Origin of the sequence: Endozoicomonas sp. G2_1, assembly GCF_017744155.1 — a bacterium.
Classification (GTDB): domain Bacteria; phylum Pseudomonadota; class Gammaproteobacteria; order Enterobacterales; family Alteromonadaceae; genus JAGHQT01.
Genome location: NZ_JAGHQT010000002.1, coordinates 230,687 through 346,029, shown reverse-complemented (window position 1 = coordinate 346,029; position 115,343 = coordinate 230,687). Strand labels below are relative to the sequence as shown.

At 43.2% G+C, this 115,343-nt stretch carries 125 protein-coding genes and 1 other RNA gene (2 of these 126 running past the window's edge); 82 read left to right on the top strand and 44 right to left on the bottom strand.

Annotation, left to right across the window (positions count from 1 at the left end; genetic code table 11):
- The 10 genes from J7384_RS04620 to J7384_RS04575 form a co-directional block, all read left to right on the top strand.
- Positions 1-1,837, top strand: partial view of an Ig-like domain-containing protein gene (locus J7384_RS04620; RefSeq protein WP_209111698.1) — the 3' portion only. 587 nt of this gene lie to the left of the window's left edge; the window shows 1,837 of its 2,424 coding nt (coding positions 588-2,424); the start codon falls outside the window, past its left edge; the stop codon is at positions 1,835-1,837.
- A 123-nt stretch (positions 1,838-1,960) separates the two neighbouring features.
- Positions 1,961-4,396, top strand: coding sequence for a ribonuclease R (gene rnr, locus J7384_RS04615; RefSeq protein ID WP_209111697.1), 2,436 nt, complete (start codon positions 1,961-1,963; stop codon positions 4,394-4,396).
- A gap of 18 nt (positions 4,397-4,414) precedes the next feature.
- Positions 4,415-5,170, top strand: a complete 756-nt coding sequence (gene rlmB, locus J7384_RS04610; protein WP_209111696.1) for a 23S rRNA (guanosine(2251)-2'-O)-methyltransferase RlmB — start codon at positions 4,415-4,417, stop codon at positions 5,168-5,170.
- Positions 5,171-5,443: 273 nt separating this feature from the next.
- The gene (locus J7384_RS19650; RefSeq protein WP_209111695.1) at positions 5,444-6,556 is read left to right on the top strand and encodes a GGDEF domain-containing protein; all 1,113 of its coding nucleotides are present in this window, start codon (positions 5,444-5,446) and stop codon (positions 6,554-6,556) included.
- Between the two features lie 176 nt (positions 6,557-6,732).
- Positions 6,733-7,134 (top strand): 30S ribosomal protein S6, encoded by a 402-nt coding sequence (rpsF, locus tag J7384_RS04600; RefSeq protein ID WP_209111694.1) that lies wholly within the window; start codon positions 6,733-6,735, stop codon positions 7,132-7,134.
- A 10-nt stretch (positions 7,135-7,144) separates the two neighbouring features.
- Entirely contained in the window at positions 7,145-7,468 is a 324-nt protein-coding gene (gene priB, locus J7384_RS04595) for a primosomal replication protein N (protein ID WP_348523840.1), read from the top strand.
- 10 nt (positions 7,469-7,478) lie between these two features.
- The gene (gene rpsR, locus J7384_RS04590; RefSeq protein WP_209111693.1) at positions 7,479-7,706 is read left to right on the top strand and encodes a 30S ribosomal protein S18; all 228 of its coding nucleotides are present in this window, start codon (positions 7,479-7,481) and stop codon (positions 7,704-7,706) included.
- Positions 7,707-7,726: 20 nt separating this feature from the next.
- Positions 7,727-8,179, top strand: coding sequence for a 50S ribosomal protein L9 (rplI, locus tag J7384_RS04585; RefSeq protein WP_209111692.1), 453 nt, complete (start codon positions 7,727-7,729; stop codon positions 8,177-8,179).
- 360 nt (positions 8,180-8,539) lie between these two features.
- Complete coding sequence (locus J7384_RS04580; protein ID WP_209111691.1) at positions 8,540-8,983, top strand: hypothetical protein; 444 nt, start codon at positions 8,540-8,542, stop codon at positions 8,981-8,983.
- Positions 8,984-9,118: 135 nt separating this feature from the next.
- Positions 9,119-9,616 (top strand): hypothetical protein, encoded by a 498-nt coding sequence (locus J7384_RS04575; protein WP_209111690.1) that lies wholly within the window; start codon positions 9,119-9,121, stop codon positions 9,614-9,616.
- A gap of 64 nt (positions 9,617-9,680) precedes the next feature.
- Here J7384_RS04575 and J7384_RS04570 read toward each other — a convergent pair whose 3' ends face one another.
- Positions 9,681-10,583: a pyridoxal-phosphate dependent enzyme gene (locus tag J7384_RS04570; protein ID WP_209111689.1), complete on the bottom strand. Its 903-nt coding sequence runs from the start codon at positions 10,581-10,583 to the stop codon at positions 9,681-9,683.
- Between the two features lie 234 nt (positions 10,584-10,817).
- Between J7384_RS04570 and J7384_RS04565 the strand changes: the two genes are divergently transcribed.
- The 28 genes from J7384_RS04565 (at position 10,818) to J7384_RS04430 (ending at position 41,335) form a co-directional block, all read left to right on the top strand.
- Positions 10,818-11,735 carry a hypothetical protein gene (locus J7384_RS04565; RefSeq protein WP_209111688.1) on the top strand — a complete coding sequence of 306 codons (918 nt, stop codon included), beginning with the start codon at positions 10,818-10,820 and terminating at the stop codon, positions 11,733-11,735.
- Positions 11,728-12,339 carry a PilN domain-containing protein gene (locus J7384_RS04560; RefSeq protein WP_209111687.1) on the top strand — a complete coding sequence of 204 codons (612 nt, stop codon included), beginning with the start codon at positions 11,728-11,730 and terminating at the stop codon, positions 12,337-12,339. Before J7384_RS04565 ends, J7384_RS04560 begins: the two co-directional genes overlap by 8 nt.
- Positions 12,339-13,076, top strand: coding sequence for a type II secretion system protein GspM (gspM, locus tag J7384_RS04555; protein WP_209111686.1), 738 nt, complete (start codon positions 12,339-12,341; stop codon positions 13,074-13,076). Before J7384_RS04560 ends, gspM begins: the two co-directional genes overlap by 1 nt.
- Positions 13,069-13,401 (top strand): hypothetical protein, encoded by a 333-nt coding sequence (locus tag J7384_RS04550; RefSeq protein WP_209111685.1) that lies wholly within the window; start codon positions 13,069-13,071, stop codon positions 13,399-13,401. The genes gspM and J7384_RS04550 overlap by 8 nt, the downstream gene beginning before the upstream one ends.
- Positions 13,398-15,089: a pilus (MSHA type) biogenesis protein MshL gene (gene mshL, locus J7384_RS04545; protein ID WP_209111684.1), complete on the top strand. Its 1,692-nt coding sequence runs from the start codon at positions 13,398-13,400 to the stop codon at positions 15,087-15,089. Before J7384_RS04550 ends, mshL begins: the two co-directional genes overlap by 4 nt.
- Before the next feature lie 15 nt (positions 15,090-15,104).
- Positions 15,105-16,007, top strand: coding sequence for an AAA family ATPase (locus J7384_RS04540; protein ID WP_209111683.1), 903 nt, complete (start codon positions 15,105-15,107; stop codon positions 16,005-16,007).
- Complete coding sequence (locus tag J7384_RS04535; RefSeq protein WP_209111682.1) at positions 16,004-17,179, top strand: tetratricopeptide repeat protein; 1,176 nt, start codon at positions 16,004-16,006, stop codon at positions 17,177-17,179. Before J7384_RS04540 ends, J7384_RS04535 begins: the two co-directional genes overlap by 4 nt.
- 1 nt (position 17,180) lies before the next feature.
- Positions 17,181-18,899 (top strand): GspE/PulE family protein, encoded by a 1,719-nt coding sequence (locus J7384_RS04530; RefSeq protein ID WP_209111681.1) that lies wholly within the window; start codon positions 17,181-17,183, stop codon positions 18,897-18,899.
- 6 nt (positions 18,900-18,905) lie between these two features.
- Entirely contained in the window at positions 18,906-20,141 is a 1,236-nt protein-coding gene (locus J7384_RS04525; RefSeq protein WP_209111680.1) for a type II secretion system F family protein, read from the top strand.
- A 14-nt stretch (positions 20,142-20,155) separates the two neighbouring features.
- Complete coding sequence (locus J7384_RS04520; protein ID WP_209111679.1) at positions 20,156-20,671, top strand: hypothetical protein; 516 nt, start codon at positions 20,156-20,158, stop codon at positions 20,669-20,671.
- An 84-nt stretch (positions 20,672-20,755) separates the two neighbouring features.
- Positions 20,756-21,373: a prepilin-type N-terminal cleavage/methylation domain-containing protein gene (locus J7384_RS19525; RefSeq protein ID WP_209111678.1), complete on the top strand. Its 618-nt coding sequence runs from the start codon at positions 20,756-20,758 to the stop codon at positions 21,371-21,373.
- Between the two features lie 36 nt (positions 21,374-21,409).
- Positions 21,410-21,931: a type II secretion system protein gene (locus tag J7384_RS19520; protein ID WP_280636304.1), complete on the top strand. Its 522-nt coding sequence runs from the start codon at positions 21,410-21,412 to the stop codon at positions 21,929-21,931.
- Positions 21,922-22,455 (top strand): type II secretion system protein, encoded by a 534-nt coding sequence (locus J7384_RS19515; protein ID WP_209111676.1) that lies wholly within the window; start codon positions 21,922-21,924, stop codon positions 22,453-22,455. The genes J7384_RS19520 and J7384_RS19515 overlap by 10 nt, the downstream gene beginning before the upstream one ends.
- 87 nt (positions 22,456-22,542) lie before the next feature.
- Positions 22,543-23,019 carry a type II secretion system protein gene (locus tag J7384_RS04500; protein WP_247741619.1) on the top strand — a complete coding sequence of 159 codons (477 nt, stop codon included), beginning with the start codon at positions 22,543-22,545 and terminating at the stop codon, positions 23,017-23,019.
- Entirely contained in the window at positions 23,009-23,548 is a 540-nt protein-coding gene (locus J7384_RS04495; protein WP_209111675.1) for a type II secretion system protein, read from the top strand. The genes J7384_RS04500 and J7384_RS04495 overlap by 11 nt, the downstream gene beginning before the upstream one ends.
- Positions 23,548-24,321 (top strand): type II secretion system protein, encoded by a 774-nt coding sequence (locus J7384_RS04490; RefSeq protein ID WP_209111674.1) that lies wholly within the window; start codon positions 23,548-23,550, stop codon positions 24,319-24,321. Before J7384_RS04495 ends, J7384_RS04490 begins: the two co-directional genes overlap by 1 nt.
- Positions 24,311-24,793 (top strand): hypothetical protein, encoded by a 483-nt coding sequence (locus J7384_RS04485; RefSeq protein WP_209111673.1) that lies wholly within the window; start codon positions 24,311-24,313, stop codon positions 24,791-24,793. Before J7384_RS04490 ends, J7384_RS04485 begins: the two co-directional genes overlap by 11 nt.
- A gap of 153 nt (positions 24,794-24,946) precedes the next feature.
- Positions 24,947-25,990, top strand: a complete 1,044-nt coding sequence (locus tag J7384_RS04480) for a rod shape-determining protein (protein WP_209111672.1) — start codon at positions 24,947-24,949, stop codon at positions 25,988-25,990.
- A gap of 51 nt (positions 25,991-26,041) precedes the next feature.
- Positions 26,042-26,932, top strand: coding sequence for a rod shape-determining protein MreC (gene mreC / locus J7384_RS04475; protein WP_209111671.1), 891 nt, complete (start codon positions 26,042-26,044; stop codon positions 26,930-26,932).
- On the top strand, positions 26,919-27,398 hold the full coding sequence (mreD, locus tag J7384_RS04470) for a rod shape-determining protein MreD (protein WP_209111670.1): 480 nt from the start codon (positions 26,919-26,921) through the stop codon (positions 27,396-27,398). Before mreC ends, mreD begins: the two co-directional genes overlap by 14 nt.
- Positions 27,399-27,425: 27 nt before the next feature.
- Positions 27,426-28,052, top strand: coding sequence for a Maf family protein (locus tag J7384_RS04465; RefSeq protein WP_209111669.1), 627 nt, complete (start codon positions 27,426-27,428; stop codon positions 28,050-28,052).
- 9 nt (positions 28,053-28,061) lie between these two features.
- Complete coding sequence (gene rng / locus J7384_RS04460) at positions 28,062-29,534, top strand: ribonuclease G (protein ID WP_209111668.1); 1,473 nt, start codon at positions 28,062-28,064, stop codon at positions 29,532-29,534.
- A gap of 10 nt (positions 29,535-29,544) precedes the next feature.
- Positions 29,545-33,525: a YhdP family protein gene (locus J7384_RS04455; protein ID WP_209111667.1), complete on the top strand. Its 3,981-nt coding sequence runs from the start codon at positions 29,545-29,547 to the stop codon at positions 33,523-33,525.
- A complete protein-coding gene (locus J7384_RS04450) occupies positions 33,515-34,414 on the top strand; it encodes a carbon-nitrogen hydrolase family protein (protein ID WP_209111666.1) in 900 nt (299 codons plus the stop codon). The genes J7384_RS04455 and J7384_RS04450 overlap by 11 nt, the downstream gene beginning before the upstream one ends.
- On the top strand, positions 34,407-35,846 hold the full coding sequence (gene tldD, locus J7384_RS04445; RefSeq protein WP_209111665.1) for a metalloprotease TldD: 1,440 nt from the start codon (positions 34,407-34,409) through the stop codon (positions 35,844-35,846). Before J7384_RS04450 ends, tldD begins: the two co-directional genes overlap by 8 nt.
- 247 nt (positions 35,847-36,093) lie before the next feature.
- On the top strand, positions 36,094-36,843 hold the full coding sequence (locus J7384_RS04440; RefSeq protein WP_209111664.1) for a hypothetical protein: 750 nt from the start codon (positions 36,094-36,096) through the stop codon (positions 36,841-36,843).
- 219 nt (positions 36,844-37,062) lie between these two features.
- Positions 37,063-40,203 carry an efflux RND transporter permease subunit gene (locus J7384_RS04435; RefSeq protein ID WP_209111663.1) on the top strand — a complete coding sequence of 1,047 codons (3,141 nt, stop codon included), beginning with the start codon at positions 37,063-37,065 and terminating at the stop codon, positions 40,201-40,203.
- A gap of 64 nt (positions 40,204-40,267) precedes the next feature.
- Positions 40,268-41,335 (top strand): efflux RND transporter periplasmic adaptor subunit, encoded by a 1,068-nt coding sequence (locus J7384_RS04430; RefSeq protein WP_209111662.1) that lies wholly within the window; start codon positions 40,268-40,270, stop codon positions 41,333-41,335.
- A gap of 127 nt (positions 41,336-41,462) precedes the next feature.
- Here J7384_RS04430 and yjgA read toward each other — a convergent pair whose 3' ends face one another.
- The gene (gene yjgA / locus J7384_RS04425; protein WP_209111661.1) at positions 41,463-42,023 is read right to left on the bottom strand and encodes a ribosome biogenesis factor YjgA; all 561 of its coding nucleotides are present in this window, start codon (positions 42,021-42,023) and stop codon (positions 41,463-41,465) included.
- Positions 42,024-42,079: 56 nt separating this feature from the next.
- Here yjgA and pmbA point away from each other — a divergent pair, with 56 nt between their 5' ends.
- A complete protein-coding gene (gene pmbA / locus J7384_RS04420) occupies positions 42,080-43,423 on the top strand; it encodes a metalloprotease PmbA (RefSeq protein ID WP_209111660.1) in 1,344 nt (447 codons plus the stop codon).
- A 22-nt stretch (positions 43,424-43,445) separates the two neighbouring features.
- Here pmbA and mgtE read toward each other — a convergent pair whose 3' ends face one another.
- From mgtE to J7384_RS04360, 12 genes are all read right to left on the bottom strand, one after another.
- Positions 43,446-44,804, bottom strand: a complete 1,359-nt coding sequence (mgtE, locus tag J7384_RS04415; RefSeq protein ID WP_209111659.1) for a magnesium transporter — start codon at positions 44,802-44,804, stop codon at positions 43,446-43,448.
- 155 nt (positions 44,805-44,959) lie between these two features.
- Entirely contained in the window at positions 44,960-45,232 is a 273-nt protein-coding gene (locus J7384_RS04410; protein WP_209111658.1) for an HPr family phosphocarrier protein, read from the bottom strand.
- On the bottom strand, positions 45,232-46,086 hold the full coding sequence (rapZ, locus tag J7384_RS04405) for an RNase adapter RapZ (RefSeq protein WP_209111657.1): 855 nt from the start codon (positions 46,084-46,086) through the stop codon (positions 45,232-45,234). The genes J7384_RS04410 and rapZ overlap by 1 nt, the downstream gene beginning before the upstream one ends.
- A 1-nt stretch (position 46,087) precedes the next feature.
- Positions 46,088-46,540, bottom strand: a complete 453-nt coding sequence (gene ptsN, locus J7384_RS04400; RefSeq protein WP_209111656.1) for a PTS IIA-like nitrogen regulatory protein PtsN — start codon at positions 46,538-46,540, stop codon at positions 46,088-46,090.
- Between the two features lie 6 nt (positions 46,541-46,546).
- Positions 46,547-46,834 carry a ribosome hibernation promoting factor gene (gene hpf / locus J7384_RS04395; protein WP_209111655.1) on the bottom strand — a complete coding sequence of 96 codons (288 nt, stop codon included), beginning with the start codon at positions 46,832-46,834 and terminating at the stop codon, positions 46,547-46,549.
- 28 nt (positions 46,835-46,862) lie between these two features.
- Positions 46,863-48,368 (bottom strand): RNA polymerase factor sigma-54, encoded by a 1,506-nt coding sequence (locus J7384_RS04390; protein WP_209111654.1) that lies wholly within the window; start codon positions 48,366-48,368, stop codon positions 46,863-46,865.
- A 50-nt stretch (positions 48,369-48,418) separates the two neighbouring features.
- Positions 48,419-49,147 carry an LPS export ABC transporter ATP-binding protein gene (lptB, locus tag J7384_RS04385; RefSeq protein WP_209111653.1) on the bottom strand — a complete coding sequence of 243 codons (729 nt, stop codon included), beginning with the start codon at positions 49,145-49,147 and terminating at the stop codon, positions 48,419-48,421.
- Positions 49,144-49,635, bottom strand: coding sequence for a lipopolysaccharide transport periplasmic protein LptA (gene lptA / locus J7384_RS04380; protein ID WP_209111652.1), 492 nt, complete (start codon positions 49,633-49,635; stop codon positions 49,144-49,146). Before lptA ends, lptB begins: the two co-directional genes overlap by 4 nt.
- A 19-nt stretch (positions 49,636-49,654) precedes the next feature.
- Positions 49,655-50,221: an LPS export ABC transporter periplasmic protein LptC gene (lptC, locus tag J7384_RS04375; protein ID WP_209111651.1), complete on the bottom strand. Its 567-nt coding sequence runs from the start codon at positions 50,219-50,221 to the stop codon at positions 49,655-49,657.
- Positions 50,218-50,766 carry a 3-deoxy-manno-octulosonate-8-phosphatase KdsC gene (kdsC, locus tag J7384_RS04370; protein ID WP_209111650.1) on the bottom strand — a complete coding sequence of 183 codons (549 nt, stop codon included), beginning with the start codon at positions 50,764-50,766 and terminating at the stop codon, positions 50,218-50,220. Before kdsC ends, lptC begins: the two co-directional genes overlap by 4 nt.
- 1 nt (position 50,767) lies before the next feature.
- Positions 50,768-51,733: a KpsF/GutQ family sugar-phosphate isomerase gene (locus J7384_RS04365; protein ID WP_209111649.1), complete on the bottom strand. Its 966-nt coding sequence runs from the start codon at positions 51,731-51,733 to the stop codon at positions 50,768-50,770.
- Positions 51,734-51,748: 15 nt separating this feature from the next.
- Complete coding sequence (locus J7384_RS04360) at positions 51,749-52,729, bottom strand: calcium/sodium antiporter (protein ID WP_209111648.1); 981 nt, start codon at positions 52,727-52,729, stop codon at positions 51,749-51,751.
- Positions 52,730-53,163: 434 nt separating this feature from the next.
- On the opposite strand from J7384_RS04360, the gene mlaF reads away from it, so the two are divergent.
- Genes mlaF through murA form a run of 7 tightly spaced genes read left to right on the top strand, consistent with a single transcriptional unit; the run spans position 53,164 to position 57,852 of the window.
- Complete coding sequence (gene mlaF / locus J7384_RS04355) at positions 53,164-53,961, top strand: phospholipid ABC transporter ATP-binding protein MlaF (RefSeq protein ID WP_209111647.1); 798 nt, start codon at positions 53,164-53,166, stop codon at positions 53,959-53,961.
- 21 nt (positions 53,962-53,982) lie between these two features.
- Positions 53,983-54,762 (top strand): lipid asymmetry maintenance ABC transporter permease subunit MlaE, encoded by a 780-nt coding sequence (gene mlaE / locus J7384_RS04350; protein WP_209111646.1) that lies wholly within the window; start codon positions 53,983-53,985, stop codon positions 54,760-54,762.
- Between the two features lie 27 nt (positions 54,763-54,789).
- Entirely contained in the window at positions 54,790-55,260 is a 471-nt protein-coding gene (mlaD, locus tag J7384_RS04345; RefSeq protein WP_209111645.1) for an outer membrane lipid asymmetry maintenance protein MlaD, read from the top strand.
- Positions 55,260-55,907 (top strand): phospholipid-binding protein MlaC, encoded by a 648-nt coding sequence (mlaC, locus tag J7384_RS04340; protein WP_209111644.1) that lies wholly within the window; start codon positions 55,260-55,262, stop codon positions 55,905-55,907. Before mlaD ends, mlaC begins: the two co-directional genes overlap by 1 nt.
- Positions 55,908-56,231, top strand: coding sequence for an STAS domain-containing protein (locus J7384_RS04335; protein ID WP_209111643.1), 324 nt, complete (start codon positions 55,908-55,910; stop codon positions 56,229-56,231).
- A gap of 42 nt (positions 56,232-56,273) precedes the next feature.
- The gene (locus J7384_RS04330; RefSeq protein ID WP_247741618.1) at positions 56,274-56,546 is read left to right on the top strand and encodes a BolA/IbaG family iron-sulfur metabolism protein; all 273 of its coding nucleotides are present in this window, start codon (positions 56,274-56,276) and stop codon (positions 56,544-56,546) included.
- A gap of 31 nt (positions 56,547-56,577) precedes the next feature.
- Positions 56,578-57,852 carry a UDP-N-acetylglucosamine 1-carboxyvinyltransferase gene (gene murA / locus J7384_RS04325; protein ID WP_209111642.1) on the top strand — a complete coding sequence of 425 codons (1,275 nt, stop codon included), beginning with the start codon at positions 56,578-56,580 and terminating at the stop codon, positions 57,850-57,852.
- 71 nt (positions 57,853-57,923) lie between these two features.
- Here murA and J7384_RS04320 read toward each other — a convergent pair whose 3' ends face one another.
- The 3 genes from J7384_RS04320 to J7384_RS04310 all read right to left on the bottom strand — a co-directional run bounded on the left by J7384_RS04320 (position 57,924) and on the right by J7384_RS04310 (position 61,013).
- The gene (locus tag J7384_RS04320; RefSeq protein ID WP_209111641.1) at positions 57,924-58,967 is read right to left on the bottom strand and encodes a trypsin-like peptidase domain-containing protein; all 1,044 of its coding nucleotides are present in this window, start codon (positions 58,965-58,967) and stop codon (positions 57,924-57,926) included.
- A 137-nt stretch (positions 58,968-59,104) separates the two neighbouring features.
- Positions 59,105-60,460, bottom strand: coding sequence for a Do family serine endopeptidase (locus J7384_RS04315; RefSeq protein ID WP_209111640.1), 1,356 nt, complete (start codon positions 60,458-60,460; stop codon positions 59,105-59,107).
- 85 nt (positions 60,461-60,545) lie between these two features.
- Positions 60,546-61,013 (bottom strand): DUF1043 family protein, encoded by a 468-nt coding sequence (locus tag J7384_RS04310; protein ID WP_209111639.1) that lies wholly within the window; start codon positions 61,011-61,013, stop codon positions 60,546-60,548.
- 176 nt (positions 61,014-61,189) lie between these two features.
- On the opposite strand from J7384_RS04310, the gene zapE reads away from it, so the two are divergent.
- The 8 genes from zapE (at position 61,190) to J7384_RS04270 (ending at position 67,774) form a co-directional block, all read left to right on the top strand.
- Positions 61,190-62,305 (top strand): cell division protein ZapE, encoded by a 1,116-nt coding sequence (zapE, locus tag J7384_RS04305; protein WP_209111638.1) that lies wholly within the window; start codon positions 61,190-61,192, stop codon positions 62,303-62,305.
- A 256-nt stretch (positions 62,306-62,561) separates the two neighbouring features.
- Complete coding sequence (rplM, locus tag J7384_RS04300; protein ID WP_209111637.1) at positions 62,562-62,990, top strand: 50S ribosomal protein L13; 429 nt, start codon at positions 62,562-62,564, stop codon at positions 62,988-62,990.
- Positions 62,991-62,993: 3 nt separating this feature from the next.
- Positions 62,994-63,386 (top strand): 30S ribosomal protein S9, encoded by a 393-nt coding sequence (gene rpsI, locus J7384_RS04295; protein ID WP_209111636.1) that lies wholly within the window; start codon positions 62,994-62,996, stop codon positions 63,384-63,386.
- Between the two features lie 394 nt (positions 63,387-63,780).
- Positions 63,781-64,371 (top strand): ubiquinol-cytochrome c reductase iron-sulfur subunit, encoded by a 591-nt coding sequence (gene petA / locus J7384_RS04290; protein ID WP_209111635.1) that lies wholly within the window; start codon positions 63,781-63,783, stop codon positions 64,369-64,371.
- A complete protein-coding gene (locus J7384_RS04285; RefSeq protein ID WP_209111634.1) occupies positions 64,371-65,636 on the top strand; it encodes a cytochrome bc complex cytochrome b subunit in 1,266 nt (421 codons plus the stop codon). The genes petA and J7384_RS04285 overlap by 1 nt, the downstream gene beginning before the upstream one ends.
- Positions 65,636-66,337, top strand: a complete 702-nt coding sequence (locus J7384_RS04280) for a cytochrome c1 (protein ID WP_209111633.1) — start codon at positions 65,636-65,638, stop codon at positions 66,335-66,337. Before J7384_RS04285 ends, J7384_RS04280 begins: the two co-directional genes overlap by 1 nt.
- A 288-nt stretch (positions 66,338-66,625) precedes the next feature.
- Positions 66,626-67,267, top strand: a complete 642-nt coding sequence (gene sspA, locus J7384_RS04275) for a stringent starvation protein SspA (protein WP_209111632.1) — start codon at positions 66,626-66,628, stop codon at positions 67,265-67,267.
- Positions 67,268-67,291: 24 nt separating this feature from the next.
- Positions 67,292-67,774, top strand: coding sequence for a ClpXP protease specificity-enhancing factor (locus J7384_RS04270; RefSeq protein ID WP_209111631.1), 483 nt, complete (start codon positions 67,292-67,294; stop codon positions 67,772-67,774).
- A gap of 75 nt (positions 67,775-67,849) precedes the next feature.
- Here the strand turns inward: J7384_RS04270 and dolP are convergent, their stop codons facing one another.
- From dolP to J7384_RS04250, 4 genes are read right to left on the bottom strand one after another with little or no spacing between them, the layout of a single operon-like run.
- Positions 67,850-68,443 carry a division/outer membrane stress-associated lipid-binding lipoprotein gene (gene dolP, locus J7384_RS04265; protein ID WP_209111630.1) on the bottom strand — a complete coding sequence of 198 codons (594 nt, stop codon included), beginning with the start codon at positions 68,441-68,443 and terminating at the stop codon, positions 67,850-67,852.
- A 25-nt stretch (positions 68,444-68,468) separates the two neighbouring features.
- Complete coding sequence (locus J7384_RS04260; RefSeq protein WP_209111629.1) at positions 68,469-69,059, bottom strand: phosphoheptose isomerase; 591 nt, start codon at positions 69,057-69,059, stop codon at positions 68,469-68,471.
- Between the two features lie 15 nt (positions 69,060-69,074).
- Positions 69,075-69,467, bottom strand: coding sequence for a YraN family protein (locus J7384_RS04255; protein WP_247741617.1), 393 nt, complete (start codon positions 69,465-69,467; stop codon positions 69,075-69,077).
- Positions 69,454-71,310: a penicillin-binding protein activator gene (locus J7384_RS04250; RefSeq protein WP_209111628.1), complete on the bottom strand. Its 1,857-nt coding sequence runs from the start codon at positions 71,308-71,310 to the stop codon at positions 69,454-69,456. Before J7384_RS04250 ends, J7384_RS04255 begins: the two co-directional genes overlap by 14 nt.
- An 88-nt stretch (positions 71,311-71,398) precedes the next feature.
- On the opposite strand from J7384_RS04250, the gene rsmI reads away from it, so the two are divergent.
- The 3 genes from rsmI to rnpB all read left to right on the top strand — a co-directional run bounded on the left by rsmI (position 71,399) and on the right by rnpB (position 73,214).
- A complete protein-coding gene (gene rsmI, locus J7384_RS04245; protein WP_247741616.1) occupies positions 71,399-72,304 on the top strand; it encodes a 16S rRNA (cytidine(1402)-2'-O)-methyltransferase in 906 nt (301 codons plus the stop codon).
- A 10-nt stretch (positions 72,305-72,314) separates the two neighbouring features.
- Positions 72,315-72,710: a hypothetical protein gene (locus tag J7384_RS04240; protein ID WP_209111627.1), complete on the top strand. Its 396-nt coding sequence runs from the start codon at positions 72,315-72,317 to the stop codon at positions 72,708-72,710.
- 104 nt (positions 72,711-72,814) lie between these two features.
- Positions 72,815-73,214: RNase P RNA component class A (rnpB, locus tag J7384_RS04235), an RNA gene on the top strand.
- Positions 73,215-73,534: 320 nt separating this feature from the next.
- Here rnpB and J7384_RS04230 read toward each other — a convergent pair.
- The 8 genes from J7384_RS04230 to J7384_RS04195 all read right to left on the bottom strand — a co-directional run bounded on the left by J7384_RS04230 (position 73,535) and on the right by J7384_RS04195 (position 79,792).
- Positions 73,535-74,248: a pseudouridine synthase gene (locus tag J7384_RS04230; protein WP_209111626.1), complete on the bottom strand. Its 714-nt coding sequence runs from the start codon at positions 74,246-74,248 to the stop codon at positions 73,535-73,537.
- 30 nt (positions 74,249-74,278) lie between these two features.
- Entirely contained in the window at positions 74,279-75,661 is a 1,383-nt protein-coding gene (gene dbpA / locus J7384_RS04225) for an ATP-dependent RNA helicase DbpA (protein ID WP_209111625.1), read from the bottom strand.
- A gap of 260 nt (positions 75,662-75,921) precedes the next feature.
- Positions 75,922-76,083 carry a DUF3012 domain-containing protein gene (locus tag J7384_RS04220; protein ID WP_209111624.1) on the bottom strand — a complete coding sequence of 54 codons (162 nt, stop codon included), beginning with the start codon at positions 76,081-76,083 and terminating at the stop codon, positions 75,922-75,924.
- 58 nt (positions 76,084-76,141) lie between these two features.
- Positions 76,142-76,309: a YqaE/Pmp3 family membrane protein gene (locus J7384_RS04215; RefSeq protein WP_209111824.1), complete on the bottom strand. Its 168-nt coding sequence runs from the start codon at positions 76,307-76,309 to the stop codon at positions 76,142-76,144.
- Between the two features lie 57 nt (positions 76,310-76,366).
- Positions 76,367-77,143 carry a DUF481 domain-containing protein gene (locus J7384_RS04210; RefSeq protein WP_209111623.1) on the bottom strand — a complete coding sequence of 259 codons (777 nt, stop codon included), beginning with the start codon at positions 77,141-77,143 and terminating at the stop codon, positions 76,367-76,369.
- The gene (locus J7384_RS04205) at positions 77,133-77,963 is read right to left on the bottom strand and encodes a mechanosensitive ion channel domain-containing protein (protein ID WP_209111622.1); all 831 of its coding nucleotides are present in this window, start codon (positions 77,961-77,963) and stop codon (positions 77,133-77,135) included. The genes J7384_RS04210 and J7384_RS04205 overlap by 11 nt, the downstream gene beginning before the upstream one ends.
- A gap of 108 nt (positions 77,964-78,071) precedes the next feature.
- Entirely contained in the window at positions 78,072-78,323 is a 252-nt protein-coding gene (locus J7384_RS04200; RefSeq protein ID WP_209111621.1) for a hypothetical protein, read from the bottom strand.
- A gap of 395 nt (positions 78,324-78,718) precedes the next feature.
- Positions 78,719-79,792 (bottom strand): OmpA family protein, encoded by a 1,074-nt coding sequence (locus tag J7384_RS04195; RefSeq protein ID WP_209111620.1) that lies wholly within the window; start codon positions 79,790-79,792, stop codon positions 78,719-78,721.
- A 554-nt stretch (positions 79,793-80,346) separates the two neighbouring features.
- On the opposite strand from J7384_RS04195, the gene J7384_RS04190 reads away from it, so the two are divergent.
- From J7384_RS04190 to J7384_RS04165, 6 genes are all read left to right on the top strand, one after another.
- On the top strand, positions 80,347-80,580 hold the full coding sequence (locus J7384_RS04190) for a hypothetical protein (protein ID WP_209111619.1): 234 nt from the start codon (positions 80,347-80,349) through the stop codon (positions 80,578-80,580).
- Positions 80,580-81,440, top strand: a complete 861-nt coding sequence (locus J7384_RS04185; RefSeq protein WP_209111618.1) for a mechanosensitive ion channel domain-containing protein — start codon at positions 80,580-80,582, stop codon at positions 81,438-81,440. The genes J7384_RS04190 and J7384_RS04185 overlap by 1 nt, the downstream gene beginning before the upstream one ends.
- Positions 81,424-81,960, top strand: a complete 537-nt coding sequence (sigX, locus tag J7384_RS04180; protein WP_209111617.1) for an RNA polymerase sigma factor SigX — start codon at positions 81,424-81,426, stop codon at positions 81,958-81,960. Before J7384_RS04185 ends, sigX begins: the two co-directional genes overlap by 17 nt.
- A gap of 160 nt (positions 81,961-82,120) precedes the next feature.
- Positions 82,121-83,482: an AarF/ABC1/UbiB kinase family protein gene (locus tag J7384_RS04175; RefSeq protein ID WP_209111616.1), complete on the top strand. Its 1,362-nt coding sequence runs from the start codon at positions 82,121-82,123 to the stop codon at positions 83,480-83,482.
- Positions 83,479-83,751 (top strand): TIGR03643 family protein, encoded by a 273-nt coding sequence (locus tag J7384_RS04170; RefSeq protein ID WP_209111615.1) that lies wholly within the window; start codon positions 83,479-83,481, stop codon positions 83,749-83,751. The genes J7384_RS04175 and J7384_RS04170 overlap by 4 nt, the downstream gene beginning before the upstream one ends.
- Before the next feature lie 128 nt (positions 83,752-83,879).
- Complete coding sequence (locus tag J7384_RS04165; protein WP_209111614.1) at positions 83,880-84,299, top strand: thioesterase family protein; 420 nt, start codon at positions 83,880-83,882, stop codon at positions 84,297-84,299.
- Positions 84,300-84,334: 35 nt separating this feature from the next.
- On the opposite strand, the gene J7384_RS04160 is transcribed toward J7384_RS04165, so the two are convergent.
- Positions 84,335-85,708 carry an EAL domain-containing protein gene (locus J7384_RS04160; RefSeq protein WP_209111613.1) on the bottom strand — a complete coding sequence of 458 codons (1,374 nt, stop codon included), beginning with the start codon at positions 85,706-85,708 and terminating at the stop codon, positions 84,335-84,337.
- Between the two features lie 6 nt (positions 85,709-85,714).
- On the bottom strand, positions 85,715-86,362 hold the full coding sequence (locus J7384_RS04155; RefSeq protein WP_209111612.1) for a PAS domain-containing protein: 648 nt from the start codon (positions 86,360-86,362) through the stop codon (positions 85,715-85,717).
- A gap of 256 nt (positions 86,363-86,618) precedes the next feature.
- Between J7384_RS04155 and J7384_RS04150 the strand changes: the two genes are divergently transcribed.
- Complete coding sequence (locus tag J7384_RS04150) at positions 86,619-87,074, top strand: phosphate-starvation-inducible PsiE family protein (RefSeq protein ID WP_209111611.1); 456 nt, start codon at positions 86,619-86,621, stop codon at positions 87,072-87,074.
- Positions 87,075-87,090: 16 nt separating this feature from the next.
- On the opposite strand, the gene J7384_RS04145 is transcribed toward J7384_RS04150, so the two are convergent.
- Positions 87,091-89,034: an EAL domain-containing protein gene (locus J7384_RS04145; protein WP_209111610.1), complete on the bottom strand. Its 1,944-nt coding sequence runs from the start codon at positions 89,032-89,034 to the stop codon at positions 87,091-87,093.
- 378 nt (positions 89,035-89,412) lie between these two features.
- On the opposite strand from J7384_RS04145, the gene J7384_RS04140 reads away from it, so the two are divergent.
- Both J7384_RS04140 and J7384_RS04135 read left to right on the top strand, forming a co-directional pair.
- The gene (locus J7384_RS04140) at positions 89,413-89,955 is read left to right on the top strand and encodes a DinB family protein (protein WP_209111609.1); all 543 of its coding nucleotides are present in this window, start codon (positions 89,413-89,415) and stop codon (positions 89,953-89,955) included.
- Between the two features lie 12 nt (positions 89,956-89,967).
- Positions 89,968-90,705 carry an NRDE family protein gene (locus J7384_RS04135; protein ID WP_209111608.1) on the top strand — a complete coding sequence of 246 codons (738 nt, stop codon included), beginning with the start codon at positions 89,968-89,970 and terminating at the stop codon, positions 90,703-90,705.
- 73 nt (positions 90,706-90,778) lie between these two features.
- On the opposite strand, the gene J7384_RS04130 is transcribed toward J7384_RS04135, so the two are convergent.
- Together J7384_RS04130 and J7384_RS19270 are read right to left on the bottom strand one after the other, a co-directional pair.
- Positions 90,779-92,596, bottom strand: a complete 1,818-nt coding sequence (locus tag J7384_RS04130; protein ID WP_209111607.1) for a GNAT family N-acyltransferase — start codon at positions 92,594-92,596, stop codon at positions 90,779-90,781.
- Positions 92,597-92,709: 113 nt separating this feature from the next.
- Positions 92,710-93,063: a metalloregulator ArsR/SmtB family transcription factor gene (locus J7384_RS19270; protein ID WP_247741614.1), complete on the bottom strand. Its 354-nt coding sequence runs from the start codon at positions 93,061-93,063 to the stop codon at positions 92,710-92,712.
- 228 nt (positions 93,064-93,291) lie between these two features.
- On the opposite strand from J7384_RS19270, the gene J7384_RS04120 reads away from it, so the two are divergent.
- The 3 genes from J7384_RS04120 (at position 93,292) to J7384_RS04110 (ending at position 95,162) form a co-directional block, all read left to right on the top strand.
- On the top strand, positions 93,292-93,801 hold the full coding sequence (locus tag J7384_RS04120; protein WP_209111606.1) for a rhodanese-like domain-containing protein: 510 nt from the start codon (positions 93,292-93,294) through the stop codon (positions 93,799-93,801).
- Between the two features lie 25 nt (positions 93,802-93,826).
- A complete protein-coding gene (locus J7384_RS04115) occupies positions 93,827-94,381 on the top strand; it encodes a protein tyrosine phosphatase family protein (protein ID WP_209111605.1) in 555 nt (184 codons plus the stop codon).
- A 130-nt stretch (positions 94,382-94,511) separates the two neighbouring features.
- Entirely contained in the window at positions 94,512-95,162 is a 651-nt protein-coding gene (locus tag J7384_RS04110; RefSeq protein WP_209111604.1) for a lysoplasmalogenase, read from the top strand.
- Between the two features lie 23 nt (positions 95,163-95,185).
- Here J7384_RS04110 and J7384_RS04105 read toward each other — a convergent pair whose 3' ends face one another.
- Entirely contained in the window at positions 95,186-95,677 is a 492-nt protein-coding gene (locus J7384_RS04105) for an acyl-CoA thioesterase (RefSeq protein WP_209111603.1), read from the bottom strand.
- Positions 95,678-95,949: 272 nt separating this feature from the next.
- Between J7384_RS04105 and J7384_RS04100 the strand changes: the two genes are divergently transcribed.
- The 3 genes from J7384_RS04100 to J7384_RS04090 all read left to right on the top strand — a co-directional run bounded on the left by J7384_RS04100 (position 95,950) and on the right by J7384_RS04090 (position 97,210).
- Entirely contained in the window at positions 95,950-96,570 is a 621-nt protein-coding gene (locus J7384_RS04100) for a 1-acylglycerol-3-phosphate O-acyltransferase (RefSeq protein WP_247741613.1), read from the top strand.
- A gap of 26 nt (positions 96,571-96,596) precedes the next feature.
- The gene (gene rraB / locus J7384_RS04095; RefSeq protein WP_209111601.1) at positions 96,597-96,947 is read left to right on the top strand and encodes a ribonuclease E inhibitor RraB; all 351 of its coding nucleotides are present in this window, start codon (positions 96,597-96,599) and stop codon (positions 96,945-96,947) included.
- Positions 96,948-97,045: 98 nt separating this feature from the next.
- On the top strand, positions 97,046-97,210 hold the full coding sequence (locus J7384_RS04090) for a hypothetical protein (protein ID WP_209111600.1): 165 nt from the start codon (positions 97,046-97,048) through the stop codon (positions 97,208-97,210).
- A gap of 105 nt (positions 97,211-97,315) precedes the next feature.
- Here J7384_RS04090 and J7384_RS04085 read toward each other — a convergent pair whose 3' ends face one another.
- The 3 genes from J7384_RS04085 to J7384_RS04075 are packed head-to-tail and all read right to left on the bottom strand — an operon-like array spanning position 97,316 to position 100,322.
- The gene (locus J7384_RS04085) at positions 97,316-98,326 is read right to left on the bottom strand and encodes a cytochrome d ubiquinol oxidase subunit II (RefSeq protein ID WP_209111599.1); all 1,011 of its coding nucleotides are present in this window, start codon (positions 98,324-98,326) and stop codon (positions 97,316-97,318) included.
- Positions 98,319-99,734, bottom strand: a complete 1,416-nt coding sequence (locus J7384_RS04080; RefSeq protein ID WP_209111598.1) for a cytochrome ubiquinol oxidase subunit I — start codon at positions 99,732-99,734, stop codon at positions 98,319-98,321. Before J7384_RS04080 ends, J7384_RS04085 begins: the two co-directional genes overlap by 8 nt.
- A gap of 54 nt (positions 99,735-99,788) precedes the next feature.
- Entirely contained in the window at positions 99,789-100,322 is a 534-nt protein-coding gene (locus J7384_RS04075; RefSeq protein WP_209111597.1) for a GbsR/MarR family transcriptional regulator, read from the bottom strand.
- Between the two features lie 223 nt (positions 100,323-100,545).
- On the opposite strand from J7384_RS04075, the gene J7384_RS04070 reads away from it, so the two are divergent.
- The gene (locus J7384_RS04070; protein ID WP_209111596.1) at positions 100,546-100,872 is read left to right on the top strand and encodes a hypothetical protein; all 327 of its coding nucleotides are present in this window, start codon (positions 100,546-100,548) and stop codon (positions 100,870-100,872) included.
- Between the two features lie 28 nt (positions 100,873-100,900).
- On the opposite strand, the gene J7384_RS04065 is transcribed toward J7384_RS04070, so the two are convergent.
- Entirely contained in the window at positions 100,901-101,515 is a 615-nt protein-coding gene (locus J7384_RS04065) for a TetR/AcrR family transcriptional regulator (RefSeq protein WP_209111595.1), read from the bottom strand.
- A 190-nt stretch (positions 101,516-101,705) separates the two neighbouring features.
- Between J7384_RS04065 and J7384_RS04060 the strand changes: the two genes are divergently transcribed.
- From J7384_RS04060 to J7384_RS04045, 4 genes are all read left to right on the top strand, one after another.
- On the top strand, positions 101,706-102,824 hold the full coding sequence (locus J7384_RS04060) for an MBL fold metallo-hydrolase (RefSeq protein WP_209111594.1): 1,119 nt from the start codon (positions 101,706-101,708) through the stop codon (positions 102,822-102,824).
- A 55-nt stretch (positions 102,825-102,879) separates the two neighbouring features.
- Positions 102,880-104,130, top strand: coding sequence for an efflux RND transporter periplasmic adaptor subunit (locus J7384_RS04055; protein WP_209111593.1), 1,251 nt, complete (start codon positions 102,880-102,882; stop codon positions 104,128-104,130).
- Positions 104,131-104,142: 12 nt separating this feature from the next.
- Positions 104,143-107,310 carry a multidrug efflux RND transporter permease subunit gene (locus J7384_RS04050; RefSeq protein WP_247741640.1) on the top strand — a complete coding sequence of 1,056 codons (3,168 nt, stop codon included), beginning with the start codon at positions 104,143-104,145 and terminating at the stop codon, positions 107,308-107,310.
- 391 nt (positions 107,311-107,701) lie between these two features.
- The gene (locus tag J7384_RS04045; protein WP_209111591.1) at positions 107,702-107,923 is read left to right on the top strand and encodes a TIGR02922 family protein; all 222 of its coding nucleotides are present in this window, start codon (positions 107,702-107,704) and stop codon (positions 107,921-107,923) included.
- Between the two features lie 90 nt (positions 107,924-108,013).
- Here the strand turns inward: J7384_RS04045 and ccmE are convergent, their stop codons facing one another.
- Genes ccmE through ccmA form a run of 5 tightly spaced genes read right to left on the bottom strand, consistent with a single transcriptional unit; the run spans position 108,014 to position 110,992 of the window.
- A complete protein-coding gene (gene ccmE, locus J7384_RS04040; protein ID WP_209111590.1) occupies positions 108,014-108,511 on the bottom strand; it encodes a cytochrome c maturation protein CcmE in 498 nt (165 codons plus the stop codon).
- On the bottom strand, positions 108,495-108,821 hold the full coding sequence (gene ccmD, locus J7384_RS04035; protein WP_209111589.1) for a heme exporter protein CcmD: 327 nt from the start codon (positions 108,819-108,821) through the stop codon (positions 108,495-108,497). The genes ccmE and ccmD overlap by 17 nt, the downstream gene beginning before the upstream one ends.
- Positions 108,821-109,579: a heme ABC transporter permease gene (locus J7384_RS04030; RefSeq protein WP_209111588.1), complete on the bottom strand. Its 759-nt coding sequence runs from the start codon at positions 109,577-109,579 to the stop codon at positions 108,821-108,823. The genes ccmD and J7384_RS04030 overlap by 1 nt, the downstream gene beginning before the upstream one ends.
- 1 nt (position 109,580) lies before the next feature.
- Entirely contained in the window at positions 109,581-110,273 is a 693-nt protein-coding gene (gene ccmB, locus J7384_RS04025) for a heme exporter protein CcmB (protein ID WP_209111587.1), read from the bottom strand.
- A 50-nt stretch (positions 110,274-110,323) separates the two neighbouring features.
- Positions 110,324-110,992, bottom strand: coding sequence for a cytochrome c biogenesis heme-transporting ATPase CcmA (gene ccmA / locus J7384_RS04020; RefSeq protein ID WP_209111586.1), 669 nt, complete (start codon positions 110,990-110,992; stop codon positions 110,324-110,326).
- Between the two features lie 233 nt (positions 110,993-111,225).
- On the opposite strand from ccmA, the gene J7384_RS04015 reads away from it, so the two are divergent.
- The 5 genes from J7384_RS04015 to ccmI form a co-directional block, all read left to right on the top strand.
- A complete protein-coding gene (locus J7384_RS04015; RefSeq protein WP_209111585.1) occupies positions 111,226-111,642 on the top strand; it encodes a BLUF domain-containing protein in 417 nt (138 codons plus the stop codon).
- A 196-nt stretch (positions 111,643-111,838) separates the two neighbouring features.
- Positions 111,839-113,848 carry a heme lyase CcmF/NrfE family subunit gene (locus J7384_RS04010; RefSeq protein WP_209111584.1) on the top strand — a complete coding sequence of 670 codons (2,010 nt, stop codon included), beginning with the start codon at positions 111,839-111,841 and terminating at the stop codon, positions 113,846-113,848.
- A gap of 36 nt (positions 113,849-113,884) precedes the next feature.
- A complete protein-coding gene (locus J7384_RS04005; RefSeq protein WP_209111583.1) occupies positions 113,885-114,421 on the top strand; it encodes a DsbE family thiol:disulfide interchange protein in 537 nt (178 codons plus the stop codon).
- A 2-nt stretch (positions 114,422-114,423) separates the two neighbouring features.
- Positions 114,424-115,005 (top strand): cytochrome c-type biogenesis protein, encoded by a 582-nt coding sequence (locus J7384_RS04000; RefSeq protein WP_348523839.1) that lies wholly within the window; start codon positions 114,424-114,426, stop codon positions 115,003-115,005.
- 3 nt (positions 115,006-115,008) lie between these two features.
- Positions 115,009-115,343, top strand: partial view of a c-type cytochrome biogenesis protein CcmI gene (ccmI, locus tag J7384_RS03995; RefSeq protein ID WP_209111582.1) — the beginning only. Its footprint extends 934 nt past the window's final position; the window shows 335 of its 1,269 coding nt (coding positions 1-335); the start codon lies at positions 115,009-115,011; its stop codon lies off the right edge, out of view.

The following is a 115,343-nucleotide window of genomic DNA, read 5'->3' as shown; positions in this document are numbered from 1 at the left end:
GTTAAGCGCGCCGTCTGCACTCACCAACAGCCAAGGCCTAGCAACAGTTACCCTAACCGGCGGTGATAGTCTCGGGGCGGGAGTACTGACCGCAAGTTACGCAGCGGCAAACCTCACTAGCACCACTAATTATCAAATCCTTGCTGCTGACGCGGTTGTCGTTGACCCTGGTTTGAGAATTGGTTCATTCGACGATAACAACAGTTTTACCGAAGGCACTATTCGTTTATCTCTTGCCAATGGTAACTTAAGTGCCGGTGGTACTTTGGGCTTAACCGTCGATTTAATCGATGGTCAAGGCAATCGCGTAACAACACCAACACCAGTTACCTTTACCTCAAGCTGTGTCGCTAACAACAATGCCACAGTTGACGAGACAGTGAATACAATTAATGGTCGCGCCCAATCTACATTTGTTGATACCAGCTGTGCTGGTCGCACAGGTGTTGATGATGTCATCATAGCGTCAATTAACAATAACGGTACGATTAGACAAGCTACTGCTAACATCAGTATTAGTGGCGAGCAAATTGGCGCGATAGAGTTCGTTTCTGCCGAGCCAAGTGCCATTGTCCTACGTGGTACTGGCGGCCAAGGCCAGCAAGAGACCTCGACACTTACATTTAGAGTGAACAGTGATTCAGGTAATTCATTAGCTCAGCAACCGGTTAACTTTACGTTATCAACCAATGCTGGTGGTATTGAAGTAAGCCCAACACAAGGTTTGACCAACAGCCAAGGTTTAATTACCACTAAAGTGACGGCGGGCACCGTGCCAACGGCTGTTCGAGTTAATGCGGTTGCTACCTTGGGTGATGACACGGTACAAACGCAATCTGATTTATTGTCGATCAATACTGGTTTGCCGGAGCAGCGCTCATTTACATTGTCAGCAGCCTTGCTCAACCCTGAAGCCGACTCAATTAGTGGTGTCACGTCAGAAGTTTCAGTGTATTTAGCTGATAACTTCAACAACCCAGTACCTGACGGCACGACCGTTAACTTCACTACTGAAGGCGGTGTTATTCAGCCTAGCTGTAACACTGCTGGTGGCTCTTGTACCGTAACTTGGACTAGCAGCGAACCGCGTGTTGCCGATCATCGAGTCACGATTTTAGCGACGGCAATTGGCCATGAAAGCTTTTTTGACACTAACGGCAACAATAGCTTTGACGACAGCGACGGCAGTGCGCTTGACGCGACCGACTCAAGCAATGCAGCCACGTTTGTCGCGTCTGGTTTTGGTCGTGCTACACCGCAAGCTTCAGGCTTTTTGGATATGAGTGAAGCATGGCGCGACGACAACACCAATGGCGTTCGCGACAATGGCGAAGTGTTTATCGATTTTAATAACAATAATACTTTTGACGGTCGTGATAGCCAATTTAATGGACCACAGTGTTCGGGAGCAAACTGTTCGAGCACTCGTTCAATTCACGTCCGTAAAGCCATAGAATTAGTGATGGCAAGCTCTGCCGCTAATTACCAATTGATTGCCAATGGCATTGGCGTTGTCGCGAGTAACGACGGTACTGCAACAGTTGCATTGCCTGCGATTGCCGATGGTGCAAGCCAAACCTTTACTTTGGCGTTCTCAGATACAGCCGGTAATGTCATGCCTAGAGATACTCAAGTAAGCGTTGGTGCATCAGCTGGTAACTTAGATGGAACGACCAGTTTCAGCGTGCTTAACAGTGCAGGTCGCAATGGTCATCAACTGACGTTTAACATCTCAAACCCAGTTGACGGCGACCCTGAAAATGGCACCATTACCATAGAGATTAGCTCGCCAAGTGGTGTCACAACACCCATTGTATTTTCATACGTGCTGAACTAAATTTTGTTTCTTTGATTTAAAAATGGCTTGCTGTACTGCAAGCCATTTTTTTTGCATTCATTTTATTTGCGCTAGGGTATAATAAAAGCAATTAACCGTTCCCATCGACAGACAAGGCAAGTTTTGACCTATAACGATCCTCATTTCAAACGTGAAGCCGCCAAGTACGAAAAACCAATAGCCAGCCGTGAAATGCTGTTGGACCTTATCGCTCAGTGCAGCCCGCCACCGAGTTTTAAAGCCTTGACCAAAATGCTCAACTACGGTGATGAGCAAATGCTAATTGGCTTGAAACGGCGTTTAAGAGCGATGGAACGCGAAGGGCAAATTGTTTTTAACAAGTTTAAGCAATATGCGATTGCACCGAAAAACAGTGTCTTAACTGGCAAAGTGTTGGGGCATCGCGATGGTTATGGCTTTTTCGTCCCAGACCAGGGCGGTAAAGATTTGTTTATTACCTCTCATGAAATGGTACGCGTTTTTCACGGCGATATTGCCAGCGCTATTTTAGTTGACCGAGCGGATAAGAAAGGTCGCCAAGAAGTGCGCATTCTCGAAGTGATTGAGCCGCGCAAAGCGCCAATCGTCGGTCGTTATTTTGTTGAGAATCACATTGCCTTTGTCGTGCCTGACGATGCCAGAATTAATCAAGACATTATTATTCCCGCTGAAGACAAACTCGGTGCAAGGCACGGCCAGATAGTGGTGGTTGAGTTGACTCATCGGCCAAGTAAACGCTCAAATGCCATAGGTAAGGTTGTTGAAGTACTGGGTGATCACATGGCGCCGGGGATGGAAATTGACATTGCTTTGCGCGAGCACGACTTACCACATAAATGGTCACAGCAAGTACTTGATGAGATTGAGCCACTGGCGGATGAAGTGCCTGAAGCAGCGAAAGCAAGCCGAGTTGATTTGCGCGACTTACCGCTGGTAACCATCGATGGTGAAGATGCCCGTGACTTTGACGATGCCGTTTACTGTCAAACTAAAGCCAGTGGTGGCTGGCGTTTGTGGGTGGCAATTGCTGATGTCAGTTATTACGTTCGTCCCGGCTCAGCCCTTGATGAAGAAGCGATAGCCCGCGGCAACTCGGTTTATTTCCCGAGCCAAGTGATTCCAATGTTACCGGAAAAGCTTTCGAATGGGCTGTGTTCACTTAACCCCGATGTTGATCGCCTGTGTATGGTTTGTGAAATGACCATTAGTGCCAAAGGTAAGCTCTCGGGCAGCAAGTTTTACCCTGCAGTGATGCGCTCAAAAGCACGACTTACCTATACCAAAGTGGCTGCCATCCTTGAAGGTGATGAAGCACTCATTGAGCAATATCAGCCCTTGGTGTCGGACTTACAAGAACTTCATAATATGTACTTAGCGCTCGATCAGGCGCGCTTAAGTCGCGGTGCTATTGCTTTTGAAACCGAAGAATCGCGCTTTATTTTCAACGCCGACCGCAAAATCGAGTCAATTGAGCCCCTAATACGTAACGACGCCCATAAAATCATTGAAGAGTGTATGATTTTGGCCAATGTCGCGACCGCCAAGTTTGTTGAAAAGCATCAAATGCCAGGCCTTTTCCGAGTGCATGATAAACCGGGTGAAGAAAAGTATCGCAACTTTCTCCAATATTTACGCGAGTTGGGAGTAGAGTTTTCACTTAAAGGTAGTGAAAGTGAGCCAGAACCGTCAGATTATGGCGCTATTTTAGCGAAAGTTGCTGATCGCCCTGATCAGGAATTAATTCAAACCATGTTATTGCGCTCAATGAAGCAAGCGGTTTATCAAAGCGATAATTTGGGCCATTTTGGTTTGGCATTGCCGCAATACAGTCATTTCACCTCACCGATTCGCCGTTATCCGGATTTAGTCATTCACCGTGTCATTAAAGCGGTACTCGAAGGACAAAATAACAGTGCTGCCAACGATGGCTGTTATGCCTACCCAGTAGAAGCTGTAGTTGAGCTCGGTGAGCATTGTTCAATGACTGAACGCCGCGCCGATGAGGCGACGCGCGACGTTGCCGATTGGCTTAAATGTGAGTTTATGCAAGATCACGTCGGTGACGACTTTACTGGCGTGATTTCAACCGTCACTAACTTTGGCTTTTTTGTCAGATTGTCGGAGTTACATATCGAAGGTTTAGTGCATATTAGCTCACTTGGCCGCGATTATTACCATTTTGATCAAGTGCGCTTATCTCTGGTTGGCGAGCAGACCAATAATAAATATCGGGTTGGTGATCTGGTTAAGGTGCAAGTGGTTTCGGTTAATTTAGACGAAAAGAAAATAGACTTGATGCTTTATGGTGATGATGCGGTGTTAAAACGCGCTAAACCATTGCCGAAAGGCAAAGCCGCTAAGAGCAAGTCGAGCGCTTCGGCCAAAACTAGTCATCGAGCGGGCGGTATCAAACAAAAAGCGGCAAAAACAGGTGCTAAAAGTGATTCTGCAAAGCCGAAAAAGAAAACCGATAAAAAAGTAAAAAGCAAAGCGAAAAAACGCAGTGCACGCAAATCACGGCCGGGCAAAAACGCGCGCGCTAAAGCAAAAAATCAGTAAGAAATTAGTAGAAAATTTATGTCGAAAAAAGATGAATTAGTCATTGGTATTCACGCAGTTAATGCTTTGATCAAACGAGCGCCTGAGCGCTTTATTGAGCTTTGGTTGTTAAAAGGCCGAGACGATGAGCGCCTAATGCCGATTATTAATTTAGCGCGCAAATACAAAATGCCGGTGCAATTGGTCAACCGAAAAGTGTTAGATGATAAAGCACAAGGTGAGCAGCACCAAGGTGTTGTCGCGCGGGTCACACCAGGTAAAACCTTCACCGAAGCCGACCTTGACGATATTGTTGCCGAAGCTGAACGCCGTGACCAAACACCGTTCTTTTTGATTTTAGACGGTGTTACTGACCCACATAATTTGGGCGCTTGTTTGCGCAACGCAGACGCCGCCGGTGTTCAGGCGATTATTGTCCCGAAAGACAATGCCGCCCGTTTAACTGCCACGGTGCGCAAAGTCGCCGTGGGTGCGGCTGAAACAGTGCCACTGGTACAAGTGACTAACTTGGCCAGAACCATGAAAACACTGCAGCAAATGGGGGTTTGGATTATCGGCACAGCCGGAGAAACCGACACTTCTCTTTACGATGTTGAATTGAAAGGGCCGATGGCACTCGTTATGGGGGCAGAAGGCAAGGGTATGCGCCGTTTAACGCGTGAGCACTGTGATCAGTTAGTTAAATTGCCTATGGCTGGTAGTGTCTCTAGTTTGAATGTTTCCGTCGCGACCGGAATTTGCTTGTTCGAAATTGTTAGGCAGCGTTTGAATTAGGTGCTTTTGGTACCTGTGTAAAACTATTTTTTACTACTAATTAACTGATAAATAAAATAAATATTTATTATTGTTTGCATAAAACACTTTAAATTTGTGTCACTTCGGCATATGCTTGAACGGCCATTCCAACATGACAGGACGTTTTCGTGACTTGCAGTTTATGTAGTACCAATAGTCAACAATTATGCGGCGTTAAGGATGACAACGCTAATGCAGAAACTTTTATCAAATCATTAATGAGCTTGTCTGCTCTGTTAACGGAGTAGACTAGTGACTGCTCTTTACCCTGAAATTTGTCAACAAATAGAACAAGACATAGAGCGCAGAACACTTAACGGCACCTATATTTATCTATTGGGTTGGCTTGCCATCGGTGTTGGTACTGACTTTTATCAAACACAACCTCTTTGGTTTTATAGTATTGTCGCCGCTTTTTTCTTACTTGGTCTCACCCGTTTAATCTTTTATCGCTATTCAACACAAATCAAAGGTTACAGTCATTCGTTGTGGTGGGGCTTATTGAGCGCAAATGTTGTTCTACCTTGCATTTTATTCAGTACAATATTTGCGTTTTCGATGTTCCTTCCCGCATTTATGCCTCTGTTGTTATATGTTTTTATGGCAATGTTTGCTTTTATTAGCAGTGGTACCGTGACATATGCGTTAAACAAGAACCTATACCGAGCTTATATCGCTGCTAATACGTTAATTCCAATTGTTGTTGTGCCTCTTTTCGCCACGACTGTCGAGGCTAAATTAGAGGCGGGGATGCTTGTCTTTTACGCCATTTACATGTTTTTTCAAGGTCAGCAACTCAATAAAGAATATCAGGAGAAAATTGAACAAGCGCAAGCACTGCAGGAGCTGTCAAATAAAGACGGTTTGACTAGTGTTTATAACCGCCGTTACTTTGACCAATACGTTGATCACATGTGGTATCACCAACTCAGGCAGCAACAAACGTTAACCTTAATTTTGGTTGATATCGATCACTTCAAACGGATTAACGACCAATATGGTCATCCAGCTGGCGATGAAGTGATTAAACAGCTGGCAAGAATGATGTCGAAGGTTTTTCAACGAGAAACTGACGTGATTGCTAGAATCGGTGGAGAAGAGTTCGCGGTAGTGATTCCCAATATTGGCCATGATCAAGTATTTGCATTGACTGAACAGTTGCGAACAGTCATGGCTGAAAAGCTCATCGAACACAATGAAGATGTTTTTTCAGTCACTATCAGTGCCGGTATCGCTTCTAGTATCCCGTGTAATGGTGCGCGCAGTGATTCCCTGTTAAATCAGGCAGACAAGGCTTTGTACCGTGCGAAAGCACACGGTCGCAATTTAATTTTCTCTGAACAGAGTGCTGATCATCCCGTATGAGCACTCTTTTTACCTAATCATTATTAATGTTAGTTAGGTTAAATATTGAGACTTGCCTTTTTTGCTTGTTTTCCCTACAATACGCGACCTTAAATCAGCCGTAATATTTTTGTTCCTTGTCTCAATACTGGTAATGGCTGAGCCAGCTACGAGGCTACAACCGTAAGGAGCTCGTAATGCGTCATTACGAAATCGTATTTATGGTTCACCCTGATCAGAGTGAACAAGTACCTGGTATGATCCAGCGTTATTCTGACATGATCACTGGTGCTGACGGTACTATCAACCGTTTAGAAGACTGGGGGCGTCGTCAATTAGCATACCCAATCAACAAATTGCACAAAGCACACTACGTTTTAATGAACGTTGAAGCGCCGCAAGCAGTTATTGATGAACTAGAAACTTCTTTCCGTTATAACGATGTTGTTATTCGTAACATGATCATGCGCACGAAAGGCGCGGTAACTGAAGCATCACCTATGGCTGCTGCTAAAGAAGACCGTCGCGAAGTTAAGAAAGAGGTTGCTGCGCCAGCTGAAGCTCCTGCTGAGAAAGCAGAAGAAGCTGCTAGCGAATAATTAGTAATCTGTGACTGATTCTTTAGCAATAGAGAATAACCTAGTTTTGGTTGGTGAGGTGGTTAAAGCCCCTAAATTATCAACCAGCCCCGCAGGCATTAGTCATTGTCAGTTTTCAATTGAACACCGTTCAATTCAACTAGAAGCTGATTTAAGACGTCAGGCCTATGCCAGAATGCAAGTGGTGGCAACGGGTGAATGGTCACAACAATTAACTCGTGAATTAGCGCAGGGCAGCAAAATTAAAGTGTCGGGTTTTATTAACCGCCACGAAAGCCGAAATGGTCAATCATTATTGGTATTGCATGCTCAGCACATTGAAATGATTATTTAGGAGAAATCCCATGTCACGTTTTTTTAGACGTCGTAAGTTCTGCCGCTTTTCAGCGGAAGGCGCTAGCGAAATTGATTACAAAGATATCGCTACGTTAAAAAACTATATCACTGAAAGTGGTAAAATCGTTCCTAGCCGTATTACTGGTACCAGTGCTAAGTATCAACGTCAACTTGGTCGTGCGATCAAGCGTGCTCGTTACTTATCATTATTACCTTATACAGATTTACACAAGTAACCTACTAAGGGGTTTTCAAAATGGAAGTCATTCTTCTTGATAAAATCGCCAAATTAGGCGGCCTTGGTGACAAGGTAACTGTTAAGTCTGGTTACGCGCGTAACTATTTATTACCAAAAGGTAAGGCAGTATTCGCATCAAAAGCTAACGTTGAGCACTTTGAAGCTCGTCGTGCTGACCTTGAGAAGAAGCTAGCTGACGAGTTAGCTGCTGCTCAAGCACGTGCTGCTAAAGTTGCTGAGCTTGGTGAAGTGACTATCGCTTCTAAAGCTGGTGATGAAGGTAAACTATTTGGCTCAATCGGTACTCGTGACATTGCTGATGCAATCACGGCTGCTGGTGTTGAAGTAGCTAAATCAGAAGTACGTATGCCTTTAGGTACTATTCGCGAAACTGGCGAATTTGATATTGCAATTCACTTACACACTGACGTTGACACTAACGTTAAAGTTGTTGTTATTGCACAAGCTTAATAGTTAATCACTATTGAGTTGAAAAAACGCCGCACTTGCGGCGTTTTTTTATACATGGATATATTTATACTGCGAAGCCAAGGCCTTTCTCGTCGTCCATGACTACCAAGGCATTAGTATATCCATATACGTCAGATGACTAGGAGCAGTATTTATGTTTACGAGTATATGGAAATACGAAGTAGAGCGAAGCAGGATGCCTGAGCCGAGGATGAACACTATAGCGCGATTCAGTGAAGAAAAAGAGCGCAGTATATAATGGTGTGTCTAGATATTACTCTACATTATAGTTTTTGATTAAATCGATTAAGGCGTTTGATGACAATGAATTTCAAAAGTATATTTTCAAGGAAAAATCTCGTGCAGGCCAATGACAAAACGAATTTTCCGCTACACTACTTTATGAATGAATTTTCTGATGACGCTATCAAAAGAACTGATTTATTCAAAAGAATAGCAGAACAAAATGACATGCAAGTCCTACCTGGTTGTTACGGTGGCGAATATAACAATGATATGGTTGCTATTGGGAAGCAGCACAATGAAGTCATAGTATGGCTTGGAATAAAAGTAACGGGTGTGGGAGGCGATTTACAATTAGACAGAAAATCTATGGGAAGTTTTTTACAATTTTCTACAGATTGGTTCAAAATGGTTATTGTATCATTACGACTATTAGGAGCTGAAAATACTGCAGATCTTATTGAAGAGGGGTTACTTAAACGTACTTTAAAATTAGGTTTGTTATATATAGATCTTGAATCAGGCGAGCCAAGCGTTTTACCAATGGCGATACAAGACTAGCTCTGGTTATAAATAATAATTCATATGTTTAATAGGTGATCGCTCTAATATTTATTTGATAATAATTATCATTTGCTTCTTTGCCTTTTTGCTCTATCATAGGGCATTATTCTTCTCCATGTTAAAGGAAGCACAATGAAATACCGCCATTTAGCATTAGCCAGTTTGCTTGGTTTTACCTTATCTGCCTGTAACTCAAACGAAGCCAGTGATGACGTTTGGTCTCAATACCAATCCGAAGCCGAAAACACTCAAAAACTGATTAAAGAAGGTAACTTAACGCAAATTGAGCGTTCTGCCTCTGGTTTAGTGACCTTATCGAAACAAATTCTACCTTTAGTGACCGCCAAACAAGCCAAATGTGATGCTTATTTAGATGCGGCCTTATCTGCTGCTGACAATATGGTGACCTTGTCGCTAGAAGCCATTGAACGCGATTATCATGCCGACGGTAAATTGCCAAAAGTTGAAGCGGCGGAGTGTTATCACGCTAAAGATTTATTAGTGCACCCGGCAACGGTAGTTGTGTTGACTAAAGGTCAGGACAACCCAACGTTACGGGCTCAAATGCAAGATGAAATTGCCGAAGTGATTGAGCATTTTGCGCAAGTAAAAGCGTCAGCTGGCCAGTAAGAATGTATCGGTGGTGCTACTTCCGGTAGGCCACCAATTCAAATGGCTACCAAGTTGACTTGGCTTAGTTGAAATTTGGCACTGACCAATCATTTTTAGCTATACGTCCCTGTTCTAGTAAACCGCCAATTCCCTGTAAACCACCGGTGTGAAGCAGTATTATGGTATCACCTGCTGCGAAATAATTTTGCTCGGCGAGTTCGATTGTCGCGAGTAACATTTTACCAGAATAAATTGGCTCAAAAGTGATACCGCTTTGTTTGTTGTAGGCAACGAGTTGTTGAACTGCTGTTTCACTGAATTTGGCATAACCACCGCCGTGGTACTCGGTTAGCAGTTGCCAACGGCAATGGCTTGTTTTAACTCGCCCGAGTAAGTTTTCTATTTCTTGATTTAGATAACTCGCTTGTTTTAAAACGGCAACACCAAGAATATTGTGTTGATTGTTATCCTGTTTAATCAGACCAGCAATAGTGCCGCCGCTGCCGACCGGTAATAGTATGTGCTGATAATCTATTTGCTGTTCGAGCTCGGTAATGACCTCGGCGACACCATAAAGTGCTAACTGATGGCTGCCTCCTTCTGGCACGATCAAATGATCTGGATAGGTTTTTTGTAGCTGCTCTAGATAGTCGCGCTGTGCGCGTTGTTTGTATTCGAGGTGACTGACAAATTGGAGTGACATCCCCCAGCTACGCGCCATTGATAGTGTAAAGTTATTGCTGTACTCAGGCCTGCCGCGAATGATACCAATCGATGCCAAGTTGTCTTGCTGGCAGGCGTACGCTAGGGCGTGAATGTGATTAGAGTAGGCGCCACCAAAGCTGACTAGCCCTTTTAACCCATGTGCTTTAGCGTAGCGTAAACTGCCCGATAGTTTGCGCCACTTGTTTCCGGAAATGATCGGGTGAATTAAATCATCTCGCTTGACGTAAACACTGAGCTGTTTTTGGTCAAAAATTGGCAATTTTAGTCGACTAAGAGGGGATGGTAAGCTCATAAAATAAATAGGAATTTATGTATAAAAAATGTGAAAAAACTTGCGCCAGTATGTGAATTAGGGATAATGAACACTGACAGTGCGCTATTTGTTACTAAGCTCGGTACAGCGAAGGACTCTACAGTTGTTAGATGATGGAGTCGTTGGCTCTTTTGTTGCTTAGCAATTACAACAACTTATATTCAATAATAATATCGAGAAATGTCAGTTACTACAAAGGTTCGTCAATGGTTCTCAGGTAGTAAGTCAAACGACTTACTAGGTTTGGCATTAGGCCAACAATCCATGTCGGTGTGTTATCAGCCTGAACGTGGCGATAGTCAGTGTCACAAATTTGCTACGACAAGTAACGACTACCGCGAAGCTGTTCAAGCTCTTCAACACGAATTACACGTCAATGCTCAAGCTAATTTAGTACTCAATGCCAATAATTATCAAATAGTTCAAATTGATAAGCCTAAAGTACCAGAGCAAGAATTGCGCGCTGCCTTAAAATGGCAAGTGAAAGAATTAGTCTCATATAGCCCAGAACAATTGGTGTTAGATTATTTCGATGGCCCTAAAATGCAAGTTGGGCAAGAAAAACTGAACGTTGTTTGTGCTCCCAAGAATTTATTAGCTAGCTTTGTTGAGCAGTTTAGCCATACCAGTATTAATCTTGCACAAATCTCGACTGAAGAATTTGCTTTTGCTGCCTTGGTACCACCATCAGATGATGCTCATTTATTGGTTTGTCAGCAGCCGAATCAAGAAGTGTTAATTTTGATAGTCAAACAAGGTATTTTGTACTTTCATCGTCGTTTGAGAGGGCATGCTCAAATTGGCAATAAAACGGAAGACGAGCTTAGCTTTGGCACAATAGACAACTTAAGCTTGGAAATTCAACGTTCTACAGACTACTTTGAGCGTCAACTCAAACAAGCGCCGATTAAAGCCATTAAAGTATTACTACCTATTAAAGCCGAATCTTTTGTTGCCAGAAAATTGTCCGAAAACAGTAATTTATCCGTTGAGTTATTAGACCTTCCTGAACCTTACCAAAATGAAAGACAGTTTGCCGCCAGTTTAGGTGCGGTAAAATTATCGCAAATGCCAGCAAAGGATGAAGCGAATGTCTAAGTATACCGTTAATCTATTACAGCCTGAATTAATCGCGAAACCTGCGTTTTTAACGCTTGGTAAAATGGTCGGCGTGTGGCTTTTATTAGCTCTTTCGATGATTGCTTGGTACCTGCTTAGCAACAGCCAACTGTCGAGTTACTCAGATCGCGTTGCGCGCTTGAGTTTCGATAACGAAGCTAAAAAAACTCAGTTAAGTGAGCTAGAGCAAGCGATTAAAGAGCGTAAATTAGATCCTAGACTGCAAGAAGAAGTTGCGACCTTAAATTTGGTCTTAGACAACAAACAAGCGCTTAGAGCTCATTTAACCGATAGCTCGCAATTGTCTGTTGCTGGTTTTGCCGAAGCGATGACTGAGTTATCAGACAATCATCACCGAGATGTCAGTTTAACCAGAGTCTTGATTCAAGGTCAGCAAATGTTATTTAGTGGTTTGGCGAAAAACCCAAATGCCGTGCCTGTTTGGTTAGCGGGTTTCGAGCACTCAGCGTTGTTATCTGGTCAGCGTTTTAGCCAAATGAGTTTAGTTGAAAACGAGCAGGGATATATTGATTTTTCTGTTAGTTCAGATCATCAACTAGTGACTAGTAGCGAGGGCCAGTAATGTCGCAGTGGCAAGAATACTCAGCGAAATATTTAGCACTTAGCCCACGTGAACAATACCTCATTTTGGGTACGGGTGTGGTTGCCGTGTTTATGGTGGTTTTTACGTTTTTAGTAGAACCCGCATTAAAAGATATTACGCAAGCGAAAGCGCAAATTAAACAGTTGGAAATGGATGGTCGCAATACTGACAACTCAATTGTCCTGTTGAGTGATTCGCTGACAGCAGATCCAAACAGAGCGCTCAATGATAAGAAAGCTGACCTAGAAGCTCAGTTGTCAGCACTTGACCAAGACTTATTGGCGTTAACATCTGAGTTAATTAACCCCGTTGAAATGCGATATGCCCTAGTGGAGCTGCTTAAGGTACAAAAAGGGGTTAAATTGTTGGCCTTTGAAGTGTTACCTGCGCAGCCATTTGAACTAGCAGATGTTAATGGCTCAGCAGATGCTAATGATACCGCAAGCAATACTGCATCAGTTGAAGGTGAGGATAATCAAACAGGCCAAGCAGCGACATCATCTCAAGCGCAAACACTGCAGTTGTACCGTCACGGTATTAAGTTGAGTTTACAAGGCAACTATTTCCAATTGCGCGATTATTTAGCGCAGTTACAAGAATTGAAATGGAAGTTTTACTGGCAAAACTTTGATTACCAGTTGACCGAGTACCCAACCAGTGAGCTGCATGTAGAGATATATAGCTTAAGTACTGATAAGGAGTTTATTGGTGTTTAGTAAACAGATCACAACAGCATTATTGCTAATGTTAGTGAGCGTGAAATCAACGTTTGCTAATGGTTTGGACCCTACTCGCCCTTTAGTTGGCGGTGCAACTAATCAGAGCAAAGCAGTTGCGGTTAACAAACAGTTGGTATTGCAATCCATTATTAGCCAGAAAAATCAGACTAAGGTCATTATTAGCGGTAAATTAATGACCACTGGCGATCGAATTGGCCAATACCAGCTCATTAAAATTAATGACAACTCCGTGACTATGGCTGGCCCAACAGAGCAACTTACACTAACTATTTTTTCCGATGTGGTGGCAGAATCAAAATGATAACAACGAAATTCAATAAGCCGTTTCTTCTTCGTGCTAGTTTATGTGCGATGGCTGTTAGTTTATTTGGCTGCCAGAGCGTGCCTGATGCGCCTAAAGATATTCAAAATGCACTAGATCAAGCGATTGAAGAAGGCAGTGTCAAGAAAGCGCCAAAACCTTTGAGTTATGTACCTAGCTCAGTGCAACAAGAACTTGCACAACAAAGCTTAGCCGATGCTAAACAGGGTTTGTTAACAGAAAAACGTTTAGAAATTGCGGCCAACAATGTTGATGCCCACGCGTTTTTTGCCGCTTTGGTTGATGATTCACCATACAGTATCGCCGTACACCCTTCAGTAAGTGGCGTGATAAGCTTGAATTTAAAAGCTGTTACCATGCAGGAAGTGCTGAACGTTGTTCGAGAGCTCTACGGTTACGACATTCGTCAGCAAGGTCGCGTTATCCAAGTTTATCCGTCAGGTATTCGCACTGAAACAATAGCCCTAGATTACTTGTTTATAAAACGCTTTGGCTTTTCGAGCAGTAGCATAAATTCGGGTGGTGTTTCTGAAAACGACCCAAATAACGGCGGTAATGGCGGCAACAACAATAATAATAACGGCAACCGCGCCAATAATGGCGGTGGCGGTAACAATAATGCTGGTAATTCGCGCAATAACAACGGCGGCAGCGGCATTAATATTCAAACTGAAAATGAGTCAGATCTTTGGACTGAGCTAGAAGAAACCTTAGAAACCTTAGTCGGTGACGAAGCGGGTCGTTCAGTGATTGTTTCACCTCAGGCGGGTTTAGTGACAGTGCGCGCCTTGCCAAGAGAAATCGAAGCGATTAAAAAGTTCTTGAATGACTCTCAAGATCACTTGCGTCGTCAAGTGGTGATTGAAGCAAAAATTCTTGAAGTAACATTGAATGACGATTACCAACAGGGTGTTAATTGGACCCGAGTTGCAGGTCATATCGGCAGCACAGATATCGGTTTCAGTACAACTGGCCAAATTGCTGGCAATGCAATTTCATCAACCATTGGCGGAACCAGTGCGATTAGCTTTACCAACCAAGATTTTGCCGGGGTTATTAACTTGCTGCAAACTCAAGGTAATGTTCAGGTACTTTCTAGCCCTCGGATAACGGCAACCAATAACCAAAAAGCGATTATTAAAGTTGGCGAAGATGAGTATTTCGTTACTGAGGTATCGAGTACAACCACTACAGGTACCACTACCACGACAACACCAGAAATTGAGCTGACTCCGTTTTTCTCCGGTATCGCCTTGGATGTTACCCCACAGATCGACGAGCAAGGTGAAGTGATTTTGCACGTTCATCCGTCAGTGACCGTAACTCGTGAACAAAATAAAACAATTCGTTTTGACAACGATGATATTATTTTACCGCTAGCGCAAAGCAGTGTTCGCGAGTCAGACACTGTCGTGAAAGCGAAATCGGGTGAAATTGTCGTGATTGGTGGCTTGATTGAAACCCGCAAACAAGACAGCGAATCAAAAACACCGCTGCTGGGCGATATTCCGGTGGTTGGCGAGCTATTTAAGAGTAAGAGCAATGGCACCACTAAGCACGAGTTAGTGATTATGTTAAAACCTGTTGTGGTTGGTCAAAACACTTGGCGTGATCAACTTAAAGACGCTCGTAGCTTATTAAAGCAGTGGTTTCCTGAACAGCAATAGTAACTATAAAAGGCAATGTATTTATATCACTTTGGCTTAACTGAATTGCCTTTCACATTAACACCTAATACCAGCTTTTTTGTTGGTTTAGCGCCTCACAACGAGGCGCTAGCAGTCTTGCTAACTGCGTTAAAAACAGGTGAGGGATTTATCAAGGTAGTTGGTGAAGTGGGCACTGGTAAAACACTCTTGTGCCGAAAATTGCTTAACGAAATCCCCGATCATTTTGTCACTGCCTATATTCCTAACCCTTATCTAAAGCCTGATGAATTAAGAAGGGCAGTCGCACAAGAACTTGGTGTTAAACAAGCGCAGCGGATGTCACTGCAGTTGCTAACCCAGCGTATCCAAGAGCGATTGCTAGAACTTCATAGTCGTGGTCATTCTGTGGTATTGATTTTAGACGAAGCACAAGCATTGCCAGAAGAGAGCTTAGAGGCGTTGCGATTGTTTACTAACCTTGAAACCGAAAGTCGCAAGTTGTTACAAGTGGTCTTGTTTGCTCAACCAGAATTGGAACAAAGACTATCTACACAGCAGTTTCGACAATTGAGGCAGCGCATTACTTTTTCGTATCAATTGAGACCCATGACTAAACAAGAAGTGATTCAATATGTCAATCATCGCATGTCGGTTGCTGGCTACAAAGGACCCGCGTTGTTTAGCCAGTCGCTAGCGAAAAAGATTGCCTATGCCAGTCGTGGTATTCCGCGCTTAGTGAATATTTTAGCGCATAAAATGCTGATGCTAGCTTATGGTCAAGGAAGTTATCAGTTGTCGAGCAAGCATTTAACCAGCGCGATTAAAGATACTCAAGATGCGACGGCAATCACCAACTACGCTGTATGGCTGGTTGCTTTTTCGTTTGTAGCAGCAATTGCTAGTGCTGCTTACTGGCAATATGGAGGTTTGTTATGAGCGTGATTAATCAAATGCTCAAAGATTTAGACGAGCGCAAACCTCAGACGGTTGCCGGGCAAGAGCAAGCACCAGTTTATCAGGCATCTGTCAAATCTAGCACCAAGCCAATAATAATTGCAGTATTAATCACGGTTGTTTGCGCCTTTGTTGCTTTTTCATTGTGGCAAATGGATCAGCAAAACAAACAGCTGACTGAGCAGTTAGCGCAAACACAGCAAGTGCCAATGCAAACTGAAACGACTAGTGTTTCATCACCTGAACTCGAGAGCAAAAAACTTGCGCAGACGCCTCCACCGTCAGCTCAACCAGTAGTTGAGAGTAATCAAATTGAGCCAAAAGCCGAACCTGTAGACGTTGTAACATCGAGTAACGAATACAAGGTTGAAATGGCGGAACAAGCGCCCGAGCAGATCAGTAACAATGAGCAAATAAGTAACACTCGCCCAGTTGAACGGAAAATCGATGGCGAGGCAGAAGTAATGGCTCAGGAGACATCAGAGGCTAACACTCCAGTAGTAGAGCAAACGGCTAAGCCTAACGCGACTATGTCCAAAACAGCTGAGCCTAAAGCAACAATGTCCATCGCTCGCCGTCAATTATCTGCGCCAGAGCTGGCAGAGCAGAAGTTTAAACAGGCAGAGCAAGCGCTCTTACTTAACCAAGTGCAAAAAGCAGAGAGTTTATTTGAAGAAGTCTTGCTATTAACACCACAAAACAATCTAGCAAGACAGCAATTGGCGGCCTTGTGGTTTGGTCGACAAGACTATCAAGCAGCAGTTAACCTGTTACAGCAAGGAATTTCGCAAGCTCCGAATAATATCGAATTTCGTCTGATGCAAGCGAGAATTTTTCAGCGTCAGGGCAACTTTCGCGCTGCCTACGACGTACTCATAGAAAAAGCGCAAACGCCAAATGTTGACTATCAAGCATTATTGGCTAATGCTGCACAACAGAGCCAGCAATTTAATGCGGCAATTGAGGCTTATCAGTTTCTGATGCAAGCGCAACCTCAACAAGCAAAGTGGTTACTCGGTTTAGCAGTGGCATATGATAGTGACAGCCAGTTTGAACAAGCGTTATTAGCATACAAGCAAGCAGTTCAACAAGGCGGTTTATCAGCAACGACATTAAACTTTGCCAAGCAGCGGTTACAGGAATTAGGAGAGTAGGATGGCAGCCCCTAAATTAAAAATGCGTTTAGGTGATTTGCTTGTTCACGAGCACATCATCACCAATGAACAGCTGATGCAGGCGCTAAATGCGCAAAAGTCTACCGGCCGTAAACTTGGTGATACTCTGATTGAGTTGGGCAGTATTAGCGAACGTCAATTGCTCGAATTCCTTGCTCAGCAATTGGATGTACCATTTTTAGATATTAGCCAGCGTCGAATTCCTCCAGAAGTTGCCTCACTGTTGTCAGAAGTACACGCTCGCCGTTTGAGAGCTATCGTTATTGAAGATCTGGGTGATAGTGTTTTAATTGGCATGAGTGATCCAGCTGACTTAAACGGTTTAGATCAGCTTGAACAAATGTTGGCACCAAAGCGTATCGAACTAGCGGTTGTTATGGAGTCTCAGCTCTATGATGCTTTTGATAGCTTGTATCGCCGCACGGCTGATATTGAATCTTTCGCCAGTCAGTTAGAAGAAGAATATCAACAAACCTCTGATTTTGACTTAACCACAACGCTATTAGACGATAGTAGTGATGCTACCGTTGGTAAGTTGTTGCAGTCGGTATTTGAAGATGCCGTGCAAATGCGAGCATCTGACGTCCATATCGAACCGGATGAAAACAAGCTAAGAATCAGGCAACGTATTGACGGTGTCTTACAAGAAAACGTCTTAAAAGAAAATAAAATAGCTGCCGCTATGGTGTTGCGTTTAAAGTTAATGGCGGGTTTGGACATCTCAGAAAAGCGCTTGCCACAAGATGGCCGTTTTCACTTAGATATTAAAGGTCATCGCATCGATGTCCGGATGTCAACCATGCCTGTTCAGCACGGTGAATCGGTGGTTATGCGTTTACTCGACCAGTCTGCCGGTTTATTGTCGCTTGATGAAACCGGTATGCCAGCTGAAATCGTCAGCCGTTTGCGTCATCAAATCAGTCGACCTCATGGCATGGTATTAGTCACCGGGCCAACCGGTAGTGGTAAAACGACTACTTTATACGGTGCGTTGAGCGAGCTCAACCAGTCGAGTAAAAAGATAATTACCGCTGAAGATCCGGTAGAATATCGTTTACCTCGCGTTAATCAGGTTCAAGTTAGTAGCAAGATTGACTTAACTTTCTCTAGTGTATTGAGAACAGCGTTACGCCAAGATCCCGATATTATTATGGTCGGTGAGATGCGTGACCAAGAAACGGTAGAAATTGGTTTAAGAGGCGCGTTAACCGGTCACTTAGTGTTATCGACACTTCATACCAACGACGCTATTACTAGCGCCTTGCGCTTAATGGATATGGGGGCCGCTGGCTTTTTAGTTGGTAGTTCTCTCAGAGCGGTTATCGCTCAGCGCTTAGTACGCCGAAACTGTGAAAACTGCTTGCAAGATTACCAGCTCGACGACCAAGAGAAGTTATGGTTGAGCAATTTGGCGGGCGAAGATGCGATTAACTACCCGTTCAAACGAGGTAAGGGTTGTCAAAGTTGTCAGTATACTGGCTATCGCGGCCGAATTGGTGTTTTTGAGTTATTAGAAATGAATGAGCCTATGATGGCAGCGCTGAAACGAGAAGACAGTGAATCGTTTACTAAGTACGCGAAGGCGCACCCAGGTTATAAGCCACTAGCTCTGGCCGCTTTTGACTATGCTAAAGTTGGCGTCACTAGCGTTGAAGAAGTGCTGCGTTTAGCTGAAACAACAGACGTGATGGAGCAGTAATTTTCAATGGCATCATTTGATTACGTTGGTCGCAATAACCAAGGCACACAGGTTAAGGGCACTATTGAAGCTGCCAATATCTCGGCGGTTGCTGAAATGTTATCGCGCCAGCAAATTATTCCAACCGACATTAAGCAAGGCAAAGAAAAAGTTGGCAACGCCGGTGACATTGATATCGGTGATTTACTCGGCTTTGCGCCCGTATCACTTGATGACCTCATTGTTTTTTGTCGCCAGATGTATGCCTTGATGAAATCAGGTGTTCCTATATTAAGGGCGATTAACGGGTTAGCCGAGTCTAGTAGCTCGGTTAAGTTACGCAGTGTGCTGGCTGAAGTAGCTACCCAGTTAGAAAATGGCTTCGCCTTGTCATCTGCATTAAACCAGCATCCGAGATTCTTTTCGCCACTGTTTATTTCACTAATTCACGTTGGTGAAAATACCGGTAAGCTCGATGACTCATTTATTAAGTTAGCGACTTATTTCGAGCGTGAGCAGGAAACCAAAAAGCGTATTAAAACTGCGCTGCGCTATCCATCATTTGTCATTATTGCCTTGGCTATTGCTCTTGTCGTACTGAATATTTTTGTTATTCCAACATTCTCCAGTTTGTTTAGTAAATTGGGAGCTGACTTGCCTTGGGCAACTAAAGCGCTGATTGCGAGCTCCAATTTGTTTTTAAATTACTGGCCGCATATGCTCGGCTTTTTGGTTATCGCCATTATTGGCGTTAGATATTACTTGCGTACGGTCAATGGTTTATATCGCTGGGATCGTTTGAAAACTAAATTGCCAATCGTTGGGAGTATTATTGAGCGTTCTATTTTATCCCGATTTGCTCATAGCTTTGCTATTGTTTTGCGGGCTGGTGTGCCGATGACGACTGGCTTGAGTTTAGTTGCCGATGCTGTCGATAATACCTTTATGCGCGGCAAAATCTTAACTATGCGCAGTGCTATCGAAAGCGGTGAGAGTTTACTTAGGGCTGCCGTTGCCAGTGAACTCTTTACGCCACTAGTTCTCCAGATGATCGTAGTCGGCGAAGAAACCGGACGAGTAGACGAATTACTAGAAGAAGTTGGTGATTACTATGAACGCGAAGTCGATTATGACTTGAGCACACTAACAGCGAAGATAGAACCAATTCTTATTGTAATTGTCGCTGCTATGGTAATGATTTTGGCGCTTGGTATTTTCACGCCAATGTGGGATTTAATGTCTGCGTTCAAAGGCAATGGCTAGTCTGGAGGTTGTTAGTGGCTGGCGAGTTAGCAAGTGCGAAGCGCGAAAAGTCGATGGCGGAGTTTCTACTGATAGTCGCATGTGTGTTGTTAATGATGGCAATTTTTGCCTATTATTTTTTTAAACAAGAAGACCAATATAGCAAGGTAGCCTTTGAACGATTAGCGAATAATTTCGCAGATAAAATTGTTGTGACTCATGGTCAATGGTTAATGGAAAACCGTCCGAAAATAATTGAGCTGAAGCCTTTAGGCGGTGATTATCGTTCTAATAGCGATAGCACAGCCGTAAATCAGGTGTGGCGATTGAATAAAAATGGTTGGTTAGACAGTAATGCGAACAACGCTTGTTATGATATTTGGCGTATAGTAACCGAAACTGAGTTAACTGTATTACCTGAACCAATCAGTGTTTTGGAGACTCAAACTAGTGGGCAGTTAGGGCGTATTTGTCGTTATCAGTTAGCTAGTGGGGCATATTTTGACTATAACAGTCGAACGGGTGATGTTAGTACGGTTAAAACACATTAAAAAAATTGAAATTGATTTTAACTTTTCAGTAACTTATGTAAGATAGTAGCTAACGAAACTGTTACTAGGGTAGTAGAGGGTAATATGAAAAAGCAATCGGGTTTTACCTTGATAGAATTGGTTGTCGTTGTTGTCATCCTTGGGTTATTAGCGGTAACCGCGATACCTAGGTTTTTAGATTTAACTGAGAATGCTCAGGATGCCAATATTGAAGGTTTAGCAGGTGGTTTTGCGACTGCGGTTTCTTTAGTTAGAGCCCAGTGGGAAGCCGAGGGCAGACCAAGTGGTGCGAATAATCTAAATACTGTCAATTATGACGGTATTAACCTTATTTTAACTACGGAAGATACCGCTGCGAATAACGTTATTCGACCAGGCTACCCAACAGGCTTAACTGATGGTAACAACTTGGCGGGTAACTTCGATGTAAACAATTGTATTGAAGTATGGTCTAATATTTTACAACAGCCACCAAGCATTACTAATAACATCAATACATTAAATAACCAGAATAATATTGATTATTTTGTTAGTCAAAGTGGTACGGGCAATGGTGCTTTATGTCACTTTTATTTAAGGGATACACTTAATAGGGACAACAACAATAACTTTACTGATCCGGGAACGGCGACCAATATAGGTAATAGTTTTACTTATCAGCCAGCGACTAGTGCGGTAGTTATTCACATTAATAGAAGCTAATTTTACGTTTTTAATTTTTACAACAAGGTTAACATGATGAATAGAGTAAAAAATCAAGCTGGTTTTACCCTAATTGAGTTAGTGGTAGTGATTGTAATTTTAGGTATTTTAGCGGCTACTGCAGCGCCACGATTTATCAATTTGCAGGATGACGCTAATACAGCGACACTTCAAGCAGTTGAAGCCTCAATGAACTCTGCTTCAAGTTTAGTACACGCCAAATCTTTAATTGAAGGTAACCAGAATACTGCAGGTGGTAACGGTGTCGACGTCGATGTCAATGGAGGTACAGCTGGAGGAGTTGTCTTAGTTAACTTTGGTTACCCTCGTTCTAATAACGCCGCTGCAGCAACGTCGTGGTCTACTGATTTACTTGATATTGATGTTAGCAATACGGGAGATTTTCAAATCTCAGCTACAGCTGTTGCTGGTTCAATTGTTGTCTTTCCTAGAGGACAGGCTGCACCAACTGCCTTAACAACTCCTTGTATCGCTTTTTATACTGAAGCGGCAGCAGTTGGCGGTACTCCAAATATTGGCTCAGTACCTTGCGCGTAACTTATAAAGCACCCAAAGGCTTTACGCTAATTGAGTTAGTAGTTGTCATTGTCATTTTAGGCATATTGGCGGCTACCGCCGCTCCTCGTTTTATAGATTTAACCAGTGATGCAGAAACGGCGAGTATTGAAGGGGTAGCGGGTGCCATGCGCACAGCAGTAACTCTGGTAAATAGTCGCTCAATCATTAAAGGCAACACTGAAGAAATATCTAATAACGCGGCGCTGGCAACAGTTAATATTGGCGATGGCCTTGGGCCGAGCAACGACGGCGAGCTCATTATTCAATTGGGTAACCCAAGAGCGGTGGTTGCAGATTGGCAACGCCTGTTAGAGGTTGGTGATATCAATTCCGGTAACTACCGATTTGCAACTGCCAATGTCGCTGGAGCAGGAGCTGTGTTTTTTGTTTATTTGGCCTCTAGACCAAGCGCACCTAATAACCTAACAGGTGATTGTTATGCATACTACCTGCCGCGATTACCTATTAGAGAGCCTAGTGTTGTCGTTAGACCTTGTGTTTAGTGAGATGTTTATTTAGTTTACTAGGTTGGTAATTGTAGAAAGGAGTTAAGCGTAGGTTTAGCTCCTTTTGTTTTTTGAACGGTGAAAATGATGATGACTAAGCAGGCACAATCTGGCTTTACTATTGTCGAGCTAGTCGCCACAATTATTTTGATTGGTATTCTCGCTGCCTATGCCGTTCCTAAGTTTACGGGGGCCGGTGGTGATTATGATAGCTATGCTGCGCGTTCTGAGGCAATTGTGAAACTCCGAGCGATTCAACTCCGAGCTATGCAAGACACTTCTCAACCACAAAGGTGCGTGTTGGTGACCAGTAACCGTTTAGGTATGGTTAACGATTGTAACGACACTGCATTTAGTAGTAATTTTAACGTTGGCAGCACTCGTATGGAACTAAATGGCACGGCTCGTTTTCAAGTTCCCGCTAATCCTGGCTATATCCAACTGCAATTTAACCGCTTAGGTCAGCCACAAGGTTGCTCAAATCCATGTCGAGTGAATATTTCAGGTACACCTAATTTAATCATTGATATTAATGTCGAGGGCAATATTAGTGCGCCCTAGTCAATCACATCTGAAGCAATCAGGCTTTACCCTCGTTGAAACAATAGTAGGTATTGTCGTGTTATCGCTGGCATTTTCTATTATTTTTGCCATTGTTTTACCTGCAAGTGAGCAAAGTGCAAGTCAAGTTCAACAAATTCGGGCGGCAGAACTAGGCCAGTCTTTGATCAACGAAATATCTGGCCGTCGCTACGATGAACAAAGTACTAATAATACCCGTTGTGGCGAGTCCGGGATAAGTTGTACTCCAATACTTAATCTAGGTCTCGATGGAGAAATCGGCCGAGCAAACTTTGATGATGTCGATGACTATAATGGTTATCAGGCTGTTGAAGATGGCAGCGGTAACGCTATTGGCGATTTGTACCCAAACTTTTCCATAAGAGTGGGGGTAGCTTATGATGGTGATTACGACTTTGTATTGAATGAAGCGGGCAATCAAGAACTTAATGCTAAGTTAATTACGGTGACTGTCACTACGCCAAGCGGTGATAATATTGTGTTTCGAGCATATCGAGGTAACTTTTAATGCGTGGGCAAAAAGGGTTTACCTTAGTAGAAATGGTTACGGTTATCGTGCTGTTAGGAATCTTATCTGTTGGTTTAACCGGATTTATTCGCTTAGTGAGTCAGGTATACGCTGATACAACTGAAAATGAAGCTTTATTGGCTAATGCTCGATTTGCTGTCGAGCGCTTAAATCGCGAACTGCGCAATGCTGTTCCCAACAGTTTTGTCGTTTCTAATATATCTGGAAGTAATTGTTTATCCTACACGCCTATTATTACCAGTGCCATTTACCGCGATATCCCTGTTGGTACAGATACACCCGTTAGTAGCATTGAATTAGTCGCTTTTAGCGACTTTATTAGTCAGGGGGTTAATGGGCAAAGAGCAGTTGTTTATCCCATCAATAGTGGGGATAGTTTACCAAGTTCAGCAAAAAGTGTGCTCTTGGCCGCAAACAATGCGATTACTGCGGTCAGTGGTCAAACCAATCGATTTAACTTAAATTTTGCCACCACAAGCCGATTTGTTGAAGAGTCGCCGACTCAGCGAATTTTTATTACTTCCGCGCAGCGACAAATATGTCTAGTGGGAAGTCAGCTTACTCTTGATGGCGTGACATTAGCAGAGCAAGTTAATCGTGCTAGTTCTAGTTTTTCAGTGAACGCTTCTAACTTAACTCGTAACGCGACGGTTCAAATGAGGTTGGTTTTCAATACTGATATTGTCCGTAATACGGCAGCTGGCACTGATATTGAATTTTATCATGAGGTACATACCCCTAATGTCCCGTAACTATTCAGAATTTCGCCACTTGCTAATAAATCGTCGCAAACAATCTGGTAGTGCTTTGATTATTGCTATTTTTGTGTTGGTTGTCGTTTTGGGATTTGGTTTAACGCTGGCTAACATTGTCGTTTCAAGTTCGGAAGCAGTTGCTTATGAAATACTTGGTACACGCGCTTTTTTAGCTGCAAACTCAGGGGCACAGCAGCGTTTAAATCAAATATTTACACCCGGACAGGCAAACTTATTGTGTGATGGTAGTCCAAACCCTGCGACCCTCAATTTTGCAGAACAGCCAGTCGATGAACGTGCAAATACTATTAATTCGGCTGCGCTATTAGAATGTCGAGTGCAACGGGTAGCCTGTACCAATTTTAAACAAGACGGTGTTGTTTTTTATCGGATAGAAAGTACAGGTCAATGCGATGCCTCAGGTGGTGAAGTGGTCACTAGAACAGTTGTTGTTGAAGCGCGCAACTAAGATTTTTCGCCAATTCAACCTAATTTGAAAAAATCCCCGATTTTTTTGTAATTTTTTTCATCAAACCATCACAATCTCTCCAATACTGGGGTATGATTAGCACCAATCTATACCCAAGCTAGCTCAATTTTTACGACAGGAATACGATTTTTTATGTTTAAAAAATTACGCGGGATGTTTTCTAACGATTTGTCGATCGATTTAGGAACTGCCAACACACTTATTTACGTTAAAGATCAGGGCATCGTTTTAAATGAACCATCAGTGGTTGCTATTCGTCAAGATCGCTCTGGTGGTTCAAAAAGCGTTGCAGCTGTAGGAACCGCGGCTAAGCAAATGTTAGGTCGTACTCCGGGTAATATTGAAGCAATCAGACCAATGAAGGACGGCGTAATTGCCAACTTTTTTGTTACCGAAAAAATGTTGCAGTATTTTATTAAACAAGTGCACAGCAACAACTTTTTGCGTCCAAGTCCACGTGTTTTAGTCTGTGTTCCATGTGGTTCAACTCAGGTTGAACGCCGTGCTATTCAAGACTCAGCCTTAGGCGCTGGTGCTAGAGACGTTTACTTAATTGATGAGCCAATGGCTGCAGCAATAGGGGCCGGTTTACCGGTGTCTGAAGCAACTGGTTCTATGGTAGTAGATATCGGTGGCGGTACCACAGAGGTTGGTATTATCTCACTTAATGGTTTGGTTTATTCTGCGTCTGTGCGCATCGGTGGTGATAAGTTCGACGAAGCAATTATTAATTATGTTCGTCGTAATTTCGGTAGCTTAATTGGCGAAGCAACGGCTGAGCGTATCAAGCACGAAATTGGTTCAGCTTACCCAGGTGAAGAACTGATTGAAATCGAAGTACGCGGCCGTAATCTAGCTGAAGGTGTACCGAGAAGCTTTACCCTCAATAGCAATGAGATTTTAGAAGCGTTACAAGAGCCACTGACTGGCATTGTCAGTGCAATTATGACTGCGTTAGAGCAGTCTCCACCAGAGTTGGCTTCTGATATTTCTGAGCGCGGCATGGTGTTGACCGGCGGTGGTGCGTTATTGAAAGATTTAGATCGCTTGTTGATGGAAGAAACCGGTATTCCGGTCGTTGTTGCTGATGATCCATTGACTTGTGTTGCCCGCGGCGGCGGTGAAGCCATTGATATGATTGATAAGCACGGTGGCGACTTATTCAGCTATGAATAACGCTGACTCCAGCAACAACTCTTTCCTACAACTGTATAGATAATAGCGTTAATGAATTTATCTTTTGTTAGTGGACCCTCTGAACAGCACCGATTGATATTGGTGCTGTTTTGTTCTGCTTGTTTGATTTTTTTTGATCATAAACTCAATAGCTTCGAGAGTGTTCGAGGTTATTTACAATCAATGGTCAGTCCGCTTCAGTATCTTGCTAATACGCCAAACCAATTGATGACTTGGGCTAGCGAGAATATTACCACCCGAGAAAAATTGGTTGAGCAAAACCAAAATTTCAAAGTTGAACAATTGCGTTTACGCGAGCAAATTATGCAACTGGCGATGTTAAAGCAAGAAAACGCGCGCCTGAGACAATTGTTGGCGTCGCCTGTTCGACAAGAAATAAAAAAAATGGTAGCTGAAATCCTGTCGGTAAACAGCGATCCATATAGTCATCAAGTGCTGATTAACCGCGGTGCCAATGACGGTGTTTACGAAGGTCAGCCGGTATTAGATGCCAATGGTGTAGTTGGTCAAATCCTCCATGTTGGCGCGACAAGTAGCCGGGTTATTCTTATTACTGATGTTACTCATGCCGTGCCAGTTAGAGTCAGTAGAAACGGTACTCGCTTGGTCTCCTCTGGGACAGGACGCATTGATCGACTGGTACAAAATCACGTGCCCCACAGCAGCGATATTCAAAAGGGCGATTTATTGGTGACTTCTGGCTTGGGGGGCAAATATCCAGAGGGTTACCCGGTTGCTGAAGTCACCGTTGTTAGACAAGATGAATCTCGCCCATTTGCTATGGTATACAGTAAGCCAATCGCGCAAATAGATCGTTTGCGCTATTTGTTATTGCTATGGCCAGAGCAGCAAAGCCCATTTGCGCCAGCACCAAAAGTAGAATCACCCGTTAAAGAGGAGCAAAGTAATGCTCGCTCATAACGGTATTATGATTCTTTTGACTTTGGTACTTGCCTTGGTTGCGTCGATAGTGCCGATGCCGTTAAGCGTTGATGCGTTTCGACCTGATTGGCTGTTGATGGTTTTGCTCTATTGGGGCATCGCTTTGCCCAATCGAGTCAACATTATTACCGCTTGGTTAATGGGCTTTATTCTCGATGTTTTACTGGGTTCAATCTTGGGCATACATGCAGCTGCAATGGCGATTGCTATGTATATCGCAGTGGCTAACTTCCAAAAGATTCGCAACTTTTCAAGGGTTCAGCAAGCCTTAGTGGTGGCTGTAGTGACCGCACTTTATCACTTATTGGTATTTTGGTTGCAACGCAGTTTCAACGATGTTGTATTTTTGCCAAGTTACCTATACCCCGTGTTGAGCTCGGTAGTGATGTGGTTTTGGCTATTTCCGGCACTGCGTTTGATGCGTCGTCATTTTAAAATTAAGTAATAACTATTAAGCGAAACGGACTATTTTATGTCTCAAACACTGGTGCTCGCCTCACAATCTCCACGCCGCAAAGAGCTGCTTGCACAACTTGGCTATCAATTTACCACTTGTGCGGCAGATATCGATGAGTCAGTCGAAGCTAACGAATTGGCTGAGCCTTATGTTCGCCGATTGGCCGAACAAAAAGCACAAACAGTTTTTTTGTCGCTCAATAAAGCAGCAAGTGAACCGTCTGCCATGGCGGATAGTGCAACTAATTACCAGGTTTTAGGGTCAGATACTTCAGTAGTTTATCAAGGTGAAATTCTTGGTAAACCAAGTGATTTTGCTGACTGCCAACGCATGCTAAACATGTTCTCGGGTAACGTTCATCAAGTTTACACCGCCATTGCTGTTGCCAATAGCCGTGGTGTTTTTAGCCAAGTTGTGACTACAGATGTTTATTTTAAAGCGCTGAGCGCGCGCGAAATTGAAAATTACTGGCGAACTGGTGAGCCACAAGACAAGGCAGGAAGCTACGGTATTCAAGGAATCGCCGGTCAATTTATTGAAAAAATTGCTGGCAGTTATTCTTCTGTGGTCGGTTTACCTTTATTTGAAACCAGTGAATTATTGGCACAACACGGCATTATGTCGGCCATGCAAATTGAGTAGGATGATGAAATGAGCGGTGAATTATTAATTAATGTTACTCCGAGCGAAACCCGTGTTGCGCTAATTGAAAATGGTTCATTGCAAGAGGTTCATATTGAACGCGAAGCGAAACGCGGTTTAGTCGGCAATATTTATCTCGGTAAAGTGATTCGAGTGTTGCCGGGTATGCAAGCCGCTTTTGTTGATATTAATCTAGATAAAGCCGCGTTTTTGCACGCTTCAGATATTAATTCGAGCTTAATTCTCGGCGATGAACAACAATCAGATAATACTGATTCGGTGCCAGATATTCGCAGCCTTGTACACGAAGGCCAGTATTTAATGGTACAAGTGGTAAAAGACCCTTTGGGCACAAAAGGCGCACGGTTAACCACAGGTATCACCATTGCCTCCCGTTATTTGGTGCTAATGCCAGATGCTAGCCATGCGGGAGTATCACAGCGAATCGAAGATATTAACGAGCGCAATCGTTTAAAAGATACTGTTTCGCCGTTTTGTGATGATAATCACGGCTTTATTGTTCGCACTGCTGCCGAAGGCGCTGGTGAGCAAGAGCTAAAACACGATGCCGAGTTTTTGCGCAGGGTGTGGAAAAAAGTCATTGAGCGCAAGCAACGCAAACAAACATCAGCACCGATTTATCAAGATTTGTCACTCGCTTTTCGGGTGCTGAGGGATTTTGTCGGAATTGAACTAGAACGCATTCGCGTTGACTCTAAGCTGACTTTCGACCAGCTGACTGAATTTACCCAGGAGTTTGTTCCTGAACTGACTTCGGTGATGGAGTACTACCCGGGTGAACGGCCGATTTTTGATTTATTTGATACTGAAGCCGAAATTCAGCGGGCATTACATCGCAAGATTGAATTGAAATCGGGTGGCTATTTGATTATCGATCAAACCGAAGCGATGACCACTATTGATATCAACACTGGTGCCTTCGTTGGCCATCGCAATTTAGAAGAAACCATCTTCAATACTAATATCGAAGCCACTCAAGCGATTGCCAGACAGCTGCGTTTGCGCAATTTAGGTGGCATTATCATTATCGACTTCATCGATATGATGTCAGCTGATCATCAAAAGCGAGTGTTACACAGCTTAGAAACCGCACTTTCTAAAGACAAAGTTAAATTTAGTATTCACGGCTTTTCTCCTCTAGGCTTAGTAGAGATGACGCGCAAGCGGACGCGCGAGAGTTTAGAGCACATCTTGTGTGGTGAATGTGCTATTTGTCACGGCCGCGGTCACTTGAAAACCGTTGAAACGGTTTGCTTTGAAATTTTGCGTGAGATTGTTCGAGTTAACCGTGCTTATGACACGGACAAGTTTATTGTTTATGCGTCACCTGCAGTTAGTGAATCACTGGTTAATGACGAGTATCACAATTTGGCTGAACTAGAGGTCTTTATAGGTAAGCAAATTAAGATACAAACCGAATCCATGTACAACCAAGAACAATTCGACGTTGTCATGATGTAATGGACACTAAATGAGTACTTCAAGCGTATTAAATCGCTGGTTAAATCGCTTTTACAAACTAGTTGCTATTTTACTAGTGTTGTTTGCTGTGCTCATTAGTTCGGTGAGAGCTCTGCTGCCGTATGCTGAAAACCACCGTCAAGATCTTCAAGATTACATTAATCAAACGTACCAGACCGATGTCATTATTGGAGCACTAAATTTTGATTGGCAGCAGTCTGGTCCGAGTTTAGTTGCGCAAAATATTAGTTTACTCGATACCGACGGTATCGCGGTTAACGTCGAACGTTTATATGTTTCAATTGATTTTTGGGCCACCCTTGGACAGCGCAAATTAGTGACTCAAGATTTTCGTATCGACGGTGCCCAAGTCTTGTTAACAGGTGACGCTTTGGCTCAGGAGCGGCCTGCTGCCGGAACCAGTGAACTTGAGGTATTCGATAACCTTGCCAATGTCTTTTTAAACCGCTTTCAGCACATCAATATCAGCAATAGCGAGTTGACTTTGCAACTCAACGAGCAAGAGCACCACTTCTTAATTGAACACCTGATCTTACGCAATAAAAGTCAGCGTCACCAAGCCAGTGGTACCGTTTCATTAGCTGGCTTACAAAACAGTAATATGGTGCTGTTAGTCGATGTTAGTGGTGTCTCTTATCGAGATTTAGCCGGACAAATTTATTTAAAAGCTGATAACCTCGATCTAAGTGATTGGATTGTTCAGTCACTGCCTGAAAGTATTGAACAAGTGACTAGCCAGGTTAATTTTGATGCTTGGTTGACGATACAAAGCGGCCAAGCTAAACGCTTACAAGTGGCCTTTGGTGATAACCAATTACAATGGTTGCAAGCGGGCACTAGCCACACTTTCTCGCTGCCCGGCGGCCAGCTCATTGCTGAACAACAGGGCTTTAAGCGTTTTAGCCTTTACTCATCACCTCTGGTTTTTGCCAATGAAAAACAAGCTTGGCTGCCTTGGCAATTTAATCTTAGTGCCAATCAAAATGGCTGGCAAGGCAACGTAGATAATTTGGAACTGGCGGTTATCAATTTTGTTGCGCCACTGTTTTTACCAGAGCAACTATCAGCACAGCTTCAGCAAAGCGAACTTTCTGGTCAAGTATCTGAACTCTACTTTAATCTCGCTCATGATAATCAAGGTTCGTTGGCGCAAAACCTTAAACTGGTCGCAGATATAGAGGACTTCAGTAGTCAAAGTAGCGGAGCTATTCCTGGCGTAGAAGGATTGTCGTTGGCGCTAACTTATGATGATCAGCGAGCGATTATCGAGCTTGCTGGTGAATATAGTTCAGTCGATTTTGGTGCACATTTACCACGTGCTGTGCCATATAATCAGCTGGTTAGTGAGCTGGCTATTGATTTTACTGACGATATTGAAGTTGTAGTCAATCAATTGGCATTGTCATCCGATGAGCTTAACTTTGTCGCTGATGGTCAATTGTTGCTCGCTAAACAAGGTTCACCTCATTTAGCATTAAACGCTTTGTTGACCGATTTAGATGCCAGTAAAGTTGGCAACTATTTCCCTGAAAAGCTCATGGGGCAAGATCTAGTTCATTACCTCAATAACTCGATTGTTAGTGGCACGTTAGCACGAGCGCAAGTGCTGTTTAATGGCCAATTAAATCAATTTCCGTTTACTGAGCAAGAAGGCATTTTTACCGTTGATGCCGAGTTAGAAGATGCGGTTTTTAAATTTTCACCGAGTTGGCCAGCAATTAATCAGTTTAATGCCAACTTGAACTTTACTAATGCGAGTATGTTGATCACTGGTCGTTCTGGATCACTCACAGGCATTGATGTCACTGGCGTGACGGCAGCGATAAAAAACTTATCAGATGATTCTTTGTTAGAAGTTAACGCCGACTTTCAGGATCTTGCACCAAGATATGTAAAAAGTTTGATGCTTGGCAGCCCTTTGGCTAATAGTGTTGGTGAAGTGTTAACTCAATTGACCATAGAAAAACCCATTGATGGCTTTTTTAGTCTTGATTTACCTTTGAATAATGTCAATTTAGCCGTTGCTAAAGGACAAGTGAACTTGGCCGACAATGCGCTAGTGTTAGCCACGCCAGCAATGTCATTTAGTGGCGTTAACGGTCAGCTAACTTTCGATAACGAGCGCATTCATTTAGCGTCAGCTGACTTAATATGGCAAGGGTTACCACTTGAAATCTCGGTTCAGGGTGATCAGCAGCAAGACTTCTATCAGACAGATATTGCACTTAATGCCAAATGGCAACAAAATCAATGGCAAACTCACTTGCCAGAACAGATTAAACCCTACTTGCAAGGTCGCCTTGATTGGCAGGGTAAACTGTCGTTATTTATGCCTAATGGCGGTGGCTTTTCTTATAAACTCGACATTGGCAGTGACTTAAACGCGGCTGACTTACTTTTACCCGAGCCCTATCGCAAACCTCTGAAGCAGAAAGAGTCGCTGACCGTTAGTGTTGATGGCCAGCTCAATGATTCTGAGATTAATATTGCTTATGGTCAGCAGTTGAGCTTCCATGGTGTGCTTAGCCATAAGAAAAAACAGTTTTCTCGTGCTCACCTTGTCATGGGCAATGATACTATGATGTTACCCATGGATGGCTTTCATATCACTACGGAACTTGCCGCTGCCGAGTTTAGCCAATGGCAGCCGTTTATTACTGATATCATTGATAGCACAGTTGCCCTTAGCCAAGGCGACAGTGTTCCTTTATTAGCCAAGCCTGAGCGGATTAGAGGTGGTATTGAAGAGTTCACTATTTTTAATCAAAAACTTAATGATGTTTCATTCAATTTGCTCGACCAGGAAAATTGGTGGTTACTGCAACTTAACGCCAAAGAAGCGCGCAGCCAAGTGACTTTTTACCCCGATTTGCGCAAGCAAGGGGTGGCGATTAACGTCGACTTTTTACAGTTACCAAAAAATCAAAAAAGCACAGATGAACAAAGCTCGGCAGACTTGTCGCCATTGTTACTCGCTAAACAAATGGCACCAGCTGAGGCCGAGGCCCATTATCGTAAAAACAGTGAATTTTTTGCCAATACGCCGCCGATAAAATTTGATTGCGCGAGTTGTAAAATTGGTGATTTAGATTTGGGCAAAGTCCATTTTGATTTGGCTTGGCAAGGGGATGACAAGCTCGTGATCAATGACTTCAAAGCTGAGCGCGATGGTTTTTTATTTACCTTGGTGGGAAGTTGGCAGCACGATGGTCAATCAGTGTCTAAAACCGATGTCAGTGGCTTTTTGCAAATTGCCAGCGTTGAACATGAATTTAGTAAATTTGACTATGCATCGATAATTAAAGACAGCGGCGGCGAACTCAATTATCAGCTCAGTTGGTCCGGTGGACCACAAGACTTTAATTTGATTGATGCAACAGGTACTTTTCACACTGAATTGGACGATGGTTACCTTGCCGATGTCAGCGATAAAGGCGCTCGATTATTTTCTGTGTTGAGTTTGCAATCCTTAGTTCGCAAGCTGACTTTCGACTTTAGGGATATTTTTAGCGACGGTATGTTCTATAGTAAAATTAGCAGCGACTTTACCCTAGAAGAAGGCGTCATTTATACCGACAATACCGAAATGAAAGGTGCTGCGGGCGACCTACTTATTCTTGGCAACACTGATTTGGCCGCCGGCCAACTCGACTACAAAATGTCATACAAACCTAATTTAACCTCGAGTTTACCAGTATTGGCGTGGATAGCGACCCTAAACCCAGTGACGTTTATCGCGGGGATGGCGATTGATGAAGTAGTAACATCTAAAGTTGTGTCTGAGTTTCGTTTTGAATTAACCGGTTCGATTAGTGAGCCAAATTTGCGTGAAGTTGATCGCAAAAGCCAGAATATTAGCGTGGGTCGCTCAAAGCCACCTGAGATTGTCGATAGCAATTCTGAGAGTCAATCTGAACAAATTCCGTCACCAGAGTTACCAATTAAAGATGGAGAGCACGATGGCATCTAAATTGAGGTTGTCAGCGCTACAAATGTCTTCTGTTCCAGATGTCGATGCTAATTTAGTGACGATATCAGAGCAGCTAGCGAGGCTTTTAGAAAGCCGCAATGAACAAGAAGATTTAGTCGTTTTACCTGAGTGCTGTTTGTTTTTTGGTGGTAAAGACAGTGATCAGTTGTCACTGGCTGAAGCGACAAAGTCGTCAACTGAGTCGAACCCTTCCATCGCCAATGATGCAGTACTTAGGGTAAGCCAACTGACCGAACAATTGAGCTCGTTGGCAAGAAAATATCAAGTCAACTTGGTTGCGGGTACTATTCCTATTTTTCATAGTGAATCTGGTAAGTTTACTAATACCAGCTGTTTTTTTAATAGCCAAGGCGAACTCATCAATCAATACGACAAAATCCACTTATTCGATGTTGATGTTCAAGACCAACAAAAACAATACTTAGAGTCTCAATACACCCAAGCTGGCAACCGAGTGGTTATGCAGCGTCACGATTGTGCCAATATTGGCCTGACAGTGTGTTATGATTTACGCTTTCCTGAATTATTTCGCCAATTAGCTTGTTTAGGTGCCGATATTATTACCGTGCCGGCTGCGTTTACTCGAGTCACAGGTAAAGCACATTGGCAAGCACTACTGCAAGCTAGAGCGATAGAGAATCAAGTTTACATCGTTGCCGCAGGGCAAGTGGGTATTCATAAAAATGGCCGGGAAACATGGGGCCACAGTATGATCATTAATCCGTGGGGCGAGGTTGTCACCGAGTTACGAGACGATATCGGCGTTATTAGCGCTAATTTTGACCTCGACTCCTTACAGCAGATTAGACGCGCAATTCCCGTCGCCAAACACAATAAATTTAAATCAGAGTTAGCGATTTATGAATGAAGTAGAGTTAGAGCTTTTAGATCAGAGTCAATTAGATCAGAGCAGCTTACAGCAAACCTTACAAACGATTTATCAGCGCAAGATTGATTTTGCCGATTTGTATTTTCAGTCGAGCCAACACGAATCTTGGATGCTCGAAGATGGCATTGTCAAAGAAGGTTCATACAATATCGAGCGTGGCGTTGGTGTTCGCGCAATTACTGGTGAAAAAACTGGTTTTGCCTATTCTGACGATATCTCAGCCTCATCATTGGCAAAAGCGGCGATGGCTGCTCGTGGTATTGCTAACGCTGAGCAATCAGGCACAGTCAATGTTTTTGGCGAAGCACCGAAAATTGATATATACCAGTCAATCAACCCATTGGGAAGTTTGACGCCAGAGCAAAAAATCAACCTGCTACACGAAGTTGAAGCGCACGCACGATCGGTGGACAAGCGAGTCAGCCAAGTGATGGTGAGTTTGTCGGGCGTTTATGAAAAAGTCTTAGTAGCAGCAACTGATGGCACTTACGCAACAGATATTCGCCCACTCGTTCGCCTTAACTGCTCAGTTTTGGTTGAAGACAACGGCAAACGCGAGCGCGGCAGCTCAGGTGGTGGTGCTCGAACTGACTATAGCTATTTCTTTGAGGCGCAAGATGGCAAAGCTCGCTACCTTTACTTTGCCGAACAAGCCGTCAGGCAAGCCTTGGTTAACTTAGTTGCTATTGAAGCACCAGCGGGAACGTTACCTGTTGTCTTGGGAGCTGGTTGGCCTGGTGTCTTGTTACATGAAGCCGTTGGTCACGGTTTAGAAGGTGATTTTAATCGCAAAGGCTCGTCAGCATTTTCTGGTAAAGTTGGTCAGCAAGTCGCTTCACCTCACTGTACCATTGTTGACGATGGCACCTTAGCAAATCGTCGGGGTTCGTTGAATATCGATGATGAAGGCACGCCAGCAGCTTATAATGTACTGATTGAAAATGGTATTTTGAAAGGCTATATGCAAGACAAGCACAACGCTAAGCTGATGGGCGTTGCCCCAACAGGTAATGGCCGCCGTGAATCTTATGCCCATTTACCAATGCCAAGAATGACTAATACCTACATGCTAGCGGGTGAGCACAGTCCAGAAGATATTATTAAGTCAGTTAAGAAGGGGATTTACGCGCCGAATTTTGCTGGTGGTCAAGTTGATATTACTTCTGGCAAGTTTGTTTTCACCAGCGCAGAAGCTTATCTTATCGAAGATGGCGAAATTACTTCACCGGTTAAGGGCGCAACCTTGATTGGTAGCGGCCCTGAAGCAATGAAAAAGGTCAGCATGGTTGGTAACGATCTGGCATTAGACGCTGGTGTTGGGGTTTGTGGTAAAGATGGTCAGAGTGTCCCCGTTGGTGTTGGTCAGCCGACCTTGAAAGTAGATGAAATGACTATTGGTGGTACTCAGTAAGCACATATTAATCGCTAGAATACAGGCTTAATAATACTTACTAAAGCAACTCTACTGAGTTGTCAGTTTTATTAACAGTTTTTTCAGCGGTATTGACGATGTGTTTTTAAGTTGTTGCTTTTAAATGATTATTTTTTATGGAATGAAATTTGCTAAAGTCTTGCTAGTATCTTGTAAGTGATATAAGTAAACATTAGAAACAAGGATAATGTTGTTACTTAAGCGCTTTAGCAGTAGGAAAAGTAGTATGAGAAGTATTTTCTTAAAGTTGTTGGCGGTTGCTTCACTTTCTGTGAGTGTAGGCAGTTATGCAGGTATTATTCAAGTCGATGAAAATGCATTTACTAGTAATGCTAGTGAAAGTTTTGAAAGATTTGATGTTGCAGACAGAAATCAAGATGATCCGTTACTGCAAACTTATCTTCGCTATCAAAATCAACGTATCTTAGGTGACAATGCTACTATCAATGCTGATATGGGCGGATTAATTGTTACAGACTCATGGTACGTTCAAGATATGTTTTTCACCCAAACGCTAGTTCAGCCATCCGATGGTAATCAGCTAGCGGGTTTAGGTGGTTCTAACGTCCAAATCGCGACAGCAGAGATTACTTTCGATCAGTCAATAAGTGCCTTTGGCGGTCACTTTATTGATGCTCGTGATGGTAACTTTTTTAACGAGTTTACAACTATTAGCTTTTTTGATGAAGCCAACAGCTTACTTGCCAGTTTTACTCAAAGTTTTTATACAGACCCAATTGAAGTTGCTCCAAGTGAATTTAGAGCGTTAATGACTTTTGCTGGCTTTAGAACAGATGACGGTCAAGCGAATATTAAACGTGTCACTATATCAGGACATCAAACGGGCTTCGATAACTTGCGTATTCAAACGGCAAATTCTGGTCAAGTACAACCTGTTTCAGAACCTTCGATGGCTGTTTTATTTTTAGTAGCTGCAATTGCAAGTTTTGCTGCCAGAGTTAAACGCCGCAAATAAGCTATCGGTAAATTGCTTCAAAATAAAAAGCCAGCTTCATCGCTGGCTTTTTGGTTTTAAATACAACTTAGAAGTCAAAACATCTATTTTTATTACTAAGTAAAATACTTGTTAACCTGTGACTTATCTCGAATCTAAGTGGCTTAAACTTAAACACTTTCTCTTTATCGGCAATTTCCGATATACTGCTAACAGCTCAATTAAGTATCACTTTTTTACATGAATTTAACACGGACAGCATTAAAGAATCCCGCAGCAATTATTGTTGTAGTGGCATTGATTTCAGTTTTTGGCGCATTGAGTTTATTCAAACTACCGCTGCAATTAACTCCGGATATCGAACAACCGCAAATTACTATTTCTACTGGCTGGCGCAGTGCCGCACCTGAAGAAATGGAGTCAGTGATTATTGAGCCAATCGAAAACGTGGTCAAAAACACCCGTGGGGTCATTAAAGTTGATACCTTTATTCAGCGCGGTGGTGGTAGCATTAGTTTAACCTTTGATGTCGGTGCTGATATGCAACGAGCAATGCTCGATGTCATTAACAATCTCAATCAGGTGCCGCCATTGCCGCTCGATGCCATCGAGCCCGTTGTTCATGCTGGTGGCGGTCGAGGTGGGCCCAATACCGCTTCATTTATGATTAAGACTTTGCCCGATAACCCCAATAAAGACTTAGGGCAATACCAAAAGTTGATTGAAGACGTTATTGAACCTAGGTTTGCTCGGATTCCTGGGATGGGTAATGTCAATTTAGCTAGCCACCGTCCACGTGAGCTCAGAATTACCTTTGATCCTTTACGTGCGGCATCTTTAGGTATCAGCCTCGGTCAGCTAAGCGCAACTATTGCTCGAGCTAACGACACTTCAGCAGGTACTGCAAACGTTGGTCGACGCCAATATACCGTCAGATTTTCAGGTCAATACAGCGTAGACAACCTCACTGAAATGATTGTCGGCTATAGCGGTGAAAGGCCGATTTACTTAAAGGATATCGCCACCGTTGAAAATACCCTAGTCGACCGTTTTGGCTTTAATATGCGCAGTGGCCAGCCAGCATACTATTTTACTGTGGTCAGGCAAAATGACGCCAATACCGTCGCACTTCTTGATGAAATAAATATTGCCATTAAAGAGCTCAACGAAGGCCCATTGAAAGCCGCAGGATTAACCATAGATTTAAGCTTTGATTCCTCTGTTCATATTCGCAATGCATTGAGTCTAGTACAAAATAATCTTGGTTTAGGGGTTTTACTCGCCATAGGTATTCTTTGGCTATTTTTACGCGGCTGGCGCAATACCCTGATTATCGCCACCACAATTCCCATTTCTTTGTTGGTTTCGTTTATTGCCTTGAGTTTGTTTGAGCGCAGCCTCAATGTTATTTCACTGGCTGGCCTGGCATTTTCTGTTGGCTTGGTCCTCGATGCCGCGATTATTGTCCAAGAAAATATCGTCCGTTTACGAGCTAAAGGTTTGCAAAACCATCAAGCTGTTCTGCGCGGCGCAGTTCAGGTAACTGGTGCCTTGTTTGCTTCTACAGCAACCAGTGTAGCCATCTTTTTACCGATACTGTTTATGGAAGGCATTGAAGGGCAGTTGTTCTCCGATTTGGCATTGACGCTGTCGATCGCGGTGATAGCCTCTTTGGTAACAGCAATAACGGTCTTGCCAATAGCCAGTAAGTATTGGTTGCAGGAACAAAGTAGTCACGACGCCTATGCACACTATTGGCAAAAAATGACCTTACTTGCTATGCGCCTAACCAATAGCTCGGCTAAGCGTTTCGGTTGGGTAGTCGGTTTAGTGGGAGGTTCTCTGGTGATTATTGCAACCATGTTGCCAAAAACTGACTTTATGCCTAGAGCGCCAATTGATGGCTTCTTCTTCAGTTTGGATATTCCTCCAGGCGGAAATGTCGAATTTATTGAACACGAGATGGCGTCATTGGTTAAAACTCGTCTAGCACCTTATTTGAGTGGTGAACGCTTACCTAAGATTAAGAGCTACAACTTTTTCTCATTTGGTTCTGCAAATACCGGTGGTTTTATTTATTCCGATGATCCGACCCGTGTTGATGAACTGATGGATATTGTGCAAACAGAAGTTTTGGGCGATTTACCAGATACAGACGTGTTTCTGTTTCGAGGTTCAATGATCAATGTTTCAGGTGGCGGTAATGGCCGCACCGTCGATATTGATATTAACGGTGCCAATATTGATAGTTTGATTAAAGTCGCTCGCGTTGGTCTGGCGGAAATTCATCAGCAAATGCCCGATACGACGGCATTTCCACAGCCGAGTTTGAATTTAGCAGAGCCAGAGCTCAATTTAGTGCCTAAAGATCGTCGAATTACACAAGCAGGGTTAACTCGACAAGATGTTGCCAATGCCGTTAGTGCCTACACCAGTGGTTTATTTGTTAGCGAGTTCTTCGACGGTAATAATCGTGTTAATGTCATTTTGCGCGGACCGCGTTGGCAGTCTCCCGATGAATTAGCTTCACTACCAGTGTTTTCGCCGTTAGCGGGTATTCAAACCTTAGGTGAATTAACCGAAATAGTTCGTACCGCTGGTCCTACCCAGTTACTCCGAATCGATGGTAAGCGCACTATTGGTATTCAAGTTAGTCCACCTGATAGTATGACGCTAGAAGAAACGATGGCACTGCTCAACGAAAAAGTCATTCCTAAAATGAATGAGCATGTCACTGGTGATACTTCAATAAAACTCAGTGGTAATGCCAATAAAATGGCTGCGGCAATCAATGATATGTTGATCAACTTTGCGCTCGCAGTGGTCATTCTATTTTTGCTGATGACAGCACTATTTAAATCTGCAAAAGACAGTTTACTGGTGTTATTGGTGATGCCTATGGCTGTCGCCGGTGGAGTTTTAGCATTAAACATACTTAATTTAGTCACCTATCAGTCGCTCGATTTATTGACCATGATAGGTTTTATTATTCTACTTGGTCTGGTAGTCAACAATGCTATTTTGTTGGTTGATCAAACCCGCCAAGCAGAAAATGATGGCTTAACTCGCAGAGCAGCAGTGGCGCAAGCGGTCAGAATTCGCGCTCGTCCTGTTTACATGAGTACCTTAACCAGTTTGTTTGGCATGTTGCCACTAATGTTAGTGCCTGGTGTTGGTAGTGAAATTTATCGAGGTTTAGCAGCGGTTATCGTAGGCGGTATGACTATCAGTGCGATTTTTACATTAGTGCTGATGCCAAGTTTATTACGTTTTGGCGAGTCAGCTAGCCAGTCAGAGTCGGATGATGTTGTCGCTATGACAGGTACAAGTACAACTGATGCGCCTGAAGCAGAACAAAACGCTTACAGTAAGCGAGCTTAGTTAACTAGTGGCGAAATGCCATCTAATAATTAAAAAATAATCATACATTGTTTGGGAAGAGAATATGTTTATTGGAAAGTCTAGAACTCGAGGTTGCCATTTAGGGCGTATGGTTCTGACTGTTTTAGCGATATCATCAAGTCTTGCGTTTGCTGAGCAAGCTGCGCCGCCTGTAAAAGTAGATGTTGTCACAGAAATGGTATTGCCAGCGTCGGCTAAATTGATGGGAACACTGCAGAGTAAAACTCATATCCCTGTCACCGCAGGGGTAAATGGTCGTTTAGATTGGTTACCTGAGCCGGGGACCTTAGTTGCTGAAGGTCAAGTTTTGGCAAAGATTGATACCTTGCCATTAGAGCTTAGGCTTGCTGAACAAAAAGCACAGATCAAACGCGAACTCATCAATCAAAAATATCTAAAAAACGAGGTTAGCCGTTTATCTCAATTGAGAAAAACGAATGCCGCGTCTCAATTTCAGCTCGATCAAACTCGCTCTCAGTATGATTTAGCGAGTGCTGATTTGGAGATTGCTAAGCTGAGGTTGGAACAAATCGAAGATCAACTGCAACGGGCTGTGGTTAGAGCGCCGTTCACCGGCGTCGTCACTGAGCGTCTAGTCAGAGCGGGTACCGATGTTAGCCGCGGCGATGAACTGATTCGTTATTTAGATACTGAAAATCTCGAAGCAATTGTTTATGTACCCGTTAAGTATTTATCTTATCTAAATCGCGGTAACGCCTTAAAAGTGAGTGCAGAAGGGCAGTCTTTGGCTGCAAATATCACAGCAATAATACCAAGCGCTGACATGCGCTCTCAAACCATTGAAGTCAGACTGTTAATTCCTCATAGCCAAAATGAAATTTGGGCGTCGGGTCAGCTGGTAGAAGTTATTATCCCTATTCAGGCGGCAAAGCCTAGTTTGACGGTTCATCGCGATGCGCTGATTCTGCGCAAAGATGGTACTTACGTGGTCAAAGTGACCACCGACAGTAAAGTGGAGAGGTTACCGGTTAAAGTGGGAACAGGTACGGTGGAACGGGTCAGTGTTGTCGGAGAGCTTAGCCATGGTGACCAAGTTGCCATTCGAGGTGCCGAGCGCTTAGAACCGGGGCAGGAAGTGATTGTTCAATAGCAACAATGATTTAGTCGCATTAAAAGCTCAGTGCTGCTGCTGAGCTTCCACTGAATTAATATTGATAATCAAGGCGGTTAATAGTTGTTTTTACTGTCATCAGCCAAGAACCGTTTTAATTACCTTACTATTCCTTATGACTCTTAATGTATTGAAAGAGTTCTCGGAAATACTTACCAGGTTTTTCTGCCGCCTGTTCTTTACTGGCTTGTCTGACTAATTGACGTAGTTTTTGTCGCTCCATCGCCGGATGTTCAGCTAGTAGCGCTTCAATTGCCGGAGTGCCCTCATTAATCAACTGCTCTCGTAAAGCTTCTAAATGATGAAAACGCTGAGTCTCCTGTTGATGTTTATTAGCAAAAAAATCGAGCTTTTGCTGAATAGCGTCTAAATCGGCATCTCTAAGCAGCTTGCCAATGTATTGAATATGGCGTTTAAAAGCTTCGTGTTTATTGGCGATTTTATCTGCCAGTAACATAGCGTCTTGCAAACTGTCGTCTAGAGGTAATTGGTTGCGCTGTGTTTTGGGAAGCTTAACCAATTGACGCCCAAGGTCTTGCAAGTCGAGCATTTCTTTTTTTACTTGGGTTTTACTTTTAAAATCCGGATCGAATTCTTCGCTATCGACGTCTAAGTGGTGCATAATACGGGTAATTTTATTCAAGGTAATAAGACTATTATATCCCAATTGTCGCTGCCTTGTCTGTCTTCTTATTTTATTGTCTAAGTGAGTTTTGCCAGTTTATGAGTCACAAATCCGATATTGCTAAGGAAATCGCTGAAGTAAAGCAGCGCGTCAGTCAAAGTTTAGCGCTGGCAAAATCTCTAGGTGCCGATGGCGCTGAAGTTGCCATGAGTCGTCAACAAGGTTTGAGTGTTGGCACTCGCCTTGGTGAGGTTGAAAATGTTGAGTTTACTAACGATGGTGCTTTGGGGATTACCGTTTATCAAGATGGCCGCAAAGGTAGTGCATCAACTGCCGATTTGTCGGAGCAAGCCTTAGCAAAAACCGTTGAAGCAGCAGTAAATATCGCAAAATACACTTCGGTTGACCCGTGTTCTGGCTTGGCTGATAAAGCATTACTAAACTTTGAACCACAAGATTTAGATTTATATCATCCCGAGGATTTATCAACTGAACGCGCGATTGAAATTGCGGTAGAGTGTGAGCAATCAGCATTAGCTCAAGATCAACGTTTAACCAATTCAGATGGCGCAACCTTGGCCAGCTTTGAAGGTTTTAAGGTTTACGGTAATAGCCACGGGCAGCTAGTCTCTTACCCTAGTACTAGGCACAGTTTGAGTTGTGTGATGATCGCCAGTGAAGGCGATGACATGCAGCGCGACTATGCCTACAGTGTTAACAGAGACTTCAACTTACTCGATAGTGCCAAGAGTATTGGTGAGAACGCTGCCCATGAAGCGCTTTCGCGCTTGGGTAGCCAAAAACTCAGCACTCAAAAAGTGCCAGTAATGTTCCGCGCCGATATTGCCAATACAATATTCGGCCACTTTATTGCTGCCATTAGTGGTGGCAACCTTTACCGTAAATCCTCGTTCTTACTTGATGCCCTTGGCCAACAAATTTTCCCTGACTTTTTAACCATCAGTGAGCGTCCACATCTGAAAAAAGCGCTTGCCAGTGGCTACTTTGATAGCGAAGGGGTCGCGACTAAAGATGCTGAAATTATCAAAGAGGGTTGCTTAGAACAATATTTACTTACCAGCTATTCTGCGCGCAAGCTAGGTTTAAAAACGACCGGTCACGCTGGTGGTATTCACAACTGGCAATTAACCGCCAATGGTGGTGACTTTGACGCTATGCTCAAACAACTGGGCACTGGCTTATTAGTGACAGAGCTGATGGGACAAGGGGTTAATGTAGTTAACGGTGATTATTCACGTGGCGCCGCAGGCTTTTGGGTTGAGAATGGCCAAATTGCTTTCCCAGTCGCTGAGATTACCATTGCGGGCAAGTTGCAGGACATGTTTAAAAATATTGTTAGCATTGGTACTGATACCGATATGCGTGGCAGTATTCAAACTGGCTCTTTACTGATTGAAGAAATGCAGATTGCTGGTAACTAAGAGCATTAATTTAGCTTTTCCCTTACCCTAAAAGTAAGGTTGCGGTGCCAAGGAAGGCGAAGATACCAACCACATCAGTTACTGTGGTTAAAATAACACTGCCCGCTAAGGCTGGATCGATATTCATTTTTTTCAGCATCAGCGGGATGGTCACGCCAGCAATACCGGCCGCGGTCATATTCATCAACATAGCAAAGGCTATAATACCACCAAGGACTATGCTTTGTTGCCAAATTGCGACCATGGCAGCAATTAATAACGCCCAAATAACACCGTTTAAAAAGCCGATTGCGAGCTCTTTATAAAGAATTATTTTTGAGTTGCTCTCGCCAATGTGCCCCAAGGCAATACCGCGAATAACTAAGGTTAAGGTCTGGTTACCGGCGACACCACCCATACTGGGGACAAGCGAATTGAGCACGGCTAAAATGGCCAGCTGGCTTAAGATACCTTCGAACATACTCGATACCGCAACGGCCATCAGGGCTGTTAATAAGTTAACTCCCAGCCATATCGAGCGTTGGCGAGTACTTTTGATAATCGGGGCAAAGGTATCGGCTTCATCGTCTAAGCCCGCCATACTCATCATTGAGTGTTCTGCTTCTTCTCTAATGATGTCGATAACGTCATCAATGACAATCCGGCCCAGTAGTTGGCCGTCTTCAGCGACCACAGGGGCAGAAATCCAGTCATAGCGCTCAAATAGCTGTGCGACATCAGTTTCCGGCATTTCAGGCGGTACTGCCTCGATGTCGTCGTCGATTAAGGTAGAAATAACAACTTCTGGTTGCGAGGTAACTAAGGTCGAGAGGGCAACAGCACCGATAAACTTGTTGTGACGATCAACAACATAGAAGGAGTCGGTCGCTTCAGGTAGCTCTCCTTTGAGGCGCAAATAACGCAGAACAACGTCGACAGTGACGTCTGGCCGCAAGGTGATGGTGTCGGTATTCATGATACCGCCAGCGGTGTCCTCGTCGTACGAGAGCGCCGTTTCAACTCGGGCTCGATCTTGGCTGTCCATCGAGTTTAGTACTTGGTGATAAACGCTATCGGGAACGGTACGTAAAACTTCTGCGACGTCGTCGACATCCATACCTTCAGCGGCAGCAGCGAGCTTTTCAGGCTGCATGCTTTTTAAGATGCCTTTGCGCACCTCCTCGTTGAGCTCTTCAAGGACTTCACCGTGTAAGTCGTTGTCGATAAATTGCCATAGAATACTACGGGTTTTGGGGGCAGAAGACTCAAGTATTAATGCCAGATCGTAAGGAGGCATGTTTTGTAGCAAATTGCGAACAGAAACAAACATGCCGCTATCAAGTGCATCGTTGACTTGTTGCAGGCGTAGTTGATTGTCTTCTTGTTCTAATAGTTCCGGCATATTGCTACCTTGTGCCGTGACTGATGACAGTCTTGATTCGACGAGAAATGTTGTAGACTGAGAAAGTGTATCCTAATGCTTGTTTTTTATCAGCATTTTTATTGGCTTTTTTGGACGGCAGTGGACAGATCGGAGTTCTATCAGGCGGAGAAAAATTATTCGTCTTCGTCGAATTTATCGGTAATCAACTGACAAATGTGATCGAGGGCTTGTTGCGCTTGAGTGCCTGATGTTGCAACAGTCACTGACTTACCTTGGCCGCCAGCGAGTAACATTAGCGCCATAATACTGGTGGCGTCAGCTTCATTGCCATCGAGGCTAATGGTCACCTTGGCATCAAAGTTCATGCTCAGCTGTGCAAGTTTAGTGGCGGCGCGGGCGTGAAGCCCGAGCTTGTTGGTAATGGTGATAGTGCGTTGTAAAGTCATTAGCTTGATTTTAGTTTGAGGTCGCGATGACGAGACTGAATATCGTCGCGTTCTTTGCGCAAGTTTTCTGCCAGTAGTTCAGCGATATAAACCGATCTGTGTTTGCCGCCAGTACACCCTATTGCGATTGTCACATAACTGCGGTTGTTGCGCTCTAAGTGTGGTAGCCAAGTCATTAAAAAGCTATTGATTTGCCAGATGAATTTAGTCACTAACGGTTGGCTGGCGAGGAAGTCTTTGACTGGCTGATCTAAGCCGGTATAACCTTTGAGTTCTTTGTCCCAAAATGGATTGGGTAAAAACCTTGCGTCAAAGACATAGTCAGCGTCTTGCGGGACACCGTGCTTAAAACCGAACGACTGAAACACGATTACCATAGAGCCCGTTTTTTTGCCGAGTATGCGTTCTCTTACTAAATCGGCTAACTGGTGTGGCGACAATTCACTAGTATTTATATATAAATCAGCGCGACTAGAGACAGGTTCAAGTAACTTTTTCTCCAATTTAATCGCTTGATCTAGAGCCATATTTTGTCTAATAAGCGGGTGTAAACGCCTGGTTTCGCTAAATCTTTTGACTAGGTCACTATCATTGGCGTCTAGGTATAACACATTGAGCCCGACCGCATTGGGCAAGTAGTCGAGAATTTCAACGACATCTTTTGGATCGCTTGGTAGGTTTCGAACGTCTAGGCTTACCGCAACTTTACTGTAATCGTTAATTACAGTATGGGTGAGTGCTGGTAACAAATTTACTGGGATATTATCGACACAGTAGTAACCCAAATCTTCTAGTACTCGCAGTGCCACTGACTTACCTGAGCCAGAGCGGCCACTGACTACAATTAATTGCATATTAACTCGCTTGTTGGACGATATCGTAGAGCTCTTGGTTGCTCTGGCACTGCCTGATTTTTTTGCAAACGGCTTTGTCGCTTAGCAGCTTAGCAATACTCTGTAGGGTTGATAAGTGCTCTTTACAACTGGCTTCGGGGACAAATAACGCGACAAAAATATCAACCGGGCGGTTGTCGATAGCGTCGAACTGTACCGCTTGTTCTGCGGTTAAAAAGACCGCGACGACTTGTGAACTTTTACTGAGTCGACCATGTGGAATGGCGATGCCATTACCAATACCTGTAGTACCCATTTTTTCTCGGTTCATCAAACTTTCGAGTAAATCGTGGGCGCTTGTTTCTGTTATTTTTTCAGCAGCGAGGGAACAAATGGTGTTGAAGATGCGCTTTTTACTAGTGCCCGGAACTGCACACAAGGTGCAGTCCGGCGTGAGAATATCTTGTAATTTCATAGGGGATTAATGTTTTTTCATTTTCCCTTTGTGTTTGAGAACTTGGCGGTCTAATTTATCAATTAAACTGTCGATTGCTGCGTACATATCCTGATTTTCTGATGATGCGTGCACTTCGCCGCCGTTGAGGTGTAAGGTCGCTTCTGCGATCTGTTGGAGTTTTTCCACATTTAGAACGACGTAAACATTATTGATGTGATCAAAGTGTCGCTCTAGCTTTGCAAACTTGGTGCTGACGTAATCGCGCATTGAGTCGGTGATTTCTACATGATGGCCTGAAAGATTAATTTGCATAAGCTGAATCCTTATTGTTAGGTTGTCTTTATAGTAGACTTTTTCTTTGATTCGACGGCGGAATAGACAGTGATTCTCGGTATTTGGCTATCGTCCGTCGTGCGACGTTAATGCCTTGTTCGGCTAATAAATCAGCCATTTTGCTGTCACTTAGCGGTTTTGCAGGTGTTTCAGCAGACACTAACTTCTTGATTAACGCCCTGATGGCGGTTGATGAACATTCCCCTCCATTTTCTGTGCTAACGTGACTAGAAAAGAAGTATTTCAGTTCGAAAATACCTCTTGGTGTGTGCATGTATTTTTGGGTAGTTACCCTGGAGATTGTTGATTCATGCATATCAACGGCTTCTGCGATGTCGTTTAATACCATCGGGCGCATGGCTTCTGGACCGTGCTCAAAAAAGCCCTGTTGGCGTTGCACTATGCAGTTAGACACTTTTAATAACGTTTCGTTGCGACTTTCTAAACTTTTTATAAACCATTTCGCTTCTTGGAGGTTTGAGCGAATAAATTGGCCATCGCTAGACGATTTCATCGACTTTGATAGCGCGGCATATTGCTGGTTTATCGATAATCTAGGTGCGGTATCCGGGTTGAGCTCAACGACCCAACGGCCATTCTTTTTCTCGACCGAAACATCGGGAATAATATACTGTTCTTCACTTTGAATAACACTGTCGCCCGGACGCGGATCTAGTGTTTGAATCAAGCGCATGACTTCGCGCAATTGATCTTCTTTGAGCTTAGTTTTTCGCATTAACTGACGGTAGTCGCGATTGCCAAGTAAGTCGATGTGTTCGCTAATCACTTGCTTGGCTTCGTTTAGCCAAGGTGTTTGAGGATCAAACTGGTTGAGTTGAATCAGCAAACACTCTGGAATTGAGCGAGCACCAACCCCAATAGGATCAAACATATTAATGCGTTTTAACACCGCTTCAACTTCGTCGAGTTCGACGTCTTCAAGGCCCAAGCTCTCGAGGATGTCTTCAGTGCCAATGGTCAAGTAGCCGGCATCGTCAATACCGTCGATAATCGCTGTGGCAATCGCTTGGTCGGTCTCGGTAAATGGTGTTAGCTCCATTTGCCAACGCAAATGATCTTGAATGTTTTCGGTAGTTTCACCTTGGTAGGTGTAATCTTCTGATAGTGGCCCTGAACTTGACGAAGTACCAGCGCTATAGCTTTCATCCCAAGTGGTGTCGACGCTGAGCTCTTCTGGAATGTCGTTCTTTTCCATTGCTTCAGTGGTACTGACTTCATCACTGGTAGGCGCGGCGTCTTCACTGCCATCTGACACGGTTGCTGTTTCTGCGCTTGCACTAGCGGAAAATGCCTCTTCGAGATCATTGTTACCATTGTCTTCTTTATTGGGTGTTTGATTCTCATCTACTTCAAGTAGTGGGTTTGTTTCTAGTGCTTCTTGGATTTCTTGTTGTAAATCCAACGTCGACAGTTGCAACAGTTTGATCGCCTGTTGCAATTGTGGAGTCATGGTTAGCTGTTGACCAATTCTAAGCTGCAGAGATGGACGCATGTAGCTGTTCAGTTTCCTTTAATTGTTATTATTGTATATCTATGGCTTAACTATAGCGTGAATTGCTCGCCTAGGTATACATCTCTTACTTTTTGATTTGCCAATATCTGTTCGGCATCGCCTTCAGCAATGAGCTCACCGTGGCTAACAATATAAGCAAGCTCACAGACATCGAGGGTTTCACGGACATTGTGATCAGTTATAAGGATACCAATCCCTCGTTGTTTTAAGTGCAAAATAATCTTTTTAATATCGCCGACTGAAATTGGGTCGACGCCGGCAAATGGTTCATCGAGTAAAATAAACTCGGGATCCGCCGCTAGCGCTCGCGCGATTTCAACACGCCGTCGTTCACCGCCTGACAAACTCATACCTAAGTTTTCAGTGATATGACCAATATTAAATTCTTCCACCAAATGCTCAAGCTTTTCTTGCTTCTCAACTTCAGATAAATCTTTGCGAGTCTGTAAAATCGCCATGATGTTGTCATGAACGGTTAATTTTCTAAAAATTGATGCTTCTTGAGGCAAATAGCCGATGCCTTTGCGGGCGCGTTCGTGCATGGGCGCGAGCGTTAAATCTTCATCGTTGAGGACAATTGTACCGTCGTCATTGGGAACCAAGCCGACAATCATATAAAAAGACGTGGTTTTACCAGCACCATTTGGCCCCAGTAAGCCGACAATTTGTCCTGCTTTTACTTCAAGGCTAACGTTTTTAACAACTTGACGACCTTTATATGCTTTGGCCAAGCCCGATGCTGTTAAGGTTGAGGTCATTGTTGGTCTTTCGCTTTTTCTTTCGGTTTCAAAATAGTTTGGGTAATACCTTCGTCGTTGTCACCAGCCTCGGCAGAAAGCTGCTCTGTTAAGGTGTTGTAGACGATCTTACCACCTTTAACTTCGCTACCAGCCTGACTCAGCACCGCATTACCAACAATAGTAATGGTGTTGTTGCCTGGCTCGTACTTGATTTCATCCGCTTCCAAATTGATTGGGGTACCATCGTCGAGTAACTGTTCAAATTTGGCTGGTTTGCCTTTGGCGACATAGGTTTTATCGTCGTTGTCGCTATTGCTAATCACTTGAACAATATCCGCGTTAATGGTCAAGCTACCCTGAGTTATCACAACATCGTCTAAATAACTGGCAATTTTATTTTTTAAATCACCGGCTTGGCGCTTGGCCTTGATGACAATTTCTTGCGATAAATCGATTTTGGCAGCACTGACACTAGCAATTGACCCTAAGGTTAGGGTTGTGAGCAATAAGCTCGATAGCAAAGTGTTAGCTACTCGTTTTTTTGTAAATAGTTTGTACATGTTCTGTCAATGTCATCTGTGTGGTGTTTAAGTCAACAATCAAGCCTGAACCGTACATGGTAAAGTCTTTTCCTTGAATCAAAATGGTTTGATTTGAACTTAGTATATTGGTGTTTAAATCGAGCTCTAAATATTTACCTTGTATTTCCTGTATCAAGCTGTCTTTATCAGTTGCAACCAACTTAACACGGTTTTGTAAAATAACCCGGTTGTTGTGGTTAAGCGTACCCTCACTTGCACTAACTTGCCACGGTAAACTGTTATTCTTAGGATATAGGGTGTATTTTGGAAATTCAAAGTGGGTTAGGGTTAAATCTGCGTAGTGCTCCATGCGCGTCGCACTGATTTCGTGGGATAATTTACCCGTTTGGTCATAGATGTTGGTTGTTAGTTGTTCAGCAATAAAATCAGGTGACGATTGCAACTCGGTAGTTTGCGTGTCTGGTTGTTCACCGTTGTGCCATTCGATAGCGCCGTATACCAATATACTGATGATAAATGCGGCGATTGCTAAACTGTACAATCGGCTCATAGACTCGCTCCACGAGCGTTTGCTAAGGTGTCTTGGCTGAGCATAATTAAGTCACATAGTTCTCGTACCGCGCCAAAACCACCGGCAGTATAGGTGACGTAATTAGCTGCTTGACTGACTAATGGGTGAGCATCACTAACAGCGACACCAAGCTGACACCAGTTGATGCATGCGAGATCGGGGACATCGTCACCAATGTAAGCAACTTGCTCTGCACTTAGCTGCAATTGCGCTACGAGCGTTTGCAAGGCAGGTAATTTATCTTCTTGGCCTTGAATGATGTGAGCGACATTAAGCGCGTTCATCCGATTAGCAACAATATTTGAGTTGCGACCTGTGATTATCGCAACAGTGACACCGCTAGCAACAAGTGCTTTGATGCCAAAACCGTCTTTGGTGTGAAATGCTTTTAACTCTTCGCCGTCGTTGCCCATGTAAATTCTGCCATCAGAAAAGACCCCGTCAACATCACAAACCAATAACTTAATTTGCTTCGCCTTAGCTAGCACTGTATCGGCGACCTCGCCATAAAGCGTATTGCTCATGCTATAGCACCCCGGCATTAAGTAGGTCGTGCATATTCATCGCGCCGATAGGGCTATTGTTGTCATCGACAATAATTAAACCGTTGATTTTCTTTTCTTGCATAATTTTTAGTGCTTCAGCGGCCAGCATATTTGGGCTGGCAACAATTGGCTTGGCAGTCATCACAGTTTCAATACTCGCTTGATGAATATCGGTTTTATTGTCCAGAATACGGCGTAAATCACCATCGGTAAAGAGGCCAACCAACTGATTTTGTTCATCAACGATTGATGTCATCCCCAAACCTTTGCGAGAAACTTCTACTAATGCATCTTTGACTAAAGCATCACGCTGTACTTTTGGCAAGCGCTCGCCACTGTGCATAATGTCGGCGAGCCTAAGTAGTAATCGACGACCAAGGCTACCGCCAGGATGTGACAGGGCAAAATCATCAGCGGTAAAGCCGCGGGCGTGCAATAAGGCTACTGCAATGGCATCGCCCATTACTAGGGTAGCCGTTGTACTTGAGGTTGGTGCTAAGCCCAGTGGGCAGGCTTCCTGGCTGACCTTGATACAAATATGCAAATCGGCGAGCTTGGCTAAGGTTGACTCTGGGTTACCGGTCATGGCAACTAAGCCAGCGCCGATGCGCTTAATCACAGGGATAATAGCGAGTACTTCGCCAGTGCCACCTGAGTTAGAAATAGTTAAGACGATGTCATCTGGCGTAATCATGCCAAGATCGCCGTGACTGGCTTCACCTGGATGAACAAAGAAAGCCGGTGTTCCAGTACTGGCCAGTGTTGCTGCTATTTTCCCGCCAATGTGGCCTGATTTACCCATGCCAATAACAATTACGCGACCTTTACAATCAAGCATGCGTTGGCACACTTCGGCAAAGTCGTCATCGATGTATTGGTCGAGCTCATCAATGGTTTGTTTTTCAATGGCGATAACTTGTTGCGCCAGTTGTTTAAAGTTGTGCATCGCGATAATGCCTTGTTAAGAAAGCTGACTGAAAAGAAGGTACTGGTAACCAACAAAGCTCAATAGCAAAACTGCGCCTTTTAAGCGAGTAATGCGGAAAAAGCCTAAGCGTCGGCTAAAACACAATACAAACAGCAGTAACGTTATGGCAAGCATGGCTGGCGCATCACGGGTTACTGCTTGGCTGTCGATGGTACCTGGCGCGATAATACCGGCTAGCGAGAGCACGGCTAAAATGTTGAAAATGTTCGAACCAATGATATTGCCAAGTGCTAGGTCGTCTTCTTTTTTGATAATACTCATGACACTGGCGGCAAGCTCGGGCAAGCTAGTGCCAATCGCAATAATGGTTAAGCCAATCACTAAATCGCTAATGCCAAAACTCTTGGCAATAAATACTGCCGAGTCGACTAAATAACTCGCACTTAGTGGCAACAAAACGAGTCCTAAGGTTAGCCAGATTAACGATTGGCTGGTCGATACTGCTTTGGGTACTTCTTGCTCTGCTTCTAAAATCATTGGGTCATCCATGCCGACTTCCCGTTTGCGCTTTAGCGTAATTAACAACAAGCTAATAATATAGACAAAAAACAGCACCAAGAGCAGAGCGCCTTCGCCAAAGCTAAAGGTGTGATCAATCAATAGCCAATAGGCGAGCGCGGTAATAATTAAAATCAGAGGGATTTCGCGTTTAATCGTATTTGACGACACCGATAAAGGCTTTAACAGTGCCGTTAAACCCAGTACTAGGGCAATATTAGTAATATTCGACCCAATGGCATTGCCGATAGCAGTATTGGGGTTACCGTTGAGTGATGCGGTAGCTGCCACCATCATTTCAGGGGCTGAAGAGCCCATCGCGACAATCGTCAAACCGATAATCATCGGCGAAACGCCTAAGTTTGTAGCAAGTGACGAAGCACCAAAGACAAACTTATCTGCACTCCACACTAATACCACGAGTGAGATAACCAAAATGACGATTTCTAAAAACATGCACAACTCCCAGAGTAAGATGTGAATTGTCGCTGGTTATGAGTCAAAAAAAAAGTCAAATTTATGCCAAGCGCAGAAAAATTATCATTTTTTGTACGCAAGTTGCTTTTTTGGTCTGAATTAATCGATCGCGCTTACACTTTTTAAACAAACCATAACGGATTGATACATTTTATTACTGAAATATTGATGCGTGTTGGCAGTGCATCAGGTATGATCAATACCCAATTTATTGTTCCTTTAGTTTGTAGATTACTCGGTTGTTAACAGGCCACTCCTGATTCTAGCTATATATAGTTTATAAGGATTAGATAGTACTTAATGATGGAATAGTGACGGAATATTTACTGTGGCGCTCTGGTCTCATTCAATCATAGCCAATGCCACATTAACCTCTTTGTACAAGACAAATTTGAGATCTGAATTTAATTTATATGTCTGAAGTTTTAGTTGATATTAAAAATATGACCTTCAAGCGCGAGCAACGTGTTATCTACGATGACATCAGCTTGTCGATTCCCAAAGGTAAAGTAACAGCTATTATGGGGCCAAGCGGTATTGGTAAAACAACGCTGTTGCGCTTAATTGGTGGTCAATTAAAGCCAGAAAGTGGTTCAATTTTATTTGATGGCCAAGACATCCCAAGCTTGTCGCGCAATGCTTTGTACGAAACGCGCAAGCGCATGAGTATGCTGTTTCAAAGTGGCGCATTGTTTACCGATATGAATGTCTACGACAATATCGCCTTTCCTATTCGCGAGCACACTGACTTGCCCGAATACTTGATTGAAAAAATTGTCTTGATGAAACTTGAAGCGGTTGGTTTGCGCGGAGCGAAAGCTCTTAAACCGAGTGAACTATCAGGTGGTATGGCTCGCCGAGCTGCGTTAGCGCGATCAATTGCTCTAGATCCAGAGCTGATCCTTTACGATGAGCCATTTGCTGGACAAGATCCTATTTCAATGGGAGTGATCGTTCGCTTAATCCGTTCGTTAAACGACGCATTGGGTTTAACCTCGGTCGTGGTTTCGCACGATGTGCCAGAAGTGATGAGTATTGCGGACTACATCTATATTATCGCTGAGCAAAAAATTATTGGTCACGGCACTCCTGAACAAATTCGCGAGCAGCAGTCGCCGTTGGTTAAACAGTTTGTCCAAGGTGAGTCAGATGGCCCAGTGCCATTCCATTTTAATGCTCAGCCTTATCGTCAAGAATTAATTGGTTATTAAATCCTACTGGTATTAAGAAGAATGATTTCTGCTATTCAACAATTGGGTGCGAAAACCACAGCGGTAATTTCTGGCTTGGGTCGGGCAGTGATTATGCTGCTTTCTGCTTTGAGTCACTGGCCTAATGTGCGCAAAGGAACCCCGTTATTACTTCAACAGTTATATACTGTAGGTGTTTTGTCGCTGGTGATTATTTTAGTGTCGGGGCTGTTTATCGGCATGGTACTGGCGCTACAGGGCTATACGATTTTAGTCGGTTATGGCGCAGAAGCTAGCTTAGGACCTATGGTGGCGTTATCACTACTGCGAGAACTAGGCCCAGTAGTCGCGGCATTGTTATTTGCTGGCCGCGCTGGTTCGGCACTTACTGCCGAAATTGGTTTGATGAAAGCGACTGAACAATTGTCGAGCTTAGAGATGATGGCTGTAGACCCGTTGCGACGCGTGATTGCTCCGCGTTTTTGGGCTGGTTTTATCAGTTTACCATTACTGGCGGCAATTTTTTCAGCGATAGGTATTTTAGGCGCTCATTTAGTTGGTGTTGATTGGCTGGGTGTTGATGGCGGTACTTTTTGGTCGGTAATGCAGGCGCAAGTAGACTTTGGCAAAGATATCGTTAACGGCATAATTAAGAGCTTAGTGTTCGCCTTTGTGGTCACTTGGATTGCAGTTTACAAAGGATATGACTGCGAACCTACTTCAGAGGGCATCAGTCGAGCAACTACCGCGACTGTCGTGCAGTCGTCGCTCTTAGTCTTGGGTTTAGATTTTGTATTAACTGCGTTAATGTTTGCGCGTTAACCGTTTTAGTAAGTATTGGTGGATGACATGACGTCAAAAAAAGTTGAATTAACCGTTGGTTTCTTTGTTGCATTGGGTATTGCAGCATTGTTAATGCTATCGCTAAAAGTGGCTGATAGCGGTATTTCTGGCAATGGCAAAACCTATGATCTATACGCCAAATTTGACAATATCGGCGGCCTAAAAGTGCGTTCGCCAATTAAAGTTGGCGGTGTCGTTGTCGGTCGTGTAACCGATATCCACCTCGACCCAGAAGACTACACGCCAGTGGTAACCTTGAGTATTTATCAAGAGTTTGACCAATTTTCTGAAGCAACTTCAGTATCTATTTTAACTGCGGGTTTATTAGGAGAACAGTATTTAGGTATGCAACCGGGCTTTATTGATGACTCGGTTGATATGCTAGCGGCAGGTGATTACATCGAAGACACTAAACCTGCATTAGTATTAGAAGAGTTAATTGGTCAGTTTTTATTTAGTCAGGGGAGTGATGATTAATGTCTAGGTTTTTCTCTCGAATTTTTGCGTTATTGGTTTCATTTAGTATTGCGTTCAATGCCAGTGCCGAAATTGATAAAACCAATCCTTACAAGATGATTGAGCAGGTTGCCGAGCAAACCTTTAAGCGCGTTGCCAATCAACAAGAACAAATTAAGCAAGATCCAAATTTGCTTAAAGTAGTGGTTCGCGAGGAGTTGTTGCCTTACATTAATTATCGCTATGCTGCTGCTCGCGTGTTGGGACAACAATTTAAAAAGACCACTAAGGCAGAGCGCGACCAGTTTTACATTGCCTTTCGCGATTATTTAGTGACCTCTTACGCACAAGTATTCACTTTGTACAACAATCAGAAAGTAGAATTTGAGCGCGAAAAGGCGTTTGCCGACAAGAAAATAGTCGCAATTAATACCCGTGTTTTAGAGCCGGGTCGCGAACCGATTAACTTGGCCTTTAAAGTGCGTAAAAACAAGAAAACCAAGCAGTGGCAAGCTTATGATATGGTTGCTGAAGGCGTTAGTTTGTTAGACAGCAAGAAAGCTGAATTCGCTTCGGTTATTCGCCAAAAAGGCATTGCTCACGTCACTGAAACGTTAATTGAAAAAAGTAAGAGCAATATTAGCTTTAAAGATAGCAAGGCTAACTAGATGTTGACGCAAACTTTTCCTGAACTCGATTTCAGTGAAGCGCAGGAGCGACAACTAATCAGTGGTCGGTTAACTCAGGCAACAGTGCCTGCGTTAACCAAAAAAATTGTCAAAAAGTTGTTGCAATTGCCATCAGGTCAGTCGGCCTTAACGTTAGATTTGTCAAAACTAACTCATGTCGACACCGCTGGCTTAGCTTGGCTACTTTACGTGATTGAGCAAGCCCACAAAGCAAACGTAGCTGTTACACTTAGTGAGCTGCCAGAAGATTTAATCAATTTGACCCGCTTAACGGGCGTTGATGATTTATTGCCATTAGCCTAGAATAGACGGTCAATAATATAGATCTCATTTGAGGATAGTCTTTTGGCTGATACCACTATTGAAGTTGCTGACATCGAGCAGCTTATCAAGCAAGCCGTTGAGTTAGACGAACTACATGTAAAATTTGACGGCTCTCAATGTGTGATTATCGCAGTTGCCGATATCTTTGGCGAATTATCTCGCGTTAAAAAACAACAATTGATTTACGCGCCGTTGAAAGATGCCATTAACCAAGGGCAAATTCACGCTGTTAGCATTAAAACGTTTACCACAGAGCAGTGGCAACGCGACAAAATGTTTAACTTACCTCTATAACTTTTCCGTTTTACCACAAAAGTAGACTCTCTTGGACGCATTTAAACTAAACGGTGGTCAACCTTTACAAGGTGAGGTCACTATTTCTGGCGCTAAAAATGCCGCCTTACCTATTTTAATGGCGGCGTTGTTGTCTGAAACGCCAATGACTTTTAGCAATATCCCTAGGCTTAACGATATCAATACTAGCGTTAAGCTACTGCGTCAGCTGGGCGCTAAAGTCGATTGGGTTGGCGAAGAAGAACTCGTCGTTGATGCCAGCAATATTAGCGAATACCGCGCCTCGTATGAATTAGTGAAAACGATGCGCGCTTCAATATTGGTGTTGGGGCCATTACTCGCTCGCTTTGGCCGTGCTGAGGTATCTTTGCCTGGTGGTTGTGCTATTGGTGCTCGCCCAGTCAATTTGCATATTCAGGGCCTGAAACTGATGGGCGCGGATATCGAAGTAGAGCAGGGCTATATCGTTGCCGACAACCTTAGCAACGATAACAATGGCCGTTTGCAAGGCGCGACCATTTTTATGGATACGGTAAGCGTCACCGGTACTGCTAATATTATGATGGCAGCTGCCTTGGCCAACGGCCAAACGGTGATTGAAAATGCTGCGCGCGAGCCAGAAGTGGTCGATTTAGCTAATTGCCTCAACAGCATGGGCGCCAAAGTTACTGGCGCGGGCTCCGATACCTTAGTAATTGATGGCGTTGAGCGTTTGTGTGGCCGTGAATACAAGGTTATGCCTGATCGCATTGAAACCGGTACTTTCTTGGTTGCTGCCGCAATGAGTCAAGGTCACATTCGCTGTGTCAATACCTTGCCTCAAGCCCTAGAGCCTGTCTTGCACAAGCTCGAAGAAGCGGGCGCAGACATTACCACGGGTGAAGACTGGATTGAGTTAAAGATGGCACAGCGACCAAAAGCAGTAAACATTAAAACTGCGCCACATCCAGCTTTTCCCACTGATATGCAAGCGCAATTCGTCGCGTTAAATACCATTGCTGAAGGCACAGCGACCATCACCGAAACGATTTTTGAAAATCGCTTTATGCACGTGCCAGAGTTGCAACGTATGGGTGCTGATATCAGCTTAGAAGGTAATACAGCCATTGTGAAAGGCGTGGAACAACTCAACGGTGCGCAAGTGATGGCGACTGACTTACGCGCCTCTGCGAGTTTAGTGATTGCTGGCTTAGTGGCAACCACTGAAACACAGGTTGATCGAATTTATCACATCGATCGCGGATATCAGAAAATCGAAGATAAATTACAAGCGCTTGGCGGCGATATTACTCGTATTAAAGCCTAGTAGTTAGTGTTGCAGTTAAGCAACACAGCTTATCAGAACAAAGCCGCCCATTAGTTTAGTGAGCGGCTTTTTTAACCTTGATATTCAGTGATCAGCACAGGGATATTTAGGGTTTGATTACCGCGATAAACCTTAAATACTAGCTCAGTATTAGGTCGAGTATCAGCAACAATATTAAGTGCTTGGGTTAAGCTTGTGACAATATTCCCGGAAATGTCATGAATGATGTCGCCGGGCCGTAAACCTGCTTTGCGCGCTGGACCTTGCGGAGCGACGCCATCAATAACCAAACCTCGGTCAATAAAGTCGGTTGCAGTAATGCCAAGCCAACCGCGAACCACTCGGCCATTTTCAATAATATTTGTCATCACTTTATGAGCCAATTGGTAGGGGACGGCGAAGAAGATACCTTGGATATTGCGCTGTTGGGTCACGCGGGTAAATTGGCGAGAGTTAATACCAACTAAAACACCATTGCTGTTAATTAAGGCGCCACCTGAGTTACCTTCGTTTATCGCAGCATCCATTTGAATAAACTCAAGGTAATTGGTACCGTTTAAGCCTCCGCCATTACGACCGATACCGCTAACAATACCTTGAGTAACCGTTTGGCCTAAGTTGAACGGATTACCTATGGCCAGCACGACATCTCCTGCATGTGAACGAATGTTAGCTTGCTGTGGGATAACCGGTAAGTTAGTTGCATTGACTTTTAGCACTGCTAGATCTGTTGCAAGGTCAAAACCAATCAGCTCGGCAAAGTGAATTTGACCAGATTGAAGGACGACATTAATCAATTCAGCATTTTGAACGACGTGAAAGTTAGTCAATATATAGCCTTCGCTATCCATAATCACCCCTGAGCCGAGGCTTGAGATATTACGGCTGCCAAAACTACTGGTTTCTTCCGAGTATATATTCACTACCGCTGGCGCTGCGGCATTTACTGCTCTGGCATAAGATAGTGGCTCTGCTTGTTGTGGTGTTGTTGTTAATAATTGCCCTAGGTTGGCCTGTTTTCTAAGGCTTGGAAATAGCAGTATTAGGATTAAACCCAATAGCACGCCGTAACTAGCGGCTTGAATGATATATTTTAGTAGGGCAACAATATTCACTAGTCGATTTTAGGTTAACAGAGTATTAACGCTAAGATTACGCTAAAACGCGTTTAAAGTAAAAAGGCTTACCATAGGTAAGCCTTTAAAGTGTTGTTTTAATGTACTTATTTTAAAAGTACAGCAGCACCGACAAGTTAGCGAATCATCAAGAACAAGTTAGCGTTATTGCGTTGAATGTTTAGGGCAAAAACGCCTTTGTGATCTTTTAAGAAGTTGCGCAATTCACCAATGTTTTCAATGCGTTTACGGTTGACACCAACAATAACATCATCGGCTTGTAGACCAATAGCAGCGGCTGGGCTACCTTGTTCGACATCGGTAATTTCAATGCCCTTAGTGCCGTTTTCAAGCTCTGCGCCGTCTAACATCGGATGCAATACTGCCGCTTCAATATTCGCGCTTTCCGCTTTCTTCAATTTGACGTTGAAAGTTTTTTCACGGCCATCACGGGCAACGGTAATCTTAACTTTCTTACCGGCACCAATAGAGCCGATTTTACCGCGCAGTTCACTGAATGACTTGACCATCTTGCCATTGACTTTAGTGATAACGTCACCGGCTTTTATGCCTGCTTCGTCGGCAGCAGAGTCTGGCACCACTTGCTCAATAAAGCCACCTTGGTTGGTTTCAAGTTCTAAGGCTTTGGCAATTTCGCCATTCACACTGCGACCAGAAACACCTAACACGCCTCGGTTAATTTCACCAAACTCTATGATTTGGCTGACCAAATTATTCATCATGTTACTTGGGATAGCGAAACCAATACCGACGTTGCCGCCGTTAGGCCCTAAAATAGCGGTATTAATACCGATTAATTCGCCGCGTAAGTTAACTAACGCACCACCGGAATTACCACTGTTGATGGCGGCATCGGTTTGAATAAAGTCTTCAAAGTTCTCTATGTTTAAGCCGCTGCGACCCAACGCACTGACAATTCCCGAAGTGACGGTTTGGCCTAGACCAAATGGACTACCAATGGCAACGGTAAAATCGCCAACTCGCAAGGAATCAGAGTCTGCAACTTTTATGGCGGTAAGATCGTCAGCTTCAATTTGCAGTAAGGCAATATCGCTGGCTTCGTCTGAACCAAGTTTTTTGGCTTCGACTTGGCGGCCGTCTTTCAGGGTAACCAAAATTTCATCAGCATTGTCGATAACGTGATTATTGGTGACGACATAACCTTCTTTACTGTTGATAATAACGCCAGAGCCTAAGCCTCTAAACGGTCGCTCTTGCGGTTGTTGCTGACCGCGTCTAGGGTTACCAAAGAAAAAGCGAAAGGCATCTGGAATGTTTTGCTGTTCAACTTCTTGAGTGCCTTTTACGGAAATGCTCACCACTGCTGGCGTAATTTGCTCGAGCATAGGTGCCAAACTTGGCATTTGTTGGCCATCTACCATTAATGGCAAGTTAGCGTGAGCGGGCAGGGCGGTTAAGGCAAGAGTGCTTGATACGACGGCAGCACTGATTAAAACAGAAAACTTCTTCATATTTTATATAGCTCCTAATAAAACTAAGCTTGAATAAAAGTTACCTAATTAAAGACTTAGCAATAAGAAGTAAGTTCAATCGGCCTTATTCGGCATTTGTAACACTTTGTTTCTTATCGTCAAATAAACCACTTGGATTACCTGAATAGTCTAGCGGGGCTTCGGTAATCGCTTCGTCTTTCGCCTTTTTAGTGTGGCGCTCTGGATGACGAAGTGCGACTGTTTGTGCTAGTTGTTCTTGAGTTTCGCGTGAGAAAAACGGCATGCTCTCACTCGCCTCTGAACTTGGCGTTGCGCGTTTTAATAAGTTGGTACTGGTTTCCATTTGTTGCATGGCCTGTTGGCACGTAGCATTCATATCAGCTAATAACTTTGTTGAGTTGTCTAAGTGTTCGGCAACATCTAATTTGTATTGAGCTAACTCAGCTTCAGTTTTACTGACTTTTTCTGCGAGGTTTTTTTGTTCTCGTTGGTTTTTGGCAAAAAAGTGATTGGCGAAAAAGCCGAGTAGAGCACCGAGTAAAAAAACAACTAAATCGATAGCGACTTCCATATTGAATAACCTTATTTGTACATTGTGAAACTGCTGATGCCAATTGCGTTTGCAGATTGGCGCGACTTCTGAGAATAGTATTTTATTCTAGTTGAGATATAAGACATACTATAGCGCGCCTTTACCCGTAGATATACGAGTAATTTTTATTTTTTCAAGTGGTTTGTGGTAGCTCAATGATTAATTTGTCCCCGTTAGAAAAATATCGAAAAGACTTAGAACGCGATGATTTTCAATACGATGCAGCGCAGGAAAACGCAGTTAAACATTTAGAGCGGTTGTTTCAAGACCTGCAAAACAAACCTTTACCGGTGACTGGCTTTAAAAAAGTACTCAATCGTTGGAAACGGGTCGTTGCTAAACAGCAACCACAGCCGGTCAAAGGCCTCTATTTTTGGGGCGGCGTAGGTCGCGGCAAAACTTACTTGGTGGACACCTTTTACGATTGTTTGCCGTTTAACAATAAGATGCGAGTGCACTTTCATCGCTTTATGCATCGAGTTCACGATGAATTAAAAGAACTTGCCGGCAAGTCTGATCCTTTAAAGATTATCGCCGACAAATTCGCTGCTGAAACCTGTATTATTTGCTTTGACGAGTTTTTTGTTTCAGACATCACCGATGCCATGATTTTAGGCATGTTATTTGAAGAGTTGTTTGCTCGTAATGTTACCTTAGTGGCAACTTCGAATATTATTCCTGATGAGCTATACCGAAACGGCTTACAGCGGGCGCGTTTTCTACCGGCGATCAAGTTGATTAATGAACATACCGAAGTAGTAAACGTCGACAGTGGCATTGATTACCGCTTGCGAACACTGGAGCAAGCAGAAATTTATCACTACCCCTTAGATAAACAAGCCGATGTTAATTTATCGACTTACTTTAAGCAGCTCTCTTGTGACGATGGTCAGTTTGATATCGAAATAGAGATTAACCACCGTCAATTAACTGTGAATGCAGTGGGTGATGGCATTGCCCACTTTGACTACGCTGTGCTGTGTGAAAGCGCCCGCAGTCAGAGTGATTACATGGAAATCAGCCGTTTATACAACACCGTACTATTGGCTAATGTTAAACAAATGAATGTCGACTGTGACGATGCCGCACGTCGTTTTATCGCGCTAGTCGATGAATTTTACGAGCGCAAAGTGAACTTAATTATCTCTGCTGAAGTGGCGATGGAAGAGTTATACAGCCATGGCGGTTTGAGTTTTGAATTTAAACGCTGTTTAAGTCGTTTACAAGAGATGCAGTCACACGATTATCTCGCCAGCGAACACTTGCCTTAAACGCGCCTTGATTAGCGCGTTGCGATATTTTGTCAGCGTGCTGATTTTTTTCAAAAAGATTAAAAAATAGTCGTGATCTTTTTAATTCACTTCTGTATAATCCTGCGCTCCCTACGTTACAAATGCTTATTTCTTTCCCGAGAATTAAGCGACAGACTCGATACTCGAAGGGGTACCAGCGTAGTCTTTTAAACCGACAGTCGGGTTTTTAACTCGTTGTCATTTAAGTAACATTTTTTATTTGGGTTTTTGATTAATGAAAACTTTTGTAGCTAAGCCAGAAAGCGTTCAACGCGAATGGTTTGTAGTGGACGCTGAAGGTAAAACTTTAGGTCGTATCGCTACTGAAATTGCACGTCGTTTACGCGGTAAGCACAAGCCAGAGTACACACCACACTGTGATACTGGTGACTATATTGTTGTTGTAAATGCTGAAAAAGTAAAAGTAACTGGTAACAAAGCGAAGGGTAAAATTTACTACTCTCACACTGAGTTCCCTGGTGGCTTGAAGCAAATCAGCTTTGAAAAGCTAATCGACAAAGCGCCAGAGCGTGCTATCGAATTTGCAGTTAAAGGTATGCTTCCTAAAGGTCCTTTAGGTCGTCAAATGTACCGTAAACTAAAAGTGTATGCAGGTGCTGAGCACAAGCATGCGGCACAACAACCACAAGTTTTGGAGCTGTAAGCAATGGCTGATAATCAATATTACGGTACTGGTCGTCGTAAGAGTTCTACTGCTCGTGTATTCATGAAAGCTGGTAGTGGTGCAATTACAATTAACAAACGTGACATCTCGACTTACTTCGGTCGTGAAACTGCTCGCATGGTTGTTCGTCAGCCGTTAGAGTTAGTTGAAATGTTAGAAAAGTTTGACTTAAACATCACTGTTTCTGGCGGTGGTAGCACAGGTCAAGCGGGTGCAATTCGTCACGGTATTACTCGTGCATTGATGCAGTACGATGAAAGCTTACGCGGTGAACTTCGCAAAGCTGGTTACGTTACTCGTGATGCTCGTAAAGTTGAACGTAAGAAAGTTGGTTTACACAAAGCGCGTAAACGTCCACAATTCTCAAAACGTTAATTTTACCGTTTATACTATTATGCAAAAAGCCGACTTATGTCGGCTTTTTTTATGCCTGAATTTTATATCAATAGACCTTCCTAACCGACGTTGAAATTTGATCAAATTTCTTCGCTCATTCGTTAAATCGATAGTCAAAATACCGCAATTTTATTGATTTTAATGTGTGAATAATTCTCATTTGTAATGCGGTGTTTGTTTGTTAATTTTTTGCTGACTTTTTTTGTTTTAGAGCAAGTAATCAAGAGGAATTGCCTTGTAAAAAAAGGGGCTTTTCTTTATGATCGAAACAATTTTTGTCGCAAGTTTGCTTAATATTTTGACGAAGATAAACGCCTGATTATTGGGGGGGAGTTTTCAGAGTGTTAAGTATAAATATTATTGGAGAGTTTGAATGAGCAATGCGCCCGTTAACAACGGCCGTCGACGCTTTTTAACTGCTGCAACTTCGGTTGTCGGTGGTGTAGGTGTTGTCGGTGTGGCTGTGCCTTTCATTGGTTCCTGGAATCCTAGTGCTAGAGCGAAAGCTGCTGGTGCTCCAGTTGAAGTTAATGTCGGTAAAATTGAACCTGGTCAGCTAATTCGCGCTGAATGGCGTGGTAAGCCTGTTTACGTGGTACGTCGTACCGAGCAAACAGTTGCTGACTTAGCTAAGATTGATGACCAGTTGCGTGATCCTAATTCGGAAGAGCCGCAACAACCAGAGTACGCAAAGAATGCGCATCGTTCAATTAAACCTGAATTTATGGTGGCATTAGGTGTTTGTACTCACTTAGGTTGTGCTCCAACATATCGCAAAGGCGATTTCAACGAAGTCGTTGAAGGCGTTACTGACGGTTTCTTCTGTCCGTGTCACGGTTCTAAATTTGATATGGCCGGTCGTGTTTTCCAAGGTGTACCAGCGCCAACTAACTTAGTGGTACCTGAGCACTCATTCCCAGACGATAACACCTTATTGGTAGGTGTTGGACAAGGAGAAGCCTAATGTTTGCTAACTTTATGGCTTGGATTGACAAGCGTTTACCTGTTACTGAAGCGATGAATAAACACGTTGTTCAGTACCCTGCGCCAAAAAACTTTAACTTTTGGTACTTCTTTGGCTCATTAGCCATGTTAGTACTAGTTAACCAAATTCTTACGGGTATTTGGTTAACCATGAATTACGAACCATCAGGCGATGGTGCGTTTGCTTCAATCGAATACATCATGCGTGATGTAGATTACGGTTGGTTATTGCGTTACATGCACTCAACAGGTGCTTCTGCATTCTTCGTTGTTGTCTACATGCACATGTTCCGCGGCCTAATGTACGGCTCTTACCAAAAACCACGTGAATTACTGTGGATCTTCGGTATGTTGATCTTCTTAGTACTTATGGCTGAAGCTTTCATGGGTTACTTATTACCATGGGGTAACATGAGTTACTGGGGCGCACAGGTAATTATCTCGCTCTTTGGTGCGATACCTGTAGTAGGTGAAGAATTAACGATTTGGATCAAAGGTGACTACGTTATCTCTGGTGCTACGTTAAACCGTTTCTTCGCGTTACACGTTATTGCCTTACCACTTGTTCTAGTTGTTCTAGTGTTCTTACACATTCTTGCGTTACACGAAGTGGGTTCTAACAACCCAGAAGGTGTTGAAATCAAGAAGAAGAAAGGTACGATTCCAGAAGCTGAACAAAGCAAGTTCAAGTTCCACAAACAGTACGCTGACAAATACGATATTGTTGATGCTATCCCGTTCCACCCGTACTACACAGTAAAAGATATTATGGGTGTTGCCGGTTTCTTAATCTTGTTCTGTTGGGTAATGTTCTTCTACCCTGAAGGTGGTGGTTACTTCTTAGAAGCGCCAAACTTTACACCAGCTAACGGTTTGAAAACACCTGAGCACATTGCGCCAGTATGGTACTTTGGTCCGTTCTACACTATCTTGCGTGTTGTTCCAGACAAGCTAATCGGTGCTATCTTGATGTTTGCGGCAATCGGTATGTTATTCGCATTACCTTGGTTCGACCGCGGTGTTGTTAAGTCAATTCGCTACCGCAGCAAATTGCACTTACTTAACCTAACTCAGTTTGCTATCTGTTTTGTTATTTTAGGTATTTTAGGTACGTTGCCAGCAACACCTGTAAATAACCTAATTGGTACTATTACAACATTTGGTTACTTTGGTTTCTTCGTAGCGCTTTGGTTCTACAGTAAAAACGAAAACACTAAGCCAGTTCCTGAGAGGTTAACTAAATAATGAAAAAGTTTCTTTTAGCAATCTTGGCTGTATTGCCTATGCTGGCATCAGCTGCTGGCCCAGCGTTAGACTTAGAAAAAGCAAATAATGACTTGTCTGATAAAGAGTCGTTAAAACGCGGTTTTAAATCTTACTTAAACTACTGTTTAGGCTGTCACCAGCTTCAGTATCAACGCTACAATCGCACTTTTGCTGATTTGGGTATTGATGAGAAAGAAGGTAAAGAAAACTGGATGCCGACCGGTGAAAAAGTGGGTGATCACATTACTAACACTATGCCAGCAAAAGATGCTGCAAAGTGGTTTGGTAGTACACCACCAGACTTAACCCTTGAAGCGCGTTTTCGCAAGACTCCAGATTACATTTACACTTACTTGAAGTCATTCTATGTTGACCCTGAGCGTCCGTTTGGCGTAAACAACAAAGTCTTCAAAGACGTTGGTATGCCACACGTATTGCAAGGCCTACAAGGCGTGCAAACTATCGATGAGCACGGTAACTTGCAACCAGCTACTGGCGGTAGCATGACAGCAGAAGAATACGACGAGTTTGTGCGTGATTTGACCAACTTCTTAGAGTACACGTCAGAACCAAACAAACTAGAGCGTAAAGCGTTAGGCTACTGGGTTATTGGTTTCTTAGTGATTCTATTTATCCTCTCTTACTTTTTGAAGAAAGAGTACTGGCGCGACGTTCATTAATCGCAAGCCAACGAGATAGTAAAAGGGCAGCGCAAGCTGCCCTTTTTGTTTTTTATAAAGACGTTAAAGTCTGACAGAGCTCAATCGGTGAAGAGCGACTACTCGCTATTGTACAGTTGAAATCGAGTCAATCAGGTTTCTGGTCAGACCTGTTTTAATTTTTCGACAATTTCTAGTATTATATGCGGCCACGTTGCGCCTAGCGCAATTATTTATTGAACCCTTGTTTAGGATGAACAGATTCGTGCGCCGCTGGGATGGCATAAAGCGCATATCTTTGGAGATACTATGGCAGTTGCTGCAAACAAACGCTCGGTAATGACGTTATACTCACACGCAGATGACATGTACAGTCATCAAACTCGTATTGTCCTTGCTGAGAAAGGCGTTGGTGTTGATATCCACTTAGTAGAGCCAAACAATTTACCGGAAGATTTAATTGATTTAAATCCATACGGTTCAGTACCAACATTAGTTGATCGCGAATTGGCCTTGTATCAAGCCAATATCATTATTGAGTATCTCGATGAGCGCTTCCCACACCCACCGTTAATGCCTGTTTACCCAGTTGCACGTGGTCGCAGTCGTTTAATGATGCACCGCATTGAAAACGATTGGTACAGCTTAGCAAAAGTGATTTTATCAGGTAGTGCTGAAGAAGCAGAAAAAGCCCGTAAAGAGCTTAAAGAGAGCTTGTTAAGTGTTGCGCCTATTTTGAACGAAGCGCCTTACTTTATGAGCGAAGAATTCAGCTTAGTTGATTGTTACTTAGCACCACTATTGTGGCGTTTACCTGCATTGGGTATTGAGCTTGAAGGCCAAGGCGCAAAAGAGTTCAAATCTTACATGTTGAAGTTGTTTGAACGCGAGTCGTTCCAAGCGTCATTAACTGAAGCTGAGCGCGAATTGCGTTTTTCGTCTTCTGTTTAGTTAATCTCAGTTTTCAATAACTTTATGTCTGAACAAATGACATCGAATAAGCCCTATTTAGTTAGGGCTTTTTACGACTGGATTTCCGACAACGGCTTAACACCTTATATTGCAGTCGATATTACTGTGTATGGTGTAATCGTGCCTCAAGGCTATGCCCAAGACGATCAAATCATTCTCAATATTGCTAGTTCTGCTGTTGGCGCGATTGCTATGGGTGATGAGTTGATTGAGTTCAGCGCGCGCTTTGGCGGTAAACTTGAGCACTTAGTTGTGCCATACGGCGCAATAGCCGCTATTTACGCAAAAGAAAATGGCGCCGGTACTGGTTTTGCCATCGAGCATACAGAACAGCCTGAGCTGGCTGATATCAGTGAGCAGCAAGAACCAGAAAAGCCGGGTTTAAGTGCTATTGATAGCACAACGTCGACCGATGACGATAACCAAGCTCCAGCAGCTAAGTCAGAAAAACCAAAAGGTCGACCTAGTTTGAAAGTGATCAAGTAGACTCTTAATGACTGACTAGGCAATGATTACAAAAAAGCGCATTGAGGTGCGCTTTTTTATTATCCAGAACTTAGCTTATTGGTATTCAAACGCTTTGAATACGCGATTGACACCAGAAACGTTGCGGGCAATGTCGACGGCTTTGTTTGCTTCTGCTTGGCTTACTAAGCCCATTAAAAACACTTCGCCGTTTTCGGTTACCACTTTGATATTGTTTCCGCGGACATTGTCGTCGGCAAACAGTGCGGTTTTGACCTTAGAAGTTAACCAAGTGTCATGACTGCGAGTGGCCAATGAAGTTTTGTTGCCAATGCGCAACTGGTTGTGAATGCGCTTAACGCCTTTCACTTGGTTCAGTGTTTTTAACACTGAATCTCTCAGGTAGTCATTGGGTGCTTGGCCAACAACTAATAGGCTGCCATTGATACTGGTGACTTGAACGCGAGTTTGTTTACTCAAACCTTCTTGCTCGGCGAGCTTAGCGTAAGCACTGATCTCAATGGTTTGATCATCTATTTGGGCACCAATACTGCGCTCGTCATTAGCCGCGCTAATGCCACCAGCGACACCAACTGCGGCAACCCCGACACAGCCTTGTAGTATGGCCACGGTAGCCGAAATAATCGCGAGCTTTTTTAGCGACAACTTAGTTAATGCATAGGAATTCATGGTACTTTCCTGCGGTTGAAATAAGTTAGGCGTCAGATTGCGGGAACAAGGTTGTGTCGATAATTTCACACAAACAGTGAATAACCAATAAGTGGACTTCTTGAATACGCGCGGTGCGAGAAGATGGCACGCGAATCTCAACGTCATTTTCGCCTAGTAAGCCCGCGATGTCGCCACCGTCACGGCCAGTTAACGCGATAATTGGCATATCACGGGCAACTGCTGCTTCAATTGCTTTAATCACGTTCTTTGAGTTACCGCTAGTAGAAATTGCCAGTAAAACATCGCCATTGGCACCTAGTGCACGAATTTGTTTAGAAAAAACTTCGTCGTAGTGATAGTCGTTGGCAATTGAGGTTAAGGTTGAGCTATCGGTTGTTAACGCAATTGCTGGAAGGCTCGGACGCTCTGTTTCAAAACGGTTTAGCAATTCCGACGAAAAGTGCTGAGCATCTCCAGCAGAGCCACCATTGCCACAAGACAGAATTTTATTACCCGCTAACAAGCTATTGACCATGATCATGCCAGCTTTTTCGATTGGACCAGCAAGCGCTTCGCTCGCTGCAATTTTGGTTTGAATACTTTCGGTAAAATTATTGTTGATTAGATCTATCATCTAAAAGAGCTCCAATTAAAAAGCGTTGGTCAGCCAGTTAATTTCTGGCTTGTTGATATTACCGTCTAGGGTAATTACGTCAAATCTATGATCGGTATTATAGGCATTTAATTCCTGCTCTTGCAGGTAAAAAGCGGCGGTTTGTTTAATTTTTTTCTGTTTACTGGCTGAAATAGCTGCAATTGCGCCACCAAATTGGCTAGAGGCTCGGTATTTTACTTCAACAAAGACTAAGGCTTGCCGATCTTGCATGATGATGTCGATCTCGCCAAAGCGGGATGAGAAGTTTGTTTCAAGCAGTCGTAAACCTTGTTTTATTAAATACTGTGCGGCAATGCCTTCGGCAATTTGGCCGGTATTGCTGGCATTGATATCTGCTTGTTTTGACCGTTGGCTAGTTAAGCGCAACTTCGGTAACTTTAGTTTTATAGTAGCGTCCCCAAATCAAGCTGCGGGTTAAAATATTATCGCTATTTAGCATAAGACTGCCAGTTTGACCAAAGTGTCGGATATAAGTTCGCTGTTTCATTAACGTCATTTTTTGAATTAAGGCAAGGCTGTCAAAACCCATCGCAAAAATGCGTTGTAAGCTATCACTGCGCTCTGGCCATAGCGCTTTACTGGTCGATTGGAGCGCTTTGTTTTGTTGCTTACTGGCCAAGCGCCACGGCATGTCACTAAAGGTTAGCCCCGTTAGATCACGAAAAGTATCACGGTCAGCTTTTACACTATGGCTACGTGAACTTGCATAGACGGGAATAAGATCGGCAAAAGGGCTGATATTGACGTCGATATACGGCTTCATTAATCGTGTCGTTTGGTGACTACTGACCAAGTAAATCATATCGATGTCGCGGCGGTTTCGCGTCTCTGTTTCTAGAGTTTGTCTGATTCGTTGGTTCAGCTGTTTTATTCTGTCTGCACTTTGTTTAACACCAAGGCTTTGCTCTAGGCTTGCTTTCATATTGCTACCTGAGTCGAACACTAGTGTTTCAGGTTTTTTACCTAGAATCAGTTGCCATTGCTGGATAAAAGCATCGGCAATACGCTGACTGACGGCGTCGTTTTGCACCAACACTAAAGGTTGCTGATAAGCTTTGGTACTCAAGTGGGTCGCCGCTTGCACTGCTTCGTCTTCGGGGCGCATTGAAATGGCGACTTGATTGTCAGCGAGTTGTTGATTGGGAATGTTCAACAGTAACACGGGCAAATTCAATCCGCTTTGCTCGAGGTAGCGTTCGACGTTTTGTTTGAGCAGTGGGCCAATCACGTGATCAACTTGCAACTCGTCGAATTTATTCGCCAAGCTGGTGTAGTCGAGCTGGTTGGTATCGATAAAGTGTAAGGTCACCGAGTTATTGTTGTTATAAGCAGCTAAAATGCCTTCTTGTGCTGCTTTACCTGCCAATTGCTGGCGGCCTGATAGCGGTAAGAGGATAGCGACATTTTCAACTTTACTAAAGCGGGTATTATCAACATCGTTTAACTGTGCTTCTAATTGTGGAATTAGTGCTTGCGCAGGATGACTTGGATATTGATTACGCCATTGTGACAAGTAACGAATCAGCTGAGCACTATTGTCGCCAAATCGGTTGGCGTATTGAGTTAGTTGCAACCAACCATTGAGATAAGGAATGGTTTGTTGTTTTAGTTCGGTTAGTTGCCACGGCGACAAGGCACTGAAGCGCTGCCAAATATCACTAATTTCTGTTTCATCTGCATTGTTATTTAGCGCAAAGGCGCTGAGTTTAGCTGCTAGTGCGGCTATGGCTAAGCCTCGCTGCTCTTGCACTTGTGCGAGGGTTTGGTAAAAAGTCAACGAATGCGCTAATTCAGTTTGTTGTTCAAGTAACTGCTGAGCAGCTTGCAGGTGTTGCCACGCCAGTGATAATTGATCTAAGCCAAGTGCTGCTTGTCCAGCAATGACTTCGAGTTGATAACTTTGCTGGCTATCGTCGGTAACTTTTTGGAGCTTACTAGCAAGCCAAAGTGCTTGCTGGTAACTGCCTTCTTGCAAATAGGCACGGTTGGCGCCAATAAGTTGCTTAATGGCTTGTGCTGGCGCCAGTGCTTTTGCACTTGCAAGTAAACTTGCTGCTGATTGGCTTGGCGCAGTTTGCACTGTTTTTGTCGGTGAGGTTGTGGGTGTTTTAGTTTGCTCGCGCTTTGGACTGGCACAGCTGGTAACCAATAAAATAAGCGCACATGCGGTAAATAGATAAGGTAAACGTACTGACTGGATCAACTGCACTGAAGGTTCCGCAATAATTTAGCATGAATTTAGTTAAGTACTAGGAGTATAATGCCCCTGTCTTTTAGTCTCAACCTCAGTACACGCTATGTCGATAAATCAAATCAATCAAGGCTCATCCTCTGAACAAGTATCTGAATCATCTCAGCATCCAATGTCTTCAATAGCAAAAGGCAGCTTGTACATTGTTGCAACACCAATTGGCAATTTAGGCGATATTAGCCAACGAGCGTTAGATGTGCTGAGCCAAGTTGATTTGATTGCTTGTGAAGATACTCGCCACACCCAAAAGTTGTTGGCAAACTTTTCTATTAAAAACAAAACACTGTCGTTACACGATCACAATGAAAGGCAACGGCAAGAGTACATTGCTGACTTACTCAGCCAGGGCCAGAGTATTGCGCTGGTTTCTGATGCCGGAACGCCATTGATTAGTGATCCCGGTTTTCACGTGGTGCGTTACTGCCGACAGCAGCAATTGAGTGTTGTTCCAGTGCCAGGAGCTTGCGCAGCTATTACTGCGCTGTCAGTGGCTGGCCTGCCGACCGACAGATTTACTTTTGAGGGCTTTTTACCGTCTAAACAGGGCGCTAGAAAGTCGACACTTGCGGCCTTGGCTAACGAATCTCGCACTATGGTGTTTTACGATGCGCCGCGTCGCGCGATTGATACGGTTACTGATATCGTTGATGAACTCGGTGGCCAACGACATATTGTTTTGGCCCGTGAATTAACCAAAACCTTCGAGACAATTTATGCTGATAGTGCGGAAAATTTATTGGCATGGCTTAAACAAGATCCCAATCAGCTCAAAGGTGAAATGGTATTGATTATTGAAGGTCATCAAATTGACCCTACTGCAATTCCACCAGAAGCAGAAAAAGCGTTGAGATTATTAGTTAACGAAATGCCGAAGAAAAAAGCGTGTGGCATAGTCGCTGAACTTTACGGTATTAAAAAGAATAAGCTCTACGATTTAACTATAGCAATGTAACGAGTTAACAATGAATATTCACGGTGAGTTTGAAGTTAGCCTCGATGGCAACATTATCTGCTGTAAGCTAAGTGGCAGCTTTAACGAACAAGGCAGTCTCGCTTATCAAAAGCAAACCAAAGATCTTATTCTGAGCTTTGATAAACAACCTTTTGGCATGTTCATTGATATCGTTGATATTGAAGGGGCTACTCCTGATGCCTATAGTAGTTTGGATATCGATCACATTTGGCAATTATCTCGACCGCTGATTGCGAAAGCGTATTTGGTTAAATCACTGGTTTATCGCGATATCTTCATGCGTCAATCAACTGTGTTGGAACAACAAAACAGTCAGTTTTTTACCAACAAAGCAGAGGCCATTGCTTGGTTAAAACAGCAGCTAGTGATTGCCGGGGCAGATTAGCTTACGCATTTTTAACCATTACATTTTCCATTGTTGCCAGCTCTAACTGGCAATATTGTTATAACTCGCTTTAACTTATGGCACAGCTTAGGTAGAATACGCGCCGAGTTAGCCAGACAATCGCTGCTTTATCGTTGTATTGATGCTTCGGCTGAAATAGACAGGTAGAGGGGAGGAAAGTCCGGGCTCCACAGAGCAGGGTGCCAGATAACGTCTGGGCGGCGTAAGCCGACGACAAGTGCAGCAGAGAGAAGACCGCCTAAGTATTTCTTGTAAATACCGGTAAGGGTGAAAGGGTGCGGTAAGAGCGCACCGGGCCGCTGGTAACAGTTGGCAGCAGGGTAAACTCCACCCGGAGCAAGACCAAATAGGGTTCCTTATGGCGTGGCTCGCGTTGGAACCGGGTAGGTTGCTTGAGCCTTAGAGCGATTTAAGGCCTAGACGAATGATTGTCACTTTTCTGATGAAAAGACACAGAACCCGGCTTACAGGCTAACTCACATATTCGACAAGCCCCTGCAGCGATGCGGGGGCTTTTTCGTTTTGGCGATGGGACAGAAGACAAAGACAACAGTTGTCAGCAGGGTGTTAAAGCCTGTTGGCACCCAGATCAAAACCAATTAGGGTTTATTTACTTTTAATAGTAAGTGCGTGGCTCGCGTTGAAACCGACTAGTATCATTGACCCGGCTTGATTGGTCCATAGCGCGATTTAAAGCCTAGACGAATGATTGTCACTTTTCTTACGAAGAGATACAGAACCCGGCTTATAGGCTAACTCACATATTCGACAAGCCCCTGCAGTAATGCAGTGGCTTTTTCGTTTTAGACTTTGTTGAAAAGCGCCACTTCATGCTCAGTTAAATGGCGACTCTGGCCTGGCGTTAGGCTGTTATCTAATGTTAAATCACCGATTTGGCTGCGATGTAAGCCAACAACAGGGTTTCGATAGCGGCCAAACATGCGTTTTATTTGGTGGTATTTTCCTTCAGTTAAAATAACTTGAGCACAGTGCTGATTGATTATTGTTAAATCAGCAGGTTGGGTGGTGATGTTTTCATATTTGAAATACATACCTTGCTTAAAGCCGTCGATGTAGCTGTTATCTATTGGCTTTTCTAGTGTGACTTGGTAGGTCTTCTCAATTTTTTGCTCAGGTTGAGTGATTGCCTCTGACCATCGGCTATCGTTGGTTAATAACACTAAGCCACTGGTGTTTAAATCGAGTCGACCAACAATATGCAGTTGGTTTTTAAAGTCAAAAGGTAGTAGGTCAATAACCGTTGAATGTTGCTTGTCTTTGGTGGCACAAACCACACCGACGGGCTTGTGTAGCATAACGTAATAGGCAGGGTTGTCTTGCAAAACAGTGCCATCGAGAGAGATTTTGCTGAATTTATTTACCGACTGCTCGATACTGCAATTGACCGTACCATCAACACAAACGCGCTTTTGTGCCAGCAGTAGTCGCACTTTGCCTTTTGATATTTGGCACTGTTTCGCTAAAAAATGGTCGAGCCGCTGCGTACTTAAGGACATAATTTTAGAGACATAAGCAGGGAAATAGTCTTAACGGCTAATTTTTCTGACTCTAAAGGTTCGGCCTTTCATCTTTCCTTCGCTAATGGTTTTAAGTGCTTGCTTAGCAACTTTTTTATCTACAGCGACAAATGCTGACGTAGCTTGTACTTTTATTTTGCCGATTTGATCGCCTTTAATCGCTGGATTTGCGGTTAAGCCGCCGAGAATATCACCCGGACGAAGTTTATTCTTTTTACCGCCGTCAATTTGCAGTGTCACCATTTGAGCTTGAACAAGAACAGGGTTTATATCAACAGCAGGCAATGATTCTGGTGAAATCTCGCGCTTCAAATATTCTTCAAGTCGAATCACTTTATGCGCTTCTTTGTGGCTGACCAGTGAACATGAAAGCCCTGTTTTACCCGCTCGTCCTGTTCTGCCAATGCGATGGACATGGACTTCTGGATCGTGGGCAATATGGTAATTTACCACCATATCAACGTCGTCGACATCGATACCGCGGGCAGCAACATCGGTAGCAATTAAAACCACTAAGCTTTTATTGGCGAATCGAATAAGGGTGCGATCTCGGTCTCTTTGTTCTAAATCACCGTGCAGCGCAGCACAATCAAAGCCCTGTTGTAGTAACTTATCGGCGAGTGCTTGGCACTCTATTTTTGTGTTGCAGAACACAATCACGGAGTTTGGTTGATGGTGATACAACAAGCGTTCGACAGCATCTGGCCGTTGATCGTTATTATCTACTTGGTAAAAGTATTGGTCGATCGCACTGTTATCTTGGCTGCTAGCAATTTCTACTTTCACCGGGTTAGTCATAAGATGACTCACTAATTGTTCAATTTTGGCCGGGTAAGTGGCACTGAACAATAAATTTTGTCGAGCACTTGGACAGTTTGACACTATGTATTCAAGCGGTTGTTCAAAACCCATGTCGAGCATGCGATCGGCTTCGTCTAACACTAGCGTATTGAGCTCGGCTAATGACAATCGGCCTTTTCGAATATGCTCTTCTACTCGGCCTGGTGTACCGACAATAATGTGAGCGCCGTGCTCTAGTGAGCCAATTTGCGGCCCCATCGGTGAACCACCGCACAGCGTCAGTACTTTAATATTGTGAATTGCTCGCGCGAGTTTGCGTATCTCCACCGCGATTTGATCGGCTAGTTCTCGTGTAGGCGCCAACACTAGTGCTTGCACGCGAAAACGTTTTACTTTTAAGTTGTGTAGCAAGCCCAAAGCAAATGTTGCGGTTTTACCTGAGCCCGTTTTTGCTTGGCCGATGACATCTCGACCAGCCAAAATCAAGGGTAAAGACTGTGCTTGAATGTCGGTCATTTGCTGGTAACCCAAGCTTGTTAGGTTTTCCAATAAAGCACTAGATAGTTTGGTTGAGGAGAACGCATTTGGCATGAACAAGGCTCTTAAATTAAGGGGATTTATGCTGGCAATAGCTGGCGCTACATGAATTTGCTTAGGATACCATGATTAGCGTTTTTACCGTTAGTTTATCTGTGATAGCACCGGTCGCTTGAAGGGGGAAAATCGCTCAAGCTTGTCGAGGTCTTACTGAATTTTATTGAGTGGTTGCAGATAAATTTACTGGGGCGGTCAATAAAGAGGTGAAACTAGCAGCCAAATGTCAGCAACAGTCGACTGCTAGCGATTACTGATTAAAAAATACAGTGCTTAGTGAAGTCTTTAGCTTCTTCAGCAGTCCATTGGCCTTTGTCTTTTTCTTTTAGATCTTCACACCATTCTTTTGAGCCAACTTCTGGTGCACAGCCAGCAAGGCCGAACGATAATGCCAAGACAAGTGTTGCGATTTTTTTCATGTTGATTTTCCTTTGTTTTATTCTTTGTAAAAAGTGTTTTTTAATTAGTCGCTGAAACTCAGCCTTTTTTGTTTTTTACCACCAGCCAAATTGCGTGAATAACGCCCGGTAAAAAACCGCACAAGGTCAATATTAGGTTAATAATAAAGTGCTTACTTAAACCAACCTGTAAAAATGCGCCAAGTGGTGGTAATAAAATGGCTAAAATTAAATTTAAAATACTAATATTGTTTGAACTCATAATAATTCCTCACGGTTTACCAACGTCCTTGTTGATGCTCAATTAAAAGTTATAAACCAGCGTCATGCTCGTTTGAGTGTCAGTTTTTTCCCGGCCCGGCAGTACTTCGGTGTTGTGATCTATGGTGATAGCAAAGCGCAGTTGAATCGTTTCAATTAGCTTAGTCGTAATTGAGGATTCACTTTTGTAAATGCTGTTTTCACCACTTTTAGGTGCATATTTGGCGCTAAGTAGCTGTCTAAACTCAACATGCTCATTGATTTGATGGGTATACAAACCTTGTGCTTGAACAATAAAGGTATTTTGTGTGTCTTTCGGCTGTGAAGCTGTTGCCTCTAAAACATCTCGTTTAAAACCCGGACCAATGTCAATATCGAGCTTAGTTTTTTCAGTGTCGATCCAGCGACGACCCCAACCACCAGAAATGGTGCTTTGGCTCTCAAAACCGTTGAATCTATCTTCGCTGTAGTAGAGGTTACCGTAGAGGTAATTTTTGCCGTCTGCACTCAAGGTGTAGTTGGTTTTACCGTCTAAGCTCCAGCGTTGGTCAGAAGTGGTAAACTCTTCTTCACCACTGCTGTTGGTTTCCTCAGTTTTTCTCACTAACAAATCGAACTTTGCTGAGCTGCGCCATTTATCTTTCTCGTGTCGCAGCGATAAACCCGTTTTAATGTCAGCACTTTTAGTATTGCCGGTGCGATACAAAGCGCCAAACTCTGCCGAGGCAGTAAATGCAGGTTTTTCTTCAGTTTCCTCAGCTTGAACAAAGGTCGCTAGTGGTAATAATGCAAGCGCACTGAGGGTTAACTTAAGCTTCATTTTTGTCTCCGTGATTCATGTGTAGTGACATTTGCGGGTAAGGAATTTCAATACCAGCTTCGTCTAATGCCATTTTGATGCGCTCCATTAAATCGAAGTAGGTTGGCCAGTAGTCACCAGAATTTACCCAAGGGCGAACAACAAAGTTAACCGAACTATCGGCAAGTTCACTCACTGCAACTGTGTTGTCGTGATCTTTCAGCACGCGTTCGTCGCTGTTGATGATGTCAGTTAAAATGGTCTTGGTTTGCTGTAAATCAGCGTCGTAGCTAACGCCAATCACCAAATCGATGCGTCTTGTCGGCTTAGTCGAGTAGTTAGTGATAGTGCCGCTAGTAATTGCACCATTTGGAATGATCACGGTTTTGTTGTCTGGCGTGCGCAATTTAGTAGAGAAAATCAAAATCTCTTCGACGATACCTGAGGTACCGCTGACTTCAATAAAGTCACCTGATTTAAACGGTCTAAAAGAAATAATTAATACGCCAGAAGCAAAGTTAGACAGCGAACCTTGCAGTGCTAAGCCAACTGCTAAACCGGCGGCACCAACAATGGCTACTAAGGAAGACGTATTAAAGCCAAGGTGCGAAATCGCGACAATGATGGTGATGGTAAAGGCGATGCCAAAGACCAAGTTGGCGATAAACGAGATAACCGCATCGTCGACCTTTTTGTGGGCCATCACTTTACTGACACCACGGCTAATCAGTTTTGAAATAAATTTACCAATAAAAATGATCAGTAATGCGACGACAAGTTTGATGCCGAACTCGATCAAAAGGCCTTGGTTGTCATTGAACCAGTTTACTATTGTATCCATGAGTTTTACCCTCAGTTATTGTTGTTTTGTCTTTAACGTTAACAACTCAGTGCAGTTTTGATAAATGCACTGATTTGCATTATTAAATAGCTCAGTAGTTTGAACCTGTTATTTGAGCTCGTTTTTGTTAAATATCGCTGCTTTGTTGCCAACAAACGATACTTGAATATAACTGCCTTGTTCCTGTCCCCACAGGCAAGTTTTAGTGGCTAAGTTTTCTGAGCACTCAGCGGGAGTGCCCAGTATTTCACTCACTTTTTCACTGTCCATACCCAACTCTAGCTTATCGTAGTTCTCTTGGGTAACTTTTGAGCATGCGCTCAAGGCTAATACTGATAAGATTAATCCTGCTTTTTTCATTGTTTTTCCTAAACTTAGTTTCTTAAGAGTAGTCTCTACAGTCACATTTATTCAATGTTAAATCAATGACTACACAAATGTTTCATAAATGGGGAGTACAAAACTCCCCAATCGGTTTTTATACCCAAGCTACTTCAAGATGCTTGTTCAGTTGGAATTAAAAGTAATTTAGGCAAGGCATTGATTGCAAAGAATGGTTGTTCCCTTGTTAAAATCAATAACGCCGCATAAATTATCTTTTAAACCAACCCTTTGGGCGCTTCACAGGAACTTACTCTCATCGTTGCAGCTAATTGAAAGGGAGTCACCATTCCTGCTAGCTGCGCCTTGATATTAAATCCCTGTGATAGCGCTGAACTGCGTATCTTGAAGTAGTTTGGGTATAGTCTATGTAATTACTTTTGAATCGCTTGTTTTTCTATGGTCTCAATGCGAGCGACAACGCGACGGTTGAGTTGATGATCTTCGGCGCTATTACCTGCTGACAACAACTGGGTTTCGCCATAACCTTTAGCGGTTAGCCTATTTTCAGCAATATCAAATTTTTCAATTAACATTGCTTTAACTGCATTAGCGCGCTTTTGCGACAACATTAAGTTGTAGTTATCGTTACCCACGGCCGAGCTGTGTCCTTCAATGACGACGCTAGTGTCTTGGTACTTGTCCATAAATTGCGCTAAGCGCTCAATGTCGTTAATCGCACTGGCTTTGATAATAGAGCTGTTGTTGGCAAAGCTAATATCCAAGGTAATTGCTACTTGGTTTTCTTTGAATAAAGTACAGCCGTTGGCATCTACCTTGTCGGTGGTTGGTGTATTAGGGCATTGGTCAATATTGTCGCTAATGCCATCATTGTCGCTATCCAATACGGTTTTTGTTGGCTCAGGCTTTACCGGCTCAGAAGTTGATGCGGGTGCAGTGTAATCGGTTTGTGTGTTGGTTTTAACTGGACTTGGGCTAGTGGCGCCAAAGCTGTATTTAAAGCCAAGCTTTATGCCTTGGTCGATATAGCCGTAGTTGACATCTTTGTATATTGCAGCTTCGGTGAATAAGCTTGCTTTGTCGCTTAACTGAAAGTTGTAACCAGCACCGACGTTGATTGCATTGTAGTGTCTGACGTTGTTAAAGCGCTTGTAACCGACAAAGGCGTATAAGTCACTGTTATAAAAATGATAAAGCGCGTCTAAACCGTATCGGTTTGAGTCTTTAATACCGTTGCCATTGCGAATGTCGTATTTGGTGAAAGCAAATTCAGCGCGAGCATCCCAGTACTCATTAATAGCAGTGCGTAAATCAAGACCAATTGAGCCGCCAGCTTCAACTTGTTGCCAGTCTGATAAAAACTCTTTTGCAGAGGCTGATCTTACGTATTCACTAAAAACGGCTAATTCCCATTGGCGATCGGTTTCTTGTGCCGCAAGTGGTGCACTGATTAAAGCGGCTAATGCTGAGATTTTTAATATTTTCATGATAAAGCTCCATTCCCCTTCTGAGAGGTCTTATATGTCCAATAAAATGTCGGATAAAAATTGATAAAAAGTTTGATACCCAAGCTACCTCAAGATGCCTGTTCAGTTGGAGTTAAAAGCGATTTAGACAAGGCATTGATTGCAAAGAATGGTTATTCCCTTGTTAAAATCAATAACGCTGTATAAATCGTCTTTTAAACCAACCCTTCGGGCGCTTCACAGGAACTTACTCTCCGCGTTGCAGCTAATTGAAAGGGAGCAACCATTCCTGCTAGCTGCGCCTTGATACTAGGCTCCTGTGACAGCGCTGAATCATGTATCCTGAGGCAGTTTGGGTATATAAAACTGCGAGTAGAAAATTAATTTACTGGGGCTATAACGACGGGCTTTGGCAAAAGTCACAAATTATTTTTATTTTTTTCAAAAAAGTTTGTGTTATCTCTTAGATCAGCTGGCAAAATGACACAGTTTTGAATATTGACGCATTAAATTGTGACTTCTTGAACACTGCTGCGTTAACTTATTAACTCAGCAAAAAAGTTGGATGAATCTACATGCAAGACTTAGAACAACGCCTGCGAAAAGGCTTACAGGCTGAACCTGAGCAGAATTTTGAACGCTCAGATGAGCAATTAATACAGCGCGCCGTGACAACAGTGAGTGTTGAGCAGGGCGGAAAAGATTTTATCTCATTAGGCTTGGCATCGATCTGGGTAGTATTTGCCAGCATTTTTATGAATTTATTAAAGCCGGTGTTTAAAACCATGGCTAAAAACAGGAGCAAATAATGGAAGTTTCAACCATTACTGACAAAACATATTCTGGCTTAGTTGCCATCTGGCAAGAAGCTGTTGCCTTTATTCCAGACTTAATTGTCGCCTTGTTGTTTCTCTTGCTGGGCTGGCTGATTTCTTCATTGATCAAGCGCTTTATCGACAAAGGACTAATTAAGCTTGGTTTTAATAGCTTGTTGGAAAAACTCGGTTTTGATCAACTGACTAAAAAAATGGAGTTGAGTATTTCTGGCAGCTACATTATTGCTTCGATTATCTCGACCTTTACTTTTTTGATTTTCTTACTCGCCGCCATGGATATTTTGGGGTTGACTATTCTCTCGGGCATGATTGATACCTTTGTTTTATTCTTGCCTAAATTGCTGGCGGCATTAGCGGTATTAATTGCCGGTTTTGTTGTTGCTCAGGTGGTTTATAACGGCGTAAAAATCGCGTCGAAAAATACCGGTGTTGATTACGGTCGCTCGGTCGCTGAAGTCAGCCGCGGTATCATTATTGTTATCACCTTGTCGTTAACTATTACTCAACTTGATGTTGACGTGTCATTGGTCAACACCATTATTTCTGTGGTTATTGCCAGTGTTGGTCTGGCGGCGGCAATTTCGCTCGGTATCGGCACCAAATCTATGGCACAAGAAATTGTTGCCGGTGTTTACTTGCGCGAAATGTATAAAACTGGTGACACCATTGCCATCAAAGACATTAAAGGTACGCTCGTCAGTATCGGTAGTGTCGCTTGTAAAATTATGGCCGCTGATGGCGATGTAATTACGGTGCCCAATACCTTTTTACTCGCTAACAAAGTGACTAAATCAACAGGCGCAGGCGATATCGGATTTGACGATAAAGAATGAGCGTGAGCTTGTCGTATTAGTGCAGGAAAACCTGCCATATGACACCCGCCACTTTCAGCAGTTGATTGGCCCATATTTACCTAAACTCAAAGGTTATTGCAGTCAACTGCTCAAAAACAATGCCGATGCAGAGGATGTAGTTCAAGAAACTATCATCAAGGTCTTGTCGCACCTAAAAAACTTCAAATGGACGGTATCCTTTCAAGCTTGGCTGTTTAAAATTGCCCATAACGAATGTATTAATAAGCTCAGAGAGCGACAAAAGGATTTTTACCGAGACGAAGAAAAGCTCGAAGAGCCCAGTGTTAGTATTGATAATGGCAATGACGATTTTGAGCAAATTATTCAAGACTTGATTGAAACCCTTAATTTTACCGATCGCAATATTATGCTTTTGCGTTACCGCACTGGGTTAGAGTTTCAAGAAATTGCCGATATTAGTGATATGAAACTCTCGGCAGTAAAGATGCGTCATAAGCGCATTATCGACGCGTTAAGCGAGCAATTAGCAGAGCAGTAACAGCAGTAACCGTTTTGTGCATTACTCCATTAACCGCACACCCTTTTTAAGATAAAATCTCACTAAAATCGAGCAAGTGTTCAATTGTTGGCAATGTGATTTGATCAGGATTGGCGATTATCACGTAAATTTCCAGACTTAGCCGTTGTCGGAAACCAACTTGTCACAATCGAATAAAAGCTTCAGCCACCGCCCTAAAAAAGTGCCGAGTTCTCGCTTGGCTAGATTAACCACATTTGGCAGTTTGGCAGCTAAAGTTGCTGGTAATGTTGTCTTGTCTGGAGCAAAGCAACTTGCCAGTGGTGAATCGCCATCATTAAAACGCTCCTTACTACAACCGAGAAATATTGAACAATTAGCCAGTAAACTGTCTGAACTTCGTGGTGCGGTAATGAAGTTAGGTCAACTGTTGTCGATGGATGCTGGTGACTTGCTACCCCCTGAGCTGAGCCAGTTGTTAGCAACACTGCGCGATAACGCCAGTGCTATGCCACACAAACAACTAGTTGCTGAGCTAAAAATGGCTTGGGGTGACAATTGGCTCGACGGCTTTAGCCATTTTGAATTGTCACCGTTTGCTTCGGCATCGATTGGTCAGGTTCACCTCGCCTATTTAGACTCTGGCGAAAAAGTTGCGGTAAAAGTGCAGTACCCTGGCATTGCGAAAGCGATTAATAGTGATGTCGATAATGTCGCGTTGTTATTAAAAATGTCCGGTTTACTGCCTGAGCACATTCAGATTGATCAGTTATTGGCTGAAGCCAAAAAGCAGTTATTGGCGGAGGCTGATTATCGCTTAGAAGCCAGCTACATCGACTTGTATCGCAGTCAAATAACCAGTGACTGTTTCGTTATTCCAGAGGTTTATCCAGACTACAGTCAAAGTGAAATTTTAGTGATGTCATATCTCGATGGGGTTGCGATTGATACCATTGTCAACCAACCTCAGGCCACTAAAAACCGAGTCATCCGTCAGTTGATTACCTTGTTTTTTGATGAGCTATTTCGCTTTCGATTAATGCAAACCGATCCTAATTTTGCTAATTATTTATATCAAGAGGAGAGTGACCGCGTTGTTTTACTTGATTTTGGCGCGACTAGAGAGATTCCAAAGGATGTAAGCACTGGTTACCTTAAACTAATCACCGCGGGCATGAAACGAGATAAAAGCGCTATGGTTGAGGCCGCTAAAGCGATAGGTTTTTTTGATGATGACATTAGCTGTGATTATCTCGAGCAGATTCTTGATGTACTGATACTGGCTTGTCAGCCACTCGACGTAGATGGTGAGTACGACTTTGCCAACAGTGGTTTAGCACAGAAAATCAAAGACAAAGGCTTGGCGATTAACCGAGAAAAACATCAATGGCACACGCCACCGGTTGACGCCATCTTTATTCACCGCAAGACAGCTGGGCTTTATCTGCTAGCAGCTAAGCTGAACGCGCAAGTAAATGTTCGGCAATTATTTTTACCTTATGCCGAGCTTGGCAACAGTTTTAATGGGAGCGATGCGTTATGACGGTGTTGTCGAGGGCCGATATCTCTCGGGTTATTGAAATGGCGTGGGAGGATAGAACTCCGTTTGAGGCAATTGAACAGCTTTATTCACTGACTGAGGCACAAGTGATCAAACTAATGCGCAGTCAGCTCAATAGAAAAAGCTTTAACAACTGGCGCAGGCGCGTTTCAGGGCGAAGTACTAAACACAAAGCGCTGCGTAGCAGTGACGTTAGCCGAGGATACTGCCTAAGCCAATATAAACCTCAAGGTAGTAACAAGCGTAAGTGATTTGCAGGCTTCTTTTATTCGCGAGGCTTATGATGAAGATAACTAATTTGTCAAAGCTACGACTTTTATTTTACTGATCAGACCATAGATAAGAGTGATTGTAAGATCATTTATCATAGGAAAGAGTTATGAGTCACACATCAGAAATTAAAGTGAGAGGTTTTCATCTAGATATCTATCAGCATGTGAACAACGCTCGTTATCTAGAGTTTTTGGAAGAGGCTCGTTGGGAGTATCTCGAAGAGACTGGTGATATTGAATATTTTCAATCTAAGGGTTTAGCTTGGGTGATTGTTAACATCAATATTAATTATCGTGCTGCCGCGACCATGGGGCAAACGTTAACGATTAATACGGGGCTGAAAAAAATAGGCGGAAAAAGTGCGGTATTTAATCAAAAAATTACAGTGAAAGGCACAGACATTTTAGTTGCTGATGCTGACATTACCTTTGTTGTTATGGATCAGAAAAGCGGTAAAGCAGTTGAGCTTGATGGCGCAATTAAAGAGCGTATGACTAGACACCTTACCGAGCAAGAAGAACTATAACCTCGAAAAGTTCATGATTGGTGCCTAGTTAACAGTTAAATTTTTAATACTAGATTAGCTAGGTTGCACGTTTGTTGATAGTAGGACAATGGTTGAGGTCTTGCTAAACCATAGCCTTGCATGAGCTCTATACCGATTTCTTGAAGTATTTTGGCTTGTTGTAGGGTTTCGACACCTTCAACAATAGTGTTAAAGCCAAGAGATTGTATTAAGTGTTGGATACCAATTAGCATGGTGGAATCACACTCAATTTTGTTGGTGAAGGAACGATCTATTTTGATGTACTTAGCTGGGATTTGATCTAAGTAAGCTAACGATGAGAAGCCGGTGCCGAAATCATCGATACTCAGCGCTATGCCTTGCTGGTTAAACTGCTGAGCCATATTATTTTCATGACTCAAATTTGCGAGTAAGGCACTTTCGGTGAGCTCAATATTAATCGACGATATATTTTGTTGATTCACTGCGAGTTGTTGAACAATAAAGTCGATAGAGGCTGAATTTGCTAAAAAGTGACTCGAAACGTTAATCGCTACTTTTATCTGGTTGCCAAAAACCTTTTGAAAGTCTTTAATGTCAGCAATTGCGGTTGCAATAACCCATTGTTCAAGTGCGACAATAACGCCAATTTCTTCAGCAACTTTTATACACTCATCAGCAGGCACAGGACCAATTTCAGAGTTGTGCCAGCGCAGCAGCGCTTCAAGTGAATCAACTGTATTGGTCTTGGTGTTAATAATGGGCTGGTAGTGCAGACTAAACTCGTTGTTATCAAGCGCTTTATACAAGTATTGCGCGAGCATACTATGGCGCTGTAAGGTATTTTCCATCCCTGAAATATAATTTACCCAGCGGTGTTTACCCTGCTTTTTAGCAAGGTACATGGCGGCGTCAGCTTTGAGAATAAGTTCGTTGAAGTCATTGCCATCTGCAGGGTAATTGGCAATGCCGACACTGGCTGATATTTTTATTGGCCTTCCTTCATTGTCTAAAAATGGTTCGTTCATGACCTGAAATAACAAATTAGCGGTTGCTTCGATACTCGTTGTCAGCTTGTCTTCATCAACCAGCCAGATAAATTCATCACCGCCGAATCGACAAGCAAGGCCGTGTTTGAGTTCTGAGCCAGTTAACTTAGCGGCTAAATGTTGAAGCACTTGGTCGCCAACGGCGTGACCAAGAGAATCGTTAATGAGTTTAAAACCGTCTAGATCGAGGTAGAAGATAACAAAACTATCTTTTTGGCCGACGGCGTTATTTAAGCCCCTACGATTGAGTAAGCCAGTTAACGGATCGGTAATGACATCTTTTTCGAGCGCTAACTCTTTGCGTTTACGCTCGTCGATATTGAACTGTTGCACCAATAAGGTTGTGTCAATGTTGTCTTGCTCGCTATAGCTAACAATCAATCGATGCTACAATATTTGTTGGTTGACGAATATTTGAATGTCATCTTCAAAACGGCCTGTGTGGTCGATAATGTTGCGCACTTTTTGGTAGTCTTGCTTTGAAACAAACAGTGATTCGAGATGCTGGTAATCTGGGCTTTGCGTTTCTAAAAATGGTGGGTTACCCGAAATAAAGCTGCCGTCTAAGTGGTAGGTTGACAGAGTAATAACAGAACTAGCATTTTTGTTGTTGTCGATAAGATCAACGGTAATCGCTTCTGTCAGTAACCCGATGCGACCATCGGGCAGCAGGTAACCGGACATTTGGCAATAAACTTCTTTGAGGATTCCTTTGGGGGAATAACGCCAAACGCGAGAGAGCGACTTACCGGTTTTAAATATTTGCTGATAATCAATTAAGGTTTGTTGAACAGCATCTGACGAACCGGGTTTAAAGTCTCTACTGACTAGCTCGGCTAAATCTTCACTTTCCCACAACGACAATGCTGCCTTATTGGCCCAAATAATGTGATAGTTCTCAATGTCGTAGAGCCAGACGGCACTGACTAGGCAATCTAAAAAGTGATATTGCTCGGCTGCTATCGCATTGCGGACAGATTGTTCTTTAGATAGGGGTATATCGTGCGTTGCTGTTTTTGTACTTGTCTCTGTCAACGTACACATTCCTCTATGATTATCTGACGGGAAAACTTGAAACTATCCTAATTAGTTTAGGCCAACGATTTATTTTTCATCACAATACCGTTATACGCCACGTTAAATTTATAAGATCTTGTCTTTGCTTTGTCCAATTTATTATTAAATAAGGCAAAAGTCTTTGACCTAGACTAACTTTATCTACGTGAATCTATTTTATAAAACGCTAAACCCTGTGTGATTTTTATCGCGATGGTTACGAGGATTTAGTCCGATGGAAAAAGAAATTAGCAGAGTACTAACTATTACCAGAACGCTGAAAAAGTGGATGACAGTTTTCGTTTTATTCTTAACGTCGATAATTGTTTTCGCTTCAGTTATTGAGCTTGCTATTGTGTTGTTTGAAGAAATTACAGACTCAACAGATAGCGTACTGTTTCTCGAAATTAACGAGTTGTTTAGAATATTTGGTTTTGTTTTTATTATTTTGATTGGTTTTGAGCTGCATGAATCAATTGAAATGTATTTTAAGAAAAACGTGATTCACGCCGAAGTGGTCTTGTTGATTGCTGTTATTGCCGTTGCTCGCAAAGTCATTTTACTCGACTTAGAAAAGTACGACCCGATGGCGATTGTTGGCTTAGGCTTTATCATTGTTGCATTAGGCGCTTGTTACTTTTTGATCAAACGGGCGAGCGCGATAGTGCGAACTTCACAAAATGACCAATAGTATCGCTATGTTCGGTTTAGGCGCTTTTAGTCTGTTGCAATGACGGAAAGGCATGTACTTTGTTGTATTCAAGCTCTTCTGCCGGCACAGGTCGACCTAAATAGTAGCCTTGGGCATAGTCACAGTTAACACCAGTGACAAACTCAAGACATGCTGCCGATTCTAAGCCTTCGGCAATGACCTTTAATTTTAAACCGTGCGCCATGGTGACAATAGAAGACACTATATTGGTTTTGTTTTCATTACTGTGCATGGTTAAGAATGACCTATCTATTTTTAGAACGTCAAACGGCAAACTGTGTAAGTAAGACAGTGATGAGTGGCCGGTGCCAAAATCGTCTAGCGATAGGTGGACGCCCATTTTGTGAAGATAGCTAAATAGGGCGAGAGTAGCAGGGTCTTGATGAACTTTGAGATTTTCAGTTATTTCTATATGTAAAGCACTGGCTGGAATACCGTTGTCGTGCAATGCCATGCGAACGGTGTCGAGAAAGTGTTTTGACCTCAATTGTAACGGCGAAACATTAACTGAAATAAAAAAGTCTGGACAGCTTTCAATCCAATTTTTAGCGGTTTGACAAGCTTGATGTAAAATCCAATCGCCCAACTCAACAATTAGACCAGTTTCTTCGGCGAGCGGAATAAAATCAGCCGGCGATACGACGCCAATGTCCGGATGTTGCCACCTTACCAAGGCTTCAGCACCTTGTGTTTTCATGGTCTTTAAGTCGACAATCGGTTGGTAGTGCAGTACGAATTGTTTTTCATTGATCGCTTGGTACAAGTGTTGCTCAAGTTTGAGCTTTTTATCTACTGATGCGGTTAACTCTTTTGCGTAAAAGTCGTATTTATTACGACCGTTTTCTTTCGCATGATACATCGCCAAATCAGCATATTTTTGTAAGTCATCAGCACTTTGTGCATCTTCAGGGTACGTTGCGATCCCTATACTAACCGTGGCGTATACGGTATGGCCCGCGATAACACACGGTTGCTCAAGTTGTTTGATAATTTTGTTGGCGACAATCGCAGCTTGATGAGCGCTTTTTATTCCCGGCAAAAGTATATTAAATTCGTCACCACCAATGCGCGCGAGCGTGTCTGAACTTCGAATACTGTCGTTTAATCGTTGGCCGACATTTCGAATTAATTCGTCTCCCGCTTGGTGTCCAAGTGAGTCGTTGACGTTTTTAAAGCGGTCTAAGTCGATGAAGAGCAGGGCTAGCTTAGCATTTTTATCAGTGGCTAATTGCAGGGATTGTTTGAGTTCTTTGTTAAACAGATTTCTGTTTGGCAGGCCGGTTAAACTATCGTAGTGAGCGAGCTTTTTATTTTTCTGTTCACTGTGCTCTAGCGCTTCGGTCGTTTCTACCATAGTTTTTGCCGTTGAGCTAATCGCTTTTGAAGCATAGGTGACAAAGAACACCATAAATAAGCTGACCGCACCAAATGAAACAATGGATGAGGTCACGATAAACTCGACAGTCGCTGTTATTGGTTCTTCAAATTGAGCTGAATTTTGTGTGAAAACCGCCGAAGCTTTGTAGAGTTCGTCGTATAGCTGTTGTGCGGAAAATGCACCGTTTTGATATTCATCTATTATGGTTAGTACTTGATCTGCTGTCGCCAGGTCGGCGTGACATAGAGCGATGGCATTATCTGTTTTTATTAAGGCCATGACTGTGCGGTCAAAGCTTGTAATTAATGCTAAACAGTCAGCTGGCTGTTGGCGAATATTGAGCACAGTTTCTCGAATGTCATCAATATTAAAATCGAGCGTCGATGAGTGGTTGGCGAGTCGGCTTTTTAGTTCAACGACGTATTTGAGATGCAGCGAATTGAGTTGATGAAAGCGAGCACCTTTACTGACTTGCATCAGTGCGACGTAGAGTAAAATGACAAACAGCACAATAATGATCATGATGCGGGTCAAATACTTGTGAATAGCGTTATCTTGCAAGTTCCATCTCCGATAATTTCATTGTACTGGTATTTACTTAACTGATTAGTAAGATTTATGTGCTTGTCAAATTTCGTCAAAGACACGTAAACCATTGATACTATAGTTTGGTTTTATTTGTAAAGCACAAATGACTTCGCAGTAAGTATTTTTAATACTGACATTATAAGTGTGGGCTATGTTGTTCAGCTCCTTTGTCTAATCATAAATAACTATATGATTAGTTGAAAAATTTGCAAATTATCAAGCGCAATTTTTTCTTTTAAGCAACAAAATTGTGCAATATGGGCTGATTGGGCTAGGCGATATAAAAACTGTGATATTTATCAAGAAAATTTATCTTTTTAACATGAAAGAAATATTTTTGTGTTAAGGTCTATGAAAGGACACATTTTTACTGAGGTTATTGAGGTAGTGCAGCGCGATTACATAGCAACGTTACAACAAGGTATCGATTTTTTGTCAAAATTGAGCCAGGCACAGTATGTTGCGGTTCCAGAAGGGTTAATTAGTGCAATTGGTGGTCATGTTCGACATATCATTGATCATTTTGTTGCTTTAGAGTTTGCCAGTGAAAGCCTGGTAGTAGATTACGAGTTACGCCAACGCAATAGTGTTGTTGAACGCGATATAAAAGAAGCATTGATGCGCTTAGAAAGCTTGAAAGTTTGGTTGGCGGCAGTGCCTGACGAAACTTTTGAGAAAACGGTAACGGTTCACTCTAACGTTGGTATTGGCACTGACAATGTGATGACTGTGACTAGTACTTTTGGGCGTGAAGTAATGTTTGCTTGTAGCCACGCGATTCATCATTATGCGACGATGAAAATGATTCACCAAGGTTTAGGCGGAGAGTCGTCTGAGCAGTTTGGTTTAGCGCCGTCGACGGCGAGCTACTTGCGCCAACAAGACAACGCTTAGTTATCACTCATTGTGTGTACTTTAACATGGCGACTGGAGCCTAACGGCTACCAGCTCTTTTTTAATCGCGATGAACAGCGCTCTCGTCAATTAGCCATTCCTGCAGCTTTTGATCAAGCATTAGAGGCTGCTTTACCAATAGACCCTCAAGGTGGCGGTACTTGGATAGCGCTTGCTCAAACAGGTGCGAGCTTGTGTTTGTTAAACAATTATCAAGCGCAAGTGTTACATACACCAGAAAATCCGATTAGTCGTGGACAAATTATTGTCAGTTTATTGAAAAAACTGACAAGTGAATCAGCAATAACAATTGATGAGTTGGTTGCTGAATTACCACTGCAGCGTTTTGCGCCATTTGTTTTGTGTTATTTTCCCGACGATCTCAGTGAAACGAATGGCAATGTCATGCAATTTGATTGGGACGGAGAAAATTTTACTAAAAGTATTGCCGTAAGCCCAATGACGTCTTCGGGCTTTAATTTTCCTGAAGTCAGTGCCGCGAGATATCGTACTTTCGAGGAGTTGTCGCCAAAAACCACCAATGACTTCATCGCTTATCACGCCAGTCATTTGCCAGAGCGAAGCGCTTATTCAGTGTGTATGCATCGAGAAGATGCTTGTTCGGTGAGTTTTTGCCACTTAGCGGTCAATAGAACGTTAAATGAGCATCAACAGCAGTTCAATTATTATCAGGGCAGTCCTTGTCATAGTTTAACTTCACCAGAATGCCAAACTAAAGTCAGCTTTTAGTTTTCCGGTTTAACGTTTTAATAAAATAAGAGGTTTCTCCTTGTGGTGAAACCTCTTATTTTTTGTCTCTGTTTTACTGTCCGTTGTAATCAAGGTAGTCACGATAGTTTTTGCCTAAATATAGTTTAAGCAGTTTTTCTGCAGTATTGGGTAAGTGAACACTCAATAACAAACCCGGAGTATTGGCAAAGTTGGGGTCAATAGCAACACAGTGGAAATTGGCGCCGAGTTGATGGTATTGCTTTACTAATACTGGCACGCCTTTGCCATCGGGTTCAATTTGGCTGATCAGCCAGTCTAAAACATCAATATCACTGCCGTATTGTGCTAAATAGTTACTTAATTCTGGCGGGACAGGGTGTGCAAATGCTTTTTTAGCTGAGACCGCGACTCGGTTTTCGGCTTTTACCATAAACTGTTCAATCAGCATTACGCTCAACGGTTGGTATTGTGTGCTCAACGACACTGTACCATACAAGGTGCGGTAGCGAGGGAATTGCTTAACAAATGCGCCAATGCCTTTAAACAAGAGTAATAAGCCATGGAAGCTTTTTTGCTGTTCGGCGATTAAGAATGAACGACCCATTTCCAAGCAAGGTGCTTGCTGATTAACAAAGTCAGTATCGAAATTAAACATATTGGTTAGGTAAATACCGCTTTGACCTGACTGTTCAAGCAAGTTATCGGTTTGACCCATGCGATATGCGCCGACAATTTTTTCGGCGTCGTGATCGTAAATAAACAAGTGGGTATAGGTGTCGTCGAAATCATCGCCGTCTTTTGGCGTACCGCTGCCTTCATCAACCAGACGGAAGTTTTCTTCCCGCAAGCGTCTAATTTCTTCAATCACATTGGGTGCTTGCGAGCGCATTGCAAAGTAGACACTGAGGTTCTTGTAGCTGCTGAGCTTTTGCGAACTTGCTAGTTGCTCAATTTCCTCGGTGAGTATTGTTGCTTCAATTGATGGTGCCAACGGCTGCATTACTGGGTTAACGCGTTCAGACCATTGGGTTTTTAGTTCAGGTGCTTGTAAATAGGTAAGCAAGCGAGACAGGTCGGTAATCTGTTGGTCTGATTTATTGGTTAGGGCTTTATGAGTCATAGTACTAATAGGTTTGCCGATGCTAATGGGAATTTGCTTGCCTTTGCTGTTGATCATTTCTCGAATCAACATCAATAAGCGAAAACGATAGTAAACAAGGCCAAGTTGATAAAAAATATCGCGATTTTGGCCAGAAATATGGACTGGGACAATAGGGCACTGCACTTTTTTCGCTAACATTGCCACCATGCGGTGCCACTTATGATCGGTGACTGGGCTCTCTTTATCTGCAGGGTAGCTGACGCGACCTGCAGGGAACAAGACCAATAAGCCGCCTTTTTTGAGATGTTTTAAACAAGCCTTTAACGATTGGCTATTGCCATCGGCATTGGTTTTTAGCGGGTTAGTAAAAATAAAAAACGGTGCGAGACCGGGAAATATTGACAGGCCGCGGTTCGCCATAATCTGAACATCAGGGCGTAACTTGTTCAAAACGTTAGCTAACGCGACACCTTCAACACCACCAAAAGGGTGGTTGGCAACAACAATGGCAGCTCCTGATTTTGGTATCAGAGCAAGCTCCGCGTCTGATGTTTTTAGCTCTAGTTCAAATGCTTCGAGAAATCGCTCGGTGAATGGTCCCTTTTCTAGTCCGTGAAATTGATGTTTACGGTACAGTTTATCGAGCTGTTTAAGCCCCGTTACCCGATCAATAACAGGCGCTAACCAATGGACAGCCCTCAGTAAGCCTTGTTTTGGCGTCACGTTTTTTATTGATAGGCCCGTGTTGTTTGCGGTAGCGCTCTTGATTTTTTCTGCGGCAGGTTTATTTGCCATATCGTTGGACATGAAATTGTGTGTTCTTTTTACTGGTGGTTAAAACTATCAATGAGTTTTAACTCAATGCCTATCTCGATGCAAGAGAACTTGGTTTTTATACTTTTCGTTCACTGAACGAGAAATTATTGATCAGCAGCTGAGCAAAATTCTCGATACAAGGTTTCAAGTAGTACTTTGATACTTGGCTCGGTAACACAGTAATAAATGGTTTGCGATGCTCTTCTGGTCGAAACAATACCGTGCTCTCGAAGCTTAGCCAAATGCTGCGAAAGCGCCGATTGAGATAAATCAATTTGTTGATTGAGTTGGCTAACGGACAGCTCTTGTTGGGCAAGTGCACATAAAATCATCAAGCGATTGGGGTTGGCAATTTGTTTTAAAATCTCGGCAACGCGATGAGCATTTTCGCTTAATTGTTCTGGACTAAGAGTATTCACTGTGCGGCTTAATCGATAAGTTAGGAATAGTAATGCCAAGTTTATACTTGCAATATAAATTAGTAAAACCTAATATACTTAATATTAGGGTTTGCTAATTTAGTGTTTTCTGATGTTTGTGGTAGCAGCTGTGTTTATCCTATTAATTAGAGCAGTTGTGACCAAAATATATAAACAGAGACCAAGACTACAAGGTGCAAGTTTACGGTCTCAGTTTTAAGGCCTAGAGCCTAAACTATTTAATGAGTAATAAAAGCGGAGTGTAATGTGAGTGCGACAAGAGTTTTTCGTTTAATTATTGGCTGTTTGGTTCTGTTATCGATAACGCTAACATTATTACACAGCCAGTTATGGCTTTGGTTGGCCGGGTTTGTTGGCTTTGCACTAGTGTTATCTGCCATCGTTGATTTATGCCCTATGCTTGGTTTGTTAAACAAGCTCGGCTTTAGTGACGACAATCCGAGCTTTCAGTCCATTGACGCTGAGCAAGCAAAGATTTTAGCAGCACAAGGGGCAGTTGTTATTGACGTTAGAGAACCGAAAGAATTTAGTACTCTTGCGGCACTAACAACCATTAATATTCCTAAAGGCGACTTGACTCAACAAGATAAGCGACTGCCTGAGGATAAAGCGTTACCCGTTATCACCCACTGTGCCAAAGGTTTACGCGCTCGTGTTGCAGCGCAGAGTTTAGTTGCTTTAGGCTATCAAAATGTTTATGCGATCCGTTGTGATTTAAACCAGGTTTGTCAGGTCTTTGGTAAACGAACTCAATAAATTATTTAGATAAAGAGAAACTTATATGAACGCTTTGATTCGTTTTAACCATAAGACTAGTCGCAAATTAGCTTATCTATTTAGTGCATTTTTATTTGCGGTAACCACTAACTTGGCTATTGCTAGCAATGAGCTAGACTTGTCAGAACTGTCTATGTACAACGCGAAAGCGTTTGATCAACAAATTATTACTGGTGGTCAACCAATGATTAGCGATTTTAAAAAACTTGCTGATAACGACGTTAAGTTAGTTATTAACCTTCGAGGCGAGGGTGAATTCGAAGGTTTTGATGAGCAGCAGGTGGTTGAAGGTTTAGGTATTAAGTACGTTCATATTCCGGTTAGCGGCGGCGCTGGTATTAGTCTTGAAAATGCCAATAAGTTAGCAGCGGCGCTGGCTGAACAAGACGGTAAAGTGGTTTTACACTGTGCCAGTGGTAATCGAGTTGGCGCTTTGTTAGCAATTAATGCGTTTCAACAAGGCAAGGTAACTGAACAAGAAGCGATAGCACTTGGTCAAAAAGCGGGCTTGTCAAGCTTGGAAGAAAAAACGCGTGCCGTTATTGGTGATTTAAAATAATGATTGCTGGCGCTATTTGTTCTAGTTTTTAAATTACAATAATTGTTCATTTGTGCAATAAGCTTGATTGGCTACATTTGCTGTGATTAGATGATGAAATGATATTATCTACTCTTGTTTAGGTGAGTGTGTGAAGTCAATAAATCCGGCGCACGGGGCCGCAGTATTTTGGTTACTTGCGGTTGGCTATTTACTCAGTTTGACCATTGAGCCTTATAGTCTGCAATTTGTTTTTAAAGCATTACCCGTTTTGTTTTTACTGTTGTTTTATCGGTGGCAAAATACTGGAAAGCTTCATTTATCAATCGTTGGTGCGCTAGTCTTTTCAGCGCTTGGTGATGTGCTACTGGCCCTTAATTTTGAGCATAGTTTTGTTTTTGGCTTAGGGGCCTTTTTAATTGCCCAAATCTGCTATCAAAGCTTGTTTTGGCGCTTGTTCAATTGGTCGTGGTCTAAAGTTATTGTCGCTGTGTCAATTATAGTTGGTGCCGCATTCGTGTATTGGCTACTGATGCCTAATCTGGCTGAATTGCGTTGGCCGGTACTGATTTACATTATGGTACTGACGGCAATGGCGTTAAGTGCTTGTTTTGCTGGTAAACAAATCGGGCTAGTTGGCTATGGAGCGTTAAGCTTTTTGGTGTCGGATAGCTTGATTGCTTGGGATAAATTTATAGCCCCAATTGAGCAACAGGCTCTTATTATAATGACTACCTACTACATTGCTCAGTATTTGCTTGTACAGGGGGCTATTAAATTAACGATAACGAAACCGTCTTGATAATACTTTATTGCAAAGCAAGACTACTTCCAACCAAGTAGTGTTTCAAAATCTAAATCGAGCTTTTTCGCGAACTCTTTGCCATTAATTGCCACTTGTTCTAGTTGTTTGTCTTCACCAGACTCAGCAATATATTGATCAACTCTCGTTGGCTTGCCATTTTCGTCAACCGCCATAAAGGTAATGAAACAGCGATTGCACACTTGTCGTTCTTGTTCTTTTGGGTCACCAGCCCGCACTACTACGTATATATGCATACTTGTATTGCCGGTGTGAACTATTCTCGCCTCAACACTGATGAGTTGGCCTACTAATATTGGCTTGATAAACCGAATAGCATTGGCGGAAACTGTTACACAGTAATGTTTGCTCCATTGTGCGGCACAAGCATAAGACGCTTGATCTATCCATTTCATGACAATACCACCGTGGACTTTTCCACCAAAATTGACATCGGTCGGTTCTGCTAAAAAGCGAAACTCGACAATATTTCTCGGCTGGTTTTTATAAGACATCGGCGTTCCTGTCGTGTAAATTTTCTCTTATCTATTGCTCTAACTATAGTCAATGCTGAGTAAAAAACCGCCGATAAAGATCCACAACAAAACCACATATTGTGTATAATACGCGGCTATTTTTAACCTTGTTTTAATTGGAAACAACATTGTTAGCAGTTATTCGTGTCATTCTAGTTGTATTGTATTTGGTCTTTTTGTCGGTTTTTGCCTGTATTTATTGTTTATTTAGACCGTTTAAACCAAATAATGTCCATATATTCGGAGTGAGGTTGTCACAGGCATCTAAGCTGTTGGGTTTAGAAATAGAGCTTCGTGTGCCAGATGAAATTCGCAAGTTAGGCCCAGTGGTTTATATTGCTAATCATCAAAATACTTATGATTTATTTACTGTCAGCCGTGCTGTTTTGCCTAGAACTGTCAGTGTTGGTAAAAAAAGCCTGAAGTGGATCCCATTTTTTGGCCAAATGTATTGGTTAACCGGCAATATTTTAATTGACCGGAATAACAAGAATAAGGCAATGGGAACAATCGCGGCAACGGCAGAAAAAATAAAGCAAAAAGGCCTATCAGTATGGTTGTTTCCAGAAGGCACACGCAGCAACGGTAAAGGATTGTTGCCATACAAAACTGGCGCCTTTCGCACAGCTATGCAAGCTGAGGTACCAATAGTGCCTATCTGTATCAGCAATTTACACGGAAAAGTAAAATTGAACCGCTGGAACAATGGTAAAATCATTATTGAGTTCTTGCCACCGATTGCTGTACCGCAAGGTGGTCGAGAGCAAATTCGCGAGATTACCGATCAAACCTATCAAATTATGTCGGAGAAAATTAATCAGATTAGTGAAGAATCTGGTTCTCCATATCCTGAATACAAGCCCAAGTCTTAGTATTTGAAATGAGTGAGTTGAGACAAATGACAAACGAAGAATTACAAGAATGGATGGATTACAGCAATACCTTAGTGGATGAATTGCTTGCTGATGGCACTAACGATGAGGCTTACCATGTTATTGAACATCACTTTTCTTGCCAAGATTTTGATGTCTTAGAAAAGGCAGCGGTTATCGCCTTTAAAATGGGTTATGAAGTAGAAGAACCAGAAGAGGCAGAATTAGAAACGGGCGAAAAAGTATTTGCCTTTGATATTGTCACTGACCAGCTATTAGATAAAGATGTTATTTTTGACGAAGTAAAAGTGATGTTTGAATTAGCCAGCCGCACAAAAATAGATTACGATGGATGGGGAACATATTTTGAAGAATAACGGTCATATTCTTCAGAACGAATAATTTGCTACCAATGCCGGGTAAAATAATCCCGGTATCACCAGTTGCAAACAGATCGAGTAACAAGGAGTACTACATGGATTGGTTGAAGGAGTTATTGGACCCTGCAACGTTATCATTACTAATACCGATATTTGCTATTGTTGGCGCATTTGCTATTGCAGCATTACGCGCTCACCATAAGCATCTCGAGCGATTAGAAAAAATTAAACAAGGCTTTTTTCACATTGATGAAAACTAGTTTTGGTTATTTACTTATCACGCTAAGCAAGCCTGTGAACTGATAAAAAAAGCCAGTGCAGATTTAAAAGATCGACGCTGGCTTTTTAGTTTCTGTTAGTGTGAACTAATAATCGAGTTTAGTGGCTTTACCCCAAAATACTTTATACGAGAACGCGGTGTAAGCCAAAATAGTTGGCAATACAATGGCAGCACCGTAAAAGATAAACATCAACGACTCTCTTGCACTCGCCGCCTGCCAAATGGTGAGCTGATTCAACACTACGTAGGGGAAGTAGCTATAGGCAAGTCCTAAAAAGCACAACACAAAAATCAGACAGGTACTTGCAAAAGGCCACCAACAACCATAGTCATTTTCAACTGGTACTGCGCGTAAATACTTAATACAAGTAAAAAACAAAAATGCCAGCAGTAGTGGAATAGGGGCGAGCACCAACACTTGCGGTACACCTAGCCACTTTTGAAAAATTTCGGGGCTAAGTAATACGTTGGTGATTGAAATAGCAATAATACCAATCACGGTGAGCCAAGCGCTGTTACTACACCATTTGGCCGCTTTTTGTTGTAACTGCCCGGTGGTTTTCATCACTAACCAAGCACTGCCAATAAAACAATAACCCGCGGTAACGCAGACGGCACTTAACACAGCAAAAAGGTAGCTGGTCACGCCCGTCTCAAAACCCAACACGTAGCGTCCGAGCATATAGCCTTGCATCAAGGTAGCGAGTAAACTGCCCGCTTTGAATGCCAAATCCCAAGTGCGTTTGTTCTTACTAGCCGCTTTAGTTCTAAAGTCAAAGGCTACACCACGTAGGATTAGGCCTGCGAGCATAATGGCGACAGGCAGATAGAGTGCCTGTAGAACAATAGAATGAGCTTCAGGGAAGGCGATCAACAATAAACCAACTGCCAGTACCAACCAAGTTTCGTTGGCATCCCAAAACGGGCCAATCGAGTAAATCATCATATCTCGCTGGCTTTGAATATCGCCATCGGACTCTGTTGGCAGTAACACGCCAACCCCTAGGTCATAGCCATCTAAAATTGCATAAATAAGGAACGATAAACTCATTAAGCCGATAAAAACAACGGGTAACCAATCTACCTGATCAAACATTAGTCGTTGCTCCTGTGTTAGTCATGTTGTCTGAAAGTTGATGTTCAGGATGATTAGCTGAGTTTTCTTGAACATCGTCGGCTTCTAACGCTATCGCGCGATGTGCCATAACAAATAGTGTTTTGATGTAGGCAACAATAAGTACGGCGTAAAGCACTAAATAGATAGTGAGTGAAATGCCTATGTGTTCGGCAGGTGTTTTTGTCACGGCATCTGCAGTTTTAAGAATGCCTGTTACTAGATAGGGCTGACGGCCAATTTCGGTAACATACCAGCCAGCCAGCGTTGCCACCCAGCCGGAAAAAGTCATTAATACAGTTGTTTTTAACAACCAAGTAGGCCAAGATATTTTTCTAATTTGGTAGTAGCAGTTAGCGGCCGCAACCAGCAACATCAAAACGCCCGTGCCAATCATGATACGGAAGCTATAAAATACTGGGGCTACTGGCGGGTGCTCGCCAACAAACTCGTTCAACCCTTTTATTTCACCAGAAAAGCTATGAGTTAAGATAAAACTCGCCATACTTGGTATCTCAAGCGCATATTGATTGGTCTGAGCTTGCTCATCTACAACAGCAAATAATAGCAATGGTACATGACTGTCGGTTTGCCAAACGCCTTCCATTGCTGCTATTTTTGCCGGCTGATGTTCAAGCGTGTTCAAGCCGTGAAGGTCGCCGACAAACATTTGCAATGGCATTAAGAATACCGCAACTGTCGTTGCCACCGTTAAACTCTTCGCGGCGTTGGGTTTTGGATCGCGCTTTAAAATGCGATAGGCGCTGATACCTGCGATAAAAAATGCCGCGGTTAAGCCAGAAGCCAGCAACATGTGCGCGACTCGATAAGGCATTGACGGATTGAAGATTATTTGACACCAATCGGCCGCGTAAACAACACCGTCGCGAATCTCGTAACCCGCAGGAGTTTGCATCCAAGAGTCGAGTGCTAAAATCCAAAATGCAGATAAACTGGTACCTATTGCTACCAAGGCTGTTGCGATTAAGTGGACGCGCTCAGATACTCGGCCAGCACCAAATAACATTACCGATAAAAAGGTGGCTTCGAGGAAGAAAGCCGTCAATACTTCATAACCCAGTAACGGCCCCGCGATATTACCAACAGTTTCCATATAACCTGGCCAATTGGTACCAAACTGAAAACTCATGGTAATGCCACTTACCACACCTAACGCGAATGTCAGTGCGAAAATACGCACCCAAAATCGATAGACTTTTAACCAGCTGCTGTCTCGGGTCTGCAAGTAGCGAACTTTAAAAAACAGCAAAAACCAGCACAAGGCGATATTGATGGTTGGAAACAGGATATGAAAGCTAATATTGGCAGCGAACTGAATTCGCGACAGCATTAGCGAGCTTGCGAGTGGGTCGATGGCTTGTTCAATCATGATAACCTCGTTTTGAGCATGATGGCGATAGCAAATCAGTGATAAGGATCGCGACTATTTAAGTAATTTATCTTTGAATTCCAGCACTTTGTGTAGACTTGAGCCCAGTTTTAGCAAAGTTGCTGCTTTTTCGCTTGGCATATGCTGTATTTGGTCACTCCACAGCGTAACCAGCTCTATTAAGTCGTGCATTTGTTGCACCCGTTGTTGAGCGTATTGATCTTCAGTGCTGTTAGGGTGTTCAAGTAATACATCCCGCAAGGCAGTTAACGTAGGGTCAACTTCTCGCTTACGGCGTTCGATCATTAAATTTCGAGCGATCTCCCAGACATCGGCTGGCGCACTAAAATATTCTTTGCGATCTCCAGGGATATGGTTGAGTTTGATCAGATTCCACGCCTTTAATTCTTTTAAGCCCATACTGACATTTGAGCGAGAAATGTTGAGCTGTTCGCTAATTTGGTCAGCATTTAGTGGCTGTTCGGTGAGCACGATTAACGCGTACATTTGGCCTAAGGTTCGATTGAGCCCCCAACGGGAACCCATTTCGCCAAAGTGCATAACAAGTGAATTAATAATGGGTGTCATAATGCTAATTTCTATTATTTTTGAATTTTCAGTAATTTCTGAAAATTGTAAACCTAATTTGATCTAAGTCAAGAAAAGATCGAATTGTTTGATCTGTGTGACTAACCGTGAGTTTGTTCAAATTTGTTGACGGCGCCAACAAAATCGATTGAACAAGCCAATTAGCTTGGCGTCAAACGCTTGAAGTATTAAGATAGAATGACTTTGGCATTCAAGGAATATTATGAATAAGGTTCTAATTTTAATCACTTTTTTGTTTTCGACTAGCGTCTTGGCAAATGAGTATAGTTATCCAGATATCGCCAAGCGATTTGGCAATAGTGCCTTGACTGACCAGCAAGTGGTGAAATTAAAAATGGAAGGCGAGTGCTTGGTTGGTTTAAAAAAGCTGAATTTTAAGAAGCAGCGTGAGTTTGATCCCGTGGCTGAATGGACCAACTATCGTTCAATTTCCTTGCTTGAACAATTTTCACCATGCCAAGTATTGGTGATTATGGAAACTGCCCAGAAAAAATTACGAGCAAGCCAGCAAAAACCAACAGATAATTAGCTCGCTATGGTTTGAACAACTGCTAACCTCAAGAGCGGCTTTGGTATCTTGCCAAAAACATAATCACGGTATCTTCTGCAATTTGCTTTTGTTGTTCAGACGATGGAAAAGCTTGGTTCATTAGCAGTTGCGGCCAAAAAGCAGTTGCTTTAATCAAGCCCATGAACTGATGACCGGCGTAGTCGGGGTCAACTTGTTGTATCCGGCCATCTTCAATTGCCGCTTTAATCCAAACGGTGAAACTGTTTTCTTGATGGTCAAATTGCTCGAGAGTTTGCGCTGCTAATTCTGGCGATCGAATAAATTCACCTAAAATAATTCGATTTAGATTGCGAAACTTGTCTGATTGCAACAGCTCTAGTTCTTTGGTGGCAATTTCCATCAGTTGTTGTTCTAGCGTTAAACCTGGTTGATATACGACATTGGCAGCTTCACTAAACGAGTCGCACAGTTGTTTTACGATTGCTTGAAACAAGGCTTCTTTACTTGGAAAGTGGTTATACACTGTTCGCTTTGATACTTCAGCGCGTTTGGCAATGGCGTCCATACTGACTCCTGCATAACCTTTTTCATTAAATTCATCTTGGGCTGCATTAAGAATTGCTAAGCGTTTACGCTCGGATAAAGTCAGTGTTTTTTTCATGGTGAAATCTTTATTGAACAAATTGACAAATAATATTTTACACTGAGTAGTTTACTTTTCAATGTAAATAAGTAAACTACTCAGTGTATTTTATCTTGCTATCGTCTCATCCATTATAAACCATGACATACAGTAAACGTATAGTAAGCGCGAGTAGCATGTAAGAGTAGGTAGAGTAGGTAATTTTAAGATGAATAAGTGGAGTAAAATGCTACTAGTTGTTGGTATTCTTGTCGCAATTGTCGTGTTAGTTGCTTGCAGCGCTAGTGGTAAAGTCCATTATCAAGCTTCACCACAGTACGACGGCAAAAAATTTGTCAATCCTGCCGGTAGTTTTGAAATTGGCGCTGGCGGTTATATTAGCTTGATCAAAGAATATTTGTTGGAAAAACGCGTTGCGCCAGCGCCAGAACAAGCAGTACCACTAAAACAGTTGTCAAAAACTGAACTTATTGAAGACAATCGAGTTGGCACGGCAATATATCGTTTAGGCCACTCGAGTTTATTGTTGGCCGTTGATGGTGAATTTTGGTTAATTGATCCGGTATTTTCTGAGCGCGTATCACCAGTGTCTTGGGCTGGACCAAAGCGTTTTCATCCAACGCCGATTGGTTTATCTGAATTACCACCAATTAAAGGTGTGGTTATTTCTCACGACCACTACGATCACTTAGATAAATCGACGATTTCAGCACTTGCTGAACAAGTAGAGCATTTTGTTGTACCACTTGGTATTGGCAGTTATTTGCAAAAGTGGAATGTCAGCCCGCAAAAAATTCAGGAATTAGACTGGTGGCAGTCATTCGAGTTACCAAAACTCACGCTAACGGCAACGCCATCGCAACACTTTTCTGGCCGAGGGTTAACTGATCGCGACCAAACACTATGGGCGTCTTGGGTGATTAAAACAGCTCAGCAAAATATCTATTTTAGTGGTGATACGGGCTATTTTGATGGCTTTAAAACCATAGGTGAGCGCCTTGGACCGTTTGATTTAGCTATTTTGGAAAATGGCGCCTACAACAAACTTTGGCCAAGTATTCATATGCAACCCAATGATACTATGCAAGCTTTCCTAGATTTGGGCGCAAAAGCATTAATGCCAGTGCACAATTCTACCTTTGATTTAGCACTTCATCCTTGGTTTGAGCCATTGGAGCGTATTCAAGCGTTGGCGGTTACTCACAATGCAAACGTGGTGACCCCGATTATTGGCCAGCAAGTAAAATTGCCCCTGCAACAAAGCTATGACTATTGGTGGCAACAGATGATAACCTATCGAGAGGTCAATGCTAAAGCAGACCACTAAGCGCAAAACTTATTAATTTATGGCCTTATCTGCATTGTTAGGTAAGGCTGCTATTATGTTTATAACAGAAAAATTTAGAGATATTGAAATGACATTTTTTACCACGAGTTCGGCCAAAAAAATATTTGTGCCGTTGGCAATTACTGGGATGTTGGCTAGCTTAAGTGGCTGTGAACAAGCTCCTGAACAGGCAGCAGCAGGCGGTATGCCACCTGCTGCAGTGTCGACAATGGCTGTGGTACCGCGCTCGGTACCCTTTAGTCTTGAATTGCCAGCGACACTTTCTGGCGCCAAAGAAGTTGAAATTCGTGCGCAAGTATCAGGTATTTTAGAAGCGAGGAATTTTAGCGAGGGCGACAAAGTTACGGCGGGCCAATCGCTGTTTAGTTTAGATGCAAAGCCTTATGCAGCAGAGGTTGCTCGTAGCGGTGCTGCATTGAATGCAGCGTTGGCTAGGCAGAAACAAGCAGAACGAGAAGTGAAGCGATTAAAGCCTTTACGGGCTAAAAACTCGGTATCACAGCGAGAGCTCGACAATGCCATTTCGAACGTTGAAGTCAGCGCTGCTGATGTTAAATCTGCACAAGCTGCGTTAGATCAAGCAGAGCTGCGTTTGGAGTACACTAAAGTAACGTCGCCTGTAACAGGTATTGTCGGTCGTGAATTAGTCTCAGAAGGTACTTACGTTTCAGGCCCTGAGTTGTTGTTAACGCAGTTAACTCAAATTGACCCTATCCGCGTTCGCTTTGGTTTGTCTGAACGAGAGCAATTACAAATGCGCCAAGACGCGTCGGCGGGCTTGTTAACGTTACCAGAAAGTGGCCACTGGCAAACTAAAGTGAAGTTGTTTGACGGTTCCCTACACCCAGAAATTGGTGAGGTTAACTTCAGTGATATCCGTATTAACAGCCAAACCGGTACTTCTGAATTGCAAGCTATTGTACCTAATTCAGACTTTAGCTTACGCCCAGGACAGTTTGTTCGTATCGTTCTAGAGGGCGCAGTACGCGAAAATGCCGTTGTAGTGCCTCAACGCGCTGTATTGGATAATGGTACTGGCAAGTTTGTCTACGTTTTAACTAAAAACGAGCAAGGTATGTCAGTTGCTATGCCGGCACCAATTACGGTTGGTGAATGGGTTAAAGATGACATCACGCCTAATGGTTGGGTTGTTCGCAGCGGTCTTAAGGCCGGCGACCAAGTGATTGTTGATGGTGTTGCGCGTATTTTCTTCCCGGGGATGCCTGTGCGTATCGTCGATGATGCGCCCGCTGCGAATACAGCAGCTGCAAATGCATCGAAATAAGAGAGGTCGTTGATGTTTTCTCGTTATTTTATTGATCGACCGATATTTGCTTTTGTTATTTCAATATTTATTGTTTTAGCAGGTTTGGCGGCAATGCGTGGTTTGCCGGTAGCTCAGTACCCTGAAATTTCGCCACCTGTTGTCCAAGTGACGGCCGTTTATCCAGGTGCATCCGCTGAGGTACTTGAACAAACAGTCGCGACCCCGTTAGAGAATGCGATTACTGGTGTTGAAGGCATGATGTATATGGCATCAACTTCTACTAGCACAGGTGTTAGTACAATCACGGTAACTTTTGAAATTGGTACTGATCCTGATCAAGCTTCCGTTGATGTTAACAACCGAGTAAAGCAAGTGGAAGCGCGTTTACCTGAAGAAACACGTCGTCAGGGCGTTGTGGTTACTAAAGGTTCGTCGAACTTCCTGCACGTTCATGCGTTCTACTCACCAGACGACAGCCGCGATTCACTGTGGACCTCTAACTATGTGACCCTAAATGTACTCGATCAAATAAAACGTATTCCGGGTACGACTAACGTGCAAATCTTCGGTGCGAAAGATTACGCCATGCGTATCTGGTTGCGACCTGATGTTATGAGTCAGCTAGGGGTCACTGTCGAAGAAATTACTGCCGCTGTTCGAGAGCAAAACTCGCAATATGCCGCGGGCCGCATTGGCGCAACGCCAACATCAGCAGACTCACAATCTTTAGTTTACAGTGTTAAGGTACAAGGGCGCTTATCTTCGGTTGAAGAATTTGAGAATATTATTATTCGCGCTAACAGCGATGGTAGTTCACTGCGCTTAAAAGATATTGCTCGTGTTGAGCTTGGTTCGAAAGACTATGACTTTGACGGTCGTATTAACGGCAAACAAGCGGTACTACTAGGGATTTTCTTGCAACCGGGCGCTAATGCTCTTGATGTTGCTGAAGAAGTAAACAACACCATTGCCCAGTTGAAAACGCGCTTTCCTGCGGGCTTAGAGCATACTTTGTCATACGATACTACGCGGTTTGTTAAAGTTTCTATTCGCGAGGTATTGAAGACACTTGGCGAAGCCATGTTGTTGGTATTCTTAGTGGTGTTCTTGTTCTTGCAAAACTGGCGAGCAACACTGATTCCAATCCTTGCGGTACCGGTTTCATTACTGGGTACTTTTGCCGGCTTGTATATGCTCGGTTACTCGATTAACACCTTAACGCTGTTCGGTATGGTGTTGTCGATAGGTATTGTGGTTGATGATGCCATTGTCGTGCTTGAGAATGTTGAACGCATCATGCATGAAGAAGGTATTGCAGTTCGCGATGCAGCGATAAAAGCGATGCAAGAAGTTAGTGGTCCAGTCGTTGCTATCGTGTTAGTACTGTGTTCCGTGTTCGTCCCTATTGCCTTTTTAGGTGGCTTAACCGGTGAGCTTTTCCGTCAGTTCGCGATCACTATTTCGATTTCAGTAAGTTTATCCGGTGTGGTTGCACTTACCATGACACCTGCACTTTGTGTGATGGTGCTGAAACACGAAGACAAAAAGGAAAACCGCTTTTTCAATTGGTTTAACCGGGTTTTTCAACAGATTACAGGGCGTTATGTCGCTGGTGTCAGCTTCTTTTTGCGTCGCGGTTTACTGGCGCTGTCATTAGTACTGGGGATGGTAGCTATTACTGCCAATATGTGGACTAAAACACCGGGTTCATTGGTACCAGAAGAAGACCAAGGTTTTTATATTAGCGCGGTATTTTTACCCGATGGTGCTTCACTAGAGCGTACCGCTAAAGTAGTAGAAGAAGTCGTTGCGGCAATTAAGTCTAATCCGGCTAATGAAAACGTGGTGTCATTCACGGGCTTTGACTTCCTTGGTGGGGGCTACAAAAACAGTGCCGCAACTATCTTTGTTACCCAAAAACACTGGGATGAGCGCGAGGTGAGTGTTCAGCAGCTAGTTGGTGAATTGTTTATGAAAACCGCCAATATTAGTGAAGCCTTAGTACTTGCCTTTAACCCACCGGCAGTGCCAGGACTGGGTAATACTGGTGGCTTTGAATTCTATATTCAAAACCGCGGCGACGGCGGCCCTGAAAAATTAAAACAGGCAATGCAAACCGTGATGGGAGCAGCACAGCAAAGCCCTATTTTAGCCGGTGTTCAAACCCTGTGGCGCTCTGATACTCCTCAGTTAAAAGTTGACATTGACCGCGAACAAGCGCGAGCGATGGGAGTGCCAATTAATCAAGCGTTTAATGCACTAGCAGGTACCTTAGGAAGCTATTACCTGAACGATTTCAATAAGTTTGGTCGCACTTGGCAAGTACTGATGTCAGCTGAACCAGAATTTAGGATGAAGCCTGAAGATATTGCTCGTATTTACGTTAAGAGTAATAGTGGTGAGATGGTACCTATTTCTGCCTTTGCCGATATTAGCTACATCAGTGGCCCAGACAGTTTAGATCGCTATAACAACTTGCCGGCAGTGAAACTTCTAGGCAATGCTGCACCGGGCTATAGCTCTGGCCAAGCGATTGCTGAAATTGAGCGCATTGCTAGTGAAGTTTTACCGCCAGATATGAGCTACGACTGGACGGGTACTGCTTTCCAAGAGAAGCGCAGTGCCGGTACTACAGGTTTGGCATTAGCAATGGCGGCAATTATGGTGTTTTTAATTCTTGCTGCCTTGTATGAGCGTTGGTCATTGCCGTTATCTGTATTATTAGCGTTGCCATTTGGTACCTTTGGCGCCTTGGTTTCAGTTTGGTTGATGGGCTTAACTAACGATGTTTACTTCCAAATTGGTTTGGTGACTTTACTTGGCCTTGCTAGTAAAAATGCGATTTTGATCGTTGAATATGCTTTGATGAAGGTGCAAGAAGGCTGGAGTACCGGTGCTGCGGCACTTGAAGCGGCTAGATTGCGTTTTCGCCCGATTATTATGACTTCATTGGCCTTCATTTTAGGCGTTGTACCACTAGCTATTAGTTCTGGCGCTGGTGCGGGTGCCCGTCACAGTGTTGGTACTGGTGTCATGGGTGGCATGATGGCGGCAACCTTCTTAGCTGTATTCTTTGTACCGTTGTTTTTCTTTTGGTTAACTGAACGAAAGGTTAGTGAAAAGCGAGGTAAACAAGCGTTGGCAGAAGAAGTAGAAAAGCATCATCAAGTTGAAAATGTTACCACCAGAGAGGCGTAACTTAAGTAAAGCTTCTCGCTAATATATTGATTTAAAGCAAATTAGCGAAAAATAGAGATTGCTTATTGAACACTTATTAGGCTAGTATCACAACTGTTACTAGCCTAACTTAGTTAATCAACACGGTATTTGTTAGATAAATTTAACAGTGTTATGCCTATCATCAGATGAAAATGGCTGATTATATGCATCGATTCAGAACAAAATGTTCTAATCCAAATTTACTGTTCGCCCATACTAAAAGAGGCGTAGTGAAAATATCTAATGAAGATCTAATGATAGTTTAAGCAAGTAATCAAAAATGGATTTTCCTTGTCAAAAAGCCACTTGTGCTTAACCGACTTGGTTGAATCATATTGACGTTTAATATGAGTATTTTTACGGGGTTTATATGCACACTGAACAGTATCGACAAGTCACAGTAATTTACTACTCTGACGACTCATTGCAGTTACAACATCACGTTGATAACTTTCCTGAAAATCAACACGGACGTGTTGTATTGCCAGAGGGCTTTAAGCAAGATAAGTCAATTATCGCTGTTTGTGATGGCGAAGTAGAAATTCTCAATCGCATTGGTGACCGAATTATTGGACATACTGATGTCGCTTAAATTCAAGCGATTATTGCCAATTTAATTGAGCAAACAGAACGATTACAAAAAAGGGTGCTGTTTAGCACCCTTTGTTTTATTAAAACGTATCTATTTTCCTGAGCCGTAACCGCCACCGCCGTGCTTTTCTTTGGCACTGTCAGCCAATTCTTTTGGCATATAGTTTTCATCGTGTTTTGCTAAAACTTCACTGGCGTTAATAATATTGCCATTGGTTAACGTACCGTTGGCGACAATGCCTTGTCCTTCGCGGAATAAATCCGGCAAAATGCCATCGTATTTGACCGTTACCGTCGGTTCGTCGTCGCTAAAACTTATGGGTGTTTTCATATCGGCAAGTTTAAAGCTTACTTTTAAGCTGTCGGCATCGCGCTCGATACTGCCGGGAACAACTAAGCCACCAATGCGCAGACGTTGGCCTACTTGAGCTTTTACGCCAGTGTCTTGTTTGCCGCTATGTACCTCAGACGGCATATAAAACAAATCTATATTTTGACTTAAGGCATAAAGCACTAGGCCGGCAACAATAGCAACACCGCTAATAACACTGGTAATGATGGTTAGGCGCTTTTTACGACGTGGATTCATCCGACACCTCTGAGTTAATATTCGCTGAATTTGATTGTGATTTTTCTATATTGTTATCTGCGTTATTTTGACTAACGCCTTTTTTATTATCTATGTTTTCTAATTTGTTCTTTGCCCGCTGGTCTCGTGCTTGGCGCAGTTTTTCATGGCGTTTTTGCTGCAGTGCAATCGCCTTTAAGGTTTGTTGATGTTGTTGTTTGCTGAGCCAGATTAAGCCTAACAACAATAAGGCACTCACGCCGAAGGACAGCCATACGTAAAAGGCGTAACCGCCCATGGCAAAGAATTCACTTAAGCTGTTAAATTGCATTATTTTGCCTCCTGACTTTCAGAAGCTTGCAGGGCGAGCGCTCTGACCCAAGGGCGCATTGCATTGCGCGCCAATACTTCAGTTCTAAAGCGCATACAGACAATGGCTGCGGTCATAAAAGCAAAACCAAACAAGCATAGCAAAAATGGCCAATACATCTCTGGCGCCATCGCTGGGCGGCCAAACTTAGTTACCGTCGCACCTTGGTGAAGCGTATTCCACCATTCTACTGAATAGTGAATAATTGGTACGTTAACCACGCCGACAATCGCTAAAATACCGGCGGCTTTACCTGCCAGAGCTTTGTCTTCAAAGGCATTGTGCAGGGCAATAACCCCTAAATAAAGAAACAACAGAATTAGCTCTGATGTTAATCTTGCATCCCAAATCCACCAAGTCCCCCACATAGGTTTGCCCCACGCAGCGCCAGTAAAAAGTGCGATTGCAGTGAAAACAGCACCAATTGGTGCCAATGCTGCGGTTGATGCGTCAGCTAATTTGAGTTGCCAAACCAAACCTGTAAAGGCAATGATTGCCATACTGGTATACAAGCCCATCGACAAAATTGCCGCAGGAACGTGAATATAAAAAATGCGAAAGCTATCGCCTTGTTGATAGTCGGCAGGAGCAAACGCCAATGCCCAAACTAAGCCGATGAGCAATAGCACAGCACTAAGGCCGGTAAACCAAGGTTGAAGGCGACCTGCAAGCTGATAAGAGGTTTCAGGGTTCGCGTATGGATGCAACCATTTCCACATGTTAGTTTGTACTCACTTTTAATGCGGCTCCAATTGCTAGTGGAGCAAGAGTTAATGACGTAAAGAATAACGCGGCAATTATAGCAAGTTGGCCGCTGTAGGGTAAGCTCAAGCCCGCAGTATCTATCGCGCTAGTGGCAAAAATTAATACCGGAATATAGAGCGGCAATACCAGTAAGCTCAGTAGCACACCACCTTTTTTTATACCGACCGTTAGTGCAACACCAATGGCACCAATAAGGCTTAATACGGGGGTACCAATTAATAGGGTTAACATTAGTGCGACAAAACTTTGCTCCGGTAAATAGAGCAACGCTGCCAGTAATGGCGCAATTAAAATCAGTGGTAGCCCAGTAATTAGCCAATGAGCGAAGACTTTTGCTAGCACCCAGACGAAAACCGGATAGGGGCTTAAAAGCAGTTGTTCTAGTGAACCATCTTGATAGTCAGACTTAAACAATCTGTCTAACGACAATAAGGTCGATAACAGCGCTGCCACCCAAATAATACCCGGGGCAATACGCGCCAGAGTATTTGCTTCAGGGCCAATACCCAAAGGAAATAGGGTGATAATAATGACGAAAAATAGCAGCGGATTAATAATGTCGTCTTTGTGACGCAAAGCAATAGTGAGGTCGCGCTTGAGCACTAAATTAAATAGCTTGCTGTAAGATAAATTAGCGGATGTTGTCATATTAATTGTCTATTGCGCTGCTTTTGGCTCTTCGTTGGTTGTGCTCTTAGTTAGAACTGATATTCCAAGGTAATCTTTTTTACTTTATCAGCGCAAATAGATAAATCTTGATGAGTTGTCAGTATTACACACCCGCCTTGGTTAGTGTGCGCGATAAATAGCTGTTCTAAATCGGCGACGCCTTGTTTATCTATGGCAGTAAATGGCTCGTCTAAAATCCATATCGCGTTGGCGTTTGCTCCGTTGCTGTCGTTATTTTGTTTGGCATTTAATGCAGCATAAAGTCTCGCTAAGGCTATTCTTCTATGTTGACCGGCACTAAGATGCGACGCCAAACTGTCTTCAAAACCGAGTAAATTGACTTTGTCTAACGAAGCTTGTGCATAGTCATTACTTAAATTGTGCAGTGAAAGATTGAAGTTCAGGTTTTCTTCTGCGCTTAACTCGCCTTTAACTCCCGGTGTATGGCCGAGGTAAAGCAAGGCTTGGTGATAGGCTTCACTGTCTGTTTTTATCGATGATTCTTGATACCGAACACTGCCTTCGTAAGGCTGTGACAAACCAGCTAAAATTCGCAATAAGCTGGTTTTTCCTGCACCGTTAGGACCTTCAATTTGGACGATGTCGCCGGGATAAATATCAAAGCTTAAATCGTCAAAAAGAATGCGATCCTCACGAATACAAGTTAGGTTTTGGGCAGATAATAACGACGCGGACAAGTCAGCACACTAATCAACAACAAAAAGTAGTGCCGATTATACCGATTAAGTGCCCCAGTTACACAATTTGATGGCGAAATTTTTAGCGCATTTGGGCAGATATTGACAGTTTTTTTAGCTAGATCAAGTTTTAGCAAGCCGATTTTACTTTACAAAACTTGTGATTGATTTACTTTATCACTACTGCTAGGTTTGATTCTGCCAGCTACCTTCCCCTAATTTACGGATAACGAGTGGACAAGCACAAAATGAAACACCTGATCTACCGCAGTGAGAGTGAAATGGCTAGGATTAGCTTGGCCGATATTTTACTCACTTCAAGGGTTAACAATAACAAGTTTGGTATTACTGGCTTTTTGGTTGCACACTCACGAGGCTTTATTCAACTGATTGAAGGTGAAGAAACCGCTGTTAACCAACTCTATCAAAACATTAGTCAAGATTTACGCCACGCAAATGTTGCCATAATCACTACTGGTCACAGCAAACAGCGATATTTTCCAAACTGGGACATGGGTTATGCCTATATCTCTAGTCAGCATCAGCTGATGCAAATCAATGCAATCAGTGACGCTAATAACGCATCAGTGATCAAAACCTTCACTCAATTAGTCACATCAGAGGTCACTCCGTTGACTCGACATGGTTAACCCAGATCAAATTTTCCGCTGAAACTCATTGTTAAGGTAAAAAGCTACTCTAAAAATCTCGTTTAGTTGTGATAGAATATTGGGCGTTTTTTGACTGCCTTTCGTATATTGTGGCTGATTAATGTCATTATTAGCATCACCTTTCTAGGTTAGTCTTTCTATCTTTATTGTGCTGTTATTGCCTGTTGGAGAATACATGATCCCTGAGCTTGGCCATTTTGCCCTGATTATCGCCTTAGCTTTTGCTATTTGTTTGAGTATTGTGCCTTTAGTCGGCGTTTATCGCCAGCAAGAAAAATTAACGCGATATGCCAAACCACTTACTTTTGGCATGTTTGCCTTCACCGCTATTAGTATCATAATTCTCGGTTATAGCTTCGTTATTGACGATTTTTCAGTGCGTTATATTGCCGGCCATTCCAATAGTCATTTACCCTATTATTTTAAAATTAGTGCCGTTTGGGGCGGTCACGAAGGGTCGTTGTTGTTGTGGGTATTTTCGTTAACGGCATGGACTATGGCGGTTGCCAAATTTAGTAAGGGTATCGATGAAGCGTTTGTCGCTCGAGTGCTAGCGATTATGGGTATGATCTCGGTTGGCTTCATGCTGTTTACCTTGTTAACCTCGAACCCGTTTGAGCGCTTATGGCCAGTTGTACCGGTTGAAGGGCGAGACTTAAACCCACTGTTGCAAGACGTTGGCCTGATTATTCATCCACCGATGCTTTACATGGGCTACGTAGGTTTCTCTGTAGCATTTGCTTTTGCCGTTGCCGCGTTAATGGTGGGGAAAATGGACGCCGCGTGGGCGCGTTGGTCGCGAATGTGGACGGTTGGCGCATGGATTTTCCTTACGTTAGGAATTGCCCTTGGCAGCTGGTGGGCGTATTACGAACTTGGCTGGGGCGGCTGGTGGTTCTGGGATCCAGTTGAAAATGCCTCATTTATGCCGTGGTTAGTGGGGACAGCGTTAATTCACTCGCTAGCGGTTACCGAAAAGCGCGGTACCTTTCGCAATTGGACGGTACTACTAGCAATATTTACCTTTAGCTTGAGCTTGTTGGGTACCTTTTTAGTGCGCTCTGGTGTGATAACGTCAGTGCATTCATTTGCTGCCGATCCAACTCGCGGTGCTTTTATTTTATTACTTTTAGCCATTGCTGTTGGTGGCTCGTTAACGCTTTATGCCTTTAGAGCGAGTAATGTACAGAGCTTCTCGCGGTTTTCGTTTTATTCAAGAGAAACAGCATTGCTGCTGTGTAACATCATTTTAGTGGTCTCTGCTCTGGCAATTTTGCTAGGTACCCTTTATCCGCTCTTGGTTGATGCCATGGGCTTAGGCAAGCTGTCAGTTGGACCTCCTTATTTCAACTTGGTTTTTGTCCCACTGATGGCCGTACTGTTTGTCGTGATGGGCATTGGGCCGCTTATTCGCTGGAAAAAAGCAAAACAAGGCGAACTTGCCAAGCAAATTAATCCATTAACCTTGATTAGCGTTGCCGTTGGCGCGGTGTTCCCATTCGCCTACGCCGGTGAATTTAATATTTGGGTCGCTGTCGGCATTGCATTGGCGACTTGGGTTGCGTTAGTGGTACTAAAAGAGCTATATAACCAGTTAAAACAGGCTGACGGTAGTTTCTCGTTTAACAAAGTAAGCCTGAGCCAATTGGGTATGACAACGGCTCATGCTGGGATTGCCATAACGATTGTTGGTGTCGTGTTAGTGTCGAATTACGAAACTGAGACTAACGTTAAAATGTTCAAAGGAGATCGTCTTGAGGTCGCTGGTTTTGGCGTTCAATTCGATGGCATCAAAATGGTTAAGGGACCAAACTATACGGCAGAGCAAGGCCAGCTTGCTATTTACAAAGGCGACGAATTTCTTACTTTGTTAAAACCTGAGCGCCGTACTTATATGGTACAAACCATGGGCATGACGGAAGCGGGTATTGATCCTGGCTTATTCCGCGATGTTTACGTCGCCCTTGGCGATCCGCTAAGCGATGGTGCTTGGGCTATTCGCGTGCACATTAAGCCTTTTGTTCGTTGGATTTGGCTTGGTGCTATTTTTATGGGCTTAGGCGGGTTGTTTTCCATTCTCGACAAACGCTATCGAGCGCGAGCCAGTGTTAAAGCTGGGCAAAAAAGTCAGGCACGGACAGCACCTGTCGCAATTGCCAACAGTAATGCCAACGCATCTAATTAATCATAAAAATAACTTGAGTAGGTAGCCGTAATTGTTATGAACAAATTAATTCGATTTTTACCCTTAATTGTTTTTATTGTGTTGGGTGTTGTGCTTTATCGAGGTTTGTCATTAAATCCGCAAGATTTACCATCAGCACTGGTGGGTAAGCCTATGCCAGTATTTAATTTACCGGCATTAAAAAATCCCGAGCGAGACCTTACCGAGCAAGCACTAAAAGGCCATATTAGTTTAGTCAACGTATGGGGAACTTGGTGTCCGTCATGTCGTTATGAACACCCTTATTTGGTTGACTTAGCTAAGAGTGATCGCTTTAAGCTTTACGGTATTAATTGGAAAGATGATCGCGACTTAGCCAAAGAGTGGTTGGTAAAGTTAGGTGACCCGTACCAGTTTTCAATTTTCGACGAATTCGGCAAATTAGCGATTGATTTAGGCGTATATGCGGCGCCTGAAACTTTTGTCGTCGATAAGCACGGAATTATTCGCATGCGCTTTGCTGGGCCTATTGATGCCAACGTTTGGCGAGAGAAATTTGAGCCGGTCATTCAGCAGCTTGAGCAGGAGGGCTAGCCGTGAATACTAAACTTGTAGCCAAGAACTTTGGGTTGTCGTCGCTACTGCTGACTTTTTTGTTGAGTATCTCGATAAGCATGACTTTTTCTGTTGATGCCAGCCCGGTAGATACCTATCAATTTGATAATGAGGTTTTAAAAACCCGCTACCAAGCCTTGGTTAAAGAGCTTAGATGCCCCAAGTGTCAAAATCAGAATCTGGCGGATTCTAACTCGCAGATTGCGATAGACTTGCGCCGCGAAGTCTACAATATGTTACACGAAGGTAAGGCAGATAAAGAGATTGTCGACTTTATGGTTGCCCGTTATGGCGATTTTGTTTTGTATCGCCCTAAGCTTTCTAAGGTGACTTATGTGCTGTGGTTTGCACCAGCGGTATTGTTTTTATTGGGCATCATCATTGTCATCGTGATGGTTCGCAAGCGCGCTGGTAATGCTAATAAAGCTGAACTGTCAGCGGATGAAAATCAGCGCTTGGCGGCAATTTTAGAACAAGTCAATGATGAAACGGTGCAGCAGTCAGTGCCGGCAACGCAAGTGTCGCCAGAAATAAATAAAGAATTAAACAAGGGTAGTGAATAAGCGATGATTTCTTCTGTATTTTTATTAGTTGCTTTTATTCTACTGACGCTAGCGATTATTTGGTTTCACTTTTTGCGTCAAAATAATCAGGCTAAAAGCTTAGAGCAGTATCGAGATCAAACGAATGTTCAGCTCTATTACGAACATAAAGCCGAGTTAGAAGCCGATTTCGAGCAAGGCAATATTGCTGATGAAGATTTCAAATACTTAATGGCTGAGCTCAATAAGAGCTTGTTACAAGACGTTGAAGCGGCCGAGCAAGCGCAAAGTGCTGATAGCCAAGGGGTGAAAGCAACCTCTTTAGTGTGGCCGAGTGTGATAACGCTGTTTGTTTTGGT

Coding starts and splice junctions, on each gene's coding strand:
- rlmB (WP_209111696.1), top strand. CDS start 4,415: ATGTCGAAAAAAGATGAATTAGTCATTGGTATTCACGCAGTTAATGCT.
- rpsF (WP_209111694.1), top strand. CDS start 6,733: ATGCGTCATTACGAAATCGTATTTATGGTTCACCCTGATCAGAGTGAA.
- rpsR (WP_209111693.1), top strand. CDS start 7,479: ATGTCACGTTTTTTTAGACGTCGTAAGTTCTGCCGCTTTTCAGCGGAA.
- rplI (WP_209111692.1), top strand. CDS start 7,727: ATGGAAGTCATTCTTCTTGATAAAATCGCCAAATTAGGCGGCCTTGGT.
- J7384_RS04575 (WP_209111690.1), top strand. CDS start 9,119: ATGAAATACCGCCATTTAGCATTAGCCAGTTTGCTTGGTTTTACCTTA.
- J7384_RS04565 (WP_209111688.1), top strand. CDS start 10,818: ATGTCAGTTACTACAAAGGTTCGTCAATGGTTCTCAGGTAGTAAGTCA.
- J7384_RS04560 (WP_209111687.1), top strand. CDS start 11,728: ATGTCTAAGTATACCGTTAATCTATTACAGCCTGAATTAATCGCGAAA.
- gspM (WP_209111686.1), top strand. CDS start 12,339: ATGTCGCAGTGGCAAGAATACTCAGCGAAATATTTAGCACTTAGCCCA.
- mshL (WP_209111684.1), top strand. CDS start 13,398: ATGATAACAACGAAATTCAATAAGCCGTTTCTTCTTCGTGCTAGTTTA.
- J7384_RS04540 (WP_209111683.1), top strand. CDS start 15,105: ATGTATTTATATCACTTTGGCTTAACTGAATTGCCTTTCACATTAACA.
- J7384_RS04535 (WP_209111682.1), top strand. CDS start 16,004: ATGAGCGTGATTAATCAAATGCTCAAAGATTTAGACGAGCGCAAACCT.
- J7384_RS04530 (WP_209111681.1), top strand. CDS start 17,181: ATGGCAGCCCCTAAATTAAAAATGCGTTTAGGTGATTTGCTTGTTCAC.
- J7384_RS04525 (WP_209111680.1), top strand. CDS start 18,906: ATGGCATCATTTGATTACGTTGGTCGCAATAACCAAGGCACACAGGTT.
- J7384_RS19525 (WP_209111678.1), top strand. CDS start 20,756: ATGAAAAAGCAATCGGGTTTTACCTTGATAGAATTGGTTGTCGTTGTT.
- J7384_RS19520 (WP_280636304.1), top strand. CDS start 21,410: ATGAATAGAGTAAAAAATCAAGCTGGTTTTACCCTAATTGAGTTAGTG.
- J7384_RS04500 (WP_247741619.1), top strand. CDS start 22,543: ATGATGATGACTAAGCAGGCACAATCTGGCTTTACTATTGTCGAGCTA.
- J7384_RS04490 (WP_209111674.1), top strand. CDS start 23,548: ATGCGTGGGCAAAAAGGGTTTACCTTAGTAGAAATGGTTACGGTTATC.
- J7384_RS04485 (WP_209111673.1), top strand. CDS start 24,311: ATGTCCCGTAACTATTCAGAATTTCGCCACTTGCTAATAAATCGTCGC.
- J7384_RS04480 (WP_209111672.1), top strand. CDS start 24,947: ATGTTTAAAAAATTACGCGGGATGTTTTCTAACGATTTGTCGATCGAT.
- mreC (WP_209111671.1), top strand. CDS start 26,042: ATGAATTTATCTTTTGTTAGTGGACCCTCTGAACAGCACCGATTGATA.
- mreD (WP_209111670.1), top strand. CDS start 26,919: ATGCTCGCTCATAACGGTATTATGATTCTTTTGACTTTGGTACTTGCC.
- J7384_RS04465 (WP_209111669.1), top strand. CDS start 27,426: ATGTCTCAAACACTGGTGCTCGCCTCACAATCTCCACGCCGCAAAGAG.
- rng (WP_209111668.1), top strand. CDS start 28,062: ATGAGCGGTGAATTATTAATTAATGTTACTCCGAGCGAAACCCGTGTT.
- J7384_RS04455 (WP_209111667.1), top strand. CDS start 29,545: ATGAGTACTTCAAGCGTATTAAATCGCTGGTTAAATCGCTTTTACAAA.
- J7384_RS04450 (WP_209111666.1), top strand. CDS start 33,515: ATGGCATCTAAATTGAGGTTGTCAGCGCTACAAATGTCTTCTGTTCCA.
- tldD (WP_209111665.1), top strand. CDS start 34,407: ATGAATGAAGTAGAGTTAGAGCTTTTAGATCAGAGTCAATTAGATCAG.
- J7384_RS04440 (WP_209111664.1), top strand. CDS start 36,094: ATGAGAAGTATTTTCTTAAAGTTGTTGGCGGTTGCTTCACTTTCTGTG.
- J7384_RS04435 (WP_209111663.1), top strand. CDS start 37,063: ATGAATTTAACACGGACAGCATTAAAGAATCCCGCAGCAATTATTGTT.
- J7384_RS04430 (WP_209111662.1), top strand. CDS start 40,268: ATGTTTATTGGAAAGTCTAGAACTCGAGGTTGCCATTTAGGGCGTATG.
- pmbA (WP_209111660.1), top strand. CDS start 42,080: ATGAGTCACAAATCCGATATTGCTAAGGAAATCGCTGAAGTAAAGCAG.
- mgtE (WP_209111659.1), bottom strand. CDS start 44,804: ATGCCGGAACTATTAGAACAAGAAGACAATCAACTACGCCTGCAACAA.
- J7384_RS04410 (WP_209111658.1), bottom strand. CDS start 45,232: ATGACTTTACAACGCACTATCACCATTACCAACAAGCTCGGGCTTCAC.
- rapZ (WP_209111657.1), bottom strand. CDS start 46,086: ATGCAATTAATTGTAGTCAGTGGCCGCTCTGGCTCAGGTAAGTCAGTG.
- ptsN (WP_209111656.1), bottom strand. CDS start 46,540: ATGAAATTACAAGATATTCTCACGCCGGACTGCACCTTGTGTGCAGTT.
- hpf (WP_209111655.1), bottom strand. CDS start 46,834: ATGCAAATTAATCTTTCAGGCCATCATGTAGAAATCACCGACTCAATG.
- J7384_RS04390 (WP_209111654.1), bottom strand. CDS start 48,368: ATGCGTCCATCTCTGCAGCTTAGAATTGGTCAACAGCTAACCATGACT.
- lptB (WP_209111653.1), bottom strand. CDS start 49,147: ATGACCTCAACCTTAACAGCATCGGGCTTGGCCAAAGCATATAAAGGT.
- lptC (WP_209111651.1), bottom strand. CDS start 50,221: ATGAGCCGATTGTACAGTTTAGCAATCGCCGCATTTATCATCAGTATA.
- kdsC (WP_209111650.1), bottom strand. CDS start 50,766: ATGAGCAATACGCTTTATGGCGAGGTCGCCGATACAGTGCTAGCTAAG.
- J7384_RS04365 (WP_209111649.1), bottom strand. CDS start 51,733: ATGCACAACTTTAAACAACTGGCGCAACAAGTTATCGCCATTGAAAAA.
- J7384_RS04360 (WP_209111648.1), bottom strand. CDS start 52,729: ATGTTTTTAGAAATCGTCATTTTGGTTATCTCACTCGTGGTATTAGTG.
- mlaF (WP_209111647.1), top strand. CDS start 53,164: ATGTCTGAAGTTTTAGTTGATATTAAAAATATGACCTTCAAGCGCGAG.
- mlaE (WP_209111646.1), top strand. CDS start 53,983: ATGATTTCTGCTATTCAACAATTGGGTGCGAAAACCACAGCGGTAATT.
- mlaD (WP_209111645.1), top strand. CDS start 54,790: ATGACGTCAAAAAAAGTTGAATTAACCGTTGGTTTCTTTGTTGCATTG.
- mlaC (WP_209111644.1), top strand. CDS start 55,260: ATGTCTAGGTTTTTCTCTCGAATTTTTGCGTTATTGGTTTCATTTAGT.
- J7384_RS04335 (WP_209111643.1), top strand. CDS start 55,908: ATGTTGACGCAAACTTTTCCTGAACTCGATTTCAGTGAAGCGCAGGAG.
- J7384_RS04315 (WP_209111640.1), bottom strand. CDS start 60,460: ATGAAGAAGTTTTCTGTTTTAATCAGTGCTGCCGTCGTATCAAGCACT.
- J7384_RS04310 (WP_209111639.1), bottom strand. CDS start 61,013: ATGGAAGTCGCTATCGATTTAGTTGTTTTTTTACTCGGTGCTCTACTC.
- zapE (WP_209111638.1), top strand. CDS start 61,190: ATGATTAATTTGTCCCCGTTAGAAAAATATCGAAAAGACTTAGAACGC.
- rplM (WP_209111637.1), top strand. CDS start 62,562: ATGAAAACTTTTGTAGCTAAGCCAGAAAGCGTTCAACGCGAATGGTTT.
- rpsI (WP_209111636.1), top strand. CDS start 62,994: ATGGCTGATAATCAATATTACGGTACTGGTCGTCGTAAGAGTTCTACT.
- petA (WP_209111635.1), top strand. CDS start 63,781: ATGAGCAATGCGCCCGTTAACAACGGCCGTCGACGCTTTTTAACTGCT.
- J7384_RS04285 (WP_209111634.1), top strand. CDS start 64,371: ATGTTTGCTAACTTTATGGCTTGGATTGACAAGCGTTTACCTGTTACT.
- J7384_RS04280 (WP_209111633.1), top strand. CDS start 65,636: ATGAAAAAGTTTCTTTTAGCAATCTTGGCTGTATTGCCTATGCTGGCA.
- sspA (WP_209111632.1), top strand. CDS start 66,626: ATGGCAGTTGCTGCAAACAAACGCTCGGTAATGACGTTATACTCACAC.
- J7384_RS04270 (WP_209111631.1), top strand. CDS start 67,292: ATGTCTGAACAAATGACATCGAATAAGCCCTATTTAGTTAGGGCTTTT.
- dolP (WP_209111630.1), bottom strand. CDS start 68,443: ATGAATTCCTATGCATTAACTAAGTTGTCGCTAAAAAAGCTCGCGATT.
- J7384_RS04260 (WP_209111629.1), bottom strand. CDS start 69,059: ATGATAGATCTAATCAACAATAATTTTACCGAAAGTATTCAAACCAAA.
- rsmI (WP_247741616.1), top strand. CDS start 71,399: ATGTCGATAAATCAAATCAATCAAGGCTCATCCTCTGAACAAGTATCT.
- J7384_RS04240 (WP_209111627.1), top strand. CDS start 72,315: ATGAATATTCACGGTGAGTTTGAAGTTAGCCTCGATGGCAACATTATC.
- J7384_RS04230 (WP_209111626.1), bottom strand. CDS start 74,248: ATGTCCTTAAGTACGCAGCGGCTCGACCATTTTTTAGCGAAACAGTGC.
- dbpA (WP_209111625.1), bottom strand. CDS start 75,661: ATGCCAAATGCGTTCTCCTCAACCAAACTATCTAGTGCTTTATTGGAA.
- J7384_RS04220 (WP_209111624.1), bottom strand. CDS start 76,083: ATGAAAAAAATCGCAACACTTGTCTTGGCATTATCGTTCGGCCTTGCT.
- J7384_RS04210 (WP_209111623.1), bottom strand. CDS start 77,143: ATGAAGCTTAAGTTAACCCTCAGTGCGCTTGCATTATTACCACTAGCG.
- J7384_RS04205 (WP_209111622.1), bottom strand. CDS start 77,963: ATGGATACAATAGTAAACTGGTTCAATGACAACCAAGGCCTTTTGATC.
- J7384_RS04200 (WP_209111621.1), bottom strand. CDS start 78,323: ATGAAAAAAGCAGGATTAATCTTATCAGTATTAGCCTTGAGCGCATGC.
- J7384_RS04195 (WP_209111620.1), bottom strand. CDS start 79,792: ATGAAAATATTAAAAATCTCAGCATTAGCCGCTTTAATCAGTGCACCA.
- J7384_RS04190 (WP_209111619.1), top strand. CDS start 80,347: ATGCAAGACTTAGAACAACGCCTGCGAAAAGGCTTACAGGCTGAACCT.
- J7384_RS04185 (WP_209111618.1), top strand. CDS start 80,580: ATGGAAGTTTCAACCATTACTGACAAAACATATTCTGGCTTAGTTGCC.
- J7384_RS04170 (WP_209111615.1), top strand. CDS start 83,479: ATGACGGTGTTGTCGAGGGCCGATATCTCTCGGGTTATTGAAATGGCG.
- J7384_RS04165 (WP_209111614.1), top strand. CDS start 83,880: ATGAGTCACACATCAGAAATTAAAGTGAGAGGTTTTCATCTAGATATC.
- J7384_RS04150 (WP_209111611.1), top strand. CDS start 86,619: ATGGAAAAAGAAATTAGCAGAGTACTAACTATTACCAGAACGCTGAAA.
- J7384_RS04140 (WP_209111609.1), top strand. CDS start 89,413: ATGAAAGGACACATTTTTACTGAGGTTATTGAGGTAGTGCAGCGCGAT.
- J7384_RS04130 (WP_209111607.1), bottom strand. CDS start 92,596: ATGTCCAACGATATGGCAAATAAACCTGCCGCAGAAAAAATCAAGAGC.
- J7384_RS04115 (WP_209111605.1), top strand. CDS start 93,827: ATGAACGCTTTGATTCGTTTTAACCATAAGACTAGTCGCAAATTAGCT.
- J7384_RS04105 (WP_209111603.1), bottom strand. CDS start 95,677: ATGTCTTATAAAAACCAGCCGAGAAATATTGTCGAGTTTCGCTTTTTA.
- rraB (WP_209111601.1), top strand. CDS start 96,597: ATGACAAACGAAGAATTACAAGAATGGATGGATTACAGCAATACCTTA.
- J7384_RS04090 (WP_209111600.1), top strand. CDS start 97,046: ATGGATTGGTTGAAGGAGTTATTGGACCCTGCAACGTTATCATTACTA.
- J7384_RS04085 (WP_209111599.1), bottom strand. CDS start 98,326: ATGTTTGATCAGGTAGATTGGTTACCCGTTGTTTTTATCGGCTTAATG.
- J7384_RS04080 (WP_209111598.1), bottom strand. CDS start 99,734: ATGATTGAACAAGCCATCGACCCACTCGCAAGCTCGCTAATGCTGTCG.
- J7384_RS04075 (WP_209111597.1), bottom strand. CDS start 100,322: ATGACACCCATTATTAATTCACTTGTTATGCACTTTGGCGAAATGGGT.
- J7384_RS04070 (WP_209111596.1), top strand. CDS start 100,546: ATGAATAAGGTTCTAATTTTAATCACTTTTTTGTTTTCGACTAGCGTC.
- J7384_RS04065 (WP_209111595.1), bottom strand. CDS start 101,515: ATGAAAAAAACACTGACTTTATCCGAGCGTAAACGCTTAGCAATTCTT.
- J7384_RS04060 (WP_209111594.1), top strand. CDS start 101,706: ATGAATAAGTGGAGTAAAATGCTACTAGTTGTTGGTATTCTTGTCGCA.
- J7384_RS04055 (WP_209111593.1), top strand. CDS start 102,880: ATGTTTATAACAGAAAAATTTAGAGATATTGAAATGACATTTTTTACC.
- J7384_RS04050 (WP_247741640.1), top strand. CDS start 104,143: ATGTTTTCTCGTTATTTTATTGATCGACCGATATTTGCTTTTGTTATT.
- J7384_RS04045 (WP_209111591.1), top strand. CDS start 107,702: ATGCACACTGAACAGTATCGACAAGTCACAGTAATTTACTACTCTGAC.
- ccmE (WP_209111590.1), bottom strand. CDS start 108,511: ATGAATCCACGTCGTAAAAAGCGCCTAACCATCATTACCAGTGTTATT.
- ccmD (WP_209111589.1), bottom strand. CDS start 108,821: ATGCAATTTAACAGCTTAAGTGAATTCTTTGCCATGGGCGGTTACGCC.
- J7384_RS04030 (WP_209111588.1), bottom strand. CDS start 109,579: ATGTGGAAATGGTTGCATCCATACGCGAACCCTGAAACCTCTTATCAG.
- ccmB (WP_209111587.1), bottom strand. CDS start 110,273: ATGACAACATCCGCTAATTTATCTTACAGCAAGCTATTTAATTTAGTG.
- J7384_RS04010 (WP_209111584.1), top strand. CDS start 111,839: ATGATCCCTGAGCTTGGCCATTTTGCCCTGATTATCGCCTTAGCTTTT.
- J7384_RS04005 (WP_209111583.1), top strand. CDS start 113,885: ATGAACAAATTAATTCGATTTTTACCCTTAATTGTTTTTATTGTGTTG.